Here is a 115,343-nt window from a genome sequence, read left to right as displayed (position 1 = left end):
AGGGCGGCGCCGATGATGCCCGCCAGGACGACCCCCATCACGACCGGGCCGCTCGCCCAGGCGCTGGGGAGGTCGGCGTCGTCGGGGGCTCCGTCGACCGAGTACAGATCGAGGAACGACGCGATGAACAGCAACACCGCTGCACCGATCACCACGCCGTCGCCTCGAGTGAGGGAGCGGATATTCACTTCAAGTCCTTCGTAGGTCGTCTCGTCGTCGGTAGACCCTATCGTCCGGCGGGGCGGAGCGTACGACGGGATCCACGCGCTGACCGTCACCCGCGCAGGAAACTCACGATTCCCTCAGAGATTCCTCGCGCGGCCTTCTGTCGCCAGGCCGGGCTCGTCAGGAGCGCCGCGTCCTTGCTGTCGCGCATGTTGCCGCATTCGATGAACACCTTGGGAACCTTTGACAGGTTGAGGCCGCCGAGGTCGGTGCGGGTGTCCAGGCCGGTGCCGTCGCCGATGTAGTTGGAGGGGGCGGTGCCCGTCGCGCGGCCGAAGTCGTGCGCGACGAGCTCGCCGAGTTCGGCGGAGGGGGCGACGATCCGGCGGGTGTCGGCGATGCCCTTGTGGACCCGGCCCGGGAGGATCACGTGGTAGCCGCGCTGCCCGGGGCCCGCGCCGTCCGCGTGGATCGACACGACCGCGTCGGCCTTCGCGCTGTTGCCGATCCTGGCGCGCTCGTCGACACAGGGGCCGTAGGGCCGGTCGCCGTCCTGCGTCAGTTTCACCGTCGCGCCCTTGCGTTCCAGCAGGGTGCGCAGCCGGTGGGCGACGTCGAGGGTGAACTTTGCCTCCGCGTAACCGGCGTTGGTGGACGTCCCCGTCGTGTCGCACTCCTTGCGGTTCGTGCCGATGTCGACCTTGCGGTTGATCTCGGCCGGGTGCCGGAAGTTGGTGAGGTTGTGCCCGGGGTCGATGACGACGACCTTGCCCCGGAGCGAGGCGAGCGGCTTCTTGTCCTCGGCGGTGGTGGAGGAGGCGGTGGGCGGAGCACTCGCCCGCGGACTCGCCGCGCCCGCCGTCCCGTTGCCGTCGGCCGCCCCGCTCACCCCCTCGTACACCAGCCACCCGAGCAGCGCGCCCGGCACGAGCACGGCGAGTACGACGGTCAGTGGACGGCGCCGGGGGCGGCGGGGCCGGGGGGCTTCGAATTCAGGGCCTGCGTACGACACGTCTGCGACTCTAACCCTGCTCCCCGGTCGCCGCCCGCGTCCGCCGCAGCACCCGCAGCGAGTCGGTCGCGGAGACCTCGGTGAAGTCACCGGAGGCGAGGGCCCGGAGGTAGATCCGGTACGGCGCCTGCCCGGTGAACTCGTCCTCCGGCTCCGGGAACACGTCGTGGATGACGAGGAGCCCGCCCTCGGCCACGTGCGGGGCCCAGCCCTCGTAGTCGGCGTTCGCGTGCTCGTCGGTGTGGCCGCCGTCGACGAAGACCAGGCCGAGCGGGGAGCCCCAGACCTTCGCGAGCTGCGGCGACCGCCCGACGAGGGCGACCACGTGCTCCTCCAGCCCGGCCCGGTACAGGGTCCTGCGGAAGGTGGGCAGCGTGTCCATCACCCCGAGCTCGGGATCCACGGTCTCCGGGTCGTGGTACTCCCACCCAGGCTGCTGCTCCTCGCTGCCCCGGTGGTGGTCGACGGTGAGCGCGACCACGCCGGCTTCGCGGGCCGCGTCCCCGAGCAGGATCGCGGACCGGCCGCAGTAGGTACCGACCTCCAGCAGCGGCAGCCCGAGCCGCCCGGCCTCCAGGGCGGCCGCGTAGAGGGCCAGCCCCTCGCCCAGGGGCATGAACCCCTTCGCGGCCTCGAAGGCGGCGAGAATCTCGGGCTTGGGAGCCGCGGCCATGGGGGTTCCTCTCGGTCGTACGGATCGGTCGTGCGGGCGGGCAGACGCCGGACGCCCCATGCTGCCGCACGCTCGCTCGCAGCGGGACGGGGGGTGCGGGGGCGGGGAAGCGGGTGTGGGGTGTGGGTGTCCGAAGCCCTACGGGGCAGGTGGCGATGGCCGTTCGCCGGGCGGCCGCGTGTCCTGGCCGGCCTGGTCTGTCTCACGGTCGCGCCCAGCGCGGGTCCGAGCGGTGAGTGCCTCCCGTGCCGGGCCTACGGTCTTGGTGCGCCACGGGACGACACACCCCCGCCCTCGGTGTCGGGCGGGGGTGTGGTTCCGCTGGCGGTCGTCGGTCAGGCGGTGACCGTCTCGCCCGGCAGGGCCAGGTCGAGGGCGATCGCGCGCTCGTCGCCCGCGTGGGTGGCGGAAGAGGCCAGGGGGCCGTGGCCGGCGGCCCGTGCGGCGAGCACGTACGCGCCCCCGCTCGGCACCCCGAGTACGTACGTGCCGTCGTCGTCGGAGAGCGTCGCTCCCGCCTGCCGGCCCCGCCGGTCGATCAGCGTCACCTTGGCCCGGGCGACCGGAGCCCCGGTCGCGTCGAGAACACGGCCCCGGAAGGCCCGGAGAACCTGCTCGGCGCGTTCCAGGTTCGCCTCCTCCTCGCTGCTCGCCCGAAGCTGCGGCGCACGGTTCGGCTTCGGCAGGAACAGCGCCATCAGCAGCCCGACGGCCACCGCGCCGGTCGCGATGAGGAAGGAGACCCGGAAGCCGTGCATGGTCGGTACGGCGACGCCCCCGACGTCGTTCGCCGTGTTCGCGAGCACCATCCCGATCACGGCGCTCGACACGGACGTACCGATGGAGCGCATCAGCGTGTTGAGCCCGTTCGCCGCGCCCGTCTCCGATGCCGGGACCGCCCCGACGATCAGCGCGGGAAGGGAGGAGTACGCGAGACCGATGCCCGCGCCCAGGACGACCGCGATCACGAGGCTCTGCCAGGCCGCGCTCATCAGGCCGAGGCCGGCGCCGTAGCCGATCGCGATGATCAGCATGCCGAGGATCAGGGTGACCTTGGGGCCGTACTTGGCGGAGAGGCGGGCGTACACCGGCGCCGTGAACATCATCGTCAGGCCCAGCGGGGCGACCAGGAGGCCGGCGACGACCATCGACTGGCCGAGGCCGTAGCCGGTGGCCTTCGGGAGCTGGAGGAGCTGGGGCAGGACGAGCGAGACGACGTAGAAGGAGACACCCACCATGATCGACGCCAGGTTGGTGAAGAGGACCGCCGGGCGGGCCGTGGTGCGCAGGTCGACCAGGGGGGCCTTCACCCGCAGCTCCATGACGCCCCACAGGACGAGGACGACCGCGGAGGCGGCGAACAGGCCGAGCGTGGTGCCGGAGGTCCAGCCCCAGTCGCTGCCCTTGGTGATGGGGAGGAGGAAGAGGACGAGACCGGTGGAGAGGCCGATCGCGCCCAGCACGTCGAAGGTGCCCTCGGCGCGCGCCGGGGACTCCGGTACGACGAGGAGGGTGAGGGCGATGGCGAGGGCGCCGAGGCCCGCGGCGCCGTAGAAGAGGGCGTGCCAGTCGGCGTGCTGGGCGATCAGGGCGGCGAGGGGGAGGGCGAGTCCGCCGCCGACGCCGATCGAGGAGCTCATCAGGGCCATGGCCGAGCCGAGCTTCTCGCGGGGCAGCATGTCGCGCATCAGGCCGATGCCGAGGGGGATCGCGCCCATGGCGAAGCCCTGGAGGGTGCGGCCGGCGATCATCGTGAGCAGGTCGCTGGTGAGGGCGCTGATGAGGGCGCCGACGACCATCACCGCGAGGCTGAGAATGAGCATGCGGCGCTTGCCGTACAGGTCGCCGAGGCGGCCCATGATCGGGGTGGCGACGGCGCCCGAGAGCAGGGTGGACGTCAGGACCCAGGTGGCGTTGCTGGGGGCGGTGTCCAGCAGTTGCGGCAGGTCCTTGATGACCGGGACGAGCAGGGTCTGCATCACCGCGACCACGATGCCCGCGAAGGCGAGCACCGGGACGACAGCGCCGGACGCTCTCCGGGTGGGCTGGTCGGTCGGCGTGTGCGTCATGTGAGGGAGGCCTCCGGGCCCGGAGATCGGGCTGTGTGGGACGTGGACTCTGGTTACGTGTGGCTTGAACTACGTATGCATGGGCAACTATTCCGATGCTTCGGCGTACTAACGATTTCTTTATATTCTCTTGGGGAAGCGGAGCCCGATTGAGACCATGACAGCCATGCTGGAAGCCGCTGAAGTCGCCCGCAGACGCCGTCCCCGCTCGGTACCCCCGCCTGGCTGGTGGTGACGCTGGCGTGCGCGGGCCAGTTCCTGGTCGTCCTCGACGTGTCCGTCGTCAACGTGGCGCTGCCCTCCATGCGCGCCGACCTGGGCATGAGCGCATCCGGACTTCAGTGGGTCGTGAACGCCTACTCCATCGCCTTCGCCGGGTTCATGCTCCTCGGCGGCCGGGCCGGTGACCTCTACGGCCGCAAGCGGATGTTCCTGGTCGGCCTCGGACTGTTCACGGTGGCCTCGCTGGCCGGCGGCCTGGCCCAGCAGGGCGGCGAACTGCTGGCCGCCCGTGCCGTGCAGGGCCTCGGCGCGGCGGTGCTGGCCCCCGCGACCCTGACGATCGTCACGTCGGCCGTCCCCGAGGGGCCCGCGCGGGCCCGGGCCATCGCCACCTGGACGGCCGTCGGAGCGGGCGGCGGCGCGGCGGGCGGCTTCTTCGGCGGACTCCTCGTGGACACCCTGTCCTGGCGCTGGGTGCTCCTGATCAACGTGCCGGTCGGCGCGGTGGTCCTGCTGGGCTCGCTGCTGTGGCTGACCGAGAGCCGCAGAGGGGACGGGCGGCGCCTCGACCTGCCGGGAGCGGTCCTGGTCACGGCGGGACTGGCGGTGCTGGCGTACGGCATCTCGCAGACCGAGGCCGAGGGGTGGACGGCCGCCGCCACGCTGGTCCCGCTGGCGGCCTCACTGGTGCTGATCTGCGCGTTCCTGCTCGTCGAATCCCGTACGGCCGCCCCGCTGATGCCGCTCGGACTGCTCAGGGTGCGGGCGGCGGCGTCGGCGAACGCGGCGATGTTCCTGAGCGGCTTCGCCCTGTTCTGCACGTGGTACTTCATCACGCTCTACGCCCAGAACGTCCTCACCTACTCCCCGCTCGAAGCCGGACTCGCCATCCTGCCGAGCTCCCTGGCGATCGTGCTCGGCTCCAAGCTCGCGCCCCGCCTCATGCACCGGCTCGGGGCGCGCCGGGTGGCGGCCCTGGGGACGCTCGTCGCGCTGGCCGGCTACGGCTGGCAGTCGACGATGACCGCGGACGGCGGCTACGTCACCTCGATCATGGGTCCCGGGATCCTGATGATGCTCGGTGCGGGCCTGGCCTCGACCCCGCTCGCCTCGCTGGCCACCTCGGGGGCGGCGCCGGGAGAGGCCGGACTGGTGTCGGGGCTGGTCAACACCTCGCGCACGATGGGCGGCTCGCTGGGACTCGCGGTCCTGTCGACGCTGGCGGCGGCCCGGACGGGGGGCGCGGATTCGCCGGAGGCGCTGACGGAGGGGTACGCGCTGGCGTTCCGGGTGGGGACGGGGGTGCTGCTGTGCGCAGTGGCGCTGATGCTGGTGTGGCTCCCGCGGAAGGTCTCCGTGACCTGAGCGTCTCGCGCGGCGCCGGTGAAGTCCTCCGTCCGGTGAGGCAACGGTTTGACCCGCTCATGGACTCCTTCAGACATCTAGGAGGTGCCCATGGGGGATCGGAAACAGGCTCGGGACGAGGAGTTCCAGAGCTTTGTCATCGGCCGTTGGCCGCGGCTGATGCGGACGGCATTTCTCCTCACGGGGGAGCAGCACGCCGCGGAGGACCTGGTCCAGACGACCCTCGAACAGGCCTTTGTGGCCTGGCGCAGGGTCGGCTCGGCGGACGACCCGGAGGCGTACGTACGGCGCGTGATGATCAACGCGCACGCGCGCAGGCACCGCAGGAGGCTCAGGGAGTTCCTGGCGCGGGGGGACGACTCGGGACTGGTGCGCGAGATCGCCGACACCGGTGACCGCATCGCCCAGGCCGACGACCGCAGCGCCCTGCTGACGGCGCTGGCCCAACTTCCGCCGCGGCAGCGGGAGGCGGTGGTCCTGCGGTACTGGGAGGACCTCACCGAGACCCAGACGGCCGAGGCGATGGGCTGCTCGGTCGGCTCGGTGAAGAGCAACGCGGCCAAGGGGATCGCGAAACTTCGCGCCATACCCGCGCTGGCCGACATGGTGACCCAGGGAGGGCGGAAGTGATGAGCGCGGACCGGGAGAAGAGCCACGACATGAGTGACAGCGACATCGCCCTCCTGCTGGCCGACGCCGCCGACGAGGTCGAGATCGGCATAGCCCCCTACGAGGCGGTGCTCCGCGGTGGCCGCAGGCGCCGGGCCCGCCGTTGGGCGGTGGCCGCGGCCACGGCACTGGTCCTCGCCGGGTCCTCGGCGACGCTCGCGGTGGCCGGGCTGCCGGGTGGGGGCGGCGGGGGAGCGGTGGCCACCCGGCCACCGGCCACCGGGACGCCCCACGTGTTCGAGCCCGTCAACCGGACCACACTGGCCACGGGCGCGGAGAACGGCGAGGAGTGGCGGGTCACCCTCGACACGTGGCAGGCGCCGGTCGACACCGCGGAGGCCCGGGCCACGATGAACGCGATGCGGGCGTACGGCGAGTACCCGCCCGACGTCCGCGGGGCCTCGGACCTGGTGGGCAAGATCGCGTACTTCGTGCACCTCGACCACGGAGGCGAGTCGAGGAAGGTCATGGAGAACACGGTCCCCGAGTCGGACACCATGTCCGGCACGGACCTCATGTCCGGCTCCCTCCCCCTCGAACCCGGCGACACCAAGGACGTCCGTCTCGTGATCGGCTACGTCGCCAAGACCGCCCAGCGCGTCAACTGCGCATGGACCGACGGGACGGCGACCGTGCTGGAGCGGGCCGGTTCCGGCACCGGCAGTGACGTCGAGGCGATCCGCCGGGCCGAGGGCTCCCCCTACGACTGGTTCGTGTGCCTGGCGCCGAAGGGCACGCGGTACAAGACGGCGGAGGTGGTCGGGTAGGGAGCGGCCGGGCTCACAGCCACCCCTGCTGCCGGGCCGCCCTTACCGCCTCCATCCGGTTGCGGGTGCGGGTCTTGCCGATGGCGGAGGACAGGTAGTTGCGGACGGTGGACTCGGAGAGGTGGAGCCTGCCGGCGATGTCGGCCACCGTCGCGCCGTCCGTGGACGCCCTGAGGACGTCGCACTCACGGGCGGTGAGAGGGTTCGGGCCGGCGCCGAGGGCGGCCGCGGCGAGGGCGGGGTCGATCACGGTCTCCCCGGTCAGCACCCGGCGGATCGAGGCGGCCAACTCCTCGACGGGACCGTCCTTGACGAGGAAGCCGGCGGCACCCGCCTCCATGGCCCGGCGCAGGTAACCGGGTCTCGCGAAGGTGGTCAGGATCAACACCCGGCAGTCCGGCGCCTGGTCGCGCAGTTCGGCGGCGGCGTCCAGCCCGCTCATCCCCGGCAGCTCGATGTCGAGCAGCGCCACGTCGGGGCGGTGCGTGAGCGCCGCCTCCACGATCGCGTCCCCCGCCGCGACCTGGGCCACCACCTCGATGTCCGGTTCCATCCCGAGCAACAGCGCGAGCGCCCCCCGCATCATCCCCTGGTCCTCGGCGAGCAGCACACGGATGGAGCGGGCGGGCCGGTGATCCCGGGGCATCTCGTTCACGTCCCAAGCGTAGGGCGGGGGGCCGTGGGCGGTGGAGGTGTGAGTCCGCTGCGCAGACGCGCTCGAACCTTGAGAACTGGACAGTGTGCAGGGCGATCGAGGAGTGCCGGTGGGGGGAGGCCTGGACGGTGGAGCGGACGGCCCGGTCCGGCGGCCGTCACCGGGCCGTCTCACCGATCAGGGGCCCGTCCTCGACCCCCGCCGTCCCGTCGGACCGCACCGCTTCCACCGACTCGACCGGCAACTCGGCCCGCACCACGAATCCGCCCCGTGGCCCCGGGCCGGCTTCCAACCATCCCCCGCCCGCGGCCAGCCGCTCCGCGAGCCCCTTGAGACCGGTACCGCCGATGCCCGGCACGTTCCCGACCCACGCCGGGCCGGTGACGGTCAGTGTCGCCGGTTCCGCGCGGTGGGTTGTGGGAGGGGGCGTGTCTGCGGCCGGTCTGTGGGTGTCGGTGGGGGGAGGGGGCGTGTCCGTGGCTGTTCTGCGGGTGTTGGTGGCGGGAGGGTGCGCGTCCGTCGCTGTTCCGTCGTCGTCGGTTCCGTGCGGGTGCGTCTCCTTGGCCGTTCCCCGACCGTCGGTTCCGTGAGGGTGCGACTTCACGGCCGTTGCCCGGTCGTCGGCCCTGAGGGGCTGCGTCTCCGTGGCTGTTCCCCGGCCGTCGGTCCCAGGGGGGTGGATCTCCCGGGCCGTTCCCCGGCCGTCGGTTCCGTGAGGGTGCGACTTCACGGCCGTTGCCGGGTCGTCGGCTCTGAGGGGCTGCGTCTCCGTGGCTGTTCCCCGGCCGTCGGTCCCAGGGGGGTGGATCTCCCGGGCCGTTCCCCGACCGTCGGTTCCGTGAGGGTGCGACTTCACGGCCGTTGCCCGGTCGTCGGCTCTGAGGGGCTGCGTCTCCGTGGCCGTTTCCCGGCCGTCGGTCCCAGGTGGGTGCGTTTCCAGGGGTGTTACCCGACTATCGGTCCCAGGTGGGTGCGTTCCCACGACCGCCCCCGGGCCGCCAGTCCCAGCAGGGCGCGTCTCCACGGTCGCCCCCCGACCCCCAGTCCAGGGAAGGCGCGCCTGCGCCGATCTGCCCCGGCCGTCGTCCCAGACGCGCAGCATCACCCGTTCCGCCGAGGCCCGCACGGAGATCTCGCAGTGGTTCGCCCCGCTGTGCCGGACCACGTTGGTCACCGCCTCGCGGACCACCCAGCCCAGCAGGGCCTCGGTCTGGGCGGCGAGCGGGTGACCGGAGCGGTGGACGACGGGTTCGATGCCCGCGGCGCGCAGCGCGGAGGTGGCCCGGTCGAGGTCCGTGCTGAGGCTGCCCTCGCGGTAGCCGGTCACCGCCTCGCGGATCTCGGTGAGCGCCTGGCGGCCGACCGACTCGATGTCGAGGACCTGCGCGAGCGCCGCGTCCAGGTGGCGTGGGGCGAGGCGTCGGGCCGCCTCCGACTTCACCACGATCACCGACAGCGTGTGCCCGAGCAGGTCGTGCAGATCGCGGGAGAACCGCAGCCGCTCCTCCTCGACCGCGCGCCGGGCCAGTTCCTCGCGAGCCTGCCGCAACTGCCGTACCGCTTCCGAGAGGGACATGATCGCGGCCGTCACCATCGTGGAGATCCACGTGGCGTACGCGGTGTCGAGTCCGCCCCAGCCGTCGCGGAGGACGGAGGCCGCGCCGGCGACCACGGTCACGACCGTACCCACCCACCGCAGATGCGGCAGCCGCACGACCGCGCCCGTCGCGAGCCCCAACAGGGGGAAGAACAACAGCCAGTTGCCCCCGTACCCCATCGCCAGACCGCAGGTCACCAGCCCCATCAGCGCCAGCGCCACGCGCGTGGAGGTCGCCTCCCGGGTCTCCTTGCGGAAGGCGCGGAAGGTGACATAGATGTAGAGCGAGTTGAAGGTGAGCAGCCCGAGGCCGCCGACCCAGGGGTCGGTGGTCTCGCCCTGGAAGAGGTTGGAGAAGGCGCCCATCCCCATCAGCAGCCATGGCAGCAGCCCGAACCCGCTGCCCAGTCCCGCCTGTGTGTGGACTTCCCCGGCCCGCTGCGCGGCCCTGTATTCGGCCTTGAGGCGCTGCTTGTTCGCCTGGTAGTACCGCTGGTGCTCACGCGCCGCGTGGACCCCCCTGCGGATCTCGTCCACACGGCACCAGAGCTCGCGCGACCAGGACATGACCGTTCCTCCGCTCAGAGGTTCCCGGCGTTCCGCCGGTACGACGGGCCGGCGTAGGGACCGACTCGCACTGACGACGCTACGAGTCCGCCCCGCCCGCCCGGCAGATGCGCTTGTACGGAATCCGGCAGGACAAATGTCACGGGTGCCGGGACCACGGGGAACCGGCCCACCTGACACACCGTCAGGAGCCTTCACAAGTACGTTGGGCTCGGCTATACAGAGGGCGCCGGACTGGAACGCGTTCTAGATCGGCCCGCGACGACCTCGGTGCGGCCGACGGTGCGGACGGCCGTACCGAGGTCTTGACCGAGCCCCTGTCAGGAGCCGTATGCCCATCGACGCAGCCCAGGCCCTCGCCGCCGAACCCCGGATCGGCGAGATCTCCTGGAACTCCAAGGACGTCCAGCTCTACCACCTCGGCATCGGGGCGGGCTCACGTCCCGACAAACAGAGCCCCGCCACCGACCCCGACGAACTGCGCTACACCCTGGAGTCCCGGCTGCACGTCCTGCCGAGCTTCGCCACGGTCGCGGGCTCGGGATCGCCGGGAGTGATCAGCGGGCTGTCCATGCCCGGCATCGACGTCGATCTCGCCAAGGTCCTGCACGGCGGCCAGTCACTGGTCATCCACCGCCCGCTCCCCGCCCAGGGCACCGCGACCGCCACCCACCGCATCGCCGCCGTGTACGACAAGGGCAAGGCGGCCGTCCTGGTCATGCGGACCGAAGTCGCGGACGACGAAGGCCCGTTGTGGACCAACGACGCCCAGATCTTCGTACGCGGAGAGGGCGGCTGGGGCGGCGACCGGGGACCCTCCGCCCGCCTGGAACCACCCGCCGGCGAGCCCGACCGGACCGTGGAGCGCCCCATCCGTGAGGACCAGGCCCTGCTGTACCGCCTCTCCGGCGACTGGAACCCGCTGCACGCCGACCCCGAGTTCGCCAAGGTCGCCGGGTTCGAACGGCCCATCCTGCACGGCCTGTGCACCTACGGCATCACGCTCAAGGCGGTCGTCGACACCCTGCTCGGCGGGGACGTGACCCGGGTGCGGTCGTACGTCACCCGGTTCGCCGGGGTCGTGTACCCGGGGGAGACCCTGCGGATCCGGATGTGGCACACACCGGAGTCCACCCGGGTCGCCGTCGGTGCCGTGGAGCGCGACGACGCGCCCGTCCTCGCCGACACCATCGTCGAACACGCCTGAGAACACTCCTGAACCCAGCACGCCGTACGAGGGGAGCCCGCACATGCGCGCAGCCGTACTGCACGAGATCGGCCAGGAAAAGCTCGAAGTCCTCGACGACGTCGAGGCGGTGGGGTTCGGCCCCGGCAGGGTCAGGATCAGGGTGCGGGCCACGGGGCTGTGCCACTCGGACCTGTCCGCGATGGGCGGGGTCCTCCCGCAGCCGGCGCCCTTCGTGCCCGGACACGAGGGCGCGGGCGAGATCCTCGAAGTAGGCGAAGGCGTCACCCACTTGAAGGCCGGCGACCGGGTGGTCGTCTGCTGGCTGCCCGCCTGCGGAGTCTGCCCCGCCTGCAAGCGCGGCCAGACCGAGCTGTGCCTGGCAGGCTTCATGAACGCGGGCACCCCCAACTTCCGACGCCCCGGAGGAGATGTCTTCGGCTTCGCGGGCACCGGCACCTTCACCGAGGAGGTCGTCGTCGACGCGGGCTGCGCGGTGCCGATACCCGACGACGTGCCCTTCGACATCGCTGCCCTGATCGGCTGCGGGGTCACCACCGGACTCGGGGCCGCGCTCAACACTGCGGACGTGGAAGCCGGTTCGTCGGTCGCCGTCATCGGCTGCGGAGGTGTCGGCATCTCCGCGATCCAGGGAGCCCGCCTCAAGGGCGCCGCCGAGATCGTCGCCGTCGACCCGGTCGCCTCCCGCCGCGAGGCCGCCCTGAGGTTCGGCGCCACCCGGGCCGTCTCCCCGGACGAACTCGCCGACGCCAAGCAGCAGGTGACCGCGGGTGAGGGCTTCGACTACGTCTTCGAGGTCGTCGGCAGATCCACGACCGCCCGCACCGCGTACGAGACCACCCGGCGCGGCGGCACCCTCGTCGTCGTCGGGGCGGGCGCCATGGACGACTTCCTCCAGCTCAACATGTTCGAGCTGTTCTTCGACGAGAAACGCATCCTGCCGTCCATGTACGGCGGCGGGGACGTGCTGCGCTCCTACGAGCGGACCATCGCCCTGTGGCGGGCCGGCCGCGTCGACCTGGACGGCCTGATCACCCACCGGGTGTCGCTGAGCGAGATCAACGAGGCGCTCGACCAGATGCGCACGGGAACCTCGCTCCGTACCTGCATCGAGATCTGAGGGCCGCGATGACCGTGCCACAGCCACTGGAGGGGCTCGCGGCGATCGTCACCGGCGCCGGCCGGGGACTTGGCCGGGCCGAGGCACTGGAGCTGGCCCGGCTCGGCGCCGCCGTCGTCGTCAACGACTTCGGGCAGCCCGGCCGGGACGGTTCCGGCGAGGCCTCCGCCGGCCCCGCCGAGCAGGTCGCCGACGAGATCCGGACCGCGGGCGGACAGGCCGTCGCCCACACCGGGGACGTGGCCGACCACCAACAGGCCGCAGAACTGGTCGAGTTGGCGATCACCGAGTTCGGCAAGCTCGACATCCTCGTCAACAACGCGGGCATCCTGCGCGACCGCATGGTCTTCTCCATGACCGAGGGCGAGTGGGACGCGGTGATCCGCGTCCACCTCAAGGGCCACTTCAACACCACCCGGTTCGCGTCCGCGCACTGGCGCGAGCGGTCCAAGGCGGCGGGCGGGCCGGTGTACGGCCGGATCGTGAACACCTCCTCGGAGGCGTTCCTCGCCGGGTCCGCCGGGCAGCCCAACTACGCGGCCGCCAAGGGCGGGATCGTCGGACTGACCACCTCGACGGCCCTCGCGCTCGCCAGGTACGGCGTCACCGCCAACGCGATCTGCCCGCGTGCCCGTACCCGGATGACCGAGGACGTGTTCTCGCAAGCGGGCTTCGAGCAGCCCGAGTCGGGGCTCGACCCCCTCGCCCCCGAACACGTCGCCCCGCTCGTCGGCTACTTGGCCTCCCCGGCCGCCGAGCGAGTCAACGGCCAGCTTCTCGTCGTACACGGAGGGATGGTTGTCATCGTCGAACGGCCGCGGGTGCAGGCCAAGTTCGACAGCAAGCAGGACACGTTCACCTACGACGAACTGGACGCGCTGCTCACCCCGCACTACGCGCGGCGGCCGACGGGGGAGACCTTTGCGGCGGCCGAAGTGCTGGGGCTCAGACGGGAGTAGAAGAGCCGGCACGGATGCGGAACAGGGAGCAGACACGCAACGGCCCGCTCCCCGGAACTGCAAGGAGCGGGCCGTGTGTCGCCGTCTGCCCTCAGGCCGCGGCCTCGGTCTGCTCGACCGACTTGCGGTGACGGCCGCGCGGGGCCGTGTCGCTGTCCTGGACCGAGACCGGACCCCGGTGCTTACCGTGGCCCGTGGACTCCTGGACGTCGGCAGTCGACTGGTTCGTGCTGGCGTCGCTCATGGAAGTAATTCACCCCGTCAACATGATCTTTCTTACAGCGGGGGGAGTTTAACCGGCACACCACGGGGCGAATCCAGGCGGCCGGACCAACCGGCACTACTTCGTTACAAGATTGCCCAACGGGGCTTGCTGCAAGGGCACAGGACGTGCCACGACAGGCTCCGGAGGACCCGGTTCGGGCGACCGCGCGACCGTGGCGCCGACGCCCTCCGAATCCTCCGGGCCCGCGTCCCCCGCCCCCGTTCCCCCTGTTCCCCCCGCTTCCCCCGTTCCCCCCGCTTCCCCCGTTCCCCCCGCTCCCCCCGGGCCCTCCGCTTCCCCGGCGGGGGCCCCGTTCGCCGCGGCCGAGGCCGCCCACCGCGCCACCCCGCACGGTGTGTCCGCCGTGGCGTACGGCAGGAGCAGCTCCCCGTCCTCGGTCCACAGCCCGGCACCCGCCAGCCACCCCTCGGGCGCCGGAAGATGCTGGACCTGCCGGGCGGCGGGCCGCCACACGCCCACCCAACTGCCCGCCGGACCGTCGACGCGCAGTGCCACCCCGCAGCTCTCCGGCATCAGCACCTGCCCCGGCTGGATCGCGAACGGCGTCACGGCGAGGGGGGCGCCCCCGGTCGAGCGGAGCCCGGACTGGGGGACCGGCACCCGCAGACACTCCGGGAAACGCACCGGCAGCGTGCTGCCCAGCACCCCCCAGCCCAGCCGCGCACACCCCGGCGACGGCGCGTCCGAGGAGATCAGCAGCAGCCCGCTGTCCGGGTCGGCCAGCAGCAGCCGGTCGTCGCTGCCGTCGGCGATCTGGAGCAGCGGCGACACCTCCCCACCCCGCTCCAGATCGACCACGACCGCCTTGGTCCGCCCGCCCGTCTCCCGGTCCAGGGCCAGCATCCGCCCGGCCCGGTCCAGCCACACCCCGCCCGAGCAGCGCCCCGGGACCTCCGCGAGGTGCTCGGGCCCGAAGGCGCCCCCCGCCACCAGCCACACGGCGCTGGAGCGCGGGCCCACGGCGAGGGCGTACGCCTTCTCCCCGCCCGGCGCCGGCGGCAGCAGCCTCAGGACCGTCCCCTCCTCCGGGCACTCCACCGCGCCCAGCGGCAGCTCGCCGGTCCGCGGGCCGGTCGGGTAGAGCAGCGAGAAGGCGTGCCGACCGTCCGTGAACCGCCTGATCAGCACCCGCCCGTCGCCCATCGGCTGAACCTCGGTGCCGGGCTCCTCGGGCTGGTTGCCGGGCAGTGGCACGGCGTAGGGCTCGGGGCCGTCCAGGGTCCAGCGCTCCGGGAACCAGGAGTCGCCGGCCCGGGCGAGACGGGCCGCGTACGAGCCGTCGACGGTGATCACGCACTCCGTCCGAGGCGTCTGCCCGGCTGCGGCGATCGCGCGCTCCGTCCGAGGCGTCTCCCCATCCTCGGCGACAGCGCCCGCCGTCCGCGATGTGTCCCCGTCCCCGTTCACCCCGTTCCCCTCGTTCGCCGCCGCGGGTTCGATGGCACAGGCCGTCATCGTCCGGTCACCTCCGGCGACGAAACTAGTTTTCGCACGCACAGGCGTGGGACGGGCGGGCTTCCGCTTCACACAAAGGGGTGGCCCAGGAACGATTCGCCTGAGGAAACCGGGGCGACTGTGCTGAGCGGGACGGCCGTGGGCAGCGCGGGTTCAGCGGGACAGACCAGGCAGGTAGCCTTTCCCCGTGCCCCGTCTGTCTGAAGTCATCGCCGCACTGGAGAACCTGTGGCCCGCCGAGCGGGCCGAGTCCTGGGACGCGGTCGGCACCGTCGTGGGCGAACCCGACCAGGAGGTCACGCGGGTCCTCTTCGCCGTCGACCCGGTCCAGGAGATCGTCGACGAGGCGGTGGGGCTGGGCGCGGACCTGCTGGTCACCCACCACCCCCTCTACCTGCGCGGTACGACGACCGTGGCGGCCTCGCACTTCAAGGGCCGGGTCGTCCACACCCTCATCAAGAACGACATCGCGCTGCACGTGGCCCACACCAACGCGGACACCGCCGACCCGGGCGTCTCGGACGCGCTCGCGGGCGCGCTCGACCTCCGTGTCGTACGGCCGCTGGTGCCGGACCCGACGGACCCGGAAGGGCGCCGCGGCCTGGGCCGGGTGTGCGAGCTGGACCCCCCGACGACCGTCCGCGAGCTCGCCGCGCGAGCCGCCGAACGCCTGCCGGCCACCGCCCAGGGCATCCGTGTCGCCGGCGACCCCGAGGCCACCGTCCGCACGGTCGCCGTCAGCGGCGGCTCCGGCGACAGCCTCTTCGACCAGGTCCGCGCGGCCGGCGTCGACGCCTTCCTCACCGCGGACCTGCGCCACCACCCGGTCTCAGAGGCCCGCGCCCACAGTCCCCTCGCGCTGCTCGACGCGGCGCACTGGGCCACCGAGTGGCCCTGGTGCGAGCTGGCCGCCGCCCAGCTCGACGAGATCTCCGACCGCCACGGCTGGAACCTGCGCGTGCACGTCTCCAAGACGGTCACCGACCCCTGGACCAGCCACTCCCCTTCACCTGGAGCCCCCAACTGAACGCCGCGCCCGCCGACCAGATCCGACTCCTCGAAGTCCAGGACCTCGACGTCCGCCTCCAGCAGCTCGCCCACAAGCGCCGGTCGCTGCCCGAGCACGCCGAGATCGAGTCGCTCACCAAGGACGCCACCCAGCTGCGCGACCTGCTCGTGGCCGCCCAGACCGAGGAGAGCGACACCGCCCGCGAGCAGACCAAGGCCGAGCAGGACGTGGACCAGGTGCGCCAGCGCGCCGCCCGCGACCAGCAGCGCCTGGACTCCGGCGCCGTGTCCTCGCCCAAGGACCTGGAGAACCTCCAGCGCGAGATCACCTCCCTCGCCAAGCGCCAGGGCGACCTGGAGGACGTCGTCCTGGAGGTCATGGAGCGCCTGGAGTCCGCGCAGGAGCGGGTCGCCGAGCTGACCGAACGCGTCGCCTCCGTCCAGTCGAAGATCGAGGACGCCACCGCGCGCCGTGACGCGGCCTTCGAGACCCTCGACAGCGAGATCGCCTCGGTGACCAAGGAGCGCGAGGTCATCTCCGCCGCCGTCCCCGCCGACCTGCTCAAGCTCTACGACAAGCTCCGCGAGCAGCAGGGCGGCATCGGCGCGGCCAAGCTGTACCAGCGCACGTGCCAGGGCTGCCGCCAGGAACTCGCCATCACCGACATCAACGAGATCCGCGCGGCCGCGCCCGACACCGTGGTGCGCTGCGAGAACTGCCGGCGCATCCTGGTGCGCACGTCCGAGTCCGGCCTGTAAGGAGCTTGCGGCGTGCGGGAGTTCATCGTCGAGGCCGACGGCGGCTCGCGGGGCAACCCCGGGCCGGCCGGCTACGGCTCGGTCGTGCTGGACGCGGCGACGGGACAGACGCTGGTCGAGACCTACGAGTACCTCGGCGTCGTCACCAACAACGTCGCCGAGTACCGGGGGCTGCTGGCGGGCCTGCGCGCCGCGCATGACCTGGACCCCTCGGCCCGCGTCCACGTCCGCATGGACTCCAAGCTCGTCGTGGAACAGATGTCGGGCCGCTGGAAGATCAAGCACCCCGACATGAAGCCGCTCGCCCTGGAGGCGGGGCGGGTGTTCGCGCCGGGTCAGGTCACGTACGAGTGGATCCCGCGCGAACAGAACAAGCGCGCGGACCGGCTGGCGAACGAGGCGATGGACTCGGGGGGTTCCGCGAGTTCGGTCCGGAAGCTGTCCTCCGCCGAGAGTGCCTCTGGCGTGACTTCCACCAAGGTCGAGGCCGACGTACGTGCCGCCAAGGCCGTGGCCAGTCCCGGCTGGGCCCCGGCGGACATGGGCGTTCCGGCCACCTTCGTGCTCCTGCGGCACGGCGAGACGCCGCTGACCCCCCAGAAGCGGTTCTCGGGAAGCGGCGGTACCGATCCTTCCCTGTCCGACATCGGCAGGGAACAGGCCAGGAGGGCCGCCGAAGCCCTGGCCGAGCGGGGCACGATCCAGCACATCCTCGCCTCGCCCCTGACCCGGACCAGGCAGACCGCCGCCGCCGTAGCGGAGCGCCTCGGCATCGAGGTCACCGTCGAGGACGGTCTGATCGAGACCGACTTCGGCGCCTGGGAGGGCCTCACCTTCGGCGAGGTGCGCGAGCGCTACCCGGACGACCTGAACACCTGGCTGTCCGACCCGGAGGCCGAACCCACCGGCGGCGGCGAGAGCTTCGCGGCCACGGCGACCCGGATCGCCGCGACCAGGGACAAGCTCGTGGCGGCGTACGCGGGCCGCACGGTCCTGCTCGTCACCCACGTCACCCCGATCAAGACGTTCGTACGCCTCGCCCTCGGCGCCCCGCCGGAGTCCCTGTTCCGCATGGAACTCTCGGCGGCCTCCCTGTCGGCGGTCGCGTACTACGCCGACGGCAACGCGAGCGTGCGGCTCCTCAACGACACGTCACACTTGCGGCCGTAGCCGTCCCAGGCGGGACGCCTCGCGGGCCAGCGACTCGACCCGCCCCCAGTCCCGCGACGCCACCGCGTCCGCGGGCAGCATCCAAGTCCCGCCCACGCAGCCGACGTTGGGGAGGGACAGGTACTCGGGGGCGTTCCCGGCCCCGATCCCTCCCGTCGGACAGAACCGCGCCTGCGGCAACGGCCCGGAGAGCGACTTCAGATAGGCCGTCCCCCCGGCTGCCTCCGCCGGGAAGAACTTCATCTCCCGCACCCCCCGCTCCAGCAGCGCCACGACCTCCGAGGCCGTCGAAACCCCCGGCAGGAACGGCACCCCGGACCCCCGCATCGCCTCCAGGAGTACGTCCGTCCAGCCCGGGCTGACGAGGAAGCGCGCGCCGGCGGCCACCGAGTCGTGCACCTGCTCCGGCGTGATGACGGTCCCCGCACCCACCACCGCGTCCGGCACCTCCTCCGTGATCGCCTGGATCGCGTCCAGCGCGACGGGCGTCCGCAGCGTCACCTCGATCGCGGCCAGCCCCCCGGCGACCAGGGCACGCGCGAGCGGTACGGCGTCCGAGACGTCCTGGAGCACGACGACGGGGACGACGGGCGCGAGGTCGAGCAGCGAGGCAGGGGAGGCAGGGGAGGAGGAGGCCATGGCGCCATCCTGCCGAAGCGCTGCACTGTACGCAAAGGCCGTTGCGCCCTCTGCAATGCCATCAGGTATCGGTTAGTGGATCTCGTCCACCAGCACGTCCAGGGCCCACGCCTGCCCCGCCTTCGCGGGCGCCGACGCCTCCACCACGTACCCGAGCTCCCGCAGCGCCTCCACCAGCTCGGCCGGCCCCTTCGGGGAGACGCCCGCCGCCAACAGGCTGCGCACCATCCGCCCCTTCGTCGCCTTGTTGAAGTGGCTGACGACCTTCCGGGTCGGCGCGTGCAGCACCCGTACCGTCGCCGTCCGCCCCGCGACCTCGCCCTTCGGCTTCCACGCGGCCGCGTAGGCGGAGGACCGCAGATCGAGCACGAGCCCGTCCCCGGCGGCCTCGGTGAGGACGGAGGCCATCGGCGCACGCCAGTGCCCGCCCAGCGCCCCGAGCCCGGGCAGCTTCACCCCCATCGAGCACCGGTACGACGGAATCCGGTCGGTCACCCGGACAGCGCCCCACAGGCCGGAGAACACGAGCAGTGAGCGGGCGGCCCGCCTCTTCGCGGCCGCGTCGAGGGACGCCAGGTCGAGGGCGTCGTAGAGCACACCCGTGTAGATCTCCCCGGCCGGCCGCGCCCCGGCCGTCCTCAGCTCGACGTTCTTGGCGACCTCGCCCCGCAGCCCCTCGCTGAGCCCCAGTACCTCGCGCGCCTTCTCCTCGTCGGCGGCGCACAGCTCGACGAGCGCGTCGAGGACGGCCTCCCGGCTCTCGTTGAGCCCCGGCAGCGACAGCGACTCCAGCTTCAGCGGGGCACCACGACCGGAGGACGCCTTGCCTTCGGAGGGCGGCAGCAGGACCAGCACGGAACATCTCCTTCTGTTGAGCTCCGGACAGCGTACGGGCCCCGATCTGCATACCCTCGCTGTATGCCCCGCCGCCGCATACGTGTGACCGACGTCCCCCTACGGGCCGCCTTCGCCGCCCTGCGCACCGAACTCGGCGTGCCCGCGGACTTCCCGCCCGAGGTGACGGCGGAGGCGGATCGGATGCCTCCGCTGGAGGCCTGTCAGGACGCCACGGACATCCCCCTCTTCACCATCGACCCACCCGGCTCCCTCGACCTCGACCAGGCGATGCACCTCTCCCGGCGGGGCACCGGCTACCGCCTCCGCTACGCCATCGCCGACGTCGCCGCCTTCGTCGTACCCGGATCGGCGCTGGACGCGGAGACGCACCGGCGCGTGCTGACCCTGTACTTCCCGGACACCAGGGTCCCCCTGCACCCGTCGCTGCTGAGCGAGGGCGCCGCGAGCCTCCTCCCGGACCAGGTCCGCCCGGCCGCGCTGTGGACGATCGACCTGGACGCGGAAGGCCGTACGACCGCCGCCGAGGTCCGCCGCGCGCTGGTCCGCAGCCGGGCCAGGCTCGACTACGAGGGCGTCCAGCGGACGATCGACTCGGGTACGGCGGAGGAGCCGCTGGCCCTGCTCCGCGTCGTCGGCGAGCTGCGGGAACGGCTCGAGGTCGAGCGGGGCGGTATCTCGTTGCGGGTCCCGGAGCAGGAGATCGTCGAACGGGACGGCTCCTACCAACTGACGTACCGCGCCCCGCTGCCCGCCGACGGCTGGAACGCCCAGATCTCCCTGCTCACGGGTATGGCGGCCGCCGACCTGATGCTCGCGTACGGCACGGGGGTGCTCCGCACGCTCCCCGCCGCCCCGGACGGCGCGGTGGGTCGCCTCCGCCGGACCGCCACCGCCCTGCACATCGACTGGCCGCACCATGTCTCGTACGCGGCGCTGATCCGTTCCCTGGACACGGGGGTCCCGTCCCACGCGGCGTTCCTCCAGGAGTGCACGACGCTGTTGCGGGGCGCGGGTTACACGGTCTTCCGGGACGGCGCCCTGCCGCCCCTCACCACCCACGCGGCGGTGGCCGCCCCCTACGCCCACTGCACTGCCCCACTGCGGCGCCTGGTCGACCGGTACGCGTCGGAGATCTGCCTGGCGGCGGTGGCGGGGGAGCCGGTGCCGGAGTGGGTGCTCGCCGCTTTCGAGGCGCTGCCCCGCGAGATGTCCGAGGGCGGCCGGCTCGCCGCGAAGGCCGAACGGGCGTGCGTCGACCTCGTCGAAGCGGCGCTGTTGAAGGACCGGGTGGGGGAGGTGTTCGACGGCTGCGTGGTGGAGCTGGAGGAGCACCGACCGGACGTGGGCACCGTGCAGTTGGAGTCCCCGGCGGTCCTCGGCCGGATCGACGGGGAGGGGCTGTCGCTGGGGGAGCGGATGCGGGTGAGGGTCGTCGCGTCCGATCCGGAGACGTCGAAGGTGCGCTTCGTGCCTGCTTGAGTTCTTGCCTCATCGCGGCAGTGGGCTCGTCGACTGACGTCGCTCATGGTCGTGTGCCACGATCGAAGGAACGGTTCCCGATCTCTCGGACAGGTGATCTTCCGATGTCCCAGTCTGGCGAGCGACAGAAGGAGGGGCGTGACATGACTGCCATGGCCCACGAGTCGCTCACGCAGGAAGAGGTCCTGCTGGAGGGCTTCCTCGCCCTGGACACGCCGGAGGGTTTCCGGGCGGAGCTGATCGAGGGGGAGATCGTTGTGACGCCGCCGCCGGACGGGGATCACGAGGACTGCATCGGGCTGATCGTGGGCCAGGTGTACAGGCGCTCGGGGACCGACATGCAGTTCTCCGGGAACAAGGGGCTGAAGCTGAAAAGCGGAGGCGGCTGTCCGAGGGACCACGTGATCCCGGACGGAACGTTCGCCCCCGAGGGACTGCGCCTCTATCGCGGCGCCGACTGCTGGATGCCCTGCGACGGAGTCGTCATGGTCCTGGAGGTGACGTCCACCAAGCCCAAGGCGGACCGCGAGGCCAAAAGGCGTTGCTACGCCCGCGGCGGCATCCCTCTCTACCTGCTCGTCGACCGAGAGACGTCGTCGGTCACGCTGTTCAGCGACCCGGAGAAGGACGACTACCGGGAACACTGCACCCGCCCCTTCGGCAAGCCGCTCACTCTGCCCGACCCCTTCTCCTTCGACCTGGAGACCGCGGACTTTCTCTGACCGCCACGGCGTTGCACCCTCTGAGCAAGACGGACAGGGGGACGGACCGTGGCGGAACAGGCACTGTGGACGAGAACACGGCTGGGCCGCTGCGGCCCCCCGCTGGACCTCCTGACCGCCCGCTTCGACCGCCACGTCTACGCCTCGCACACCCACGAGCAGTTCAGCATCGGCATCTGCGTCGCCGGCTCCGAGGTCATCGACTACCGGGGCGACCACCTCCGCCCGGGCCCGGGTTCCATCGTCGTCCTGGCCCCAGGCGAAATGCACACAGGCCGCCCCGCAGCCGCCGACGGCGGTTACGCCTACCGCGCCCTGTACCCCGACCCTTCTCTCCTCGCCGAAGGCACGCTTGGCGGCGGCCTCCCGTACTTCCGCGAACCCCTCCTCGACGACCCCGAACTCGCCACCGCCCTCGCCCGCGCCCACACCGAACTGAGCGCCTGCCCGGACCCGTTGGAGACGGAGTCCCGCCTCCCGTGGCTGCTGACGGCCCTCACCCGCCGACACTCCACGGCCCGCGCGACGAACGACACCGTGCCGGGCGCCGCCCACACCGCCCACGCGGTACGGGACCGCCTGGCCGACGACCTCCTGGAGCCCCCCTCCCTCGCCGAACTGGCCACCGCTCTGGGCCTGTCCCGCTACCAACTCCTCCGAGCCTTCCGTACGACGGTGGGGATACCCCCGTACGCCTGGCTGGCGCAGTACCGGGTACACCGGGCCCGCGGACTACTGGAATCCGGACTCAGGCCGGCCGAGGTCGCGGGCCTGGTGGGCTTCGCCGACCAGGCGCACCTGACCCGCTGGTTCCGGCGGGTCCTCGGGGTCACCCCGGCGGCGTACCGCAACAGCGTTCAAGACGGCCGCCGCTGACGTGGCGAGCATGGCCGCATGACTGCACGCGGCTGGTTTCTGTTCTCCCTGATGGGAGTGGTCTGGGGCATCCCCTACCTGCTGATCAAGGTGGCGGTGGACGCCCCGCTGTCCCCGTCGATGGTGGTGTTCACGCGCTGCGCGCTGGGCGCGGCCCTGCTCCTGCCCTTCGCGATCCGCCAGGGCGGCCTGCCCGCCACCGTTCGCACCCACTGGCACCCGATGCTGGCCTTCGCGTGCATCGAGATCATCGGCCCCTGGTGGACCCTGACCGACGCGGAACGCCACCTGTCCAGCTCGACAGCGGGCCTGCTGATCGCGGGCGTCCCGATCGTGGGAGTGGCCCTGGCCCGCTTCTTCGGCGAAACGGAGAGCCTGGGAGTGCGGCGCGTCATCGGGCTCGGCCTGGGCCTGGCCGGCGTAGGAGTCCTCACGGTCCCGCACCTGACCGGCGGCGACGCCCGCTCCCTGGCCGAGGTGCTGATAACGGTGATCGGCTACGCAACGGCCCCGTTGATCGCCGCGCGCTACCTCAAAGCTGTCCCGACCCTCCAGCTCATCGCCCCCTGCCTGGCCCTCGCGGCCCTGGTCTACGCCCCGGCGGCGGCCATGACCTGGCCGTCGGCGATGCCCTCCCCCTCGGTCCTGGCCGCGCTGGCCACCCTGGGCGTGGTCTGCACCGCGGTCGCCTTCGTGGCCTTCCTGGAGCTGATCAAGGAGGCCGGTCCGACGAGGGCGACGGTGTTCACGTACGTCAATCCGGCGGTAGCGGTGGCAGCGGGCGCGATCTTCCTGTCCGAGCCGCTGACGGCGACCATCGTCGTGGCCTTCACCCTGATTCTGGCGGGCTCGGTACTGGCCACGGCGGGCCCGGTTCGCATGACCGCCGAACCATCCTGCACCGAGTCCCCGGTAACATGGTCCCCACGGCAGACGAGCCGGGCGGACGGCCGCGTGAAGTCCCTCAGGGGCCTTCCCGAGGAACGTCCGGGCTCCACAGGGCAGGGTGATGGCTAACGGCCACCCGGGGTGACCCGCGGGAAAGTGCCACAGAAAACAGACCGCCCGGCGCTTCGGCACCGGGTAAGGGTGAAACGGTGGTGTAAGAGACCACCAGTGCCCAGGGCGACCTGAGCAGCTAGGTAAACCCCACCCGGAGCAAGGTCAAAAGGGAGCGCCTCGGTGCTCCTGCGGGGACGTTCGAGGGCTGCCCGCCCGAGTCCCCGGGTAGACCGCACGAGGTCGATGGCAACATCGGCCCTAGATGGATGGCCGTCTCCCCGGCCGCCGCGAGGCGACCGGGCGACAGAACCCGGCGTACAGCCCGACTCGTCTGCTGGCTGTGCCTTCGACGTGGTTGGTGCCCTTTCCCTGCGGCAGGATTTCCGGCTTTCTGCCTGGGGTATTCGATCGCGCGCAAGTAGCGGCTGCCTGCGGCTACGTTTGGCTCGTCCATGCTGACGACCTTCACGCGTGTACATGCTTTCCATCATCTGGTCGTGAACCTGACGGTCTCGCGGAGCAAAGCGGTGGCACCGTCCAGGTCGGCAAGCCGGGCTGCCAGTGTCGCCTCGGCGAGGCGCGGCGGAAGAGCCACGCTGAACTTCAGTCCTGCCAGCGCACGGGGATCCACTGCCGGGAGGCACAAGTGGTCGGCGGCGTGCGCTGTGGCCTTTCTCCATTCTTGGGGGGTGATGTCCTCGCGCAGTCGGACGTAGGTGTCCGTAGGACGCTGCAGAGGGTCGGCGATGCTGGAGAGGGTTGCGGCCAGGGTGGCGTTGGTGCGATAGCCCGCCCACGTCCACCACCGCACATTCGTGTCGTGGCCTCCGCGCATGATGACGGTGCCGTCGGGGTACACCAGCTCGGCGCTCTCATCACGCACGCGAGCGAGGGCGCTTTGGGCACGGCGGGTGAGCCTGACAGGCGGGGTAGCACCGAGCAGGATGTCGCGCGCCGCCCGTGTCAGCTCGTAGGACGCGGTGCGGATCAGGCCGATACCACCCCAGCGTGCCCGCCCACCACTCTCCACCGGCTCGACGAAGCAGCGGCGGCGCGACCAGTCGATGTACGTCACCTGCCAACTGCGGCCGGCGAGCAGAAGTCGGCGAGGGCCGACGACCTCGTCCGTGAGCAGCACGGGATCTGTGGTGCCGATCTCGGTGCGGCCGGACAGCACGGTGAACTCCGGGGCGGCGGTGAAAACCGCTGTGAGGTCCATGAAGTGCCGGTAGCCGAACCGCTTTTCGGCCTCAGGGCCGATGAACAGCAGTTCGCTGTCCCGGTCCAGGTAGCCCTCCTCGACCAGGTGGCGAACGATCGGCTCGGCGGAAGGGCCGAACGGACCCAGGCCTCCCCACCATTCCTGCCACAGCCGGTCACCAACCTGGTGCTCCTGGAGGCAGAGCGCCAGCACCTGTTGCGCGGCGATGTGCCGGGGCTCCGGAGGAGCGATGACCGGCTCTACCCAGCCGCGGGACCAGAGCAGTAGCAGTGCCGCCGCGGACAGGAGGCCCGAATCGTCGGTGGCGAGGAACAGGCAGTTGCGGCTGGATCCGGGGCGTCGACCGGTGCGGCCCAGTCGCTGTAGAAACGAGGCCACGGTGCTTGGTGCATCGATCTGGACGACCCGGTCGAGGTCGCCGACATCGATGCCCAGTTCCAGGGTGCTGGTGGAGACGATCACGCAGTCGCGAGCCTCCGCGAAGGCTTCCTCCGCCCGCCGCCGCTCGTCTGCGGACAGCGACGCGTGCGAAAGGAAAGTGGTCAAGCCCTTTGCGCGCAACGACGCGCCGAGTTCCTCAACCTGCTTGCGTGATTCGCAGAAGACCAGACGCTTCTCGCCCCGGTGCAACGCCGCGATCACCGTCGCGGCATTGGCCAAGGACCCCACATAGTCGAGCTGGACCTCCCCGGGTGGGGGCAGTTTCTGGACCTTCTCCTTCAGATGCGGGGCGACAACCCGCGCCGTGCGCCGCCCGGCTCTGGCTCCCTGCAACCAGGTGAGTAGCTCGTCAGGGTTACCCACAGTCGCGGAAAGGCCGACCCGCTGCAGCGGACGCCCGGCCACCCGCTCCAGCCGTTCCAGCACGGCCAGTAGATGCCACCCACGGTCGTCGCCCGCGAAAGCATGCACCTCGTCGACGACGATCGCCCGCAGCCCGGAGAAGAACGCCCGGTGGTCGACGTTGGCGCTGACCAGCATGGCCTCTAGAGACTCGGGAGTGGTCAGCAGCACATCCGGCCGCTCACGCAGGATGCGCTTGCGGCGAGACTGCGTGACATCGCCGTGCCAGAGCGCGGCTGTGCGCCCGAGCCACGAGGTGTACGTCTCCAGCCGCGGCAGCAGGTTGTTGAGCAGCGCCTTCAGCGGACATACGTAAAGGACTGAGGTGCCGTCCCATTTCTCCTGCGCCATCCGCGAGAGCAAAGGGAAGCACGCGGCCTCGGTCTTCCCACCTGCGGTGGGGGCGATCAGTACGGCGTCCGCCCCGTCTGTCAGAGGGGTGATCGCCTCCTCTTGGAGGGTTCGCAGGCGAGGCCAGCCCAGGGTGTTCACGACGTGGTGGACCAACCCCGGGTGAAGCAGGTCCATCGGGTCGGGCGCCACGTCGTTCACGGTAGGTCCAGTTCGACATCATCAGCGCCGCCCACTGCCGCGGCGTTGCGCTCGACCTCGGTCAGTTCCGAGGCGTTCACCGTAAGCGCGTAATGCTTGCGGGGGTCGAAGTCCTCGAACTGGTCCACACGGTCGAGGACTTCGCCGACGAGCTTCTTGAGGAACAGACGAGGCGCCACCCCCACCTTGCCCCCCAGTGCCCCGCCGACGGCTCTGGCCAGGTCGGCGACGTATACGTCGTCTGTGAGTTCCTTGACCCGCTCAGCCGCCGAAGACCCGGACGCATACAGATCCCGGATGGTCAGCCCCAGGCCGATCAGCGAGTCCAGGGTGAAGCCCGGCAGCCTGAGCTGCACGGCACGTGGGTTGTCGAAGCGCGGGTCGGTTGTGAAGTCAGTGGCCAGCCGCTGGGCCAGCGGAGCCAGACGCTGCACGCCCTGGTGGCCGTCGTAGAACGCCGGCGTGCCGGTGATCAGCAGATAGAGGCCGGGGAAGCGTCCGGAGTGCACCTCGTCGATGAGCTGACGCAGTGCGTTCAATGCCTTGTCACGGGCGTCGGACCGAACCCGTTGCAGGGTTTCCACCTCGTCCAGCACGACGAACAGTCCTGTGTGCCCGGAGTCCCGCAGCACGGTGAGCAGCCCCTGCAGAAACCCAAGGGCGCCGAAGTGGTCGAGGTCACCGCGTACCCCGGCTGACCTGCGGGCCGCCGCGGCCACATGCGGTTGTCCGCCCAGCCACGCCATGACGGCGGAGGCCGTGGCCTCGTCTCCCGACTCGAGGGCCGCACGGTAACCGCGCAGGGCCGTCGCGAACGACGGAGCGTGCCGGGACACCTCGGTGAGTCGTGCGGTCATCAACCGCTCCACCTGTGCGGGGAGGTCATCCTCGGACGCGCCCTCGGCGAGGGCGTCCTCCTCAAGGGCGTAGAACCAGGCGTCCACGACCGGCCGGAGCGCGCTCGGGGGAAATCCGGGCGTCGCCAGCCGCTCGGTAAGGCGGCGGTAGACGGTCTCCAGCTTGTGCAGCGGAGTCTCGGTCTCCGAGACCTGGATCTCGGCGACGGCAAAGTTGCGCCGCTTGGCCCGCTCCCCAAGCCACCGGGCGAAGAAGGTCTTGCCCGACCCGTACTCGCCGCGTACGGCCTTGAACACCGACGCGCCCGACGCCACGGCGTCGAGCTCGGCGTCCAGTGCACTCTGGAAGCGATCCAGGCCAGTGGCCAGCAGATCGAGCCCGCTCTCAGGAACTGCTCCCCGGCGCAGCGCATCGATCACGTCTCGGCGGCGGGCAGCACTGACGGGTCCGTTTCGACCAGGGCTGTCTGTACTCACCCAGACAGTCTCCCATCGGCCTGAGGCCACAGAGGCGCAGGACGAAAACGGACGACACTCCACCGCGTCGGACTGCGGCACGGACGGGTCGAGAGCTGGACCGGGATCGCTTGAGCCGGCCTGTGGCAGCGGTCTCGGTGAATGCCTTGACTGTCGCCAACCCCGTTGATGCAATGGCATGTTCACCGTCGTAATGAGGCGGTGACGCAGCGTTCGGTCCCAGACGGAAAGACACAGCGTGGCACTCGACAGTCTGAAACTCAGTGACGCCTTGGCGGACGTCGCTTCCGGCGCCTTACAGCTCCCCGACTTCCAACGTGAGTGGAAGTGGGACGACGAGCGCATCAGGGCACTCATCGCTACGGTGACACTCGACTATCCGCTTGGGGTGGTGATGGCGCTGCAGACCAACGGCACCTCACTGTTCCGCACCCGGACACTCAAGGGTGCCGAGGACGCGGAAGGCCGGGTGCCCGATCTGTTGCTGCTCGACGGCCAGCAGCGGCTGACCTCCCTCTTCCAGGCCCTGCACCGGGATCGCCCGGTGGAGACGGTGGACGCTCGGGGCAAGGAGCTGAGGCGCTGGTACTACGTCGACATCGCCAAGGCCATCGGGCCACCGGCCGAACGTGACGACGCCATCGTGTCCGTGCCCGAGGACAAGATCCTCAAGACCGGCTTCAACCGCAGGGACCTCATCGACCTGAGCACCGTCGAAGGTGAGTGCGCGGCCGGCTACTTTCCCCTCCACTTCGTCTTCGACACAGAGCGAGTGAACGCCTGGCACCAGGAGTATGTGAAGGTCGACGTCACGAACTGGGCGCACTGGGGACAGTTCCAGATGCACGTGCTCAACCGCATGCAGTCGTTCCAGGTCCCGATGATCAAGCTTGCTGCCTCCACGACCATGGATGCGGTCTGTGCCGTGTTCGAGCGGGTGAACACCGGTGGAGTGCCGCTCAACGTCTTTGAGCTGTTGACGGCTACCTACGCGGGCAATCAGCAGTACGTGGCCGAGCACGGCGACTACTACAAACTCCCCGACGTTTGGTTGGAGATCAAGAAGGGCCTCACGTCGTCATACCCGGTGTTCGGACGCATGGAGGCCGGCGTCGAGGACGGGCTCAGCAGCAGTGACTTCCTGCAGGCCGTGGCGCTCGTCCGAACCTGGGAGCGCAAGCGTCAGGAGCCACGTGCCGCCGTTTCGTGCAAGCGCCGTGACCTGCTGGAACTGCCGCTCACCGACTTCAGCCGACTGGCTCCGCGCGTGGCGGAAGCCTTCGAGTGGGTCGGGGCCTTCCTGGAGCAGCAATGCATCGTGCGTGCCCCCGATCTGCCGTATCGCACCCAGCTCGTACCATTGGCCGCCGTACGGACGATCCTGGGCGAGCAGACCGAGACCGTGGAGGCCGACGAACTGCTCACTCAGTGGTACTGGTGCGGTGTGCTCGGGGAAATGTACGGCGGTTCGACGGAGAGCCGCTTCACCCGCGACGTGGAGCAGCTCATCGAACGGCTTCAGGGCAATACGGAGGTTGTCCCCGACACCATTGCCGAGGCAGCCTTCCTGGACGACCGGCTCGACACCCTCAGCACCCGCAACAGCGCTGCGTACAAGGGGGTTTACGCTCTCCTGGTCAAGCAGGGAGCGGTGGACTGGTACTTCACCGAGGCGCCACTGAACGCGGCTCGCCTGGCCGAGTACAGCGTCGAAGTGCGCCAGATCTTCCCCAAGGCCTGGATCGACAAGCACAGCCGATCTTACAGCAACAGGGCGAATTCGATCATCAACAAGACGCCTCTGTCGCTCCGGGCCAGCAAGAGTATGACGGGATCACCCGCCGGCTACCTCAAGACGCTCGCGCTCGAGTCGGGGATGCGCCCCGAGTGGTTCGACGACGTCATCGGCACCCATCTCATCGACCCGGCCGCCCTGCACTCGGGCGATTTCGAGCAGTTCTACGAGAGCAGGTCCAAGCAACTGCTCGAGTTGGTCATGTCGGCCATGGGCAAGCGCACCGTCTTCCGCGACACGAAGGTCGGGTGACCTGGTCGTGCTCCGGACACCTTCGGACGACGAACTGCTGGCACTCAAAGGCCAGCGCATCCCACTCGTCGACCTGCTGGCCCTTTTCAACACCCGCTTTCGGAACGATCAGGCAATTCTGCACATCGAGCGAATCCTCAAGGATGTCAGCCTGTCGACCGTCCCGTATTTCGCTACATGCGGCAGTCGGTCCGAGGTCCTCATCGTGGCCAGGGAGTCAGCCGCCGACGAGCCCGCAGGCGAGGACGATGAGGACGAGGCGGGCCTCCTGCCAGGAGCTATGCCGCAGCATCCGCTGCGGATCGGCGACCTGCCCTGTGCGCATGCCGGGGTTGCCTCGGTCACGGCTGCTGAGGCACTCACCCAGGCGACGTACATCATGCACACGCACAACTACTCCCAGGTCCCGGTCCTGGAGGGTCAGTACAAGGTGATTGGCGTGGTCACCTGGCGTTCGGTCACCAAGGTGTACGCCATGGGGGAAGAGGCCGCCCTCGCCAACGCGATCGTGGAGGACCCGCCGGTCGTCCATGCGTATGACGACTTCTTCTCTGTGCTCCCGGCCATCTGCCAGCACGGTTACGTATTGGTCAGGGCGAGCAGCGGACAGATCAGCGGCATCGTCACAGCGGCGGACATCACCCAGCGTTTCGACGTCACAGCCTGGCCGTTCTTCGTGGTCGGGGAGATCGAGTTCCGGTTGCGCAAGTGCCTCGGCGCCAAGCTGGGTGAAGAGGCCATTCGAGGAGTTCAACGCAACGACCAGAAGACCGGCAAGATCGCGGACCTCATGTTCGGACAGTACGTGATGCTGCTGGATGGCGACCAACGCAACAAACAGGGCCAGCGCAAGGAAGCGCTGTGCGCTGCGGCCGATCAGAACTGGCAGACCCTTGGCTGGACCGGCGTGGACCGCGTCCAGTTCGTACGCCAGCTCGACCGGGTGCGCGACATCCGCAATCACATCGCACATTTCGATCCGGAGCCGTTGACTCCGCAACGGAGCGAAGAACTGCGCCAGTTCGTCGGACTGCTGCGCCAGATCACCTGACGCACGGTGAAGTCGGCCCCGGCACACCGGGGCCGACTTCGCCCTTCTCGGTCAGCTCAGCTCGAACTGGTCCCGCAGCAGTCCCGTGTGCAACCGCAGGGTCCGTCCGTCCGGCAGGGTCTCCAGCACTTGGATGCCGTCGTGGTTGAGCAACTGCCGTAGTACAGCCGCGAAGCCGTCGGCCGGCCGGTTCGCGGGCAGCCCGATGCGCTGGGCCAGAGCGGTCACCGGCAGGGTGCCGCCCGCGTCGAGCAGAGCGCGTACGGCCTTTTCCACTCGAGCGAGGTCCGGTTTACGGGCGAGCAGCTGAACTTGTGCCGCGAAGACCTCGGACTCCAGGAGTGCCTCGACCATCGCGTCGTTCAGGGACACGGGGGCCGCGGAGAGCAGGGCACCGCTCTCGGGTTCCGCGGGGACCAGCGCCATGTCGAACAGCGCCTCGTGGCTTCGGGCGAGTTCTGCCTCGTTCTTGGTCCTCTTGATTGGCCTCTTCGGTTCGGGTGCCGGGACCGCGGCGGTGTGAGCCTGTGGCGCCTGGTCTTGCGCTCCCGCGATCAGCGACCACCAGCTCGGCTGCTGGTTCCCCAGCTCCCGCCAGCCACTCGGCGGCTTCGCCCCGAAAGGCAGGAAGGCCAGCACCGGGATGGCGAACTCGGCCAGGGACGCGCCGCCGTGATAGCCGGCCTTGCGGGACGTGTAGCGGGTGTCGGCGTCCCAGAGAGCCACGATCTCGCTCCCTGGTTCCGGATCGAGAACCCGAGGGCCTGTCAGCACGACTTCCTGCTCGACGAGTGGACCTCCGGGGGCTCGGTGCCTCGCGGACCGCACGTCATCGGCGTCCACCCGCGCCGCGCGCCGGTCGATGACGTGGCCGTGGTCGCTAGTGATGATCATTGCTCGGCCCTGGTCCGCGGCAGATCGAAGAAGCGCCCGCAGCCCCCCTATGTCGGACAGCCGCCACGCACCGTCGCCGAGTTTCTGTTCGGAGGCCAACCGGTCGTCCACGGTGTTGAGGACCACTGCCACATGCGTACGGTCGCCGACGAGCGCGTCGTGCAGTTCGGGCCCGAACGGCTCTCCACTGCTTTCGGCGCGCAGATCGTCCTTGTGGAAGACCGCCACGTTTTCCCCGCCCCAGAAGCGGTGAGCGGGAACCAGTCTCTTCTCGTCGGCCTGGGTGCCCTTCATCAGCCGCGCGGCGAAGAGAGAGGTCCGCGACGCGGCCGTGACGGTGGGGAGCGCGGCTGCCATCGCGCGGCGCTGCGGGGCGTCCTTCGTTCCGGGCAGCGGGTCGTACTCGACCCAGTGTTCGCGCAGTTGCTCGGCGAGCTCGGCGGCGATGGCGGCGCTCATTCCGTCGAGCACGAGGAGCAGCACTCTCCGCTCTCCAGCCGTCACCACAGGGGCGACGACTTCGGGGAGGAACGTCTCCACGGCCAGCATCCTGCCGGGACCACGGTCGCTCGCCGTCCTGACGGCGAGCACCTGGGCGAAGTGCCGGTCGATTTCGCGCCGACGGTCGCGGGCCGAACCGCACAGAGCGTCGTACGCGGACCGGAGCGTCGGATCGGGATCGCCCCCGGACTCGATGTACTCCAGTGCCCGGTCCACCCAGCCCGTCTCGGTGACGTGACGGGCGATGGCATTCGCCACCGTGTCGGTCTCGACCGGCGGGTCGGTCGAGAGCCAACGTGCCAGTCGCTGCGCCATGCGCACCCGCTCGATACGGACGTTGTAGTCGGGATCCCGGGCGAGCCGGTGCCGACTGAGAGCCGTCACCGCGGGCGGGATCCGTTCGGGGGAGCCGCTCAACAGCGCCTCGCCGGCAGCGGTGAGGCGTGCTTCGAGCCCCGCTGCCAGCACGGGACTCGTCCCTGCGGCCCGTTCCGCCCCGAACTGGCGCGCAAGGGCAGCCGCCCGGTCGAGCACGGAGCCGGTCAGCCGCCGGGCCTCCGCCGCCTCCTCGTCGCTGTCCGACCGTCCCGTCAGCAGCAGGGCGGAGACGAACTCCTCGCAGGACCGGCCGAAGGCTGCCGCGAGGGCGTCCAAGTGCTCACCCTGTGCGGGCGGCTGCTCTCCGAACCAGCGCTCGGCCCGCCCCCGAGCCCGGTAGTCCGCCGCGTCGGCCACGGCGTCGGCGTGGCCCCACAGCGCGGCGCAGACCAGCCCGAACGCGACGGCGTCCGGCCCGTGTTCCGCCGTCACGAGGGCGAGGAGAGCCTGCCCCGCGCGCCCGGCCTGCTCCTCTTCGCCGAGGAACTGCACGAGTCCGGCTCGCTCCGGCGCCCGCAGGGCCAGGAGCCGTTCGGGGCCGCCAGGCACGAGGGACCATCGCAGCAGGGTGTGGATGTCCAGTTCGTCACGGACTCCCGCCGTGGAACGGGAGGTTTCGGCGTCCGGATCGTAGCGGCCGATCCCCAGCCTGCGCATGGCGAGCGCGGTCAGCGCCTTGCTCCGCGACAGCGGACCGCCCGCCAGCTTCGGCCATCCACCATGCGGCGGAGCGGCGTCGAGCAGTGCCTCGGCAGCCCAGTTCTCCTCGAACAGCCGGTGGTCGGAGGCGCTCGCGCCGAACGCCTCCCGTACGACGTCCCAGGTGTCGACGGCGTTGACCCGCTGCCGGTGCACCTTGGCCAACAGGTCGGGCCCGAGCTCCGCCTCCTCGCGGTCGGTGAGTACCACCAGCACGTCGGGCCCGGTGGCCGACGGCTTCTGGTGCGCGAGGAGCAGCTCGTACACGCCGAGGGGAGAGGGCGCCGCCGCGACCGTCGCCCGCCGCTGCTCACCCCACAGCAGCTCGTCCGGGCCGTCCCAGATGGGCGCGGCCCGTAGCAGCACGACCCTGCGCTTGTCCGGCTTGAGGCCGGGCTGCGATGCCAGGTACTGGGTGATGGTCGCGGGCTTGAGCGGCACCGCGCTGGTGGTGGTCACGGTCGCCGTACTCACTGGTCCCACACCTTCTTCGCCCGCTGCCTTTCGCTCATTCCACGACCCGCCAGCTGATCTCGATCTCCACGTCCGGCTCGGCGGCCGCCAGCTCGGCCAGTTCGGCCCTCAACTCGGTCAGCGCACGGGAGGCCGTGGTCCGGCCCCCGCCCGAGCGGCGTCCTGCACGTCGTCCGCCCTCGGTCTCAGGGTGGGTGGAGGGCACGGGCGGTTGGCCGGTGTCGGTGCTCAGACTGATCGAGTCGGGCTTTGTGAGCGGTTCGGTCGGCGTGGGCGTTGCGTAGGCCCTACGCGGGTCGGCGGTGTGTGCCTGGCTGCGCTCGATGACGGCGACGATGGACCGCCGTGCCTCGAGCAGCGCATCCTTGAGGTCCTTGGTGCGCTGGTCGACACGCGCCGCGCCGCGCAGCTCCTCCAGCACCGCCTCGCCCTGCGGCCCGTAGTTGGGTGAGAGCTTGAGCATGTCCCAAGCCGCGGTGGCCAAGGCAGCCGCGACGGCCTCGGCCTGCTTGATCGACGCACCGAAGCGGCTCGTCGGCACGTCACCGAGATCGAAGCCGGCGAATGCGGAGATGACCTGCTTGGCCGCGGCTGAACCGCCGGGCGCACCCTGATCCAGCCCGCGCAGTTCGTCCAGCAGGTCCCGGGCCCGGCGGGCGATCGCCAGTCGGCCGGACTCGTCGCTCCCGTCCAGGCCGAGCAGCGTCGCGTGCTTCTCCAACTGCGCCACCAGATCGGCCGCGTGCGGCTGGTACGTGCGAGCCCGCTCCGTGATCCGCCGGGCGAACTGCCCGACCATCCGGCCCCGGCGCAGTCTGGGCGGCTCCTCACCGAAGATCTCCCAGTAGCGGCGTCCCGCCTCCTCCCAGACGTGTTCCTCCGGTAGCGGCTGGGAACGCAGCGCGTCCTGAGGCCTGATCGCCGAGAGTTCGGGCGAGGGGTCGAGCAGCGCACCGCCCCTTACCCAGACCCGGTCGTCCATCTCCGCGTACGACGCGATGACGAGGTTGGCGAGGAACGGCTCCAGGCCCATCGTGTCGGGACGGTCGATCCACTCGGCAAGCTGGACGACGCTCAGATCACCGGGACCGGCCTCGCCGCGCGCCTGGAGGGCGAAGTGCTCCGGCCAGCGGGTCGAGAGCCGGAAGTACGCCTCCTTCTGCTGGCCGAGCCCCAGCGGCGCGGCGATGCGCCGCATGAGCGCACGCTCCTTGGCCGGGATCTCGGCCTGCCGGTCCCCGGCTTCCGCGGCGGCGCGGATGTGCCCGAAGACGGTTCGCGCGTCGGCGAGTTTGACGACGCTGCCCGTGCCGTCGGGGTCGAAGTCCGGGTGGGCCGGGAACTGGTGGGCCAGCAGTTTGCCCGCCACGTGCCGGGCCGCGTCGTGCAGGGACTGGCCGATGGAGACGCGCAGATCCGGCACGTCGGGCAGCGGCTCCAGATGCTCGTTGAAGTCCGGGTTGACATCGCCGGGCTTCTTGGCCGCCAGACCGTAGGCCTGCTTGAACGCCGCCTTCACCGTCTTGGTGAGCGTCTCGCGCTGGTCTTCGAGCAGCGCCTTGGCGCGGGCCCGGTTGTCGGCGTTCAGGTGCTGGGCGTAGCTGGTGTCGAAGCGCCGCTGGTCGGCGAGCGCGTAGTGGATGACGACCAGCCGCTGGAAGTCCTGGAAGCGGCCGGTGGACAGATGCGTGGGAATCCACCCCACGGTCCGTGGCCGGTTGCCGGGAAGCCGACGGAGCTCGGCCATGCGGTTGGCGTCCTCGCGCGGCCCGTACTCGCCCTCGTCGTACGGCAGATCGATGATCATCCGCCACAGCCCGTCCTGGCTGGGCGCGAAGTCGTGGTCCTGCAGGTCGTCGTGGTCGGCGATGTTGCCGAAGATGACCTCCACCGTGCGGTTCGAACCCCGCCACACGAACTTCAACTCGTCTGCGGTGAGCCGTTCCTGGAGATCGATGCCCAGCTCTTCGGCGAGGAGTCGCTTGGCCAGAGAGCGGCGGTTGGAGCGGTTGTCGTTGACTTTGGCGTTGGCGAGGACGGAGTCCACGTCCACGCCGGCCAGTTCCAGCCGTACGCCCGGGTTGGCCTTGGTGCCGGTGGGCTTGATCTCCGCGAAGCGCGCCGCCCACTCGTCGACCTTCGACTGGATCGCGCCGACCTCCGCCCCCGGGATGGGGGAGATGACCGAGCCGTGGTTGAGGGACGCGAGCCGCCGGATCGTCAGGTCCCGCAGCGCGGGCACGCTGGGTGCCAGTGCGGACAGCAGAAGCGTGCACATCAGCCGGTCGTCGCCCACGAACGCCTTGCACCGCTGGACGAGCCCCTGGTCGGTGACGGTCTCACGGCGGTGGCGGTAGCGCTCGATGTCCTCCTCGGTGACGTCGTACATCGCCAGGAGATAGGGCCGCAGCTTGGTGCGGTACAGCTTGTCCGCGGCCTGGAACTCCACCTTCAGGCTGTCGACGAACGGTCGGTCGCCGCCGTCCGCGATGACCGGGTAGAGGTCACCCAGGGGGATGAGCTGCTCCAGCGTCGCGTCGTCACGATGGTCCGCCAGCAGCTGGCCCATCAGCTTCAGACCGGTACGGGAGCGCTGCAGCGCCGAGGAGATGTGGACCAGGGTGTCCATGAACGAAGGCGAGAAGGGATACGTCAGCCGGAACGACGCCTCGTCGGCGCCGGTCGTCCCCTCGTCGGAGCCCAACAGCACGTCCCACACCTGCGGTCCGACCCGCTTGATCTTGGCGAAGGCCGCGTCGAGCTTGGCGGCGGCCTCCGCGTCCTTGGGCCTCAGGAGACGCGCATGGGCGATCTGCGGGAGGTTGCGATCCTCCAGCGTGATCTTGTCGAAGCGCCCGGAAGCCAGGTTCAGGCTGTCCTGGATCGCGGTCTCGGCCGCTCCGGACACCTCCTGGCCGACCAGCTCCCGCAGATCCCGCTGCCGCGCGATGAACGACACGATCGGGATGGCACGGCGGGAGTCGGCGCCCTCCACGAAGTTGGTGATCTTGTCGGCTTCACGGGAGACGAACTTCTGGTCGTGAATGCGGTTGGCGAGCCAGAGGATCAGCTCGTCCATGAACAGGATCAGCCCGTCGTACTTCAGCGACTTCGCATGCTCGGCGATGACGGCGAGGCCGGCGTCGAGCGAGATGAATCCGTGCTCGTCCTCGGCAGCGTTCTTCGCGAAGCCCGGGAACCAACTGGTGCTCGCGTCATGCACCAGCTTGGCCCGCAGCTCGGCCGGGGTGGTCGGGTTGACCAGGTTGAGGTTGACCTCGGCGCCGTCCAGTTCCTCGGCGGCGAGGGCGGTGTCGAGGAGTGCCGGACTCCAGACGAAGGAGTCGCCCCACTCGTCACCGGCATCCGCGGTGTCCCCGTCGGCGGTGGCCCCGGCGAGGCCTTCGATGAACTTGTCGTCGCCCATACGATCCCTCAGCGCGCGGATGTCCGCGAAGAGGGAGTCGGTCCGGTACACCTGCGGAGTAGGCGCATCGGAATGCAGGGCCTTGACGTGGCTGACGTACCCGCCGAGCACCCGCTGCTCCAGGGACTTGGCCCCGAGCATGTGGTACGGCACGAGCAGGAACTTCTTCCCGTCGGTGCTCAGCCACTCGTGCTTGGACAGCACCGGATCGAAATCGGTCCGGGCACGGGCGGCCGCGTCGCCCCGCAGCAGGGCGTGCAGCACGGCCATGAAGTGCGACTTACCGGAACCGAACGAGCCGTGCAGATAGGCGGCCTTCGACGTCTGTCCGTCCAGCGCGGTCTTGATCAGACTCAGCGCCTCGTCGAAGTTTTCGAGGAGACGCTCGGTGACGACGTAGTCCCGCAGCGCCCGCTCGGCGCCCTCCTCGGTGACGGCCTCGGCCAGCTTCAGGACGAAGTCCGACGTGGAGATGGACGTCTTGATGTCGATGACATCGCGGAGGAGGGGGGCCGTTGCGGCGGTCGGGGCCATCTCTGTCTCGCGTCTCCTGTTTTCCGTGTACTACGTCAACGTCCACCGGGCAGCGCGGCGCGTCCCCCGTCACCGGGACGACGAGTGATGCTCAGCACCGCATGCTGCCCCGGAAGTACCGTCCACCACTGTTCACACAAGTGGGGACGGTCTTCGATCGTATCGGCCGCGTATGACATGGGGGAGGGAGGTCACGCAGCGGAGCCCCAGCCCTCCATCAACTGCTCGGGTCCGTACGTCGCCGCCGGCCCGTCCACCGTGAACCCGGAGCGGGACACCGCGACCAGCGGAGTGTCCTCGTCGGCGCCGGGTACGGCAAGGGCGTCCCGGGCCAGCGCGGCCAGGGCCCGACGGTCGAAGGGTCCGCGCTCGTGCCACTTGATCGAGCCCACGAACCCGATCTCGCGCGCCGGATACCGGTCTGCCCCGACGAGGTCGACCTCGGGGTTGTTGGTACGGGGCCACCAGCCGCCCACTTCTCTCACCCGCGGCCAGGTATCGTCGGGCAGCAGCCGGGCCAGGGACTCCCGTACGACGGGTTCGATCGCCCGCCCGCGCCACGAGGTCCAACCGCGCTCGACCGCCTCTGCCACGATCCGGCCGCGTCCGCGCTCGATCTCCGGGATCCCCTGCTCCAGGAAGGCGAGCCAGAAACGCAGGTAGGGATCAGCGACGCGGTAGCGGCGGTCGCGGTCTCCGGGGTGTGTGGAGAGCGGGGTGTCGACGGCGATGAGTCGCTTGTCCGCGAGGGTGCGCAGGGCCGGGTTGAGCGAGCCGGGAGGGAGCGGCCGATCAGCGGCCCCTGCTCTCGCGGCGATCGTCCCGAAGGTCCGCTCACCACTGCCGATCACGGAGAGCACGTGCCTGGCCTGGAGAGCGGTCGGGAACTCGGCGGCCAGTGCCCGCTCGGCGGACACGAGGAGGGGGGAGGTGGGATCGTCGAGGGCGCGGGAGAGGAAGCCGGTGCGGCTCTCGCCCTCCCGCCACTCCTGGCAGATGAGGGGCAGGCCGCCGGTGATCAGATGGGCGTCGAAGGCGTCGGCGGCGGGGAGCCCGGTCATTGCCATGACTTCGGACGGGGAGAGGGGGGCGAGGACCATCTCGACCCCCCGCTGATGGAAGGGGCGACCGTAGGCGGAGAGCTGCTCCATCATCGCCAGATCGCTGCCGATGAGGATGAGCAGCACGGGCTTCCGGCTCAGCACCCGGTCCCACACGGTCTGCAGGGTGCCTTCCAGAACCGCGTCGCCTTCGAGCATCCAGGGCAGCTCGTCGAGTACGACGATGCTGGGGGAGTCGTCCGGGAGGACCGCTGCGAGCTGGCGCAGGGCGGTGTCCCATTCGGCGACGGTGGTGACGCCGGTGAGGAGGGCGGTGTCGGGCAGTGCGGAGTGCCGGACCTCGTCGAGGAAGCGGGCCCGTTCCCGGTGGGCGTCCTCGCCTCGGGTGGCCTGGTGGACGACGTAGGGCACCTGGGCGCGCTCACAGAAGAGGTCGACGAGCCGCGACTTCCCGACCCGACGCCGACCGCGGAGCAGCAGGGCCCGACCGCGTTGGTCGCCGCGGCCGTCGCGGACCCAGGAGAGGTGGTGGTTCAGGGTGGCCAGCTCGGATGTGCGGCCTACGAAGCCTGGCATGGGTCACCCTTCGAGTTTGCTCAAGCTGAACATACTCAAGTTAACCATAGTATGAAGAATGTGAGTAGCAGAGATGTTGCCGTGAGTGATGGTGTGCGGGTTGACCGGCAGGCAGTGCAGTGCGGGCCGGCCTTGAGGGTGGTCGGCTCAGGCGAGGTGGTTGATGAAGGTGCGCCAGGCGTCGGGGGTGACAGTGATCACGGGGCCGACGGGGTGCTTGCTGTCGCGGACCGGTATGAGGGTGGGGAAGTTGTCGGCGATCTCGACGCAGTTGCCTTGCCCGCCGCTGTAGCTGCTGGCGCGCCATGCCGCTTCCGCGAGCACCGGCTCTATGTGATGGCCCTGGCTCATGGTCCGTACTCCTTGGCGATGCGGCGGATCAGCGTGAGTGATTCCGCCGGGGGCAGCGCTGTGGTGCGGGCGTCATCGAAGAGGGTGCGGTAGTACGCGACCTCTGGTTCGCGCTCCATCCAGATGTTGCCGGTCGGGGTCTCCGTCAATACGAGGTCGAGCGATGTCACCTGCGGAAAGCTCAGCAGCAGGTACGGGCCGAACATACCCGAGTGCGCACCGCGCGAGAACGGGAGTACCTGGACGGTGATGTTGGGGTGCTCCGCCATCGTGGCAAGGTGCTCCAGTTGCGCCCGCATCACTGCGGGGCCACCCACGTGCTGACGAAGGACTCCTTCCGCCAGCACCGCCCAGAGTGACATCGGGTCCTCGTCGATGAGTCGTTGCTGCCGGGCGAGCCGTACCTGGACGAACTGATCGATCTCCTCAGGCGTCTTCCAGGCACGAGAGGCGACTGTCACTGCGCGGCCGTACTCGGCGGTCTGGAGAAGTCCTGGGACCAGTTGCACCTCGTATGTTCGGACGCTGTCGCAGATGGCCTCCAGTTCGATCTGGTCGCGGTACGAATCACCCAGAACGGAATCGTACTTATGCCACCATCCGTCGCGGCGGCGTCGGTTGGCCCGCTGTGCCATGGCGCCAAGGCGGCTGCGCGTCTCTGGGTCCTCGACTCGATAGGCATGCATCAGCGCGTTCAAATCCGGGGCGCGAACGGGGACGTGCCCGTTCTCCATGCGGCTGATCTTCCCTTTGGTGCAGTCGAGCACCTCGGCTGCTTCGGCCATGGACACGCCTGCCGACTCGCGGAACTTGCGGAGTTCATCGCCGAGTTGGCGTCCGAGCACGGTGGACGGTTTGACAGTAGGCATGTGTGACTCCTACCAGAGGCCAGAGCTGCAGGGCGTGGCGCTTACTCGAAAGAGTGAAACAGGGTCATCAGGCTCCGTGCAATATTGCGCCGATCTATATGCTCCAGAACGCTGTGAATGGATCGTCCGTAAGCGGCGCCGCAGCGCGGCAACTTGATCAACAGCTATCGACCCTCAGGGGGCGTCATGGCAGGGAGCCTGGGCACGAACGAAGTCACCTTCCGGCTGTCCCGTTGCCGTCGAAGTGTGCCGAGATCTCGGGCGGCGTTACATGCTGTGCTCGGCAGTTGGGGCGTGGGCCAAGATGTCCTGGAGTCGGCGGAGTTGGTGCTCTCGGAGCTGGTGACTAACGCGCTGCGCGTACGGGTGCCGAGTGATCGGCAGGTGGGCGTACGGATCGCACGATCCCTAGAGGACGGCCTGCTGCGGCTGGAAGTCAGCGACGCGGGCTCGGGCAGGCCCGAAGTGCGGACGCCCGGTGACGAGGAGACCGGCGGACGCGGGCTGTTGCTCGTGGAGACGCTGGCTCACCGCTGGGGAGTTGAGGAGCGCGCGGGCGGGATCGGGAAGACCGTGTGGGCGGAGCTGAAAGCGCCGGACATCGTGGCTGAACCCGACGGGCGGGAGGTCGCGGCTGTCATGGTGCGGCCTGGCCAGCTAGTGCGCGTGTGGGGTGAGTGGCGCACTGTCCGTACGGTTCGCACTGAGTCGTACGCGGCTGGTGGACGCGCCGTTGTGCTTGGACTGGACGAGGGCCCGGCGCTACGGGTACACGCGGCAGAACCGTCGACCATGCGGGACGTTGGCGTGCCCTCCACGCGGGAGAGAGGGCAGGGCACGCCGGGGTGATCAGCCCTTGGTCGGCTTCCCGGGACGCCACGCGCGCAGGTCGTCGTCGGTCAGACCGTGTTCACCCTGCTTGGTCGCCCGGTAACCCGCGAAGAAGGCCGCGGGGGAGCCGCCGTACAGGGGGTCGAACTCGTCGTGCCACTGGGTCAGCCAGGGTTGCAGTTCGAGGAGGCCGGCGAGGAGCGGGGTCATCTGCTCGTCGGACAGCTCGTCGTGGTTCGTGAAGTACGTACTGAGGGCCTGGGCCTGCTCCCGGTGGTCCCAGCCCGCCCAGCCGAACAGGTCCGGAGTGCCGGAGATCGTGCCGGTGGCGTAGGAGATGAACCGCTCCTTCGGCACGTCCAGCTTCCCGCGGGCACGCCAGTAGGACGGCTTGAGGAAGTCGGCCGATGTGTACTTCGGCGGCACGGGGATGGAGTCGCGGATTTTCCGCTTGGCGGGTTCGTCCTGAGCGGCGTCTTCCTGACGCTGGAGATCCCAGACGTGCTCCCAGTCGGCGCGCTTCCTCAGCCCGGTGGGCTTGTAGCGCAGGGCGGCGAGGAAGGGGACATGCTCGTTGGCGAGGAGATCCGCGACGACGGTCGCCAGCTCCTTGCGGGGTGCATACAACTCAACGACGGAGACGAAGTCCGCGTCGAGGGAGAGAGCGGAGGTGAGCTGGGCAAGGGGGAGGATCGTCGGCTGGCCGTCCTGGAACCAGAGTTCTCGGTTCTCGATGCGGTCGAGAAGCCAGGAGCGCAGGGCCTTCTCCTGGAGCGCGTCCCACCCTTCGGTTGCCCACCGGCGCTTGTATTCGGGGCGCTCGACCATGCCGATGGCGCGGGAAGACTCGATGACGTCGATGCGCTTCTGGACGGTGGCCTTGTACTCGTCTGACCAGTGATCGGGGAGCGTGGTGATGGGGGTGGACCCATGCCGCTTGAACCACTCGTCGGATGCCTCACCCTTCTGCACCCGCCGAGCGAGCACGATCTCGAACGCACGCTCACCGAGGGCTAGTTCGGGAACCCCGGCCTCGGGAGCGCGGAGGTCTTCGGAGTGCAGGTTGTAGAGGGAGTAGACCTGCCAGTCCAGTTCTTCTTGCAGGGCGATCATGCGTCCCAGGAGATGCTCCCACCGGTCGCGAGCCTCCCGGAGGGAACGCTGTGTGGGAACTTTGGTTTCGAAGAGAGCAAAGGGGCTCGCGCTCGCGAGATCTTGGGCGGTCTCATCGAGGCGTGCAGAAAGGTGAGTGGGATATGCTGACGGAAGTGGGAAATCCTCAAGGCTGGATCCGGTGAACTCGAATCGATGTTCCCAGAGTTCGTCAGAGATGCCGCCGCCGACTCCACCATTGCCCTTGGACTGGCTAACCTGCTTAAGCCAGAATGCGGCGCTAGAGCTGTTTAGTAGCCCTAGTAGCTCTAGATGATCCTCCTCGCTCGCATTCTCTGAAAGCTTGATCACTGGAGCGTGGCGATTAAACACCTTGCCGCCCCGGTCTAGGGCGAAGTGATTCTGTGAAGAGACGAAGGCGAAAGTGAGGGATAGTGGCGTACTGTAGGCCGAGGCCGTATATTGCATGTACTCCCACCACTGCAGCCCGGCTGCCGCCATGTCGCCTTGGAAGGTGCTGCGCGCCGCCAGCAGTCGGCGCATGGGCCATAGTTCGCTCTGTAGGTCTGCCTTATTCAGATCGCTGCCGTAAGGGAACCAGATCGCTTCGTGAGGATCGGCGCGCCAGTCGCGAACGGCGTCTCCCGTCATGAAGGGACGCAGGCCCTGTCTGTCTGCTGTAGTTCTGTAGGTCGCTCGGAGTGGGCGTAGGTACGCTTCATCCGCTCCGACTCGTACGGCTCGCCCGATTGGCGGATTAATCGCATCTCTCAGGCGTCGAACCCCGCTCCCTTTGAGGTGCTCAATCATTTCGAGGCCGCCGTTGGCTAGCATCCACGGGTGTTTCCCGAAAAATCGGACACGGTCCAAATCGTCCACCGAGATCCACTTGTTTGTGGTCCCTGGATTGTCGATGAGCTCGGTGATTGATTTCCAAACGTGGCCCTCTTCGGGGACGTCGGGTACTTTGGGCTCCCCCTGGACGGTACGGACCGTACGGATTGTTTCCGAGCGGCCGCTTCCAGATCGTCGTCTTCCGGTGAGGATGACGGTCGGTGTTCCGTGATGGGGAATGAACGCTCCGGAAGTGTCAATTACCTCCGTCAGTTCCACTTTGTGTCCGAAATATTCTTCGATTAGCTTTTTACCGAACTCGCGCTTCATGAAGGAGTTCGCCGTAATCTGGCCGACCATCCCGTACCCGCGGCCACCGGGTTCCCCTACCTTCGCCAGCTGGAAGAATCGCTCAGCGAACGGAACGGACAATGCATACGTCCCCGCACAGGACGCGTACAATTCACGATACAGCGCATTTAGCTTCTTGTCCTTGACCGTGATGTAGGGAGGATTTCCCACCACCACGTCATACCGGCCCTGCTCCAGGATCCTTGGATAGTCCTGAACGTCCTCCGTGGCGTACGTGAACTCCGCGAGCGGATCTCCCGACTCCTCGCCAATCAAGGTCAGTTCAAGCTGTCGCGCCTTAATGAGAGAATCACCCACAGCGAGATGAATCGGCCAGTCGTACCGCCCGGCCTCCTCCAGCGTCGGCACCCCTGCCGCAGCCATCGCTGCAATTAGCAACCGGAAGCGCGCAATAGCCACCGCGAACGGATTGATATCCACTCCGTGCACGGAATTCAACGCATTCCGCACCCGCTCATGCACATCCCGCCCACGCTCCCGCTCCGCCCAAAGCCGCACCATCCTCCGGAACGCACCGAGCACAAAGTGCCCCGACCCGCACGTGGGGTCGATCATCTTCAGCTCGCCGAACCGCCCGCCCAGCTCGCGCACGACCGGATCCATGGTCCGGCTGAGGATGAACTCCTCCACGAACTCTGGGGTCTGCAGCAGTGCGTACGTCTTCCGAGCGGCTTCTGACAACCACTGGTACAGATCGCCAAGGAACCGCGTGTCCCACCCCTTCGCGCCGTCCTTGCTCAGGGGGTCGGTGAAGTCATGAACCAGCTCCCCGTCCGCCCGCCGCTCCCGCCAGAACTCCACCAGCGCCCGCGCCCCGTCGTGCGAGACCGGGATCTGATACAGCGGATTGCGCCGCCTGTCGAACAGCAACTTGCCGGCCTGCCCGGAGCCCAGCTCCGCGAAAGCCCGCTCCAGCCACCCCCGGTACGTCGGGTCCTGCTCCTCCTCGACGTACTGCCGGTACCGCGCCTCCGCCAGATCCCGCCGCTCGGCATCCGGGCCCGTGAGGTACGGCTCCGGGATCAGCAGGTTGTCCTCGCAGAACCGTACGAACACCGTGCCCAGCACCCACGCCACCGCGACCTGCGTGATCCGCTCGTCCAGCCACGCGCTCCAAGTCGCCCCCGTACGACCGAGCTTGAACGCCAGGTCATACTCGGCCTTCAGCCGCCCCGCGACCGCCTCTGCCGCCCGTACTCGCTCAGCCCGCTCCTCCGGCAGCTCGCCCAGCCGCTCCTCCAGCCAGACCTCCCACTTGGGGCTCCCCTTGGGATCGGCCTTCTGTAGCTTGCCGTACTCCGTGCGCAGCGGCTTCAGGACGGTCTCGCCGTCCCGTACCTGCTGGCCGAGGTCGACCTCGACCGCCTTCACCTGCTTGATCAGGTCCGTCAGCAGTGCCTTGGACTTGCGGTCGATCACTTGGTCACGTCTCCTGTCGTCATCCCCACCCACACGCGAGCGGCTCGGCATGCGGCACTCGCGCTCAACGCATCATCCCCGCGGGCCGGCGGCCACGGCACCCTCCGGCTTCGCCCGATGAGCGTTCTGCACCCAGAACTCGTTCAGTACGATCCACTCACCGAGCCCCGACTGGTACGGCACCGCCACCGTCCCCAGCCGCGGCGGCCGGGCCGGGTCGCTCTGTGGGCACAGCAGCCACAGTGCGCGTCCGCCACCCCGTGACCGCTCGGCCAGCCGCTCCAGGACGCCCATCGCGTCGTACCGGGCGAAGACCCCGCCGTCCGTCAGCAGCAACGGAGCCGCCACCCCGATCTCGGCCCCGCTCCCAGAACCCACGCCCCCCGGTCCCAGCAGCTCCCCGATCCGAGGCTCCACCAGGCCCCACGCCGTTCCCGCGTACTCGGCGAACTTCATCGCCCCCGGCGTCCCGGCCCTCGCCACATCCGCACGCAGGATCGTCTCCCAGGTGGGCTTCGGCCGAGGGTCGACCAACTCGTGCAGGGCCTGGACGAACAGCTCGGCCACCGACACCACGACGGCCCCGCCGGCGAAGTCCTGCCGCCCGAGCTCGTCGATCGCGTCCCGTGCCCACTCCGTCGGCACCGTCAGCACACGGAATCCGTCCCGCCGCGCCGACGCCTTCAACCGGTCCTCGGCCGTACCCGCCGCCGCGAGCTCCGGGTCGTCGGAGTAACGGTGCGCGGAGACGGTGCCAGTCGGCTGCCGTCGGGCATCCGACGACAGATAGGCGGAGGCTCCGTCCGCGCTGCTCGGCAGGTAGCGCAGCGTTCCTGTGCTCTTACGCGTCGACAGCACCAGGTCGAAACCGGCGTCCTTCAGGGCCTTCGTCAGCCGACCGCCCGTAGGCAATGCACGGCCGCCGCGTTCGTTCAGCAGCTCCGGGAAGCGGGCCCGTACCCGCTCGTGGACGTCGTCGGCCGTCAGGCCCGGCTGGTCCGCCTCCGCCATCCCAGGGATGAGCGGTACCAGGCCGGCCTGGGTGAGGCGCAGGGCGCGCACCAGCGGCAGCTTGCGCGGATAGATCTCCAGGCGGGGTGTCGCGGCGGCATGACGAGAGGCGGCCACCGCTATCTCCACCATCCGCCGGTCGTCCCACTGAACCGCCGCACTCGGCGGTGGTACGGTGCCCAGCTCGGCCACCACGGTCGCCGCCGTCGGCAGGGTGTCGAGTTTCGACATGTCGTCGGCGACACGGCCAAGCCGCTGGGCGTAGTGGAGCAGGCCCGGCGCGGACGGAGTGTCTGGGGCGTCGTCCGCGCCCACCTCCAGCGCCAGCAGGCCTGCGCCCATGCTCTCGTCGGCCGCGTCGCGGTTTGGAGCGTGCTGGAACTCCGCCTCATCCGGCACGAGTTGTTCGACCTCCACCACAGCCCGCACGGCGGCCAGGGCCAGTGCCCGCCGCTGCTCGCGCTCTTGGAGCTGGGTACCGCGCCGTACGGTCAGCGCGTCCGCGATCTCCGCGGCGGAGGCGACCCGGCCCAGGTCGTGCAGCAGGTCCAGGACTTCGGCGCGCAGCGCCCGGACCGCCGGGTGCTTCTTCCAGCGGGTGCGCTGGTTCTTCAGCATCTGCGGGATACGGCCCCGCGACAGCCCGAGTGCGTGCGCGACGTCCGTCTGCGTCGGCCAGACCCCGACCTCCGACGGGAGTACGCCCTGCTCGTTGGGCAGGCGCAGCAGCAGCCGTACCATCTCGCACTCGTTGTGGTTCGAGCTGTCCTTGCGCAGCGGCGGTACGAAGACCGTGGCGAGCGTGTCGAGGCTGACGCTGCGCAGCGCGCGCTCAGGGAGCGAATGCGCGCCGGCGCCGCCGTTCGCCGCCACCGCGTCCGCCGCCGCGGCCTCGGCGGCCGACAGCTCCTCCTTCGCGGCCTTGCGGCCCTCGGGAGTGAGCGGCGCGGCGGGCTTTTCCGCGAGCTTGAGCCGCCACTGCTTGATGCGGTTCAAGACCTCCTTGCGGGTCTTGGCACCGAGACCGGGGGCGTTGACCAGCTGGCGCTGGCTGTAGTCGAGCAACTCGCCGACGGTGTTGACGCCGAGGCCGTACACGAACGACTCCGCGGCCGGGCTCAGGCCGGACGACGAGATCAGGGTGCCCCGGTCGACGCGCTCCGCCAGCCGCTCGCGCTGCTGCTCGGCGCTCTCCTCCTCGGCCTCCGGGATGGCAGCATCCGGGGTGTGCTGTGCCGCCTCGCCCTGCGCGGGTGGCGCCGCGTGGCGTGACGGGCGGCGGGACGAGGGCTTCGTCTCGTCCATCGCGAGGAAGATCTTCTTCCAGGCGTCCCGCATCGGCTTGAGGTCGGGGAAGCGCTGGGAGGCGTCCCGGTGCAGGGCCTTCTGGAAGAACGCGACCAGGCCGTCCCGTACCGCCGGGTCGAAGGCGTCGGCGGCGATCCTTGGGTGCGGTTCCTTCTCCGGGTCGGTCTGGCGCGGCGAGACCTTGCCGTCGCCCCACACCGGGAGCTCCCGGGACGCCATTTCGTGCAGGGTGACGGCCAGGGCGTATAGCTCGGCGTGTGCGTCGTAGACCGAGCGGTCGGTGAGTGTGCCGATGAACGGGTCCAGGTAGCCGTCGGTGCCCGCCGCGGTCTCGTTCACGGGGTAGCCCGCGAGCGAGAAGTCGATCAGCACGAGTTCGCGGGTGCGGTTCGGGCGGATACGGATGGCGATGTTGTCCGGCTTGATGTCGCGGTGCCACACGCCCTCGCCCTCGAGGAAGTCCACCGCGCCGAACAGGTAGTCGCCGTACGCCTCGAGTTGGTCCACGGACAGGCGGCCGAACTCACGAAGCTGCCGCGCGACCGTCTCCTCGCGGCGCCGACGCTTCGTACCCGGTGCGGACAGCTCGCCGCTCTCGTCGCGCTCGTCGCCGACGTACTCCATGACCAGGACCGTGCGGGGGCCGATGCGCTGCGGCTCCGGCTCGACCAGCCGGATCACGCGGGAGTCGGGGCGGAGCCGGCCCAGCACCTCGGCCTCGCGGCGGAGTACTTCGCCGCGGCTGTCCGACGTAGCGACCTTCAGCACCGCGAGGGACTTCGAGAAGCGCACGTCCGGGCCCGCGGTCAGGTCCCGCACCAGGAACGCGCGGCTCGTGGAGCCCGTACCGAGGCGACGCCTGACTTCCCAGCGGCCCGCCAGCACATCGCCCGCGACCGCGTCCAGGGGGTCCTTCTCGGGCTCGGCCGGGCGCGGGGTCTCGGCCGACGGAGGTTCCGTCAGGTCCGCCTCGACGACCTCCAGCATCTCCAGGAAGTCGTCCACCGACGACAGCCGGGCGGAGACGTCGTAGGCGGTGGCCGCCTGGACCAGCTCGTCGATGTAGGGGGAGAGGCCGTCCACCAGGGAGCTGGGGCGCAGGCCCTCGCCCGCCTCGTAGCGGGCCACCAGTTCGGCCTGGCTGGCGGCCGGGGGCCTGCCGGTGGCGAGTAGATAGGTCAGCACGCCGAGTCCGTACACGTCCAAGGCGACCGGGTCGGGCCTGAGCGCGGTCAACTCCGGGGCCAGGTACGGGTCCGCGCCCTCGGCGAGATGCGCGCCCGCTCGCGAGAAGGTCGTGGGGGCGAAGCGCTCGCCGTTGCCGGTCACGCCGTGCTCGGAGCTGCGCTGGACGGCGACCTGCCAGTCCGAGATCTGCAGGTGCGGGCTGGACCAGGCGCCGGTTTCGCTCTCGGTGTCGCCACGGCGGGTACGGCCGCGTGGGATGACGTGGACCGCGCGGGCGGCCAGGGTGCGGTGGAAGATCCGTCGGCCGTGCGCCGAACGCACCGTCTCGGCGAGCTGCCGCACCAGCGCCATCCGGCTGAGGATGTCCAGCTTCGCGCCGTACTGGATCAGGTACTCGTCCAGGCGCAGGGTCCGCGGATCGAAGTCGAAGATCAGCGCGGGGCCCGCCGAGTGCCCGGACGGGTCGTACTGCTTGAGCTGGACGACACCGGGGTGCCGGAAGTGGCGCAGCACAGCGGCCTCGCGGCGTGCGGCACGCTCGACGGAGGCCCGCAGTTCGGCGTCGGAGCCGCGCTCGCGCAGATAGACACGGACGCGGGCGGCCTCGGGCAGCTCACTGTGCTGGGCCAGGTAGTCGGCCCAGGTCGGGCCCGAGTCGAACGCCTTCCGGCTGAGCAGATACGGGCCGACCTTGTACTCGGCGTCGCTTCGGGCGATGCCGATGCGCTCCAGCGCCGCCTTGATCCGGCGCGACCGCGCGGCGTCGATCCGGCGGTACTCGTCCTTCGGTGACTCCTTCAGCATCTCGGCGAGCTGGTGGACAGTGAAAACGCCGTTGCGGTCGTGGGCGGGCAGGCGATTGCGCAGCGAGGAGTCGGTGAAGCAGACGGCTTCCGAGACCCACACCTTCTCGCCGTTCTGCTGCAGCAGCGCGGCCAGCTCCTTGGCCTTCTTGTTGGCCAGGTGCAGCGGATTGCCGTGGGGGATCTGCCGGCCGCTGGGCTGTGTCTGCAGCCAGGTGCCGTTGCGGGACTCGACGGAGCCGTGCCAGTCCTTCAGCTCGATCAGGTGGACGCCGCCCGGGGCGATGACAAGGAGGTCCACTTCCCGGACATGGCCGGTGTGGGCGGTGAAGGTGAAGTTCGACCAGGCCCGCCACGGGTCGTTGTCCGGGAGCTTCTCGCGGATGGCCTCCAGGCCCCGGTGTTCATGCTGGAACTCGGAGTCGGTGACCGCGGTCCACCGGCCGTCCCGCATGTGCCATCCCCGCTTCGTGTCGCTCTGTGTCGATTGCTGCTGCTCAGGCAGCAAAATACCCCGCTCAGATCGTAGCGGTTGAGGTACGGACGGTGCTGGCTCACTTCGGTGATCAACCTCAGGTACGGGAGTGCTCGGCCGCCTCTTCAGCGGAGCCGCTTGTGACTGCTGGGCCAAGTCGCTGACAGATAGCCATCGTTAGTATGAAAATCTGATCACCATGGGGAATGAGCATGGTGATCGCCCGATCTTCGAGGCTGGCGCGGTAACGGACAATCGGGATGGTACGGACCTCGCCGGGGAAGCCGATGCCTCGGTGCAGTGGCTGCTGCAGCCCAGGGGCGGGCCCGATGTGCGGGGGCCCAGGAACTTCGACCGCTCGATACGTAACGGCATCCGGCTCGCGGACTACGAGCACGTCCTGGGGGAGGATGCGGAAGAACTCAAGCGACACTTCCCGGACGGGCTGGCCCGGCTGTGGGGGGCAACGCCTCTCAAGACGGAACGCCATCCCAAAGGAACCGCACTGCGGGAACGGAAGGTCGGCGACGAGGTGTTGTTCTACGCCGAGAAGGAGTTCATCGCCAAAGCCCGCGTTCTGGGGCTGATCCGCAACCCCGACTTGGCCAGAGCGGTATGGGGGGAGCAGAAGGACGGGCGGACCTGGGAACACATCATGGCTCTGGGCGATGTCGTGGAGTTCAAGATCCCCGCGGCCCCCATCCTGACCGCGCTGGCCGTGGGGAAGGAGGTGCGCTACCTCAGACTGGTGCGGGCTGCGGAGCGGCGGCGTCATCTGGGGCTGCTGGACACGCTGGTGGGCGGGAACGCAACCCCCGTAGGCCAACCCACGAGCGGAGAAGCTGCTGTGGCGGCGGCGGTGAAGCTGGGCCGCGAGGAGCTCCTTCGCGCTCTCGGGACCTTGGAAGCCAGTGTGCCGGAGGAGTCACGTACGCACCACGGAGCACTGACGCTGTTGTGGTCCATCAGCCGCCTCGTATCGGGGCAGAGCCGCCTTGTGCCATGGCACGACTTCAAGACCGAGATCGGTCCACTTCTCCTGGAGTTCGGCGGTTCCAGCATCGGGGCTGCACCTGAGAACCCGTTTCGGCACCTGCGCAGCAGCGGACTGTGGGAGGTGGAAGGCACAGGCGGCGAAGGGCTCGACGCGGCATTGGCGACGGCCTCGGCTGAGTCCGACATCGCGGCAGGGCTTCGGCCAGAGGTGGCGAAGCTGCTGAAGCAGCCGCTCACCCGTGCCGAAGCGATCGGCCTGCTCTGCACCACCTACTTCCAGGACGTCGACCAGGGGGCTCTGCTGACGCGCCTCGGCCTGGCTGGGTACGCCCATGCCAGTGGGAACGCAGGCGAGGAGGCCGAGGACCGAGAGGGAACGGATGAGGCCGCGGGGCGCGGAACGCGTCGACCGGTGAACTCGTCGCGCCCCGATCGAGACCTGCGCCTCGTCGAGGAGATCAAGCTGCTCTACCAGCACGGCTGCCAGGTATGCGGAGTGCGGCTGGAGACACGCTTCGGTCACTACAGCGAGGCCGCGCACATCCAAGGGATCGGAGCCCCGCACGATGGACCGGACAAACTGTCCAACCTCTTGTGCCTCTGCCCCAACCATCATGTCCAGTTCGACAGGCTCTTCCTCTTCATCGCCGAGGACTGGAACGTGCGGCGAAGCAGAGACGGGGAACTGATCAGCCCACTGAAGCGCCACCCCGAGCACGTCATCGACGAAGAGTGCGTCGAGTACCACAGAGCGCTGTGCGGGCGTAGTCGCTACAGCCTCGGATCGGACTGATTTTCGAGGCCGGAGCGACCGATAGGGGGCTTGGCTATGGAGTCCCAGCTGCCCGCCTCGCTCCGGTCTGCACCGTACGAATGGCTGCTCCCGTTTGTCTGGCATCGGCCAAGTTGCAGAACAGGAATGGTTATTCCTGCATGTCCGTCTGAGACAAGGAGCCGCTGCCCAGTTCATCGGCGACGGCAGCAAACTGGTTCAGAGCGGCCTCCAGGTTCTCGACGATCTCCCTGGCGATCACCTCAGGGGAGGGGCGCTTGGCTGGCATCAAGGTTCGGGTCTGCCGCCCAGGTGATGTCCAGATTGAGATGGTCACGGGCGATCAGTTCGTCGTAGGAGAAACACCTGAAGCGCTCCGTCTCGACCCTGTCCGCCTGCGGGTTTCCCGGTAGATACGCTTCGAGGAACTCGACCAAATCAGCTTGTTGCAGTGGTTTCTGCTTGAGGGAAAACTCTAGACCAGTTCGCAAGTCGTAGACCCAGAGTTTTGAGGTGTTGGGCTTTCCTCCGATGCGGGTTCTCTTGTCGAAGAAGAGGACATTAGTCTTTATATCGGCCGCGTAGAAGATTCCAGTAGGCAGTCGCAGAATCGTGTGCAGGTCGAAATAATCGAGCAGGCGACGGCGCAGCGTCGAATAAGTGCCGATCTCGAACAATACGTTGTCGGGGACGATGACTGCTGCCCGCCCATTAATTTTCATCAACGACATGATGTGTTGAAGAAAGTTGACCTGTTTGTTGGTGGTGGTGATCAGGAAGTCGTTGCGCAGGTAGTGTACTTCCCCTTGCTCCGCCAATCCGTTTCTGCCTGTAGCGGTTATCGCGGCCTTCTTGCCGAATCGCGGATGGGCGAGGACGAGGGAGGCGTGTCGACTTGGCTGTGTGAGGGGAGCGTCCTCCGTTTCCACCAGTGACTCATACGAAGCTTCCTCGGCTTGTGCCGAGTCGGCCGCAACCACACGATCAGGCGTACCAGGTCTACCAGAAGCCCTGCCACGACTGGGACCGTGTTCGTATACGCTCCGACCGCGTCGCTGGGCTTCAAACCTCAGCGAGATCAACGGAGTTCGGCTACTGTTGCTTCGCGCCGTGTCTCTTCTTCGGAAGGTGCGGTCGGAACTGCACAGGCTCGGCAGTGGAGCGCATCCCTTGTGGACGCCACTTCGGTGGTGTGGACCGCCCGGTAGGGCAGGACCCGTTCTACCGCCTTGGCGGGGGGCTACCTCGCGGCTTTGTAGAAGGGCTGTTGCATGAGCATCGCCTCCGACAAGAACGCACAGACGCAGCGCGCGTGGCACCGCGAGCTCGCGCTCCGTATCGCCGCCGGCCTCGTGGCCAAGGCGCTGTGGAGCGCGGTGCAGACGGCGGCACGGGTCTGCGGCCTGTAGCCGCAGGGTGGTGGGGTCCTCGGACCCCACCACTGAACCTGACTCTCAGATCAGAGATTCGAAGCTCAGCTGCAGACCCTGAGAACCGGCCTTCGAACGCTTCTTTATCGTGTGTTTGCCCTTCGGCACCGACGGAAGCCGGACGCCGCGTGCTTCCGGCGGCAGCCTGTCCCACGTGGGGCGGAGACCGTCGTCCTCGACAGGACCGACCATTTTCTTCAGATAGGCCTGAGTTTCGGTATCCGTCGAATACAGCACCGTCGCGCGACTGGCTCGGGTCATCAGCACGTGATAGGCGTTGCGCACGCATTCGTCGAACCGCTCGTTGTTCCTGGACCGGATTTTCTCGTCCGCCGAACCCGGCGTCCGCACCCGCCATACCCCGCGTTCCTTGTCGCGGGTCAATGCCGCGCGCCGGTACTCCCAGTGGTCCCCGCGCCAGACCATGTCGTCGCCAATGATCACGCCGCACCAGTCCCACTCCAGCCCCTGCGCGCTGTAAACGCAGCCGATCTGGCCGACGCCCCCGCGTCGTACCCCCCAGAGCTTGGCCGGCGGTGCGTCGTTCGCACCGGATTTGTCTCCCTTGACGTTCCACGGGCGATGCCAGTCCCCGATACGCACGTCTGACTCAAGCGTCTTGTCCTTACGCAGAGGCGTCCACGGCCAGCAGAAACCCGCGACCATACGCGCGCTCGCTCCCGCCTCACTCTCCTCCAGGATGATCCGCTCCAGCTCCTCGGGGCTGTCCGCCACCTCAACGTGCATCAGGCCGTCGGGTATCCAAGTGTCCGGCTCTCGATTGGAGATGCCGAGCAGATCGTGGACCCAGTCGCGATAGCGGTCGCTGCCTCCGCAGCGGAACTGCTTGTGGAGCTCGTACATCCTGGGCGTGGTGTGACGGCTCTCCGCGGCTACCCGGATCAGGTCCGCCGTCCCCACCTCGTCGGGACGTACAACTTGGCTTCCATCCAGCAGGAAGACGGTCACGCGGGCGGCATCAAGGAGATCATCCACCTGCGGTTGCTTCCCCCACTGTTCCTTTGGCAGGTAGCGGGACGTCGAGCGCGCGCGTAGGCGGTGCGCTTCGTCGCAGATGAGCAGATCCAACGGCGGCTGAGGCGGCGTGATGAAGCTGCTGAAGAAGGCGAATCTGTCCTGGAACTCTCCGTCGCCGTAGCCGACGTGCCTCTTCATCGCAGCGTCGAACGCACGGGAGCCGCTGGCGTACTTGACGCTTTGTCCTGCGGCTGAGAAGTGTTGCAGCAGTTCCAGGCCGATCGCGCTCTTGCCGCTCCCGGCTCCGCCCTCCACGATGAAGACGGCGCGTTCTTCGTCCGTTGGAAGACGCTCAACGGCCAGGCGGATGTCTCGGAAGACGCGACGCTGCTCACCTCGCAGGGTGAACACGGTGTCTTCGCCCCGTGACGACATCATCGCGTTGAGAAGCGGTGTGGTCCGGATGGCCAGCCGCTGCAGCACCCGCTCCGCCGCAGAGGCACTTCCGTTCTCGGCGAAGCGTTCTCGCAGTTCGTCGAGGAGACTGGCGCGTGTGTCGGCCGTGATGGTCAACGCGTGTGGTCCCGTGGAGGTGCGGGCGGAGAACAAGGGGGCCACATCGGAGTCGTGGGCGTTGTGTAGGTAGGAGAGGCCTGCATACTCGATCTGCATGCCCTTGAGCGGGCCCTCGTCGCCGGTGAAGAAGTCATAGGTGGCTTGGAGTTGGTCGCTGGGGTGTGGCTTTGGGCTCGCGTAGCCGGGCACGTCGACTCGTTCGGGTCTCTTGGCGCTGCGCGAGACCGAACTCCACCGTTTGAGTTCCACGAGGAGGACTGATTCCCGGTCCGTTTCCGGGTGCCGGCCCACCAACACGACATCCACCGGTGCGTCAGCGCCCTCGGGTTCGCATTCCACGAGCATCCGTACATCGCCACGGCCCGCACTCACCAGGTCGGTGGCGAGTTGTATAAGGCTTTCCTTCCAGGCAGCCTTCTCCCCGTCGCTGACTTCTCTCTTCTTGAACGACAGCCAGCGCGCGGCCAGATGGGAGAGCAGCAGCCGCCGCTGATCAAGTCTGAGAAGGTCCACCGCAGGTAACTGCAGCAGGAGCATGAGGACATCCCCCAAAGCACGAGAAACTCGTGCGGGTGGGGGCATGTCCTAGGGGAAGCCCGTCGGGCCGCATCCGACTACTGATCACTCTACGGTCACATCGCTGAGCGGCGCCCGTACACGAGTTCCGGCACCTCGGCCCGAGACACCGGATGAATAAGCGACCGCAGTTTCTCGCGGGTCTCCGCGTCCGTCGAGTAGAGGATTGTCCCGACCATTCCCCGGGTCAGGAGCACCTTGTACGTGTTGCGGATCAGGCGGTCGACGTCGTCGTCCGGCGTGGCCTTCGTGAAGGACGGGTCCTTCGACGCCGAGCGGTCCACGACCCAACGGTCCGTTCGCCAGACCAGGTCGGGGCCGATGATCACGCCGGACCAGTCGTACTCGAAACCCTGCGCCGTGTAGACGCAGCCGACCTGGCCGAAGCCCGCCGGGTCGGTGGCCCAGAGAGGGGCGGGTGGTGCGCCGAGGGCTGATCGGTCGCCGTAGAGGTTCCAGGGGCGGGACCATTGGCCGATCACGACGTCTTCGGGAAGGGTCGTCATGTCCGAGGTGATCTTCGTGGTCCACTTCCAGCAGTAGCCGGCCGACATGCGGGCGCCATAGCCCTCCTCGCGGCGTGCGACGAGGAAATCCTCCAGCTCCTGCGGGGTCTCGGCGGTCAGTAGTTGCAGCTTGCCGTCGGGCTCCCACTGGCTGGGCGTGCCGCCGTCGAGGCCGAGCAGGTCGATGACCCACTTCTCGTACGCGTCGCTCCCGCCGCACCTGAACTGGCCGTCCAGTTCCACCACCGTGCAGTCGAGGCCCTCTGCGGCGGCGGCTCGTTCGATCTCCTGCCTGGTCCCCATCTCACCGGGTCGCACCACTTGGTGCTGGTCGAGCAGGAACACGGGGACCCGGGCCGCGTCGATCAGTTCCGCCACCTGGGGGCGGCCGGTGCGCAGTGCCGCCTTGGTGTAGCGGTTGGCGGAGGTCTTCCGCAGACGGTGGGCCTCGTCGCAGATCAGCACGTCGAGGTCGTTGGGCTCGGCGTCCATGAAGCTGTTGAAGTACATGAACAGCTGCTGCACTTCACGTTTCTTGTGACCCGCGACCCTGCGCATCGTCTTGGTGAACGACGCGGATCCGGTCGCGTGCAGCGCGGGTACTCCGCGGCGGTACAGCTCACCCAGGACCGACAGCGCGATGACGCTCTTTCCGGATCCGGGACCGCCGGTCACCACGATCACCTGCTTGTGGTTGCCGCGCTTGGCCTTGCGGACGGCGGACATCACCTTCTCGTACGCGACCCGCTGCTCGGCGATGAGCACGAACTGCTCGCGGTCGCGGATCTCGGCTGCCGCTACCGACATCAGCTGCTTCGACGGCCGTACCTTGGCGTCGAGCAGTACGTCGGCCACGTGTGCGCCGGGCTTCGCGGCGAGCCGCGAACGCAGGAAGTCGAGGAAGGCACCGCGCTGTTCCCCGGTGTACATACGGCCGTACTGGTTCTCCTCGACGTTTCTCAGCCCCGCGATCTGGAACTCGGTCGCGTTGTGCAGGAACGCCACGCCGGCCAGCGAGTTGGGCATCCGCTCCAACGCACCGTTGAAGGACCGCAGATACTCGCAGTAGCCCCGTACCTGCTCGATCGGGTGGAGGACGGGCTGCGCGTACGCGTCGATCCGGCACAGCAGCGGCTCGTCCTCCTCCGGATAGGCCGCGCTCCACTGCTTGAGTTCCACGACGACGTACGACGGCTCGCCCGTCGTCGGGTGCACACCGGCGAGTACGGCGTCCGCGCGCTTGCTGGTCAGGGGCAGGCTGTACTCGACGAGGACCTCCACCTCGTCGAGTCCGGCCTCGATGAGCGCGTTGACGAGGGCGGGGAGGCTGCGTTCCCAGGACCGTATCTCCGCCTGTGCGGGCCTCCGGCCGTGCTGGTGACGGAAGTTCTCGGTCAGATGCAGCGCCAGCGACCCTTCGAGGATGCGGGCGGCCACGGACGCCGCGGACTCACGGAACAGCAAGAAAATGCCCCCAGGCAGCACGAAGAAGACTCGTGCGGGTGGGGGCATGTCCTCCGATGTCCGCCACGCAGGCGGATCAGGAAGCCCGTCGGGCCGCTGAGATGGTGGTCATCATCCTAAGTGAGCGTATCGATCATGTGGAGGGGACGGAGGAGGATGCGGTCCTTTCAGGCCTCAACACCCGGGTCCTGTCTCGGCAGTGACGACCGGCGAGCGCCGACGCTGTCACGAGCCGCAGTAGAGCAAGGCACCTTCGAAGGCATCGTCAAACGGGGTCTGACCGTGTCCTCGCCGGACCTGGATCAGCGCACCCGCTCCCATGCGTGGAGCACCGCCTGGGCGTAAGCGACGCGGGCGTCCAGGTGCTGGGGGTCGTAGTGGTAGACCTTGTTGATTCCTCGGTAGTCCAAAGGTGTGCCGGATCCGGTCGTGCGCCAGCGTGTGCGGGTCGGGCCGTCGAGGCTGGTGTCGCTCGTGTCGCCCTCGAACAGTGAGTAGACCAGCATGAAGAGGAAGAAGAGCAGCCAGACCGGAGAGCTCAGGGCGTACAGCATCCAGGTGTATCCGCTCCCGACCTTCCCTGTGAAGGTCCGTGGCGTGCCAGTAAGTTGTACGGCCCACCGGACACGGCGAGGCCAGGGGAGGAAGCGGCCCGCGCGGCGCGTTATGCGGGCCAACGGGGTGCCGTCGGCGGCGTGCACGTCGTACACGTCGTGGGTGTCCGGGGCGGTCGGCTGGAACGAGCACATCAGCCCACCGCCGCCTCCGCCGTGGATCCTCCACTGCTTCGTCGTCCGTCGCTCGAAGACCTCCGCCACCGGGGTGGCCTCACCCTGAGCACCCGTCAACTGGATCGTCGAGCTCATCTCGACATCATGCTGAGGGCCCGCGGGTACGGGGTTGTTCGCCTTGACCACGAACGTGTATCGGGCCTGCGGCGGCGGTTGTTCCTGAGGAGTGGGGTGCATTCTGTGTCCGGCTCCAGATACGGGTGCGCTCGTTGGATCAGGTCGCTCGCAGAGGATACGGCCGCTGTTGACGCGGCCGGGAGCTGCTGATGGCTCGGTCGAGGGGGGCACACGTGGTGCCGTCGTCGCGTAGTTCGGAGTACCGGTTCTCGGTCACTCCACGATCGTCAGCCCGTGTGCGGCCGAGTTCAGGCGTCGTCCTCCGTCGCGCGTGCACGCCACGACATCGCCCACCGCCACCCCGAACCGTCCCGGCAGATACACGCCCAGGTCGATCGAGAAGCACATGCCGGGGACGATGAATGTCTCCTCGGGCTCGGTGATGTGTGGCGGCTCGTGTGGGGTGATTCCGATGCCGTGGCCGGTGTGGTCGGGGGTGTGCTCGCCGTAGCCCGCGTCCTCGATCACCCGGCGTGCTCTGCGGTGGATCTCCTGGCAGGTCAAGCCGGGGGCTGTCGATGCGACGGCCGTCTGTTGGGCCGTGCGGACGGTGTTGTGGAGTGTTTGTTCCTCCGGTGTCGGTTCGCCGATGTGGATCGTGCGGGTCATGTGCGAGCTGTAGTCGTTCTTCAGGCCGCCGAAGGTCAGGATCACCGAGTCGCCCTTTTTGAGGGTGCGTTCGCCCGTTCTGTGGTGGGGGTTCGCGGTGTTGCGGCCGGACGCCACCGTCGTGAAGACCTCGCTGTGGCCGTGTTCGCGCAGCAGGTGGGCCAGGTCGGCGGCCACTTCTGATTCGGTGCGGCCGGTGAAACGTGCGGTCAGGATCTCCTCGTACGCCGCGTCCGCCGCCGCTGCCGCCGCTGCGAGGCGGGCCACCTCATGGTCGTCCTTCACCGCGTGCAGGAGGGGGAGCGCCAGGGACAGGGGGCGGTAGGTCGTGAGCGGCAGGGCCTCCTGGAGGCCGAGGAGGTGGAGGGCCCACGTGGTGTCGGAGACGCCGTAGCGGCCGTTGGGGAGGAGGAGGCCGGTGGCTGCCGCGTACGGGTCCTGGCCGTCGCGCCAGTCGGAGACGCGGACGGCGTCCGCGCCGGGGGCCGCCTCCGCGTCGGGGCGTTCCAGGGACGGGACCAGCAGGCGGGGTTCGGAGCCGGGGGTGAGGACGAGGAGGGTCAGGCGTTCCGTCGTCGCGGTGGGGCGGTAGCCGCACAGCCGGACCAGGTCGGGGCCGGGGGTGATGAGCAGTCCCGCCAGGCCGGTCTCGGAAGCGTCCCTGGCCGCCCTCGTCATACGGGCCGCGTAGTCCTGTTCCGTGAAGGGGGCGGGGGTGTCGTTCATGGGGCTCCTCCGACCGGTGCCGTCGTCCGGTTCATCGTCGGAGGAGTGGGGTGCGGGGGCCTGGGGGCGTAGGCCGAGCGGGTGACCCCGTTCGGCCCAGATCACAGGGGCGCGTCAGAGGGCCCCGCGTCCCAGCGAACGCTCCGTCACCCGAGCCAGATGGCGGTGGAACACCTCACGCGTGTCCGGCGTCAGCGTGCGCAGCGCCACCAGCGCCGTGATCACCACGTCGCACAGCTCGCCCTGCACGTCCTCCCAGGTGTGGCTGACGCCCTTGCGCGGATTCTGGCCGATCGCCCCGATCACCGCCTCGGAGACCTCGCCGACCTCCTCGGAGAGTTTCAGCATGCGCAGGAGGAGGCCCTCGCGGCCGCTCACCGGCTGATCCGTCTCCAGCCAGGCCCACAGGGCGTCGACGGACTTCCAGAGGTCGTCCCGAACATCGCGGTCGTCCCGAACATCGCGGTCGTCGCGGTCACAGAGGTCCGGGGAGGGGGGTGTGCGCTGGTCACTCATGCGGAGCAGCTTGGCATGGGTGCCTGCGGGTCGGCCGAGGGAGCTTGTGACGTCGGGGGTCGGTGCCCAACCCGAGGGGTGTGTTCCGCTGGAGGGTGGCGCACGCACTCCGGGGGCCGGCCCCGGGCTCGTCGGGGCGGGAGTCGGGTGCCGTACTGCGTGAGGGTTCGTGCCGCCCGCAGTGGGGCCGTCGCGCCGCGCGAGGTTGGTGCCGTCGGGAGTGGGGTGCCGCACCATGCGACGACTCGTGCCGCTGGGTGCCGGGCGCCGCACCTACGAGGGCCGGATCCCACGAGGGCTCATCCCGCCAGGTGCCCGATCCCACGAGGGCTCATCCCGCCAGGAGCCCGGCGCCGCCCCGGCCCCCTTCCGCCCCCCTACTCCCCGAACAACGCCTCTTCCTCCTCGAACAGCGACACCTGTCCGTCGTCGTCCCCGCCCTCCTTCTCCCGCAGCCGCCGATTCCGCGCCCCCACGATCAGCGTCGTCGCCAGCGCTGTCACTCCGAGGGCCGTCGGCACCATCCAGCCGCGGTTCACCGTGTGGCCGAGGGCGTGGTCCAGGGAGAGGCGGCCCGGGCCCGTCACCGCGAGGCCCGCCGCGGTGAGGCCCAGTGTGGCCGCGTACTCGTAGCCGCCGCCCGTGTTGAAGAAGCCGTTGGGCGTGTGCACCGCGGACGCTCCGGCCATCGCGCCGGCCGCCGCCGCACCCGCCGCCGGGGTCGCCAGACCCAGTGCCAGGAGGGTGCCGCCGCCCGCCTCCGCCAGGCCGGCCGCCGTGGCGCTCGCCTTGCCCGGCGCGTAGCCGACGGACTCCATGAACTGGCCGGTGCCCTCGAGGCCACCGCCGCCGAACCAGCCGAGCAGTTTCTGCGCGCCGTGGGCGGCCAGTACACCCCCGGTTCCCAGCCGGAGCAGCAGCAGGCCCAGATCGCGTCGGTCGTAAGCGGTCACGATGACTCCCAGCACAAGAAGTGGAACGGGACCCCCCTCGCGTTTCCACCGTCGCACCGCTCACACCTGGCCGGAACACTCGGGCGGCCGTTCGGGTGGCGGGGCCGGGTGGCGGGCCCGGGTGAGCGGTGTGAGTCTGACCGGCATGACGATTCAGACCGCCAGACTCAGCGACCCGGCCGTCCGTGCCTTCGTCTCCGCCGTCAACGCCCATGACCGCGAAGCACTCCTGGCCCTGCTCACGCCCGGGGCGACCATGGCCGACGACGGCAGCGATCGTGACCTCGACGAGTGGATCGACCGCGAGATCTTCTCCTCCAACGGCCATCTCGACGTCGACAACGAGTCCAACGGCGGCCGTTCCCTCCTCGCCCACTACCGCAACGACACCTGGGGCGAGATGCGCACCCGCTGGCACTTCACCGTCGAGGAGGACGGCAGGATCTCCCGCTTCGAGACCGGGCAGGCGTAGAAATCCCCTACGGCCCCTTGCCTTCGTGTGCACTCCAACTCCTAACGTTCCGGGGCATGGAGATCACACGCACTCTCGGCCGCTCCGGCATCGAGGTCAGCGCGCTCGGCTTCGGCTGCTGGGCGATCGGCGGCGAATGGCAGGACACCGACGGGCAGCCGCTCGGCTGGGGCAAGGTCGACGACGAGGAGTCCGTACGGGCCGTCCGGCGCGCCCTCGACCTGGGCATCACCTTCTTCGACACGGCGGACACCTACGGCGCCGGGCACAGCGAGCGGGTACTGGGCCGGGCGCTGGGCAAGCGGCGCGACGACATCGTCCTCGCCACCAAGTGGGGCAACGTCTTCGACGAGGAGACCCGCACCCTCACCGGGTCCGACCACACGCCCGAATACGCCCGCCGCGCCCTCACCGCCTCCCTGGAACGCCTCGGCACCGACCACGTCGACCTCTACCAGCTCCACCTGTCCGACCTGGACCCGACGCCTGCGGCCGAACTCCGGGACCTCTGCGAGGAGTTCGTGAACGAGGGGCTCATACGGGCCTACGCCTGGAGCACCGACGACCCGGCCCGCGCCGCGGTCTTCGCCGAGGGGGAGCACTGCGCGGCCGTACAGCACGCGCTGAACGTGATGCAGGACGCTCCCGAAATGCTGTCCCTGTGCGCGGAGTTGGGACTCGCCAGCATCAACCGCAGTCCCCTGGCCATGGGGTTGCTCGCGGGCAAGCGGCAAGGGCCCCAGGACGCCGGGGACATCCGCAGCAAGCCCCCGGCCTGGCTCCAGGGCTTCGGCGACGGAGCGGAGGCCGACCCGGAATGGCTGGCGAGGATCGACGCGCTCAAGGAGATCCTGACGAGCGACGGCCGTACGCTCGCCCAGGGCGCGTTGGCCTGGATCTGGGCCCGCAGCCCGCGGACGGTCCCGATCCCGGGCTTCCGTTCCGTGGCCCAGGCGGAGCAGAACGCGAGCGCGATGGAGAAGGGGCTGCTCACCGCGGACCAGGTCACCGAGATCAACCGCATCCTGGAACGGTGAGCGCCCCCGTCGGGGACGACGCCTAACCCTGAGCCAACGACTGCTCGGTCAGCGTGATCTGTCCCGCCTTGATGGTGGCGAGGCGGGGTGCCCGGCGGGCGATCGACGAGTCATGCGTGACCATGATGAACGTCAGCCCGTACTCGTGCCACAGCCCTTCCAGCAACGCCATGATGTCGTCGCGCATCGACTCGTCCAGGTTGCCGGTGGGTTCGTCGGCGAGCAGTACCTTCGGCTTCTTGACCAGCGCCCGCGCGATGGCCACCCGCTGCTGCTGCCCACCGGACAGTTCGGCAGGGGCGTGGGTGAGCCGTTCGCCGAGGCCGACGGACCTGAGTGCCTCCGCCGCCCGCTCGCGCCGCTCGGCCGGCTTCACGCCGAGCGGCACGAGGGCCGTCTCCACGTTCTCCTGCGCCGTCAGCGTCGGGATGAGGTTGAACGACTGGAAGATGATGCCGATCTTCTCCGCCCGCAGCCGGGTCAGCTTGGCCTCGCTGATCCTCGCGAGGTCGACGCCGTCCAGTTCGACGCTGCCCTCGGTGGGGCGGTCCAGTCCGCCGATCATCTGGAGCAGCGTGGACTTGCCGCCGCCCGTGGGGCCCTGGATGACGAGCTGGTCGCCGTCCTCGATGGTCAGGTCGACGCCACGCAGCGCCTCGACCGTCTCCTTGCCGCGTGTGTAGCGCTTGGTGACACCCGTGAGTCTGTACATGTGAGCTCCGTAGGGGAGAGGAAGTGCGGGGTGGGGCCCGCTCCGACCCTGACTGGGCGGGGAGTGGGAGCGGCCCCGGCTCGGGGGATTGGAAGCGGGCCCAGCTCAGGGCAGTGGGAGCTGGCTCCGCTCGGGGGAGTGGAAGCTGGGCCCGCTCGGGGGAGTGGAAGCTGGGTCCGCTCGGGGCATGGGAAGCGGGCCCGGCTCGGGGGGAGTGGGAGCGGCCCAAGCTCGGGGGAGTGAAGCGGGCCCGGCTCGGGGGATTGAAAGCTGGCTCCGCTCAGCGGAGTGGAAGCGGGCCCCGGCTCTCGGGCAGGGTCAGGACACGCTGCGCAAGGCGTCGGCAGGGCGCATCCGGGAGGCCCGCCACCCTCCCATCGCCCCGGCGATCAACCCGCCGGTGACCGCGAGGCCCACCGCGAGCGCGATGGTGGTCATCGAGACCGGCGCGGACAGCGCGATCTCCATGGTGTTCCGCGCCGACTGCTGACCCGGACCGCCACCGCCGCCCGGGCCGCCGCCCATACCGCTGCCACCGCCACCGCCCCCGGTGCTGCCGAGCTGCGCGGTCAGCTTGGGGCTGATCGCGGTCACCGTGTACGCGGCCGCGAGGCCCAGGCCGATGCCGAGGGCGCCGCCGAGCAGGCCGTTCACGATGGATTCGCCGACGACCTGCCGGGTGACCCGGCGGCTCGGCCAGCCGAGCGCCTTCAGGGTGCCGAACTCGCGGACCCGGCGCGAGACCGCCGAGGAGGTCAGCAGCGCGGCCACCAGGAAGGCGGCGACGAGTACGGCGACGGAGAGCCACTTGCCGACGCTGGTCGCGAGGTCGGAGGCGGTGGACAGCGAGCCGGAGACGGTCTCCGCGAGGTCGGCGGAGGTCGTGACGGTCGTACCGGAGATGTTCTTCTGGATGGCCGCCTTGACGGAGCCGATCTGCTGGGAGTCGGTCGCCTTGACGTAGATCGTGGTGACCTGGTTCTTGGCGTCGGCCAGTGTCTGGGCCTGCTTGAGCGGCAGGTAGACGTCGGTGGTGGACTCGCTGCTGTCGGGCGTCGCGATGCCGATGACCGTGTACGTGGTGCCGGAGATCTTCAGGGTTCCCCCGACCTTGAGGGAGTTCTCCTTGGCGTACGACTTGCTGACGACCGCGACCTTCGCGTTCGTCTGCGCGGCGGTGAAGGTCTTGCCGGTGGTGATCTTCGAGCCGGCCAGCGGGCCGAGCGTCTGGTCGGTGACGTCGACGCCGGCGACGGAGTAGGAGTTCACGTCGAAGTCGGCGCCGCCGCCCTGGACCTGGGGAGCGGCGGTGCTGTCGCCGTTGCCGCCGGGGCGGCCCTCGCCCTGGGAGGAGGAACCCTGGGAGGAGGAACCGCCGCTCTGCGACTGGGCCTTGCCCTGGGTGAAGGAGCCGTCGACCTTGGTGACGTTCAGGGTCAGCGCGCCCACCGCGCTCGCCACGCCGCTCTGCCGGGAGACCTTCGTGACCACGCTTGCCGCCAGGGCCTGACCGCCCTGGGTCATCACGCGGTCGGAACTCTGCGTGTCGTCGCTGTCGTCGGATTTCGCGTCGAACTGGAAGTTCGGTCTGCCCGAACTTCCGGACGTGGGCGCCGACCTGGCCTTGGTGACGGTCATGTCGGTGCCGAGGCCGTACAGCGACTTCAGGACCTTGTCCTGAGCCTGGGTCATACCGGCCGACACCGAGTTGACGGTGATGACCAGCGCGATACCGAGCGCCAGACCCAGAGCGATGACCAGGGCCGTCTTCTTGCGCCGGCCCAGCTCGCGCTTGAGATAGATGCCAAACATCCCGTTCCTCGAAGGTTCTTGGCGCCCGCTGTGGGCGCGCCCTCAAGGTAGGGACGAAGGATTGCGGGGCCGTGAGGAAGTGATGTGCGCCGGCTGGGAAGCGATGTGCGCGAGCTGAGAATGTGCGCGGCGGCCGTCCACGGACCGGTGCGTACCTCGCGGTCCCACGCGAGATCCACCCCCACCCGGCCCATCGACGGCCGCCGCGCTCCCCCCTCGGATGAGGTCTACGGAACGCCGCTCCCCAAGTGTGAAGCTCTTGTGGAGACGTGTGATGAGCATAAGCCGTCGATCAGTCGTGGAGGGGGTGGAATAACAAATTCCGCTTGTGGAAATCGACTGCTCAGCCACGCCCCACATACGGCATCGCGGTCGCCAGTACGGTCGCGAACTGCACGTTCGCCTCCAACGGCAGCTCCGCCATGTGCCGCACCGTGCGCGCCACGTCGGCCACGTCCATCACGGGTTCCGGCACGACCTCGCCGTTGGCCTGCAGAACTCCGGCCCGCATGCCCGCGGTCATGTCGGTCGCCGCGTTCCCGATGTCGATCTGCCCGACCGCGATGCCGTACGGCCGCCCGTCCAGCGACAGCGACTTGGTGAGTCCGGTGAGGGCGTGCTTGGTCGCGGTGTAGGCGACGGAGTGCGGCCGGGGTGTGTGCGCCGAGATCGAGCCGTTGTTGATGATCCGGCCGCCCTGCGGATCCTGCTCCTTCATCTGCCGGTACGCCGCCTGCGCGCACAGGAACGCCCCGTTGAGGTTGGTGTCCACCACGTGCCGCCACGCGTCGTACGGCAGCTCCTCCACCGGCACCCCGCCGGGCCCGAAGGTCCCGGCGTTGTTGAACAGCAGGTCCACCCGCCCGAACCGCTCCACGGCGGCGGCGAACAGCGCGGTCACGTCGTCGGGGAGCGAGACGTCCGTCCGTACGGCGAGAGCGGCGCCCGGCACGAGGGCCGCCGTCTCCTCCAGCGCCCCGGTCCGCCGCCCGGCCAGCGTCACCGACCAGCCCGTCCGCAGCAGTTCCACGGCGACCGCGCGACCGATCCCGGAGCCCGCGCCCGTCACCACGGCGCACTTCACGTTCTTGGTGTCCATGCAGCCGCAGCGTAGGTGAGCCTCCGCGATACGGAAGCGCGGGTCCGCCGTACGGCCTTGTCGGTCGCTGAGCCTGTCCGCCGCCGGGCGCTGCCGCAGGTTGCTCACCGGCTCCCGTCTCAGGCCGCCGCCGGTCCGTGCCCAGGGCGCTCGCCGGTCCGCCGGGTCGCTGCCGCGGGCGCCTACTGGTCGCTCCCGCGGGCGGCGCCTCCGGTCTTTGCCGTAGGTGCACGCCGGCCGCTGTCCGGCGCCGCCTCCGGTCCCTGCCACGACCGCAGCAGGCTCCAGGCAGCGGTGCTGTGGGTGTGAGGGGCGTAGCGGCGAGGGCGCCGACCAAAGGCGCGCGACCGGACCAGTGCGGGCACCAGGTCGCAGGTGCCGCGCCTGCCCTGTCCCGGGCCGCCGCCGGTCTCTGCTGCGGGTCGTCCGCCGACTCTCGTCGTAGGGCCGCCCCCCTCCCGGCCTCGCGTCGCAGGCTCGCCCCCCGTCCCCGGCTCAAGCCGCCGCCGACCCCCGGGTCTCTCAGACCGACGCCACCGCGCCCGCCCTCTCGGCCTGCTCACCCGGGTAGCGCACCCCGATCCGGTCCCGTACCGCGTCCAGGGTGCGCATCACGGCGAGGGTGCCCTCCAGGGGGACCAGGGGGGACTCGGTCTCGCCGGCCCGGAGCGCGCGCATCACCTCGCGGGCCTCGTGCTTGAGGCTGTTGCGGGGGCCGTCGGCCGGGTCGGCGACGAACTCCTCCGGGTCCCGGCCGTCCCGGTGCAGGACGAAACGGTCCGGGTGGAAGAAGCCGTTCGGGATGTCGATCCGGCCCAGCGAGCCGGTGACCGAGGCGATCGTGGCCGTGCCGCCGGTCAGCGAGCAGTGCAGGGAGGCGAGCGCCCCGCTGTCCCAGGAGAGCAGCGCGCCCGTCTGGAGGTCGACGCCCTCCTCGGAGAGCACCGCCTTCGCCGTGACGTCGGAGGGCTCCCCGAGCAGCAGATGCGCGAACGACACCGGGTACACCCCGAGGTCGAGCAGCGCGCCCCCGCCCTGCGCCGGGTCCCGCAGCCGGTGCGAGGGCGGGAAGGGACCGGCGAGCCCGAAGTCGGCCTGCACCGTGCGCACCTCGCCGATCGCGCCGTCGTCGACGAGGGCCTTGAGCCGCCGGACCAGCGGGTTGCAGTACATCCACATGGCCTCCATGAGGAAGCGGTCATGGTCCCTCGCGAGCGTGACCAGCTCCTCGGCCTCCCGCGTGTTCAGCGTGAACGCCTTCTCGCACAGGACGTTGCGGCCGGCGGTCAGGCACAGCCCGGCGGCCGCGCGATGCGCCGCGTGCGGGGTGGCGACGTACACGACATCGATGTCCGCGTCCTCGGCGAGGGCGCCCCAGTCGCCGTACGCCCGCTCGATCCCGAACCGTTCCGCGAACGCCTTCGCCGAGGCCTCGGAACGGGAGGCCACCGCCACCACCTCCGCGTCCGGCAGATCCACCAGGTCCGCGGTGAACGCCGCCGCGATCCCGCCCGTCGCCAGAATCCCCCAGCGCACGCTCTGCTCCGTCATTCCGGGCTCCACCCTCGCTCACCTGACCCTCGCCACCCTGTACGAGCTGAGAGCATAGGTGTCGGATCACGTGGAGAGGGAGGGGCACATGCCCGAGCAGGGGCACCTTGAGCAGCGGGGGCATGTCGAGAGGGTGGACGTACCGGACACGGAACGACCGGCCGCGGCCGTGCGCCGCACCGGCCTGCTCGTCACCCTGCTCCTCGGTGGGCTCACCGCCACGCCCCCGCTCGCGATGGACATGTACCTGCCGTCGCTGCCGGAGGTGACCGACTCCCTGAGCGCGCCCGCCGCCACCGTCCAGCTCACCCTCACCGCCTGTCTGCTCGGCATGGCGCTCGGGCAACTGGTGGTCGGCCCGATGAGCGACCGCTGGGGCCGCAGGCGCCCGCTGCTCGCCGGCCTCCTCGTCTACGTCGTCGCCACCGCGCTGTGCGCCCTCGCGCCGACCGTGGAGTTCCTGGTCGGCTTCCGGCTGGTGCAGGGTCTCGCGGGCGCGGCGGGCATAGTGATCGCCCGGGCGGTGGTCCGGGACCTGTACGACGGGGTCGCGATGGCCCGGTTCTTCTCCACCCTCATGCTGATCGGCGGGGTCGCGCCCATCGTGGCGCCGCTGATCGGCGGGCAGATCCTGCGGGTGACGGACTGGCGGGGCGTGTTCGTGGTCCTGACGGTCATCGGGGCGCTGCTCGCCGCCCTGGTGTGGGCGAGGCTGCCCGAGACCCTCCCGGTGGCCGAGCGGCACACCGGCGGTGTCGTCGACGCCCTGCACTCCATGCGCCGCCTCCTCGCCGACCTGCCGTTCACCGGCTACATGCTCACCGGCGGCTTCGCCTTCGCCGCGCTGTTCGCCTATATCTCGGCGTCCCCGTTCGTGGTCCAGGAGATCTACGGCGCCTCCCCGCAGACGTTCAGCCTGCTGTTCGGCGTGAACTCGGTCGGCCTGGTCGTGGTCGGCCAGATCAACGGCAAGGTGCTGGTGGGCCGGGTCGGCCTGGACCGGGTCCTGGGCGTGGGCCTGCTCGTCGTGACGGCGGCGGCCGCGGCCCTGCTGCTGATGACGGCCGGCGTCTTCGGCGAGGTGGGCCTGTTCCCCGTCGCCGCCGGCCTCTTCGTCCTGATGTCCGCGATGGGCGTCACCCTGCCCAACGCCCAGTCCCTCGCCCTGCTGCGCACCAAGCACTCCGCCGGGTCCGCGTCCGCGCTGCTCGGCACGTCCTCCTTCCTCATCGGCGCGGTCGCCTCCCCGCTGGTCGGGATGGCCGGAGAGCACACGGCGGTCCCGATGGCGGTCGTCCAGCTGGCGGCCGCACTGGTAGCGCTCGTGTGTTTCATGGCAATGTGCCGTCCTTGGAACAAGCGTGCGACCGCGGAGGGAGCAGGGAGCTGAGCGCACCGAGACTGCGCACCGACACACCGGAACGGGCCGGACTCGACCCCGAGGAGCTCCGGCACCTCGTCCGGGAGTTCCACGCCCTCACCACCGGCGAGCGCCCCTGGGCCCCCGGCGCCGTCCTGGTCGCCGGGCGCGGCCCGGTGATCGCCGTGGAGGAGGCGTCGGGCTGGGCCGTCCGCTACGCGTCCTACGACCCCGAGGCCGACGCGGGCGTGGAGCTGCCCGTGGCGGCGCGCGTCCCCGTCCGCGTGGACACCCCCTTCGACCTGGCGTCCCTCACCAAGCTGTTCACGGCCGTGGCGGCGGTGCAGCAGATCGAGCGCGGCACGCTGGGCATCGACGCCCGGGTGGGCGCGTACCTGCCCGACTTCACGGCGGCCGTGACCCACGGCATCACCGTCCGCGAACTGCTCACCCACACCTCGGGACTGCGCCCGGAACTGCCTCTCCACGACTGCGACGACGACGAGGACCGCCTGAACCTGCTGCGCGCCGAGCCGCCCATCGGGGTCCCCGGCACCTACACGTACTCCGACCTCAACCCGCTTCTCCTCCAGCAGGTCCTCGAACGCATCACCGGCCGCCCCCTCGACGTCCTCGTCCACGACGGCATCACCCGCCCCCTCGGGATGACGTCCACCCGTTTCGGTCCCTGCCCGGGGGCGGCGGCCACGGAGGACCAGCGTCGGCCGTGGGCCAAGGCGGACCGCGGGATGCTGCGGGGGGTGGTCCACGACGAGAACGCGTGGGCGCTGGGCGGGGTGGCGGGCCACGCGGGCCTCTTCTCGACCGCGCGCGACCTCGCGGTCTTCTGCCGGGCCCTGCTGGCGGGCGGCGCGTACGGCCCCGCCCGCATCCTCGGCCCGGACTTCGTGGAGCTGCTGCTGACCCCGCCCGGGCTGGGGTTCGCCATCGACCAGAAGTGGTTCATGGGGGAGCTGGCGGGGCGGGGAGCGGCCGGCCACACAGGGTTCACGGGCACGTCCCTGGTCATGGACCCGGCGACCGACACGTTCGTGGTGCTGCTGGCCAACACGGTGCACCCGAGGAGACGCCCACCGGACAACCGCCCGAGGGCGGCGGTGGCCACGCGGGTGGCGCGGGCGGTGCGGGGAGCGTGAGTTCTTTCAGAACGGGCGGGGAGGCAGCGGCAAGGACACAGGCGAGACCCGCCCCAACACCTTCCGCCCCTGGAGGCACCGGGCCCGGCCCCGCGCCGCCCGCCCCCGGAATTACCGGGTGGCCGGCCCCGCGCGGCCCGTGCCTGGAGTCGCCGGGTGGTTGCCCCCGCGCCGCCCGTGCCTGGAATCGCGGGGTGACCGCCCCCATACCCCCCCGCCCCTGGAGTCACCGGGTGACCGCCCCCGCACCCCCGCGCCTGGAGTCACCGGGTGGCTGCCCCCACACCGCGCCTGCCTGGAGTCGCCGGGTGGCTGCCCCCGCGCGGCCCGTGCCTGGAGTCGCCGGGTGGCTGCCCCCGCGCGGCCCGTGCCTGGAGTCGCCGGGTGGCTGCCCCCGCGCCGCGCGTGCCTGGAGCCACCGTGTGACGGGCCCCGCGCCCCCCGCCCCTGGAATCACCGGGTGACCGCCCCCACACCCCCCGCCCCTAGAATCACCGGGTGACCGCCCCCGCACCCCCGTCCGAGACCCTCCGTACCGCTCTCGCGACCCTCCTCGACGGCCTCCCCCCGAAGCAGGCCGGCCGGGCGGTGGACCGCCTGATCGCCAACTACCGCGGAACCACCCCCACCGACGCCCCCATCCTGCGCGACCGCGCGGACGTGGCCGCCTACGCCGCCTACCGCATGCCCGCCACGTTCGAGGCGGTCCGCGCGGCGCTGGAGGCCTTCGCCGAGGCCGTCCCGGACTGGACCCCCGCCGACCACACCGACGTCGGCGGCGGCACCGGCGCCGCGACCTGGGCCGTCACCGCCACCTGGCCGGGCGACCGGGCGGTCACCGTCCTCGACTGGTCCGACCCCGCGCTCGCCCTGGGCCGCGAGATCGCCGCCGCCAACCCGGCCCTCAAGGGCGCCCGCTGGCAGCGCGCCAGGATCGGCGAGGACCTCGCTCTGCCGGCGACGGACCTGCTCACCGTCTCGTACGTCCTCAACGAACTCACCCCCGCCGACCGCACCGCCCTCGTGGACACCGCTGCGGCGTCCGCGCGGGCGGTCGTGATCGTCGAGGCCGGGACACCCGCCGGGTACGCCCGCGTCATCGAGGCCCGCGACCGTCTCGTCACCGCCGGTTTCCGCGTCGCCGCGCCCTGCCCGCACAGCGCCGCCTGCCCGATCGCCCCCGGCGAGGACTGGTGCCACTTCTCGGCAAGGGTCAGCCGCTCCTCGCTCCACCGACGGGTCAAGGGCGGCTCACTGCCGTACGAGGACGAGAAGTTCAGCTACGTCGCCGCGACCCGCCTCCCCGCCACCCCGGCGGCCTCCCGGGTGATCCGCCGCCCCCAGATCCGCAAGGGCCAGGTCCTCCTCGACCTCTGCGAGCCCGACGAACGGCTGAGCCGCCGCACGGTCACCAAGCGGCACGGCGACCTGTACAAGGCGGCCAGGGACGCGTCGTGGGGCGACGGCTGGCCCCCGGAGGATCGCTAGAGAGGATCACTGGATCCGACCGGCGGCGGCTCCGGTCACGTCCCGGCTCCGCCTGCCGCGTCCGCCTCCCGCTTCTCACTTCCCCCCTCTCGCTTCTCCTGGAGCTTGCGCAGCAGCTCGCGCTTGTGGGCCTGCGGGTCCCGCGTGCCGCCGATCCGGTTGTCGCGGTCGCCGCCGCGCAGCGCCTTGCGGCCGATGTTGCTGCGGGTCCCGCCGACTCCGAGCATGCCGCCCGATCCACCTCGTGCCATGACCGTCTCCTTCGCTCACTTCTTAACTTGACGAGACGTATCGTCTCGCTCGACCCCTCCACTCTCCGGCGAGACGCACCGTCTTGTCAACCTGGTAGGTTCGCCCCATGGCCACCCAGAACTCCAAGCAGCCCGCCCCCGACACCACCCGTCGCAGCGAGAGGTCCCGCCGCGCCATCTACGACGCCGCCCTCGACCTCGTCGCCGAGGTCGGCTACCCCAGGACCACGATCGAGGGGATCGCCGCCCGCGCAGGTGTCGGCAAGCAGACGATCTACCGCTGGTGGTCGTCGAAGGCGGAGGTGCTGATGGAGGCGTTCCTCGACCTGAGCGAGCAGGCCGCACGGGAAGCCGACCCCGAGGCGGCGTACGCCATCCCGGACACCGGTGACCTCGCCGCCGACCTCAAGGCCGTCCTGCGGCTCACCGTGGATCAGCTCAAGGACCCCCGCTTCGAGGCCCCCTCCCGCGCCCTGGCCGCCGAGGGCGTCGTCAACGAGGAGGTCGGCCGGGCCTTCATGACCAAACTCCTCGAACCCTCGCTCCAGCTCTACGTCGACCGGGTGCGCGCCGCCCAGGAGGCCGGCCAGGTGCGCCCCGAGATCGACCCGCGCATCGCCCTCGAACTGTGGGTCTCGCCCCTCGCCCAGCGCTGGCTCCAGTACACCGGCCCGATCAGCTACGACTACACCGACACCCTCGTCGACTACGCCCTCCACGGCATCGCACCCCGCTGAGCCGTACGCGGCCGACGGGCACGGTCGACACGCAGGCCGACGGGCATTGTTCCCCAACCCCTCATATCCACTCAGGGCCCCCCGGAGCATCGGAAGGTGGGACCATGAGGCATGCTGTTCCGCACGACAGCGAGGCGAGGGTGGTAGATGAGCGCGGAGTCGGAGGGCCGGACCGGTCTGCAGGGCAAACTCTCCCAGTGGCTGCGCGGACGCAGGCCCAAGGAGGCCGCCGCCGCGGACGAAGGCGGTCGTGAGGCCCTGCTGCTGGCCGCCGCCGAGGCAGGGCTGCCGCTGGCGCCCGCCGCGCACCCCGCCCCCGGATACCGGTGTTCCTGCGACCGGGTCGGCTGTCCCACGCCCGCCCGGCACCCCGTGTCCTTCGCCTGGCAGACCCAGTCGACCACCGACCGCGCCCAGATCGAGCGCTGGGCCCGGAACCAGCCGCAGGCCAACTTCATCACCGCGACCGGCATGGTCCACGACGTCCTCGACGTCCCCCTGGAGGCCGGCCGGGAGGCCCTGGAGCGGCTCCTGGCCTCCGGCATCGAGGTCGGCCCGGTCGCCGAGAGCGACGACGGGCGGCTCCTCTTCTTCACCCTCACCCGCGGCACCCCCGAGGACGAGGACGAGTGGTGGCCGTGCGAACTGGACTGCCACCCCGAGACGGCGGACGAACACCCCGGCCTGCGCTGGCACTGCCGCGGCTCCTACGTCCTCGTACCGCCCGCCCGACTGCCCGGCGACCAGGCCGTGCACTGGGTCCGCGGCCTCGAACACCCGCTGCCCGACCCGTTGAGCCTCCTCGAGGTCCTCACCGACGTCTGTGCCCGCCACGTGGGCGAGGAGCCGGACCACACGAACGCGGCCTGGCCCCTGCGCCGGTAGCGGACCGTCCGCGGCCGGGCGCCTACGAGCCCTGCGCGGACGTCAGTCCCTGGATCCGCCCGATCACGTCGACCCGCTGGTCGCCCGCGCTCTTCGCCGGATCGATCGCCACCTCGTTGGACACGAACTCCATCATCAGCGACTGCTTGATCTCACCGGTCGTCAGCGCGAGCACGGCGTCACCGGGATTGGGGACCGACGTACCGGAGTGGGCGGTCTCCTTCACGTAGTGGTGCGTGGCGAAGAACACCAGCGCCCCGCCGTCCTGGGTGCGCAACGCCAGCGGCGCGTAGGCGTCGTTCGAGAGCGGCGCGTCGATGTACTGGGTGGCCAGCCCCGGCCTGATGGCGCTCTTCGCCCGCTCCGCCCGCCACCCGCTGGTGTGCGTGCCGTCCGCGAAGACGTCCCCGCCGTTCTTCAGATAGTTCGTGTACGTCTTGCTCAGGTCCCCGGGCTGGGCGGCCAGGCCGGTCGAGTCCGCCGGGACGGCCTCGGCCCAGCCGTCCGCGTCCTTCTTGAACTCCGGCACCTTGCCCTCGGCCACCAGCGTCAGATAGGCCACCTGGAACGGCTCGTCCATGCCGTCGCGGGTGAACACCAGCAGCCAGCGCGCGGTGCCGCCCTTGTTGCCGGCCGCGTCGGCGACGAACCAGCGCGGCCAGCCCGCCTTCTTCGGGATGGTGTACGTCACGTCCGACAGCTTCAGCGGAGTGTGCGAGGCGTTGCCGCTCGGGCTGTTGACCTTGCCGGCCTTCAGCCGCGCCGCGTCGATGGCCCCGAGCGCGCCGGTGACATGGGCGGAGTCCAGCGAGCTGTCGTAGGCCTTGTCCGCCGCGTTGTACGCGTCCGTGAACTGCTGGAGCGCCTTGGCGGCCTCCGCCTTCGTGGTCGCGGGAAGCACCTCCCGCTCGCCGTGCACCACCACGCATCCGCTCGCCGTCAACGACAAAGCGGTCACGGAGGCTGCTATCAGTGCGCTCCGGTCAAGCCTGCGGAGCCTTCGAGGGCCGCGATCCCTGCTCATCAGGTGCCTTCACCTTCCCCTTCCCGGAGGCGAACCCTACCGGGGCGAGGAAGAGCGCGAGCGTCGGGATCAAGTACAGCAGCCACACCGTGACCTGAAGGACGGTCGGGTCCGGCTGGAAGTTGAACACGCCCTTCAGGAGCGTGCCGTACCAGCTGTCCGGCGGGATGGTGTCGCTGATGTCGAAGGCCCGGTCGGTCAGGCCCGGCAGCCAGTTCGCCTCCTGGAGGTCGTGGAAGCCGTACGCCAGCACGCCCGCGGCCACCACGACCAGCATGCCGCCGGTCCAGGTGAAGAACCTGGCCAGGTTGATGCGCAGGGCGCCGCGGTAGAACAGCCAGCCCAGGACGACTGCCGTGAGGATGCCCAGGGCCGCCCCGATCAGCGGGCGGGGGGTGCCGTCACCGGCCGCGTGCACGGAGGTCCACACGAACAGGGAGGTCTCCAGGCCCTCCCGGCCGACGGCCAGGAACGCGGTGGCGACCAGGGCGCCCGTGCCCATCCGGAGAGCGGCGTCCAGCTTGCCGTGCAGCTCGGACTTCAGGTGCCGGGCGGTGCGCCGCATCCAGAAGACCATCCACGTCACCAGGCCGACCGCGATGACCGACAGTGAACCGCCGAGCGCCTCCTGCGCCTCGAACGTCAGCTCCTGCGAGCCGAACTCGAGCGCGCACCCGAACCCCAGGGCGAGCGCCACCGCGACGCCGATGCCGATCCAGATGGGCTTCAGGGCGTCCCGGCGGTCCGTCTTCACCAGGTAGGCGATGAGGATGCAGACGACCAGGCTGGCTTCCAGGCCCTCGCGCAGACCGATCAGGTAGTTGGAGAACACGGGCTACGCCTCCTCGGAGAACAGCGTGCTGCCCCACCAGTCGTCCTTGTCACGGACGCCCGGCGGGACGGCGAAGACCGCTGAACCCACGTGCTGGATGTACTCGTTGAGCGCGTCGGTCGACAGATGGCGCTGGATCCGGATGAAGCCCTCGCGGACGTCCTTCTGGTACGCGAGGAAGAACAGCCCCGCGTCCAGCCGGCCGAGACCGTCCGTGCCGTCGGTGAAGGAGTAGCCGCGGCGCAGGATCGTCGCCCCGCCGTTGGAGTCGGGGTGCGCGAGCCGGACGTGCGCGTCGGGCTTCATCGCCGGCAGGAACGGCTTGTCGCGCTCCTTCGCCTTGCCGACCGGGGCGCCCTCGCCCTTGTCCCGGCCGAAGATGTCCTCCTGCTCCTGGAGCGAGGTGCGGTCCCAGGTCTCGATGTGCATGCGGATGCGGCGGGCGACGAGGTAGGAGCCGCCGGCCATCCAGTCCGCGTCCTTGCCGTCCGCCCACACGAACTTCTCCAGGCGGTCCGTCTCCGTGCCCGCGATGTTGCGGGTGCCGTCCTTGAAGCCCATGAGGTTGCGCGGGGTCTGCGCGTCGGGCGTGGTCGAGGACGTCTTGCCGAAGCCGAGCTGGGACCACTTGATGACGACCTTGCCGAAGCCGATCCGAGCCAGGTTGCGGATCGCGTGCACGGCGACCTGCGGGTCGTCCGCGCAGGCCTGGACGCACAGGTCGCCGCCGCTGCGGTTCTTGTCGAGGTTGTCCCCGGCGAACTGGGGGAGGTCGACGAGCGCCTCGGGACGCCGGTCGGCCAGGTCGAACTTCTCGAACAGGGACGGGCCGAAGCCGATCGTGAGCGTCAGCCGTGACGGCTTCAGCCCCAGCGCCTCCCCGGTGTCGTCCGGCGGCGCCTCGGCGAGACCGCCGTACGCCCCCTCCCCGACCGCCTTGCCCGCGGTCATCCGCCGGGCCGCCGCCGTCCAGTCCTTGAGCATCCGCACGAACTCGGCCCGGTCGTCGGTCGTCACGTCGAACGCGGCGAAGTGCAGCCGGTCCTGCACGGGCGTGGCGATGCCGGCCTGGTGGGCGCCGTGGAACTCCACGGCGGCACCCGCGTCGGCGGCGGTCGGCGTGATGTCGTCCCCGGTGCGGGTCATCGCGACCGCGCCACCGGCCGCGGCGGCACCGAGCGCGAGCCCGGCCCCGCCCCAGCCGATGAGCGCGCGCCGCGAGGGAGTCGAGGCTTGTGCTGCGTCCGTCATGGCCCCGGCCTCAGGAGGACTTGGTGACGACGGCGGCGGCGAGCTTGGACAGCGGCTCCGCGAGCGCGTTCACACCGTCCGACAGCTTCTTGCGATCGGCGTCGCCGACCTTGTCGTAGGAGGTGAAGTCGTACGACGTCTTGTCCGCGCGGTACTTGTCGAGCAGCGTGTTCAGCGCCGCGAACTGCTTGTCGAGCTCGGTGACCAGGGCCGCGTCGTTCTCCTTGGCGACCGGCTTCAGCAGCTCGTACGACTTCTCGGCGCCCTCGACGTTGGCCTTGAAGTCGACGAGGTCGGTGTGCGAGTAGCGCTCCTCCTCGCCGGTGACCTTGCCGGTGGCGACCTCGTCGAGGAGCTCCTTGCCGCCGTTGGCCATGGAGGTCGGGGTGATGTCCGCCTTGCCGACGCGGTTCTGCCAGTCGGTGAGGTCGGTGATGAGCTGGTCGGCGAGGGTCTTGTCCTCGGCGGTGATCTTCTTGTCCTGCCAGAGGGACTTCTCCAGGCGGTGCCAGCCGGTCCACTTCTGGCCGTCCTCCAGGCCGTCGGCCCGGACGTCGACCTTCGGGTCGATGTCGCCGAAGGACTCCGCGACCGGCTCGGTGCGCTCCCAGCCGATGCGGGAGGGGGCGTAGGCCTTCTTGGCGGCCTCCAGGTCACCGGCCTTGACCGCGGCGGCGAAGGTCTTCGCCAGCGGCAGGGTCGCGTCGGCCTGCTCCTGCGCGTACTTGCGGTACGCGGCGACGGCCGCGTCCAGCCGCGGGTCGCGCTTGGCCGCGGTCCCGCCGGTGGCCTTGACCTCCTGGCGGATGCCGTCGCCCTTCATGCCGGGCTTGCAGGCGATCGTGTAGGTGCCGGCCTTCACCTCGGCGGTGACCTTCTGCTTGGTGCCGGGGCCGATGTTCTCCCGTTCGGTGACGATCCGGTCGTCCGGGAACAGGACGTAGACCTCGGTGACCTTGGAGCCCTTGTTCTCGATCGCGAGCTCCACGTGGCCGGCCGGGAACTCCTTCTTGGAGACCTCGCACTTGCTGTCCGTGGCGGTCACGTCGATCACGCGCTCGCTGTCGCCGGAGCTTCCCTTCTCCGTGCAGCCCGTGACGGCGGTCAGGGCCGCCACGGCGGTGGCGGTGACGACGGACAGTCTGGCGGCTCGCATGCGGGCTCCTGGTGCTGGCTTGAACATCACGTGACGGGTGTCACATATATTGGTGAGGCTGGCCTAACTTATCTGAGGCTTACCTGAGTGATACCGCGTGATGGCTCAAAACAGACACCAAGGGAGGGTCAAGGGAAGTTCAAAGGTTCCGTTCGGGGGCGCGAGCGGGGCGCCGGTGCGGGGGTGTGGCGGCGCTTCGATCGGCTGGTCATGGACCTGTGAGGGCGGCCCGCCGCCGAGGATCCCGCCCGCGGACCTTCGGCATGGACACCACCGGCGCACAGGATCGCGACCCGGCGCGCGCGGGCGGCTGCCAGCCCGACACCGTGCGACACCACGACCACCGCGTCACCGGCGTGCGCCCTTCCCGGCAGACCCGTAGCGCGGCGGCAGGGGCGCACGCTCGCCGGCGGCGAAGGGGGTCGCCTCGGCGGCGGCCATGGCGTCGGCTACGGCACGGTCGCCGCCGTCGGCGCGCACGGCAACCGGCCCAGGCGCCCGCCCCGTCCGGCCGGAGGCAACCCGGCCCGGTCATCGCGTACACGGACAACGCCGCGCCGGTCCACCCCGGGCCCGGCGACGCCGATGGCTACCGTCGGCAGCGTCCACGTCCCGAGCCGTCCCGCCCGAGAGATCGACTGGACCGCCCCGATGCATCGCCCCCGTACACCCCGTCGACGCCCGATGCGCACCGCGGCCACGATCCGCGGGGGCCGTACGTTCCACGGCCCCGACCCGGCGGGCCCCGGCCAACTCGCCGCCCTGAACCCACACCGGCCCGGTGATCGTCGGCAGCCGCCCCGCGGATTCCGTGGCGCTTCCTCGCGGATGCTTCAATTCCCCCGTGACTGACTACGACGTGCTGCGCGTCTTCTGTGCGCCGAACGGCGGCTACGGCAATGAGCTGGGAGTCGTCCGTGAGGGGTCCGTGCTGCCGGACCGGGACGAACGACAGGCGTTCGCCGCGAAACTCGGGTTCAGCGAGACCGTGTTCGTCGACGATCCCGAGCGGGGCGTCATCGACATCTACACCCCCTCCACGCGGCTGGCCTTCGCCGGATACCCGTGCGTCGGGGCCGCCTGGCTGCTCGACGTGCCCGAGCTCGTCACGCCCGCCGGAGTCGTCGGTACCCGGCTCGACGGGGAGTTCAGTTGGATCGAGGCGCGGGCCGAGTGGGCGGCACCGCGGACGTTCCGCCAGTACGGCACCGCCGCCGAGGTGGACGATCTGGCCGTCCCGGCGCCGGGGGAGTGGATCTACGCCTGGGCGTGGGAGGACGAGGCCGCCGGGCGGATCAGGGCCCGTGGCTTTCCCGGCCGGGGTGACGGAGTCGAGGAGGACGAGGCGACCGGCGCCGCGGCGATCCAGCTCACCGCCGCACTCGGACGTGCCCTGAACATCGTCCAGGGCGCCGGCTCCCAGATCCTCACCGCCCCTCAGCCGGGGGACTGGGTGGAGATCGGCGGTCGGGTCTTCCTGGAGCGCTGAGGCTCACGCCGACAGCGGGAACTCCTCACCCAGGGCCCGGAACACCGCGGTGTTCAGCGCGAACGCCCGCCTGCACTCCGCGACGATCCGCTGCCGCTCCAGGTCGTCCGCGCGCACCGCGTCCAGCAGCTCCCGGTAACTCCGCTTGAACGCGGCGGGGTTGGGGATCTCCTCGAAGACGGAGAAGCGCACGCCGTCGCCCTTCTTCTCGAAGCCCCAGGTCCTCTCCGCCCTGTCGCGGATGATCTGGCCGCCGGAGAGGTCGCCCAGGTAGCGCGTGTAGTGGTGCGCGATGTATCCGGCCGGCCAGGACTCCGCGCAGGCGCGCACCCGGTCCGCGTACGCCCGCGTGGCCGGGAGCGCGGACAGGTGCGCCCGCCACTCGGGTCCCCTCAGGTGCGCCAGGTCCCGCTCCAGTGCCCGCAGCCGGAACAGCTCGGGCCGGACGAAGGGGCCCGCCACCGGGTCGGACGCCGGCTTCTCGACCCCGGTCTCCAACGCCCCAGGGGACGGGTCCCGGGTTCGCTACGGCAGCGTGAGGATCTCCGCTCCCGTCTCCGTCACCACCAGCGTGTGCTCGAACTGGGCCGTCCGCTTGCGGTCCTTGGTGACGACCGTCCAGCCGTCGTCCCACATGTCGTACTCGTGCGTCCCGAGCGTCAGCATCGGCTCGATCGTGAACGTCATGCCGGGCTGGATCACCGTCGTGGCGTGCGGGCTGTCGTAGTGCGGGATGATCAGGCCGCTGTGGAAGGAGGAGTTGATGCCGTGGCCCGTGAAGTCCCGGACGACTCCGTAGCCGAAGCGCTTGGCGTACGACTCGATCACGCGGCCGATGATGTTGATCTGACGGCCCGGCTTGACCGCCTTGATCGCGCGGTCCAGGGACTCCCGGGTCCGCTCGACCAGCAGCCGGCTCTCCTCGTCGACGTCGCCCACCAGGTACGTCGCGTTGTTGTCGCCGTGCACCCCGCCGATGTACGCCGTCACGTCGAGGTTGACGATGTCGCCGTCCCGCAGCACGGTGGAGTCCGGGATGCCGTGGCAGATCACCTCGTTGACGCTCGTGCACAGCGACTTCGGGAAACCCCGGTAGCCGAGCGTCGACGGGTAGGCGCCGTGGTCGCACATGTACTCGTGCGCCACCTTGTCCAGTTCGTCCGTGGTCACCCCGGGAGCGATCAGCTTCGCCGCCTCCGCCATCGCCCGGGCCGCGATACGGCCGGCGATCCGCATCGCCTCCACGGTCTCCGGGGTCTGCACCTCCGGGCCGGTGTACGGCGTCGGCGCGGGCTTGCCGACGTACTCGGGACGCCGGATGTTTCCGGGCACGGAACGGGTGGGGGACAGTTCCCCGGGCACGAGCAGCGACTGGCCAGACATGCCGACGAGTCTATCCAGCGGCGATGGGGGAACATGACGGTGGCGAGAGGAGCAGGTCATGCCCTTGTTCAAGAAGCGCACGGTCGGCAAACCGGGCGAGTGGTACTACTGCCTGGAGCACAAGAAGGTCGAGGAAGGGCCCGAGTGCCCGGCCAAGGACCGCTTCGGGCCGTACGCGAGCCGGAAGGAAGCGGAGCAGGCGATGGAGACGGCCCGCGAGCGCAACCTCGAGTGGGAGAACGACCCCAAGTGGCACGACGCCCCCGCGAGCAGCGAAGACAGCTGATCACGTCTGTGTCGATCACGTCTCCACGGGGGCCGGCGCGGCTGCCGCGCGTTGCTCGCGCAGCCGCGTCGCGTGCTCGTTCGTCCGGACGTCGTACGACATCAGCCTCGGCAGGCACAGGGCCAGCAGGCCCACGGCGCCCGCACACAGCAGGCCGCCCGACCAGACCGACGTCCGCACGCCCCACCACGCCGCGAAACCACCGGCCCTGACCTGGCCCACGGTCGGGCCGACCGAGTACGACAGCAGTTCGATCCCGGCGAGCCGCCCGCGCAGCTCGTCCGGGATCGTCTGGTTCCACATGGTGCCGCGGAAGATCCCGCTGACCATGTCGCACCCCCCGGCCACGGTCAGGAACAGCAGCACCAGCCATACGTCGTCCATGACCCCGGCGGCCGCGATCGCCAGACCCCACAGGGCCGCCGACAGCACCACCATCCGGCCGTGCCGGTGGATCCGGGACGTCCAGCCGCTGGTGAGGCTCACCAGCAGCGCGCCGAGCGGGACGCTCGCGTACATCAGGCCCAGCGACCACCGCGCGTCCAGCTCGTCCGCGAGGAACGGCAGCAGGGCCAGCGGCATCGCCAGGAACATCGCGGCGAGGTCGACGGCGTAGGTGCCGAGCAGCTCCTTGCGGCTCCAGGCGTACCGCGCGCCCTCCACGATGGCCTTCAGCGACGGCTTGGCCGCCTCGTGGGAGGCGGGGGAGGCCGCGATCCGCAGGACGAGGACGACGGAGACGGCGAAGGTCAGCAGGTCCGCGCCGTACGCCCAGCCGAGGCCCGCGTAGGCCACCACCACGCCGGCCAGCGCCGGGCCCGCGACCCCGCCGACCGTCCAGCGGAAGGAGTTCAGCGAGGCCGCCGCCGGGAGGTGGTCGTGGGCCACGATCCGGGGCCAGAGCGAGTCGAGCGCGGGGCGCTGCACCGAGACCAGGGCGGAGGACAGGGCGGCGACGACGTACAGCGGCCAGACGGCGGGGTGTGGCAGCAGCGCGTTGAGCAGCAGGGCCGCGCTCAGCAGGCCCTGTCCCACCTCCGTCCACAGGATCAGCTTCCGCTTGTCCCAGGCGTCCGCGAGCGCGCCGCCGTACAGGCCGAAGACGAGGAGCGGGATCAGCTCGACGGCCCCGATCGCGCCCACCGCCGCGGCCGAGTCCGTCAGGTCCTTGAGCTGCACCGGCAGGGCCACGAAGGTGAGGAAACTGCCGAAGTTCGAGATCAGCCCCGAGTACCACAGCCGCCGGAAATCTCGGGAGGCCCGCCAGGGGGCGAGGTCCGGGAGCATCGCGCGCAGGCCGGAAGGGGGTTCAGGGGCGTCGTCGGTCACGACCGGTCATGGTCGGGTGAGGCAGACCGGTCCGGCAACTGCTTTTCGCCGTCACCAGCGGGCCGGAGGCGGCGCCGTCAGCTCGTCGGCCAGCCTCGACAGCCGGTCCCGGAACCGCCGCCGGCCCCTGGGCACGGGGACGGCGTTCTCCCCGGCCGCCGCGCTCACCAGGTGCTGCACGGTGTCCAGATCGAGGTCCGTGCCCTCCGGCACGGCCAGCGACTCGTGGGCCATCGCGGCGAGTTCGCCCTCACCGGGGCCGAGGGAGAGGACCGTCGCACCGGCCCGCCGGGCGTCATGGACCTGCTCCAGAAACGGGGCGCCCGGTCGGTCCGGGGACACCACCAGCAGGGTCTCGCCGCGCCGGGCCGCCGCGAGCCGGCCCGGTCCGACCGACAGGTGCGCGGGGTCGGAGGGGCGCGCGTCGTGGCGTACCAGAGTGGGGGCCAGCTCCGGCGTACCCGACCAGGCGGCCTCGTCGACCAGATGGGCCGCCAGGTGCCACGGTTCGTACTCCGGCGTGCCGACCAGCAGCAGCCCGCCGCCGTGCGAGACCACCGACCCGCGCAGCACGCCCGCGAAGCGTCGTGTGGCCCCCAACCACTCGGTCCCGGCGAGCACTTCGCGCAGCAGCGCGACCCGTACGGCGTCCATGGGGCCGCATCCTGCCGCAAGCGGCCGTGCGTGACCCGGGGTTCGCCCCGGATTCGCCCGAACCGGGCAGGGACACGGCTCTACGAGGGGGCCGCCAGGAGGTACCCGTGACGCGGCTCACCCGACCGGCCGAGGCGGACGGGGCGCACGTAAAGTCGGCCCCATGACCTCTACCGACAGTGCTGCACAGAAGGCTCCCGCCAAGGACCCCTGGGACCTTCCCGACGTCTCCGGGCTCGTCGTCGGCGTGCTCGGCGGGACCGGGCCGCAGGGCAAGGGCCTCGCCTACCGGCTCGCCCTCGCCGGGCAGAAGGTGATCATCGGCTCGCGGGCCGCCGACCGCGCACAGGCCGCCGCCGACGAACTCGGGCACGGGGTCGAGGGCGCCGACAACGCCGAGACCGCGCGCCGCAGCGACATCGTGATCGTCGCGGTGCCGTGGGACGGGCACGGCAAGACCCTGGACTCGCTGCGCGAGGAGCTCACCGGCAAGCTCGTCGTCGACTGCGTCAACCCGCTCGGCTTCGACAAGAAGGGCGCCTACGCGCTGAAGCCGGAGGAGGGCAGCGCCGCCGAGCAGGCCGCCCTGCTGCTGCCGGACTCGCGGGTCACCGCCGCCTTCCACCACCTGTCGGCCGTGCTGCTCCAGGACCCGCAGGTCAAGGAGATCGACACCGACGTCATGGTGCTCGGCGAGGAGCGGGCCGACGTGGAGATCGTGCAGGCGCTGGCCGGCCGCATCCCCGGCATGCGCGGCGTCTTCGCGGGCCGGCTGCGCAACGCCCACCAGGTGGAGGCGCTGGTCGCCAACCTGATCTCGGTCAACCGGCGGTACAAGGCGCACGCGGGGCTGCGGGTCACGGACGTGTGAGCTGACGGGAGCCGATGGGGGACACTGGTCGTCGCCGCACAGCGGTACCCAGCAGTGTCCCCCCGACAGGAGCCATGGAAATGCCCCGCCTCGCCCTCTACGCCCTCGCCGTCTGCCTCCTCGCCGTCGCGGCGGCGGTCGTCTCCTTCACGCAGGGCAGCTGGCTCGGGATCGTGTGGGTGCTGCTGGCGGGGCTTTCGTCCAACATGTGCTGGTACTACCTCAAGCGTGGCCGGGCCGCTCAGCTCCAGAAGCGGTAGAGGCTCCAGCCGAACGAGGCCTCCCCCGGGTCGACCTGGAGTCCGCGCAGGACCGCGTCGACCAGGTCGAAGAACACGCTGTTGACCTGCGGCACCCACAGCAGGGCGAACACGAACAGCAGGCCGAAGGGCGCGAAGGGCTCGATCTGGCGCTTGACGCCGTACGAGAGCCAGGGCTCGATGACGCCGTAGCCGTCCAGGCCCGGGACCGGCAGGAAGTTCAGGAGCGCGGCCGAGACCTGGAGCAGGGCGAGGAAGGCCAGCGCGAAGCGGAACTCCGAGGGGACGCCGTCGAGGGCGTCCAGCCAGAACGGAGCCGCGCAGGCGATCGCGAACAGGACGTTCGTGAGGGGGCCCGCCGCCGAGATCAGGCTGTGCCGCCAGCGGCCCCGGATCCGGTCGCGCTCGATGAAGACGGCGCCGCCGGGGAGCCCGATACCGCCCATGATCACGAAGATCACGGGGAGCACGATGCTGAGCAGGGCGTGGGTGTACTTCAGCGGATTCAGCGTGAGGTAGCCCTTCGCGCCGATCGTGATGTCGCCGCTGTGCAGGGCGGTGCGGGCGTGCGCGTACTCGTGCAGGCACAGGGAGACGATCCAGGCGCCGGTGACGAACAGGAACACGGCGACGCCGGGCAGCTCGGAGAAGCCGGTCCAGGTGGCCCAGCCCGTCACCGCGGTCACGGCGCAGATGCCGACGAAGACCGGGCTGATCCGCCGGTCGCTGTGGCGGGTGGTGGCGGTGGTCATGGGGCTCCCTGGACTGGACATGCGCGCGGCGAGACTGCCCGACGGTACCGGGCACAGGTGAAAACGTCTTGGGGTGGGGCGGGGGTTCCATGGAAGGGTGGGGACATGGGGCTCTGGCACGTGTTCTACGCGGACTGGCAGATGGAGTGCTGCGGTACGCCGTTCTCGGTGGGGGACGAGGTGGGGTGGCCGCTGCTGTTCCAGGACGCGGGAGATGTTCTCGGGGGCGGTTGGCGCGACCAGCTCACCGAACTCGTCGGACCGGTGGAACAGGGTGCTGGTCGGGTGCTGCGGGACGGGAGCGGCCTGGTGGTCGGGGTGGGGGAGACCGTTGCGGCATCGGGGGGCTCCGCTCCACTCGTCGGGCTGCTCACGGTCGAGACACACGGGGGCCGGCTGCCGGAAATCCGAGGCCGGGTGCGGTGCGTGCAGGTCGTGACACAGGAGTACGCCGAGACGGGGCCGGGTTCGCGGACCTGGGAGCCGGTGCCGGGGCGCCGCTCGCTGCGGTCCGTGGACGCCTGCCCGAAGTGGTTCGACGGCGGCGGGGGCGCGCGGTCCGAGGCGGGGGTCGTGGTCACGCTGGAGGTTCCCGACACGGACTCCGGGCTGTCGCACACCGTCCGCAGGATCAGGGGCGTACCGCCCGGTGCGGAGACGGCGGGCCTGCCGTCCGACGCGCTCGCGAAGCTGCTGACAGAGCTGAGCACAACCTGACCACGCGGTGACGCGGCTGGGGTTGCAGGGCCGGCGCTCACCGCGACTCCCCAGGGGCGCGGCAACCGCGCGACCGGCCACGCCCCGCCCGCGGCCGCCCGACCGGCCGGCCCCGCACATCCGACGCCGACGCCGACCGCCAACACCCCGCGGGCGGAACCCCGTGACCCGCCCCGACCCCAGCAGAGACAATGGACCCCGTGCGCTATCGCATCCTCGGCACCACCCAGGCAATCCGTCCCGACGGTACGACCGTCCCCGTCGGCGGAGCGCGGCTGCGTGCGTTGCTGACCGTCCTCGCGCTGCGCCCCGGCCGTACGGTCCCGGTGAGCCTCCTGGTGGACGAGGTGTGGGACGGCGACCCGCCCGCCGACGCGACGGGCGCGGTGCAGGCACTGGTGGGGCGGCTCCGACGGGCGCTCGGCGCGGACGCCGTGGCGTCCGTGGACGGCGGCTACCGGCTCGCCGCCGCGCCGGACGACGTCGACCTGCACCGTTTCGAGCGGCTCACCGGTGACGGGGCGCGGGCGCTGGCCGACGGCGACCCCGCGAAGGCGGCCGTGGCCCTGGACGACGCGCTCGCCCTGTGGCGGGGCCCGGCGCTGGCCGACCTGCCCGACCGTACGCCCGAGGCGACCCGCGCCGAGACCCGCCGACTGGACGCCCTGCGCGCCCGTCACACCGCCGCGCTCGCCCTCGGCCAGGCCGATCAGTGTCTTCCCGAACTGACCGCCCTGTGCGACACCCACCCCCTCGACGAACCCCTCCAGGCGCTGCGGCTGCGGGCGCTGCGCGACACGGGCCGCACGGCGGAGGCGCTGGCCGCGTACGAGTCCGTACGGCAGCTGCTCGCGGACCGGCTGGGCGCGGACCCGGGGCCGGAACTGCGGGCGCTGCACGGGGAGTTGCTGCGGCCGGAGCCGTCCCGCGAGGCGCGGGGGACTCGTGGGCCCGCGGCGGGGGAGGCCGTTCGCGGGGCCGACGGCGGCGCGCGCGAGGACGGCCCGGCCGTGCGAGCCCCCTCACCGGAGGGGGCCTCGGCTCACACGACCGCGCCTTCACCCCCCGGCAACCTCCGCGCCCGTCTCACCTCCTTCGTCGGCCGGGAAACTGACATCGAGGCGATCCGGGGGGACCTCGCAGCGGCGCGGCTGGTCACGCTGCTCGGCCCGGGCGGGGCCGGGAAGACCCGGCTCTCCCAGGAGGCCGCCGAGGCGGCGGGGGGCGAGGTGCGGGACGGGGTGTGGCTGGCCGAGCTCGCGCCGGTCGACGATCCGGACGCCGTGCCCGAGGCCGTGCTCACCGCCGTGGGGGCCCGCGAGACCGTGCTGTACGGCGCCGGTGCCGAGGCGATGCGGGCCGCTGGAGGCGAGCGGCCCGACGACCCCGTCGAGCGGCTCGCCGAGCACTGCGGCCGGCGCAGGATGCTGCTGATCCTGGACAACTGCGAGCATGTCGTCGACGCGGCCGCCCGGCTCGCGGAGACGCTCCTGGAGCGCTGTCCGGGGCTGACGGTCCTGGCCACCAGCCGTGAACCGCTCGGTGTGCCGGGGGAGTTGCTGCGCCCCGTGGAGCCCCTGCCGGAACCGGTCGCGCTGCGGCTGCTCGCCGAGCGGGGGGCCGCGGCCCGGCCCGGCTTCCGGGTCGACGCCGACGAGGAGACCGCGGCGGCCTGCGCCGAGATCTGCCGGCGCCTCGACGGACTGCCCCTCGGCATCGAGCTCGCCGCCGCCCGGCTCAGGATGTTGACGCCACGTCAGATCGCCGACCGGCTCGACGACCGTTTCCGCTTGCTCACCTCCGGCAGCCGTACCGTCCTGCCCCGCCAGCAGACCCTGCGGGCCGTCGTCGACTGGTCCTGGGACCTGCTCGACGAGGAGGAACGGGACGTCCTGCGGCGCCTTTCGGTGTTCGCCGGCGGCTGCGACCTGGCCGCCGCCGAGGCCGTGTGCGGTCCCGCAGCGCTGGACGCGCTCGGTTCGCTCGTCGACAAGTCCCTCGTGGTGGCGGCCCCTTCGGGGGACGGCGAGATGCGCTACCGGCTCCTGGAGACCGTCGGCGAGTACGCCGGTGAACGCCTCGACGAGACGGCCGGCGCACGCGCCGACGCCGAGCGCGCGCATCTGACGCACTACCGCGAACTCGCCCGCGCCACCGACCCGTTGCTGCGCGGCCCGGACCAACTCGCCGCCATCGGGCGCCTGGAGCGCGAGTACGAGAACCTCCGTACCGCCCTGCGCCGGGCCGTCGCCGCCCGGGACGAGCAGGAAGGGCTGTGCCTGGTCCTGTCGTTGGCCTGGTACTGGCAGATGCGCGATCTGCGCATCGAGGCCCGCAACTGGTCCCGCGAGGTACAGGCGCTCGGCCCCGACCCGTTCACCGAGCCGGTCCGCCCCGCCGCACCGGTGTGGGAGCGCTGCACGGACACCCCGCCGCCGTGGACCGGCGAAGTGCTCGAGGAAGCCAGGCGAGGGGCCCACCTCGTCCATCTGGCCTGCATGGACACCGAGTTGGACGCCTGGCAGAACCAGCACGCGCAGGCCAAACTGCGGTCCATCGCCGCCACCTACGAGCCCGGCATGGCGCAGACCTGCCGGATGCCGGGTTCGCTCTGGTTCTTCGCCATCATGCTCACCGGGGACATGGACCGGCTGCGGGACGTCATCAAGGCGACCGTCGACACCTGCCGGGCCACCCCGGGCTACGAGTGGGAGCTCGCCGCGGCCCTCCAGTGGCGGGCCAACCTGCTGGCCAACCGGAGCGACTGGGCGGGTGACGCCATCCAGGACGCCGAGGAGGCCATGGAGATCTACGAGCGGCTCGGCGATCTGTGGGGCAGCGCGGAGGCGCTCTCCGCCCGCGCCGAGGCCCATGAGCGCAAGGGCAAGTGGCAGGCGGCCGCGGCCGATTACGAGCGGGCGATCGAGCGGGCCGAACAGCTCGGCGCCCGCGCCCAGCGGTCCGTGCTCAACGCCCGGCTGGGCAGCGCGCTGCTGGAGACCGGGGAGGCCGAGCGGGGCGAGCTGCTCCTGCGCGAGGTGATCGCCGACCAGGAGGGCGCCCGCAACGAGGCCATGCCCGCGGCCCGGATGTTCCTGGCCGGCCGACTCGGACTGACCGGCCGCATCCCGGAGGCTCGGGAACAACTACGGCTGCTGCGCCAGCAGTTCGGCATCGCCCACTTCGTCATCTTCGACGCCTTCATCCTCGGCTCGGAAGCCTGGCTGGAGGCCATGGACGGCTGTCACGACGAGTGCCTGCGGCTGACCCGCCGGGCGCTGGAGAAGTCCGAGGACCCGCTGGCCCTGACCATCGCCCCCCATATGCGCACGATGTACCTGCACACCGCCGGGCTCGCCCTCGCCGCGGTCGACGGCGGCGCCCGCGCCCGGGACGGCGCCCGCTGCCTGAGGGCCGGCGACGCGCTGCTGCCCGCCGACCACGCCCCGACCACCGTCGAGCGCACGGTCCGGAGCACGGCCGAGCGGAATCTGCGCGCGGTGCTCGGCGACGCGGCCTACGAGTCGGCGTACGCGGAGGGCGACGGCCTCTCCCCGAAGGAGGCCGCCGCCCTGGTGTGACGCGCACCGACGCCTGACTTCAGTTCTTCGTACGGAACTTGTGGATGGCGTACGGTGCCGCCACCGCCGTGATCGCCGCCGACCAGCCGAGCGTGACCCACAGGTCATGCGCGACCGGGCCGCCGACCATCAGACCGCGGGCCGCGTCGGCGAGCGTGGACAGCGGGTTGTAGTCGGTGAAGTGCTGGAGCCAGCCCGGCATCGAGGCCGTCGGCGCGAAGATCGACGAGCCGAACTGGAGCGGGAACAGCACCAGGAAGCCCATCGCCTGCACGGACTGCGCGTTCTTCAGGATCACGCCCAGGGTGAGGAACACCCACATGATCGAGGAGGCGAACACGGCGGACAGACCGACCGCCGCGAACAGCCCGCCCCAGTGGTTGATGTCGAACCCGACCAGGACGGCGACGATCATCAGCACGGTGGTCGCGAACAGCATCCGCAGCAGTTCCACGGAGATCTTCGCGAACAGCACCGAGCCGCGCCCGATGGGCAGGGACCGGAAGCGGTCCATGACACCGGAGTTGAAGTCCTGGCTGAAGCCGGTGCCCACGCCCTGGGACAGCGTCATGCTCATCATCGCGATCATGCCCGGGATGACGTACTGGACGTATCCGTCCTGCCCGCCGCCCAGGGCCTGACCGATCGAGCCGCCGAAGACGTAGACGAACAGCAGGGTGAAGACGACCGGCATCAGCAGGGCGTCGAACATCGACTCCGGGTCCTGCCGGATCCACAGCAGGTTGCGGCGGACGAGGGCGCCGGTGTGGCGCAGGTGGCCGCGCAGCGGAATCCTTGCGTCGGCGTCCGTGATGGTGGCGGTTGCGGCGCTCATACGGCGACCTCCTCGCGGGTGTCGGTGGGGACGGTGTCCTGCGGGGCACTGGCACGGTGGCCGGTGAGAGACAGGAACACCTCGTCCAGGCTGGGCAGTTCGGTGGTGATGGAGGAGAGGGTGACGCCCCGTGCGGTGACCGCGCCGACCACGGCGGTGAGCTGCTCGTCGCTGAGGATCGGGACGATCACCGTGCCGCTCTCGGTGTCCACGGTGGAGGTGGCGAGCCCGGTGATGCCGAGTTCGTCGATCCACCCGGCGAGCGGCTGGAGCTGGAGCCGGTCCACGGGCCGTACCCGCAGCGAGCGTCCGCCGACCTTCGCCTTGAGCTCCTCGATGGCGCCGTCGGCGATGACCTTGCCGTGGTCCACCACGGTCAGCTCGGAGGCGAGCTGTTCGGCCTCCTCCATGTACTGGGTGGTCAGCAGGACGGTCACCCCGTCTCCGACCATCCGCTTGACCTCGTCCCACACCTCGTTGCGGGTGCGCGGGTCGAGACCGGTGGTGGGCTCGTCGAGGAAGAGCACCTGGGGGCGCCCGATCATCGAGGCGGCGAGGTCGAGCCGCCGCCGCATACCGCCCGAGTACGTGCTCGCCGGCCGCTTGGCCGCGTCCGTCAGGGAGAACCGCTCCAGCAGCTCGTCGGCCCGGGTGCGGGCCTCCTTGCGGGGCAGGTCGAGCAGCCGCCCGATCATGTACAGGTTCTCCCAGCCGGGCAGCTTCTCGTCCACCGAGGCGTACTGCCCGGTGAGTCCGATCACCCGCCGCAGCTGCCGGGGCTGCCGCACGGCGTCGTAGCCGGCGACGGTGGCCTGTCCGGCGTCGGGGGACAGGAGAGTGGAGAGAATGCGTACGAGAGTGGTCTTGCCGGCGCCGTTCGGCCCGAGCACACCCATCACGGTGCCCTCGCGCACGTCCAGGTCGACGCCGTCCAGCGCCTTGGTCTCGCCGTAGTGCTTGACCAGCCCCCGCACGGAAACGGCGGAGTCCCCGCTCTGGGGGTTCTTGTCGATTCGCGTCATACCGAGGACGGTGTCAGCCCCCGCCGACAAACCACCGACAGGTCGCCGACAGGGGCCTACAGGTCGCCGACAGTTTCCTCCCTGGCCGGACGGCTACAGGTCCGTCGCGGCGCGCCGCGGAGCGAACGGCCCGTCGTGGCGGAGGTGACCGCAACGCGCCAGGGGCGCGGGGAACTGCGCGCCCGGCCACAACGCACCCGCACCCGACCGACGACTGGACCCGGCACCCCCCCGGCGCCCATGAGGAGGGGGGCGCCCGGTGACCCCCGGGCGCCCCCCTCCTCGTACGACCGCTCAGTGGCGTACTGCCTCCGCGTGGTCCGGCAGGTGCGAGGCGACCACGCGCTCCCGGCCGGCCGGTGCGCCCACGCGCCGCCGGTCCACGACCGCCGCCACCGCCGCGACCCCGAGGCCGAGCACGGCCAGGGCGGCCCCCGTGACCGCGGGGGAGGTCACGCCGAGGCCCGCGGCGAGGGCCAGGCCGCCGATCCAGGCGCCGCCGGCGTTGGCCAGGTTGAAGGCGGCCTGGTTGGCGGAGGAGGCCAGGGAGGGGGCGGCCGACGCCTTCTCCATGACCATCAGCTGGAGCGGGGAGCCGGTGACGAAGGCCGCCGTGCCCAGGAGGACCACCGCGACCGCCGCGCTCCACTGCGTGGACATCAGCGCCGGGAACAGTGCCAGGACCACGACCAGCGAGGTCAGACCGCCGAACAGGGTGCCGCGCAGCGAATGGTCGGCGAGCCGTCCGCCGAGCAGGTTGCCCGCCGTCGCGCCCACGCCGAACAGGGCGAGCAGCAGCGTGACGCTGGAGTCGGCGTAACCGGCCGCGTCCGTGAGCATCGGCGTGATGTAGCTGTACGCGGCGAACAGCGCGCCGAAGCCGGCGACCGTGGTGCCGAGCGCCAGCCAGACGGGCAGCGACTTCAGCGCGACCAGCTCGCGGCGCAGGCCCACGGCCGGGGCGTGCGCGTGGTCGTGCGGGATGAGGAGCGCCAGGGAGGCTATCGCCGCCAGCCCGATCGCGCTGACGCCGAGGAAGGTCGCCCGCCAGCCCAGGTGCTGGCCCATGAGGGTGGCGACGGGCACGCCCGCGATGTTGGCGAGGGTCAGGCCGAGGAACATCAGGGACACCGAGCGGGCCTTGCGTTCCGGCGCCACCATGCTCGTGGCGACGACCGCGCCCACCCCGAAGAAGGCGCCGTGCGGCAGTCCGCTCAGGAAGCGGGCCGCGAGCAGCCAGTGCTCGTCGGGAGCGAGGGCGGAAAGCGCGTTGCCGGCCACGAACAGTCCCATCAGGCCCATGAGGACCTTGCGCCGGGACATCCGGGCGGTGACCGCGGCGAGCAGCGGGGCGCCGATCACGACGCCCAGCGCGTACGCCGAGACCAGATGCCCGGCGGTCGGGATCGAGATGCCGAGGTCGTCCGCGACGTCGGGCAGCAGGCCCATCATCACGAATTCGGTGGTGCCGAGACCAAAAGCGCCGACGGCCAGTGCGAGCAGGGCCAAGGGCATGAAGAGCCGAGCCTTTCAGGGGAGAGCGAGTTCCGTACCAGTTATGTTCAAGTACGGAACAAACACGCCCGGGCCCGCTATTCCAAGGACCGCCCAGGGTTACGAGGACGTGGCGAGGCTCACCCTGGCCGCCACCGGCAGATGGTCGCTGCCGGTCTCGGGCAGCGTCCACGAACTCACCGGTTCCACGCCCTGCACCATGATCTGGTCGATCCGTGCCATCGGGAACGACGCCGGCCAGCTGAAGCCGAAGCCGCTGCCCGCCGCGCCCTGCGTGGAGCGCATCTGGGAGGTCACGGCGTTGAGCGCGCGGTCGTTCATCGTGCCGTTGAGGTCACCCAGCAGGATCTTGCGGGGGAGCTTGTCGTCGGCGATGGCCTCACCCAGCGCGTCGGCGCTCTTGTCGCGCTGCCGGGCGGTGAAGCCGGCCTCCATCTTCACCCGCACGGACGGCAGATGGGCCACGTAGACCGCGACCTGGCCGTCCGGCGCGGTCACCGTGGCGCGCATGGCTCGCGTCCAGCCCAGCTTGATGTCCACGGCCTTCACACCGGTCAGCGGGTACTTGCTCCACAGCCCGACGGTGCCCTCGACCGCGTGGTACTTGTACGTCGACGCCAGCGCCTCCTCGTACACCGGCACCGCCGACGCCGTCAGCTCCTCCAGGGCCACCACGTCAGCGCCGGAGGCGGCCACGTCCCGGGCGGTGCCGGAGGGGTCGGCGTTGTCGGCGTTGACGTTGTGGGTGGCCACCGTGAGGTCGCCGCCGGTGGCGGACTTGTCGGAGAGCAGCCCGCCGAAGAGGTTCAGCCATACGGCCGCCGGCAGCACCACCGCGATCAGGGCGGTCGCGGACCTGCGCAGGAATCCGAGCAGGAGCAGCACCGGGACGAACAGGCCGAGCCACGGCAGGAAGGTCTCGGTGAGACTGCCGAGGTTGCCGACGGCGTTCGGGATCTGCGCGTGCAGCAGCATCACGAGGGCGACGATCACCGCGAGGGCGGCCAGGACGATCCCGCGGCGCCAGATCCGGCGGTCACCGCGCCAGCCGGAGAGCGGGCGGCCGAGCAGACGCCGGAACCGGTCTCTGCGGCGCTCGGATCCCGAGCCGCCGTCCGCCGTCTCCGTCACGTATGCCTGCTGCGCCATACCGTCGCCTCACTACCTGCCGTGCACACCGTTCGCCCCGCTGCCGCGGGGCCTCAAACACCCCGTACGACCCTAGGGGATGATCGGCTTCCATCTCGTCGTCCCATGACGACCGTACGGGGGCGATGACGTACAAGTCGCCATCCGGAGTTCCCCGTCCGGGTGGGGAAAGCGCCCTCTGTGACGAAACGCGCACACTAGGAACTGACGGGGCGTAGGCCTTCGAGGACGGTGTCGACGATCTGTTCGGACAGGCCCTCCGGCAGGGCGGCGTTGGGCTGCATGATGGTGCGGAACAGCATGGGTCCGATGAACAGGTCGTTGACCAGCTCGACGTCGATGTCCGTGCGGAGCTCGCCGTTGGCCTGTCCCCGGCGCAGGATGGCGACCTGTTTGCGGCGCCGGGGCGCGACGACGAGCGTGTGGTAGGCGTCCCACACCTTCGGACTGCTCTTCATCTGGGCGAAGACACTGTGCAACAGCGCCGACGAACGGGTCATCAGCCCGCGCTGCCTCAACTGCTCCAGCAGCGCCACGAGATCGTCGCGCATCGAGGTGCCCGGCAGTTCGGCGTCCGGGGGCTCGGCGGTGCGCACGACGTCGACGAAGAGCTCCTCCTTGCCGTTCCAGCGGCGGTAGATGGTGGCCTTGCCGACGCCCGCGGTCCGGGCGATGCGCTCGATGGACAGCTCGGCGAGCGGGACGCCGTCCTCCAGCAGCTTGATGACGGCCTCGATGATGGACCGCTCCACGGCCTCACTGCGGGGCCGTCCCCGTACGGCCCCCGTCTGCCTGGACTGACTCTCCGCGAGGCCGCTCACGTCGCTTGGTCCTCTCTGTGCGATGAACTGATTCTCCCTGCTCCACCGCGGTACAGGAGGGCGGGGTCGGCCGTTGTCCGCTCCCGTGACCTCCTCGACTCCGGGTCCCTGTGCGGTCGGGGGCCGGCCGGTCGATCTGACCGACGACCTTGCCGGCCACCTGAGCGGTCGGCCGCCGGGCGGGGACCGGAAGCCACCGTCACCCTGCGCGGGACGACGGTGACCTGACGACCCGAAGCCGGAGCCGCCCCTGCCGTCCGGCGGCGCTGCCTTCGGTCTTCCCCGGCCGGGGTGTTCGGCCTTGGGCTGCCGACTTCGGTCTTCCCTGGCTCGGGTGTTCCGCTTTGGGCTGCTGCCTTCGGTCTTCTCCGGTTCGGTTGTCTTGTCCGGCGGCGCTGCCTTCGGTCTTCCCCGGCCCGGGGGTTCCGCCCGGCGCCGCAGCCTTCGGCCTTTCCCGGTCCGGGGTTCGCCCTGCGTCACGGCCACCGCCACTGCCACCGCCTCCGCCTTACCGGCCCGGTCGTCCTGTCCGGTCGCCTTCGGCCTGTGGTCGTGACCGCCGGTCCACTCGCTGGCGGGGTCGGGACCGCCGTTCACTCGCTCGCGGGGATCAACTCCTTTTCCTCTTCGCCCCGCTGGCGTTCCGTCGGGCGGCCCGGGAGGTACAGGGCCACCACGACGGCGCCGATCACGGCCACGCCCGCTCCCCACAGCGCGGTGACGTGCATGGCGTGCAGGAAGGCGTCGTTGGCCGGGCCGACCAGGGCGTCGCCGCGGGGACCGAGCTTCGCGGCGACGCCGAGCGTGGCCTCGATGGACTCGCCCGCGGTGTGCCGTACGCCTGCCGGAACCGGGCCGAGGTGGGACTCGATGCCGCTGCGGTAGGCCGTGGAGAGCACCGAGCCGAGGACGGCGATGCCGAGCGCGCCGCCGACCTGCCGGAAGGTGTTGCTGAGCGCGGACGCGGAGCCGGCCTTCTCGCGCGGCAGGGCCTGCATGATCACGACACTGGTCGGCGTCATGATGTGGGCCATGCCGGTGCCCATGAGGAAGAAGATCACTTCGAGGAGCCAGATCGGGGTGTCCGCCTCCAGGAAGGCGAACGCACACAGCATCGCGGCGATCAGCAGCATGCCGCCGGTGGTCGTCGCCCTGTTGCCGAAGCGGTCGACGACCAGCCGGGCGCGCGGGGCGAAGATGAGCTGCGCGGCGGCCAGGGGCAGCATCAGCAGACCGGTCTGGAGCGGCGAGTAGCCGCGCACGCTCTGGGTGTAGAAGACCGAGAAGAAGGTCACGCCCATCAGCGCGAAGAAGACCAGCCCTATGGCGGCGATCGCGGCCGAGAACACCTTGTTCTTGAAGTAGGTGACGTCGATCGACGGGTGGTCGCTGCGCTTCTCGAACACCACGAACGCGACGAGCACGGCGAGACCGGCACCGATGGTGGTCAGTACGGTCGCGTCCGTGAAGTCGGCGAGCTGACCGCCCTTGATGATGCCGTAGACGAGCAGGACCAGTCCGATGACCGACAGCACCACGCCGACGGGGTCGAGTCGGCCCGGGTTCGGGTCGCGGGAGTCCGGCACCAGCCACAGCATCAGTCCGAGTGCGAGGACCACGATCGGCACGTTGATGAGGAAGACCGACCCCCACCAGAAGTGGTCGAGGAGCACCCCGCCGGTGATCGGTCCGATGGCGATGGCGAGTCCGACGCCGCCCGCCCAGATGCCGATCGCCTTGGGCTGCTCCTCGCGCTCGAAGACGTTCATCAGGACGGCGAGCGTGGCCGGCATGACGAACGCCGCGCCGAGTCCCATCAGCGCGCGGAAGGCGATCAACTGGTTCGGCGAGTCGGAGAACGCTGCCAGGGCGGAACCGGCGCCGAACACGAACAGCCCGCCGAGCAGCACCTTCTTGCGGCCGAGCCGGTCGCCGAGCAGGCCCGCGGTGAACAGCAGGCCGGCGAAGACCAGGGTGTAGGCGTTGATCGCCCACTCCAGCTCGCTCTGGGTGGCGCCCAGGCCGGTCGGCGCCGGAGTCGAGATCGTCTTGATCGCGACGTTCAGGATCGAGTTGTCGAGCACCACGATCAGCAGGCTCAGCATCAGTACGCCGAGGATCGCCCAGCGGCGCCGGTGCACCGCCTCCGGTACCCGGGAGTCAGGGGCTGCGGTAGTCATGCGTCCGAGAGTAGCCCGATTACGATACGGCACCGTCTCGTATCGTAAGTCTTTACCGAGACCTTACGTGCCGGAACGGTCACACCGACCACCCCTGGCCCTGACTGGCACGAGGTGCCACCATGGAGGGGATCCGGGGACGCCGTGAGGGCGCCTCGAGATGACGTAAGGAGCCGTTGCAATGACGCAGCTTTCGGCTGCCCACACCAAGCCCTCCGACGGCAGCAAGGCGCTGTACGGGGGGAAGGGCACGCGACGCATCACCGTCCGGGACATCGCCCTCGCCAAGGAACGCGGCGAGAAGTGGCCCATGCTCACCGCCTACGACGCGACGACCGCCGCCGTCTTCGACGAGGCCGGCATCCCCGTGATGCTCGTCGGCGACTCGGCGGGCAACTGCCATCTCGGCTACGAGACCACCGTGCCCGTCACCATGGACGAGATGACCATGCTGTCGGCGGCCGTCGTACGGGGCACCTCGCGCGCCCTGATCGTCGGCGACCTGCCCTTCGGTTCGTACCAGGAGGGCCCGGTGCAGGCGCTGCGCTCGGCGACCCGGCTGGTCAAGGAGGCGGGCGTCGGCGCGGTCAAGCTGGAGGGCGGCGAGCGCTCCCACGAGCAGATCCGGCTGCTGGTCGAGTCCGGCATCCCGGTCATGGCCCACATCGGTCTGACCCCCCAGTCCGTCAACTCCATGGGCTACCGCGTCCAGGGCCGCGGCGAGGAGGCGGCCCAGCAGCTGCTGCGCGACGCGAAGGCCGTCCAGGACGCGGGCGCGTTCGCGGTCGTCCTGGAGCTGGTCCCGGCGGAGCTCGCGGCGGAGGTCACCCGGGTCCTGCACATCCCGACGGTCGGCATCGGCGCGGGTCCGGAGACCGACGCCCAGGTCCTCGTCTGGACCGACATGCTCGGCCTCACCGGCGGGCGGGTCCCGAAGTTCGTCAAGCAGTACGCCAACCTGCGCGAGGTCATGACCGGCGCGGTGAAGGCGTTCGCGGAGGACGTCCTCGGCGGCACCTTCCCGCTGGAGGAGCACTCCGTCCACTAGGGCCCACGGCCCGTCAGAGCCACAGTGGCACCAAGCGCCCCGCCGATCTTCCCCCGTCGGCGGGGCGCCCTCCGTTCCGCGCCGTCATCTAGGACAGCATCCGGCCTAATGGGCTCCTAGTGTCCACTTCGACAGCCGACGTACGCGAAGGGGACCGACATGTCCGAGCAGACCAGCGCCGCACCGGCGGGCTACACCTCCGTGGCGCCCTGGGTCGTCACCGACGACACCGGCGCCTTCCTCGACTTCGTCACCGAGGCGTTCGGCGGCGAGGAACTCAGCAGGGTGGTCACCGAGGACGGCTCGATCGGCCACGGCGAGATCCGCGTCGGCGACACGGTGGTCCTGGCCTTCGACCGGCGCGCGGACTGGCCGGTGATGCCGAGCCTGCTGAGGGTGTTCGTCGAGGACGCGGACGAGACGTTCTCGCGGGCCCTCGCGGCCGGCGCCCGGACCGTCACGGCTCTGTCGGACAGCGCGTTCGGGCAGCGCGGCGGCCGTGTCAGGGACCCCTTCGGCAACATCTGGTGGGTGGTCGCCCACGTCGAGGACGTCCCCGAGGAGGAGATGTGGAGGCGGCTCCAGGAGCCCGTGTACGCGGAGGCGATGCGGGTGGCGCAGGAGACGTTCGACGCGGAGATGACGGGGCGGGGCGAGGGGCGGGGAAGCGCGCCGGTGCCTCCCGGCCGGGCCGGTGAACACTGAGCACGCGGGAGTGCTGCTGGTCCAGGAGGCCGGCGGCGTCGTGACCGACCTCGAGGGCACACCGTGGGAACTGACGAGTGAGAGCTACCTCGCCGCCGCGCCGGGTGTGCACTCCGCCGCGCTGGACGTACTCACCGCCTGAGAGAGGGCCCCTTCCGTCCCCTCCGCCGTGTCCGTCGTACTGCATACGACAGGGGCGGCCAGGCCTCCCGCGCGGCCGCCCCGGCGTCCGGGTCCGAACCCGGTCAGCCGGACGAGTCTTGGGACGAGTCCTGGTCGAACCGCTCCAGGTCCCGCAGCCACGCCCGCGCCGAACTGTCCGACGGCGCCCGCCAGTCACCGCGGGGCGAGAGCGAGCCGCCGGCCGAGACCTTCGGCCCGTTCGGCATGGCCGAGCGCTTGAACTGGGCGAACGCGAAGAAGCGCTTGCAGAAGACCTCCAGCCACCGCCGGATCTCCGGCAGGTCGTACGTCACGCGCTTGGCGTCCGGGAAGTTCGGCGGCCAGTCACCGAGCTTGTCGTCGTGCCAGGCGTGCCAGGCCAGGAAGGCGATCTTCGAGGGCCGGAAGCCGTACCGCAGGACGTGGAAGAGCGTGAAGTCGTGCAGCGCGTACGGGCCGATCTTCGACTCGGTGGACTGCATCTCCTCGCCCGGTACGAGCTCCGGGCTGATCTCGGTGTCGAGGATCGCGGAGAGGATGTCGCCGGTCTCCTCGTCGAACTGCCCGCTGCTGATCACCCAGCGGATCAGATGCTGCATCAGCGTCTTCGGCACGCCCGAGTTGACGTTGTAGTGGCTCATCTGGTCGCCCACGCCGTACGTGGACCAGCCGAGCGCCAGCTCGGAGAGGTCACCGGTGCCGAGCACGATGCCGCCGCGCTGGTTGGCCAGCCGGAACAGGTAGTCGGTGCGCAGTCCGGCCTGGACGTTCTCGAAGGTGACGTCGTACACCGGCTCGCCGGAGGCGAAGGGGTGGCCCATCTCCTGGAGCATCAGCCGGGCGGTCGGCGTGATGTCCAGCTCGGCCGCGGTGACGCCGAGGGCCCGCATCAGCCGGTGGGCGTTGTCCTTGGTGTGGTCGCTGGTGGCGAAGCCGGGCAGGGTCCAGGCCAGGATGTCGCTGCGCGGCCTCCCGGCACGGTCCATGGCACGGGCGGCGACGATCAGCGCGTGCGTGGAGTCCAGGCCGCCGGAGACACCGATGACCACCTTCGGGCCGCCGATCGCCGCGAGCCGCTGCTGCAACCCGGCGACCTGGATGTTGTAGGCCTCGTAGCAGTCCTGGGCGAGTCGGCCGGCGTCGGCCGGCACGAACGGGAAGCGCTCCAGACGGCGCTTGAGGCCCAGGTCGCCCGCGGGCGGGTCGAGTTCGAACGACACCGTCCGGAAGTCACCGGTGCGGGCCTGATGGGTGCGCCGGTTCTCGTCGAACGTGCCCATCCGCATCCGCTCCTGCCGCAGCAGGTCCAGGTCCACGTCGGCCACCGCGTACTCGTCGCCCTGCGGGAAACGTTCCGTCTCGGCCAGCAGCACGCCGTTCTCGTAGACCATGGCCTGCCCGTCCCAGGACAGGTCGGTCGTCGACTCGCCGAGTCCGGCCGCCGCGTAGACGTACGCGGCGAGACAGCGCGAGGACGCCGAGCGGCACAGCAGCTTGCGGTCCTCGGCGCGGCCGACCGTGATCGGGCTGCCGGAGAGGTTGACCAGGACGGTGGCGCCGGCGAGGGCGGCCTCCGCACTGGGCGGCACCGGCACCCACATGTCCTCGCAGATCTCCGCGTGCAGCACGAGACCGGGGACGTCGGCGGCCTCGAACAGCAGGTCCACGCCGAAGGGCACCTGGGAGTCGCCCACGCGGATCGTCCCGCCGCGCTCGTCCGCGCCGTCGCCGATCTGCCGACGCTCGTAGAACTCACGGTAGTTGGGCGGGTACGACTTCGGTACGACACCGAGGACCCGGCCGCGGTGCACGATCACCGCGCAGTTGTAGACCCGGTTGCGGTGGCGCAGCGGGGCGCCGACGACCAGCACCGGGAGCAGGTCGGCCGATCCGGCGACCACGTCCGCGAGCGCGGTCTCGACCTCGTCGAGCAGCGCGTCCTGGAGGAGGAGGTCCTCGATGGAGTAGCCGCACAGGCCCAGCTCCGGGAAGACGGCGACGGCGACCCCTTCCTCACCGCACCGGCGCGCGTGACGCAGCACCGCCTCGGCGTTGGCGGGCGGGTCCGCGATGACGGTGTGACCCGTACACGCGGCGATGCGTGCGAACCCGTGCTGATAGATGGACCAGAAGTTCAGAGCAGCCACACGAGCAGTGTAATCGTCAGAGCGACGCTATGGCGGCTGGGGTGTCGGGGTCCTTATCCTGCCGTCCATGAGCGCCGTGAGCGGCAAGACACCCGACGGCCCCGCCCGTTGGACGGAATGGGGCTGGTTCCTGACCTGGCTGCTGGTGGGAGCGTGCGCCGGCATCGGCCTCGCGGCGATCCTGACGGTGGGCGCGGCCCTTCTCGTAGCCGCCGCGGTGGCCGCGGTGTTGCTCCTCCGCGCGGGGCCCGCACGCGCTGTCGTGGGCGCCGTCTCGGGGCCGGCGCTGCCGCTGTTCTACCTCGCCTACCTGAACCGGGGCGGCCCGGGGGAGGTGTGCCACGCGGTGACCGGCGGGCAGAGCTGCACCGAGGAGTACACGCCGGTGCCGTTCCTGGTCGCCGGGGCTCTTCTGCTGGCCGTGGGGATCGTGCTCCACGCGGCGACCGGCCGCCGCGGGCGCGCGGACCGCATGCCGCGAGGGTAGGCGGGACATGCGCGGGGCCCGGCCCCGAAGGCTGTCGCCCTCGGGGCCGGGCCCCTGTGGATGCGCGTCCGGTCAGTGCCGGCCGAAGGACTGCACGTATCCGTTCGCGGGCGTGCCCACGCCGGTGACGTCGTCGTAGCCCTTCACCGCGGACAGCGAGCTGTCCTTGCCGAGGCTGCGGACCGAGACGCTCAGACCGCCGCTGGCGTCATAGCTGTTGGTGAAGTCGACACGCGCCACCGCGAGACCGGAGCCCGTGGGGTTGTCCGTGACGTCGTGGTACACGCGGGACCCGTACTTGGAGTAGATCGACGGGTTGGCGAAGCCGAGCGCCTTGCCGCCGGCCGCCTGCTGCGCCAGCGCCTGCACGGCCGCGATCACCGGCGAGGCCAGCGACGTGCCGCCGATGCGGTACTCGCTGTACTGCTGCGAGCCGTCGGGGAACGTCTGCGTCTGCCCCACCAGGAAACCGGTGTTCGGGTCGGCGATCGCGGAGATGTCCGGGACCACGCGGTTGCCGGCGGCGTTGTTGGCCGTGGCGAGCGCGTTCGGGACGACACCCTTCTGGTAGAAGGGCTCGGCGACCGTCTTGCTGGTGCCGCCGCCCGCGCCCGAGGTGAACGCGCCGGGGAAGTTCGTCCAGCTCTTGCCGTCCGTGGACAGCGTGGCCTTCTCGGTGCCCCAGCCGGTCTCCCACAGGTACTTGTCGCCCTTGCCGACGGCCAGCGAGGTACCGCCGACCGCCGTCACCCACGCCGAGTTGGCCGGGGTGTCGACCTGCTTCGTACCGGTGTTGGCGACCTCGTCGCCGTTGTCGCCGGAGGAGAAGTAGAAGCCGATGCCCTCGACCGCGCCGAACTGGAAGACCTGGTCGTAGGCGGCCGCGAGGTCCGGGGTCTGGTTGGCCTCGATGTCGCCCCAGGAGTTGGAGACGATGTCGGCCAGGTGGTTGTCGACGACCTTGCTGAGCGAGTCGAGCAGATCGTCGTCGTAGCAGGACGCGGCGCCCACGTACGTGATGTTCGCGTCCGGCGCGACCGCGTGCACGGCCTCGACGTCGAGGGTCTCCTCGCCGTACCAGCCGGCCGCCCCGCACTCCTCGGTCTTCGTGTAGTTCTTCGGCAGGACCTGCTTCAGCTGGCTGCTGGTGTAGGCCGCGTCGCCGTTCTTCTTCGCGTAGGTGGCCGCGTCGAAGGCGATCGTCGGGGAGGCGTAGGCGTCGGTGATGGCGACACGCACCCCCTTGCCCGTGTACGTGCCCGCGCCGTAGGCGGCGCGCAGCTGCTTGCCGGTGTAGCCCTTGATCGCGTACGGGATCTTCGTGCCGTAGGCCTCGGGCAGCGTGCTCGCGGTGTTCGAGCCGTAGTACGAGGAGAACGGCCCGGCGTTCTTGAACACGGCGTCCGGCGGCGGCAGTTGGTCCTTGCTGCTGGCCTTGTGCGGCGCGTTGTCCAGGCCGGTGACGGTCAGCACGGCACCGTCCAGAGCGGCCGGCGCGGAGGCGGCCTTGGCCGGGGCGCGGTAGGTCTTGGAGCCCTTGGTGTAGTTGTGCAGCTGGGTCCCGAAGGCCTTCTCGGCGGCGGCCACGTCACCGGTGACGGAGACGTAGTGCTGCGTGGTCCCGGTGACCTTCAGGCCCGCCGACTCCAGCCAGGACTTCACCGCGGCCACCTGCGCCTTGGTGGCGCCGAAGCGGGCCTGCGCCTGCTTCGCGCTCAGGTACTTGCCGTACGACGCCGAAGACGGGTCGGAGACCGACTTCGCGTAGGCGGCGAGGCCGGCGGCGTCCTTGCCGGCGAGGTAGACCCGGGCGGAGACCTGGGCGCTGTCGGAGGCGGCGCCCTTGTCGGCCTTGGCCGTGGCCCACGCGGGCTTGGTCCCGGCCAGCGTGTCACGGTTCGGATTGTCCGCGGCGTGGGCCGCGGGTATACCGAGCGCCAGCGCGCCCGCGAGCATCGGCAGTGTCGCCGCCATGCTCACTCCGGCGCGGAGTTTGGCGCGGTTGGATCTCATGGAACCCCCAAGATGCGGTTCGTCGCGAGTGATCACCCGACGGTGTGGCCACTCTTGCGACGAACCGTTCATGCCAGGGGAATGGGCATGCCAAGAGGAGCCCAATTAACCTAATGAAAAAGGCTCGTTCGAGGGTTAACCCTCTATGATCGCGGCTTCGCGCCCCGCTCCTTCAGCATCCCCGCCATCAGGTCGATCTCCGACTGCTGCGCGTCGACCATCCCCTGCGCGAGCCGCTTCTCCACACCGACCGTGCACTTCTCCACACAGCCCTTCGCCATGTGGATGCCGCCCTGGTGATGGTCCGTCATCAACTGGAGGTAGAAGATCTCGGCCTGCTTGCCGTTCAGCGTGCCCAGCTTCTTCATCTCGCTGTTGGTCGCCATGCCCGGCATCAGCGAACCCTCGCCGGCCGACGGCATGTCACCCATGTCCATCCACGTCATGGGCGGATCGGCCGACACCTTGGGCAAGCTCCACAGGTCCAGCCAACCCAGCAGCATGCCGCGCTGGTTGGCCTGCGTCTGCGCGATGTCGTAGGCGAGCCGCCGTACTTCGGCGTCCTTGGTGCGGTCGCGCACGATGTACGACATCTCGACGGCCTGCTGGTGGTGCACGGCCATGTCCCGTGCGAAGCCGGCGTCCGCCGACTCGGCGGAGGGCGTGTCCGAGCCGCCGTCCTCGGCCACGGCATAGCTGATCGCGCCGGCCGCGACGAGCACGCCCGCCACGGCCACGGCCACTCCCGCGAACCTCACTGCCCCAGACCGCCCGTGCACGCCGCGCCCGGCTCGGGCGTCTGCTCGCCCTGCACGAACTTCTCGAAGAACTTGTCGACGTTCGGGTCCTTCGCCCCCGTCACGGTCCGCTGGTGGCCCCACGCCGACAGCATGATCGGGTCCTTCTGCTTGTCGTCCGGGCTCATCAGCGTGTACGGCGTCTTCTTCACCTTCGCCGCGAGCGCGTCCACGTCGGCCTTCTTGGCCGCGCTGGTGTACGTCACCCAGACCGCGCCGTGCTCCAGCGAGTGCACGGCGTTCATGTTGTTGAGCGCCTTGGTGTAGACGTCGCCGTTGCAGTTCATCCAGACCTGGTTGTGGTCGCCGCCGACCGGGGGCTCCATCGGGTAGCTCACGGTCTTGACGACGTGGTTGCGGCCCAGCGTGCCCTTCCAGGTCTTCACGCCGTCGGAGCCCGTGACGAAGTGCCCCTTGCCCTTGCCGTCGGCCGCCGTGCTGTCGTCGGACTGCGACTGCACCAGCACGATGGAGCCGACGACCAGACCGGCGACGACGACCACGGCGGCGCCGATGGTGAGGATCCGGTTGCGGCGCTCCCGGGACTGCTCGGCGCGCCGCATCTCCTCTATGCGCGCCTTGCGTGCCGCGGCGGTGCTCTTCTTGGCGGAACCCATGAGGTGTGTCCTTCTGGGGAAAGGGGCGGGTCGGACGGTGACGATCGGTCCGCTGATCGTAGTGGGGCGGGGGCGGCTTCTCGCAGGGAGCCCACAGGAAACCCGGGGCGCGGGGTGAGACGGGGAGGGCCGGGCATTACGTATGTCAGTCCGAGCAGGCAAGATGGGCGGCAGAGCAGTACATCCGCCGGACGTGAGGCGTTCACTCCCGGGTCGCCGGGACGATCAAGGTCGGCAACGCGCACGAAATGCTGTTGTGGTGTGATGCTCAGGTGCCCGACCGCCTCCTGCGGGACACGGAGACAGGCGGCCTGACCAGCAAGGATGGGGAAGCGGAAGATGGACAAGCAGCAGGAGTTCGTGCTCCGGACCTTGGAGGAGCGCGACATCCGGTTCGTACGCCTGTGGTTCACGGACGTGCTGGGCTTCCTCAAGTCGGTCGCCGTGGCCCCGGCGGAGCTGGAACAGGCCTTCGACGAGGGCATCGGCTTCGACGGGTCCGCGATCGAGGGATTCGCTCGCGTGTACGAGTCCGACATGATCGCCAAGCCCGACCCGTCGACCTTCCAGGTCCTGCCCTGGCGCGCGGAGGCCCCCGGCACGGCCCGGATGTTCTGCGACATCCTCATGCCGGACGGCAGCCCGTCCTTCGCGGACCCCCGGTACGTCCTCAAGCGCGCCCTGGCCCGCACCTCCGACCTGGGCTTCACGTTCTACACCCACCCGGAGATCGAGTTCTTCCTCCTGAAGGACCGCCCGCTGGACGGCTCACGGCCGACCCCGGCCGACAACTCCGGCTACTTCGACCACACCCCCCAGAACATCGGCATGGACTTCCGCCGCCAGGCGATCACCATGCTGGAGTCGATGGGCATCTCGGTCGAGTTCTCCCATCACGAGGGTGCCCCCGGCCAGCAGGAGATCGACCTGCGCTACGCCGACGCGCTCTCCACGGCCGACAACATCATGACGTTCCGCCTGGTCATGAAGCAGGTGGCGCTGGAGCAGGGCGTCCAGGCGACGTTCATGCCGAAGCCGTTCTCGGAGCACCCCGGCTCGGGCATGCACACCCACCTCTCCCTCTTCGAGGGCGACCGGAACGCGTTCTACGAGTCGGGCTCGGAGTACCAGCTCTCCAAGGTCGGCCGCTCCTTCATCGCGGGCCTGCTCAAGCACGCGGCGGAGATCTCCGCGGTCACCAACCAGTGGGTGAACTCCTACAAGCGCATCTGGGGCGGCACCGAGCGCACCGCCGGCGCCGGCGGCGAGGCCCCCTCCTACATCTGCTGGGGCCACAACAACCGCTCGGCCCTGGTCCGCGTCCCGATGTACAAGCCCGGCAAGACCGGCTCGGCCCGCATCGAGGTCCGCTCCCTCGACTCCGGCGCCAACCCCTACCTCGCCTACGCCCTGCTCCTGGCCGCCGGCCTCAAGGGCGTCGAGGAGGGCTACGAGCTCCCGCCGGGCGCCGAGGACGACGTCTGGGCCCTGTCCAACGCCGAGCGCCGCGCCATGGGCATCGAACCCCTGCCCCAGAACCTGGGCGAGGCCCTCACCCTGATGGAACGCAGCGACCTGGTCGCCGAGACGCTCGGCGAGCACGTCTTCGACTTCTTCCTGCGCAACAAGAAGAGCGAGTGGGAGGAGTACCGCAGCGAGGTCACGGCCTTCGAGCTGCGGAAGAACCTGCCGGTGCTGTAGGGATTCGGCGCAGGGGCGCGGGGCCGTCGCACGGTCCCCGCGCCCCTGTGACGACGGGGGCTACCGGGCCGCCTGCTGGGCCAGCACCTGGTGCAGTGGTTCGGTCTCCCGGCGCTTGTACTCCTGGATCGCCCAGCCGTTGCCGTCCGGGTCCTTGAAGTACATGAAGGTGGCGCCGTCCTGCGGGGCGAACTGGACCGGTTCGCTCACGTCCAGGCCGCGGGCGGTGAGTTCCTCGTACGCCGCCTTCGCGTCCGTCACACACAGTTGCATGCCGTGGTACGTCCCGGGCTGCGGGGCGCCCGTCGGGACCTGGAGGCCGTCCACCAGGGCGATGGAACAGCCCGAGCCGGGCGGGGTGAGCTGGCAGATGCGGACGCCCTCCATCACCTCGCCGTCCAGGTCCACGTGGAAACCGACCTTGTCGCGGTAGAACTCCTTGGCGCGGTCCACGTCCGTGACCGGCAGCAGGATCACTTCGAGGCTCATGTCCATGGCGTGACTCCCTTGTCGACGTCAGTACAGAGGGCCGTTCTCAGAAACGCCACCGCGTCTGGCTGAACGGCTGCCCCTTACCGAAGCCGAAAACGGTGCGCGGCGCCACCGCATACACGACGGCGTGTCCCGGACCGTGGTGGAAGTAGCCGTCCCGCACCTCGAAGCGCCAGAAGTCGCCGTACTTGGCCTCCCACGCGGCGGCCAGCTCGCGCAGCCTCGTGTCGTCCGAGACCCGCACCGCCTCGCCCTCCACCACCAGGTCGTAGCCCTTGTCCCAGATGTTGGTGCCGGTCGTCAGCGTCACGTGCGCGTTGTGCGCGAGGTTCTTCGCCTTGCGCTCCTCGGGGCCGGTGCAGAAGTGCAGCGCCCCATGGGCCCACACGGCGGGCAACGGCGTGACGTGCGGGCGCCCGTCCGGCCGTACCGTCGAGATCCAGAACAGCTCGGCGGAGGCCAGCAGCGACTCCGCGTCGGCCCAGGCGTGCGCCGTCGCGCCGGGGTCGCTGTAGCGCTCATCGAGGTGGGTCTCGGGTTCCTTCTCGGTCATCACGAAGCCTCCGGCTCGGGAAACACCCGGGCCACCGCGGCGGTCCGGCTCGACACTCCCAGTCTGCCCAAGGGGTACCCCGGATGCGGGGAGGACGACGATCCGTCCCGCGACGACGGCGACGGCGACGGCGACGGCCACGGCGACGGCGTCCCGGCCCGAGCCCGGGATCCCGGCTGCCGTCGCCGGGTCCGTCAGGGCACAGGTGCGTCGACGTCACCGCCGGTCCGGCCGACGCCCACGCTCCCCCCGCCCCCGTTGCCACTCCGCGCCCCGTCGAGGCGGCAGGCACGGCAACGTCATCCACAGCCCGGCGCTTCTCCCCACCTCTCCGGTTAGGCTCAGTCGATACGACCTTGATCGGACGGGAGGCCGGGATGACGTCTGCGCCGGGGCGCAGGAGCAGTACCTTCACGCGGCTGCTGCGGCACGGTTTCACCGATCCGTCGGCCGCCGAGCGGCTGTTGGAGAGCGCGGAGCTGAGCGCCGTACGCAACGACCCGGTGCTGCTCGAGGCGCTCGGCGCGACCGCCGACCCCGATCTGGCGCTGCTCGGTCTCGTACGGCTCCTGGAGGCGCAGCCCGACCGGGAACTGCTCGACACGGTGATAGCGGCGAAGCCGTTCCGCGACCGGCTGCTCGGGGTGCTCGGCGCGTCCGAGGCGCTCGCCGAGCACCTGGCCCGGCATCCGGGCGACTGGCACGCCCTCGTCACCTACGAGCCGCGCGACCTGCACCCCGGGGTCGAGGAGTTCGAGCGCGGGCTGGCCGAGGCCACCGACCCCGTCGCCCTGCGCGTCGCCTACCGGCGCTGTCTGCTGTCGATCGCCGCCCGTGACGTGTGCGGCACCACCGACCTCGCCGAGACCGCCGCCGAGCTCGCCGACCTCGCCACCGCGACCCTGCGCGCCGCGCTCGCCATAGCGCGGGCGGCCGCCCCCGAGGACGCGGCCCTGTGCCGGCTCGCGGTGATCGCGATGGGCAAGTGCGGGGGACATGAACTCAATTACGTCTCCGACGTCGATGTCATCTTCGTCGGGGAGGCCGTCGACGGGGCCGACGAGGGCAAGGCCCTGCGCGCCGCCACCAAGCTGGCCTCGCACATGATGCGGATCTGCTCCGAGACCACCGTCGAGGGGTCCATCTGGCCCGTCGACGCCAATCTGCGGCCCGAGGGCAGGAACGGCCCGCTGGTGCGCACCCTCTCCAGCCACCTCGCCTACTACCAGCGCTGGGCCAAGACCTGGGAGTTCCAGGCCCTCCTCAAGGCCCGCCCGGTCGCCGGCGACCTGGAGCTGGGCGAGGAGTACGTCGCCGCCCTCGAACCCCTGGTCTGGAAGGCCGCCGAGCGCGAGAACTTCGTCGCCGACGTGCAGAAGATGCGGCGCCGGGTCGTCGAGAACATCCCCGTCGCCGAGCTCGACCGGCAGCTCAAGCTCGGCCCCGGCGGTCTCAGGGACGTCGAATTCGCCGTACAGCTCCTTCAGTTGGTGCACGGCCGCGAGGACGGCTCGCTGCGCAGCGGCACCACCCTCAACGCCCTCCAGGCCCTCGCCGCCGGCGGCTACGTGGGCCGGGCCGACGCCGCCCAGCTCGACGACGCCTACCGCTTCCTGCGCTCCATGGAACACCGCATCCAGCTCTACCGGCTGCGCCGCACCCACCTCGTCCCCGAGGACGAGGCCGACCTGCGCCGCCTCGGCCGCTCCCTCGGCCTGCGCGCCGACCCGGTGACCGAGCTGAACCGGGAGTGGAAGCGGCACGCCTCCGTCGTACGACGACTGCACGAGAAGCTGTTCTACCGGCCGCTGCTGGACGCCGTGGCCCAACTCGGGCCCGGCGAGATCCGGTTGAGCGCCGGGGCGGCACGGGAGCGGCTGGTCGCGCTCGGGTACGCCGACCCGGCCTCCGCCCTGCGCCACCTGGAGGCCCTAGCCTCCGGCGTCACCCGCAAGGCCGCCATCCAGCGAACTCTCCTTCCGGTGCTGCTGGGTTGGTTCGCCGAGTCGGCCGACCCGGACGCCGGACTGCTCAACTTCCGCAAGGTGTCGGACGCGTTGGGCAAGACGCCCTGGTACCTGCGGCTGCTCAGGGACGAGGGCGCCGCCGCCGAGAACCTCGCGCGTGTCCTGTCCGCCGGCCGTCTCGCCCCCGACCTGCTGATGCGCGCCCCCGAAGCGGTGGCGCTGCTCGGGGACGGCGACGGCGGCGGGCTCGACCCGCGCGGGCGCGCCGGTCTCGAACAGGAGATACTCGCCGCGGTCCGGCGCGCCGACGGGGCCGCCCAGGCGGTCACCGCGGCCCGCGGGGTCCGGCGCCGCGAACTGTTCCGTACGGCCGCCGCGGACATCGTCGGCTCCTACGGCACCGAGACCCAGCCCGCCGAACCGGACCAGGGCGCCCTGGTGGACCGCGTCGGCGCCGCCGTGTCCGACCTGACCGCCGCGACGCTGGCCGGCACCCTGCGCGCGGTGGTCCGGGACGGCTGGGGCGACACCCTGCCGACCCGGTTCGCCGTGATCGGCATGGGCCGCTTCGGCGGTCACGAACTCGGCTACGGCTCCGACGCGGATGTTCTCTTCGTCCACGAACCGTGCGAGGGCGTCGACGAGCGGGAGGCCTCCGAGGCGGCCAACAAGGTCGTCTCCGAGATGCGCCGACTGCTCCAGCTCCCGAGCGCCGACCCCCCGCTGCTCATCGACGCCGACCTGCGCCCGGAGGGCAAGTCCGGGCCGCTGGTGCGCACGCTGACCTCGTACGCGGCCTACTACCGCCGCTGGTCGCTCGTCTGGGAGGCGCAGGCGCTGCTGCGGGCCGAACCGGTCGCCGGGGACGAGGACCTGGGCCGCCGTTTCGTCGAGCTCATCGACCCCCTGCGCTACCCGGCGAGCGGTCTCGGCGACGACGCCGTACGCGAGATCCGGCGGCTGAAGGCGCGCATGGAGTCCGAGCGGATGCCGCGCGGCGCCGACCCGAAACTGCACACCAAGCTCGGGCCCGGCGGTCTGTCCGACGTCGAGTGGGTGGTCCAGTTGCTCCAGATGCGGCACGGCGCCCGGGTGCCGGGGCTGCGCACGACTCGTACCCGCGCGGCCCTGGTCGCCGCACGGGACGCCGGGTTCGTCTCCGCGGACGACGCCCAGGTCCTCGACGAGGCGTGGGTGCTCGCGACCCGGGTGCGCAACGCGGTGATGCTGGTGCGGGGGAGGGCCGGGGACACGTTCCCGACCGAGGCGCGGGAACTGGCCGCCGTGGGGCGGTACCTGGGGTACGGGCCGGGTCACGCGGGGGACATGCTGGAGGACTACCGGCGTACGGCCCGCCGGGCCCGGGGCGTGGTGGAGGAGCTGTTCTACGGGGCGTAGGCCTTCAGGCGCCGGGCCCCGGTGTCCGGGGCCGCCTTCGGCAACGCGTACGGCTGTGCCCCGTACCAGAGCCGTGCCACCGTGAAGCCGAACAGCAGGCACAGGACGCCGCCGACCGCGTCGAGCCAGAAGTGGTTGGCCGTGGCGACGATGACCACGAGTGTCGCCGCCGGGTAGAGGACGCCCAGGACGCGCACCCACGGCACCGACGCCAGCGCGAAGATTGTCAGACCGCACCACAGGGACCAGCCGATGTGCATGGACGGCATCGCGGCGTACTGGTTGGACATGTGCTTCAGGTCGCCGGAGGCCATCGAGCCCCAGGTCTGGTGGACCATGACGGTGTCGACGAAGCCGCCGCCGTTCATCAGCCGCGGAGGTGCGAGCGGATACAGGTAGTAACCGACCAGTGCCACACCCGTCGTGGCGAACAGCACCAGGCGGGTCGCCGCGTAGCGGCCGGGATGGCTGCGGTAGAGCCAGACCAGGACGCCCAGCGTCACGACGAAGTGCAGGGTCGCGTAGTAGTAGTTCATCCCGACGACGAGCCAAGTCACCGAGTTGACCGCGTGGTTGACGGACTCCTCGACCGCGATGCCGAGGTGGTGCTCCATCCGCCAGATCCAGTCGGCGTTGCGCAGCGCCTGCGCCTTCTGCTCCGGTACCGCGTTGCGGATCAGTGAGTACGTCCAGTAACTCACCGCGATCAGCAGGATCTCGAACCACAGGCGCGGTCGGCGCGGGGTGCGCAGCCGACGCAGCAGAACCGGCCGGTCCGCGGCCGTGAGAGAATCCGGAGCGGCCGCATTCCCGCGGTCTTCCAGACTGGTCACGGTCGAGTCACCCATAGACACAAAGTCTGCCAGAGACGCCTTACCCCACCGATCATCCCCCGGTCGGGTTCGGGCCGCATGTCCTACGACGGGGAGACTGTCCCGTTCTCCTACCGCCGCAGGGGGGACCGTCCGTTTTCTCCGCCCTACGGACGACTCCGGTCGCCAGGGGCCGAAGCGGTCGAACCCCGCACCACCAGCTCCGGCATGAACACGAACTCGCTGTGCGGCGCGGGCGTTCCGCCGATCTCCTCCAGCAGGGTCCGTACCGCCGCCTGTCCCATGGCCGGCACCGGCTTGCGGACCGTCGTGAGCGGCGGGTCGGTGAAGGCGATCAGCGGGGAGTCGTCGAAGCCCACGACCGACACGTCCCGCGGCACCTCCAGGCCCCGCTGCCGGGCCGCCCGTATCGCGCCCAGCGCCATCATGTCGCTCGCGCACACGACCGCCGTGCAGTCACGGTCGATGAGGGCCGTCGCGGCCGCCTGGCCGCCCTCCAGGGTGTACAGCGAGTGCTGGACGAGGTCCGCCTCGACGGTCGCCGCGGACAGCCCCAGCAGGTCCTGCATGGTGCGCACGAAGCCCTCGATCTTGCGCTGGACCGGCACGAAGCGCTTCGGTCCGAGCGCGAGGCCGATCCGGGTGTGGCCCAGCGACACCAGATGGGTCACCGCCAGCGCCATCGCCGCCCGGTCGTCGGGTGAGATGAACGGCGCCTGCACCTTCGGCGAGAAACCGTCCACGAGCACGAACGGCACGCCCTGCGCCCGCAACTGCTCGTAGCGCTGCATGTCGGCGGAGGTGTCCGCGTGCAGCCCGGAGACGAAGATGATGCCGGCCACGCCCCGGTCGACGAGCATCTCCGTCAGCTCGTCCTCCGTGGAGCCGCCCGGGGTCTGGGTGGCGAGGACGGGGGTGTAGCCCTGCCGGGTCAGCGCCTGGCCGATCACCTGGGCCAGGGCCGGGAAGATGGGGTTCTCCAGCTCCGGGGTGATCAGGCCCACCAGACCCTCGCTGCGCTGCCGCAGCCGCACCGGGCGTTCGTAGCCGAGCACGTCGAGCGCGGCCAGCACGGACTGGCGGGTGGTGGCGGCGACACCCGGCTTCCCGTTGAGGACGCGGCTGACGGTCGCTTCGCTCACCCCCGCCTGAACAGCGATGTCGGCTAGCCGTGTGGTCACGGCACCGGACTGTACCGGCCGTATCGTCATCGCGGTCCCTCTGTTCTGGTCGGCGCCCCTGGTCCCACAAGGGGATGATTCCCGTACGGGAGGGGGATGGCAAGAGCTTGCAGAGTCTTGCACAACCCGTAGTCGTCCCGCTCAGGCCCGTAAAACAAGGGTCTCGTGACGGTCGACAAGGGGTCACGACGGGGTAACTTCCGCAGTCTCTTGCACTTTTTTTCTGCAAGGTCTTTCGCAAGACTTGCATCGCTGTTACGTTCCCACTCGCCCGGCCGCCGCAACGGCGCAGTCGGCAGGCAGGACGGCAGACGGGGCCGGCACCTGCACCACACGGGCTTTCACCCTCAAGGAGAACTCATGCGGCGTGGCATAGCGGCCACCGCGCTGGTGGCGTCTTTCGCCCTCGCGGCGACGGCCTGCGGCGGAAGCGACAGCGGCGACAAGGCCGACGGTCCGGTCACCATCACCTGGTGGGACACCTCCAACGCCACCAACGAGGCGCCGACGTACCAGGCCCTGATCAAGGACTTCGAGGCCGCCAACAAGGACATCAAGGTCAAGTACGTCAACGTCCCGTTCGACCAGGCGCAGAACAAGTTCGACACCGCGGCCGGCGCGAGCGGCGCCCCGGACGTGCTGCGTTCCGACGTCGGCTGGACCCCCGCCTTCGCCAAGAAGGGCTACTTCCTGCCGCTCGACGGCACCGAGGCCCTGGCCGAGCAGGCCAAGTTCAAGCCGAACCTGATCGAGCAGGCCCAGTACGACGGCAAGACCTACGGTGTCCCCTTCGTCACCGACACCCTCGCCCTGGTCTACAACAAGGAACTCTTCGCCAAGGCCGGCGTCGAGGCCCCCAAGACCTGGGACGACCTCAAGGCCGCCGCCGCCACGATCAAGTCGAAGACCGGCGTCGACGGCTACTGGGGCTCCACCGCGGCCTACTACGCGCAGCCGTTCCTCTTCGGCGAGGGCACCGACACCGTCGACGCCTCCGCCAAGAAGATCACGATCAACTCGGCCGCCGCCAAGAAGGGCTACGGCACCTGGCTGAGCCTCTTCTCCGGCAAGGGCCTGCACAAGGCCGACACCACCGCCGACGCCTACGCCCACATCCAGGACGCGTTCGTCAACGGCAAGGTCGCCGCGATCATCCAGGGCCCGTGGGAGATCACCAACTTCTACAAGGGCTCCGCCTTCAAGGACAAGGCCAACCTCGGCATCGCCACCGTCCCGGCCGGCTCCACCGGCAAGGCGGGCGCCCCGACCGGCGGCCACAACCTCTCGATCTACGCCGGCTCGGACTCCGCCCACCAGAAGGCGGCCGAGAAGTTCGTCGGCTTCATGACCTCAGCGAAGTCCCAGACGCAGATCGCGCTGAAGAACTCCACGCTGCCCACGCGTGACGACGCCTACACCGCCGAGGTCAAGGCCGACCCGGGCATCGCCGGCTACCAGACGGTCCTCGCCTCCGCCCGGCCGAGGGTGGCCCTGCCGGAGTACAGCTCCCTGCTGACCCCGCTGGACACCGAGCTGATCAAGATCGCCGGAGGCAAGGAGTCCCTGGACAAGGGCCTGAGCAACGCGGAGACCGCCATCGCCAAGCTGGTGCCGGACTTCAGCAAGTGAGCCGAGCGGCCGCCGGATCTCCCGGTCACGGGGGGAGATCCGGCGGCCACCGGACTGTGCCCGGTCCCACCGGGGGGCCGTCTCGCCCAGCCACTTCTCAGAGCCGCAGAACTTCCAGAAGGTGTCGAACATGACAGTCGCCATCGACCGCGCCACCGGCAAGCGCCGCGGTGACCGCGCGCCGCGGCCCGGGCTGGGCCAACGCCTGAAGCACAGCTACCAGAAGCACTGGTACGCCTACGCGATGATCGCCCCGGTGGCGATCGTCCTCGGTGTCCTCGTGCTCTACCCCCTGGTCTACGGCGTCTACCTCACGCTCACCGACGCCAACAGCCTCAACACGGCCCGCACGATCGGCGTCAACCACATCGACGCCACCTACAAGTTCATCGGCCTGGACAACTACGCCGACATCCTGTGGGGCGACACGGCCTACGACCGCTTCTGGTCGCACTTCATCTGGACGATCGTCTGGACGGCCGTGTGCGTGGCCCTGCACTACTGCATCGGGCTCGGCCTCGCGCTGCTGCTCAACCAGAAGCTGCGCGGCCGCACGCTGTACCGGCTGATCCTGGTGCTGCCCTGGGCCGTGCCGACCTTCGTCACCGTCTTCGGCTGGCGCTTCATGCTCGCCGACGGCGGCATCATCAACACCGTGCTGGACGCCCTGCACCTGCCGAGTCCGGCCTGGCTGGAGGACACCTTCTGGCAGCGGTTCGCCGCGATCATGGTCAACACCTGGTGCGGAGTGCCGTTCATGATGGTCTCGCTGCTCGGCGGCCTCCAGTCCATCGACGCCTCGCTGTACGAGGCCGCCGAGATGGACGGCGCGAGCCCCTGGCAGCGGTTCCGCTACGTCACCCTCCCGGGCCTGCGATCCGTCAGCTCCACCGTCGTCCTGCTCGGCATCATCTGGACGTTCAACCAGTTCGCCGTGATCTTCCTGCTGTTCGGCAACACCGCGCCGGACGCGCAGATCCTCGTCACCTGGGCCTACTACCTGGGCTTCGGACAGCAGCCGCGTGACTTCGCGCAGTCGGCGGCGTACGGCATCCTGCTGCTGGCCATCCTGATCGTCTTCACCTCCTTCTACCGCCGCTGGCTGAACCGCAATGACCAGCAGCTCGCGATCTGAGGCAGGAGCTCCCATGAGTACGACCACAGTCGAGACCTCCGCCGCGGTGTCCCAGGCCGGCCCCGCACCGGCACCCGGCCGGATCCGCCGCCGCGGGGAGAAGAGCCTCGCCGGCTCCCTCGCCTCGCACGGCATCCTGATCGTCGCGAGCCTGATCGCGCTGTTCCCGATCGTCTGGCTGATCTTCCTGTCCCTCGGCCCGGACAAGGACGACTACCTCCACCCGGGCGGCATCTGGAAGAAGATGACGCTCGACAACTACTCGTTCGTCCTCCAGCACACCGAGTTCTTCAGCTGGCTCAAGAGCTCGCTGATCGTCTCGCTCGGTACCA

General features: G+C 70.3%; 90 protein-coding genes, 1 other RNA gene and 5 pseudogenes (2 of these 96 only partly in view). 41 read left to right on the top strand and 55 right to left on the bottom strand.

The window, feature by feature from the left end:
- The 4 genes from ABZ098_RS03105 to ABZ098_RS03090 form a co-directional block, all read right to left on the bottom strand.
- On the bottom strand, positions 1-188 hold the beginning of the coding sequence (locus ABZ098_RS03105; protein WP_356586630.1) for a DUF5336 domain-containing protein. The gene continues 649 nt to the left of window position 1, outside the view; the window shows 188 of its 837 coding nt (coding positions 1-188); the start codon lies at positions 186-188; its stop codon lies beyond the left edge, outside the window.
- An 86-nt stretch (positions 189-274) separates the two neighbouring features.
- Complete coding sequence (locus ABZ098_RS03100; RefSeq protein WP_356586628.1) at positions 275-1,177, bottom strand: N-acetylmuramoyl-L-alanine amidase; 903 nt, start codon at positions 1,175-1,177, stop codon at positions 275-277.
- Positions 1,178-1,187: 10 nt separating this feature from the next.
- The gene (locus ABZ098_RS03095; protein WP_356586626.1) at positions 1,188-1,850 is read right to left on the bottom strand and encodes a class I SAM-dependent methyltransferase; all 663 of its coding nucleotides are present in this window, start codon (positions 1,848-1,850) and stop codon (positions 1,188-1,190) included.
- A gap of 335 nt (positions 1,851-2,185) precedes the next feature.
- Complete coding sequence (locus ABZ098_RS03090; protein ID WP_356586624.1) at positions 2,186-3,919, bottom strand: MFS transporter; 1,734 nt, start codon at positions 3,917-3,919, stop codon at positions 2,186-2,188.
- Between the two features lie 228 nt (positions 3,920-4,147).
- Between ABZ098_RS03090 and ABZ098_RS03085 the strand changes: the two genes are divergently transcribed.
- The 3 genes from ABZ098_RS03085 (at position 4,148) to ABZ098_RS03075 (ending at position 6,942) form a co-directional block, all read left to right on the top strand.
- Entirely contained in the window at positions 4,148-5,506 is a 1,359-nt protein-coding gene (locus tag ABZ098_RS03085; RefSeq protein WP_356586622.1) for an MFS transporter, read from the top strand.
- A 90-nt stretch (positions 5,507-5,596) separates the two neighbouring features.
- On the top strand, positions 5,597-6,136 hold the full coding sequence (locus tag ABZ098_RS03080) for a SigE family RNA polymerase sigma factor (protein ID WP_356586620.1): 540 nt from the start codon (positions 5,597-5,599) through the stop codon (positions 6,134-6,136).
- A gap of 29 nt (positions 6,137-6,165) precedes the next feature.
- Positions 6,166-6,942 (top strand): hypothetical protein, encoded by a 777-nt coding sequence (locus tag ABZ098_RS03075; RefSeq protein ID WP_356586618.1) that lies wholly within the window; start codon positions 6,166-6,168, stop codon positions 6,940-6,942.
- A gap of 13 nt (positions 6,943-6,955) precedes the next feature.
- Here ABZ098_RS03075 and ABZ098_RS03070 read toward each other — a convergent pair whose 3' ends face one another.
- The 3 genes and pseudogenes from ABZ098_RS03070 to ABZ098_RS03060 form a co-directional block, all read right to left on the bottom strand.
- On the bottom strand, positions 6,956-7,588 hold the full coding sequence (locus ABZ098_RS03070; protein WP_356587611.1) for a response regulator transcription factor: 633 nt from the start codon (positions 7,586-7,588) through the stop codon (positions 6,956-6,958).
- 166 nt (positions 7,589-7,754) lie between these two features.
- A pseudogene (locus ABZ098_RS03065) lies at positions 7,755-7,952 on the bottom strand (sensor histidine kinase); the annotation flags it as partial.
- A gap of 714 nt (positions 7,953-8,666) precedes the next feature.
- A pseudogene (locus tag ABZ098_RS03060) lies at positions 8,667-9,761 on the bottom strand (histidine kinase); the annotation flags it as partial.
- A gap of 331 nt (positions 9,762-10,092) precedes the next feature.
- Here ABZ098_RS03060 and ABZ098_RS03055 point away from each other — a divergent pair.
- Genes ABZ098_RS03055 through ABZ098_RS03045 form a run of 3 tightly spaced genes read left to right on the top strand, consistent with a single transcriptional unit; the run spans position 10,093 to position 13,047 of the window.
- Entirely contained in the window at positions 10,093-10,968 is an 876-nt protein-coding gene (locus tag ABZ098_RS03055; RefSeq protein ID WP_356586616.1) for a MaoC/PaaZ C-terminal domain-containing protein, read from the top strand.
- A gap of 43 nt (positions 10,969-11,011) precedes the next feature.
- The gene (locus ABZ098_RS03050) at positions 11,012-12,088 is read left to right on the top strand and encodes a Zn-dependent alcohol dehydrogenase (protein WP_356586614.1); all 1,077 of its coding nucleotides are present in this window, start codon (positions 11,012-11,014) and stop codon (positions 12,086-12,088) included.
- Between the two features lie 8 nt (positions 12,089-12,096).
- Positions 12,097-13,047, top strand: coding sequence for a 3-oxoacyl-ACP reductase (locus tag ABZ098_RS03045; RefSeq protein ID WP_356586612.1), 951 nt, complete (start codon positions 12,097-12,099; stop codon positions 13,045-13,047).
- 91 nt (positions 13,048-13,138) lie between these two features.
- Here the strand turns inward: ABZ098_RS03045 and ABZ098_RS03040 are convergent, their stop codons facing one another.
- Positions 13,139-13,291 carry a hypothetical protein gene (locus ABZ098_RS03040; protein ID WP_020116022.1) on the bottom strand — a complete coding sequence of 51 codons (153 nt, stop codon included), beginning with the start codon at positions 13,289-13,291 and terminating at the stop codon, positions 13,139-13,141.
- 96 nt (positions 13,292-13,387) lie between these two features.
- A complete protein-coding gene (locus ABZ098_RS03035; protein ID WP_356586610.1) occupies positions 13,388-14,788 on the bottom strand; it encodes a hypothetical protein in 1,401 nt (466 codons plus the stop codon).
- A gap of 187 nt (positions 14,789-14,975) precedes the next feature.
- Here ABZ098_RS03035 and ABZ098_RS03030 point away from each other — a divergent pair, with 187 nt between their 5' ends.
- The 3 genes from ABZ098_RS03030 to ABZ098_RS03020 are packed head-to-tail and all read left to right on the top strand — an operon-like array spanning position 14,976 to position 17,725.
- On the top strand, positions 14,976-15,815 hold the full coding sequence (locus tag ABZ098_RS03030) for a Nif3-like dinuclear metal center hexameric protein (RefSeq protein WP_356586608.1): 840 nt from the start codon (positions 14,976-14,978) through the stop codon (positions 15,813-15,815).
- Positions 15,812-16,555, top strand: coding sequence for a C4-type zinc ribbon domain-containing protein (locus ABZ098_RS03025; RefSeq protein ID WP_356587609.1), 744 nt, complete (start codon positions 15,812-15,814; stop codon positions 16,553-16,555). Before ABZ098_RS03030 ends, ABZ098_RS03025 begins: the two co-directional genes overlap by 4 nt.
- A 12-nt stretch (positions 16,556-16,567) precedes the next feature.
- A complete protein-coding gene (locus ABZ098_RS03020; RefSeq protein WP_356586606.1) occupies positions 16,568-17,725 on the top strand; it encodes a bifunctional RNase H/acid phosphatase in 1,158 nt (385 codons plus the stop codon).
- On the opposite strand, the gene eda is transcribed toward ABZ098_RS03020, so the two are convergent.
- Together eda and yaaA are read right to left on the bottom strand one after the other, a co-directional pair.
- A complete protein-coding gene (gene eda, locus ABZ098_RS03015; protein ID WP_356586604.1) occupies positions 17,708-18,364 on the bottom strand; it encodes a bifunctional 4-hydroxy-2-oxoglutarate aldolase/2-dehydro-3-deoxy-phosphogluconate aldolase in 657 nt (218 codons plus the stop codon). The two genes, ABZ098_RS03020 and eda, sit on opposite strands and share 18 nt — an antisense overlap.
- Before the next feature lie 72 nt (positions 18,365-18,436).
- Complete coding sequence (gene yaaA, locus ABZ098_RS03010; protein ID WP_356586603.1) at positions 18,437-19,219, bottom strand: peroxide stress protein YaaA; 783 nt, start codon at positions 19,217-19,219, stop codon at positions 18,437-18,439.
- Positions 19,220-19,282: 63 nt separating this feature from the next.
- On the opposite strand from yaaA, the gene ABZ098_RS03005 reads away from it, so the two are divergent.
- The 5 genes and pseudogenes from ABZ098_RS03005 (at position 19,283) to rnpB (ending at position 23,635) form a co-directional block, all read left to right on the top strand.
- Entirely contained in the window at positions 19,283-20,701 is a 1,419-nt protein-coding gene (locus ABZ098_RS03005) for an RNB domain-containing ribonuclease (protein WP_356586602.1), read from the top strand.
- 143 nt (positions 20,702-20,844) lie between these two features.
- On the top strand, positions 20,845-21,423 hold the full coding sequence (locus ABZ098_RS03000) for a Uma2 family endonuclease (protein ID WP_356586600.1): 579 nt from the start codon (positions 20,845-20,847) through the stop codon (positions 21,421-21,423).
- A 48-nt stretch (positions 21,424-21,471) separates the two neighbouring features.
- Positions 21,472-22,299: an AraC family transcriptional regulator gene (locus tag ABZ098_RS02995; protein WP_356586598.1), complete on the top strand. Its 828-nt coding sequence runs from the start codon at positions 21,472-21,474 to the stop codon at positions 22,297-22,299.
- An 18-nt stretch (positions 22,300-22,317) separates the two neighbouring features.
- Positions 22,318-23,100, top strand: a pseudogene (locus ABZ098_RS02990) (DMT family transporter); the annotation flags it as partial.
- A gap of 133 nt (positions 23,101-23,233) precedes the next feature.
- Positions 23,234-23,635: RNase P RNA component class A (rnpB, locus tag ABZ098_RS02985), an RNA gene on the top strand.
- Positions 23,636-23,788: 153 nt separating this feature from the next.
- On the opposite strand, the gene ABZ098_RS02980 is transcribed toward rnpB, so the two are convergent.
- Both ABZ098_RS02980 and brxD read right to left on the bottom strand, forming a co-directional pair.
- Entirely contained in the window at positions 23,789-25,894 is a 2,106-nt protein-coding gene (locus tag ABZ098_RS02980) for a DEAD/DEAH box helicase (protein ID WP_356587607.1), read from the bottom strand.
- A 20-nt stretch (positions 25,895-25,914) separates the two neighbouring features.
- On the bottom strand, positions 25,915-27,252 hold the full coding sequence (brxD, locus tag ABZ098_RS02975; protein WP_356586596.1) for a BREX system ATP-binding protein BrxD: 1,338 nt from the start codon (positions 27,250-27,252) through the stop codon (positions 25,915-25,917).
- 238 nt (positions 27,253-27,490) lie between these two features.
- On the opposite strand from brxD, the gene ABZ098_RS02970 reads away from it, so the two are divergent.
- On the top strand, positions 27,491-29,299 hold the full coding sequence (locus ABZ098_RS02970; protein WP_356586594.1) for a DUF262 domain-containing protein: 1,809 nt from the start codon (positions 27,491-27,493) through the stop codon (positions 29,297-29,299).
- A 7-nt stretch (positions 29,300-29,306) separates the two neighbouring features.
- On the top strand, positions 29,307-30,350 hold the full coding sequence (locus ABZ098_RS02965) for a CBS domain-containing protein (RefSeq protein ID WP_356586592.1): 1,044 nt from the start codon (positions 29,307-29,309) through the stop codon (positions 30,348-30,350).
- Between the two features lie 51 nt (positions 30,351-30,401).
- Here the strand turns inward: ABZ098_RS02965 and pglZ are convergent, their stop codons facing one another.
- The 5 genes from pglZ to ABZ098_RS02940 all read right to left on the bottom strand — a co-directional run bounded on the left by pglZ (position 30,402) and on the right by ABZ098_RS02940 (position 40,114).
- On the bottom strand, positions 30,402-33,296 hold the full coding sequence (pglZ, locus tag ABZ098_RS02960) for a BREX-2 system phosphatase PglZ (protein WP_356586591.1): 2,895 nt from the start codon (positions 33,294-33,296) through the stop codon (positions 30,402-30,404).
- A 34-nt stretch (positions 33,297-33,330) separates the two neighbouring features.
- Positions 33,331-37,257 carry a phage resistance protein gene (locus tag ABZ098_RS02955; protein WP_356586589.1) on the bottom strand — a complete coding sequence of 1,309 codons (3,927 nt, stop codon included), beginning with the start codon at positions 37,255-37,257 and terminating at the stop codon, positions 33,331-33,333.
- A 191-nt stretch (positions 37,258-37,448) separates the two neighbouring features.
- A complete protein-coding gene (locus ABZ098_RS02950; protein ID WP_356586587.1) occupies positions 37,449-38,894 on the bottom strand; it encodes a DUF234 domain-containing protein in 1,446 nt (481 codons plus the stop codon).
- Positions 38,895-39,041: 147 nt separating this feature from the next.
- Positions 39,042-39,245, bottom strand: coding sequence for a DUF397 domain-containing protein (locus ABZ098_RS02945; RefSeq protein ID WP_356586585.1), 204 nt, complete (start codon positions 39,243-39,245; stop codon positions 39,042-39,044).
- Positions 39,242-40,114, bottom strand: coding sequence for a helix-turn-helix transcriptional regulator (locus ABZ098_RS02940; RefSeq protein ID WP_356586583.1), 873 nt, complete (start codon positions 40,112-40,114; stop codon positions 39,242-39,244). Before ABZ098_RS02940 ends, ABZ098_RS02945 begins: the two co-directional genes overlap by 4 nt.
- A gap of 186 nt (positions 40,115-40,300) precedes the next feature.
- Here ABZ098_RS02940 and ABZ098_RS02935 point away from each other — a divergent pair, with 186 nt between their 5' ends.
- On the top strand, positions 40,301-40,963 hold the full coding sequence (locus ABZ098_RS02935) for an ATP-binding protein (RefSeq protein ID WP_356586581.1): 663 nt from the start codon (positions 40,301-40,303) through the stop codon (positions 40,961-40,963).
- Here ABZ098_RS02935 and pglX read toward each other — a convergent pair whose 3' ends face one another.
- Positions 40,964-44,494 carry a BREX-2 system adenine-specific DNA-methyltransferase PglX gene (pglX, locus tag ABZ098_RS02930; RefSeq protein ID WP_356587605.1) on the bottom strand — a complete coding sequence of 1,177 codons (3,531 nt, stop codon included), beginning with the start codon at positions 44,492-44,494 and terminating at the stop codon, positions 40,964-40,966.
- A 261-nt stretch (positions 44,495-44,755) separates the two neighbouring features.
- Positions 44,756-49,447: a BREX system serine/threonine kinase PglW gene (gene pglW / locus ABZ098_RS02925; RefSeq protein WP_356586579.1), complete on the bottom strand. Its 4,692-nt coding sequence runs from the start codon at positions 49,445-49,447 to the stop codon at positions 44,756-44,758.
- A gap of 220 nt (positions 49,448-49,667) precedes the next feature.
- Between pglW and ABZ098_RS02920 the strand changes: the two genes are divergently transcribed.
- On the top strand, positions 49,668-51,257 hold the full coding sequence (locus ABZ098_RS02920; RefSeq protein WP_356586577.1) for an HNH endonuclease: 1,590 nt from the start codon (positions 49,668-49,670) through the stop codon (positions 51,255-51,257).
- A 242-nt stretch (positions 51,258-51,499) separates the two neighbouring features.
- Here ABZ098_RS02920 and ABZ098_RS02915 read toward each other — a convergent pair whose 3' ends face one another.
- Positions 51,500-52,216 (bottom strand): N-6 DNA methylase, encoded by a 717-nt coding sequence (locus ABZ098_RS02915; protein ID WP_356586575.1) that lies wholly within the window; start codon positions 52,214-52,216, stop codon positions 51,500-51,502.
- Between the two features lie 291 nt (positions 52,217-52,507).
- On the opposite strand from ABZ098_RS02915, the gene ABZ098_RS02910 reads away from it, so the two are divergent.
- The gene (locus ABZ098_RS02910) at positions 52,508-52,645 is read left to right on the top strand and encodes a hypothetical protein (protein ID WP_356586573.1); all 138 of its coding nucleotides are present in this window, start codon (positions 52,508-52,510) and stop codon (positions 52,643-52,645) included.
- Positions 52,646-52,690: 45 nt separating this feature from the next.
- Here ABZ098_RS02910 and ABZ098_RS02905 read toward each other — a convergent pair whose 3' ends face one another.
- The 6 genes from ABZ098_RS02905 to ABZ098_RS02880 form a co-directional block, all read right to left on the bottom strand.
- The gene (locus ABZ098_RS02905; protein WP_356586571.1) at positions 52,691-54,757 is read right to left on the bottom strand and encodes a DUF2075 domain-containing protein; all 2,067 of its coding nucleotides are present in this window, start codon (positions 54,755-54,757) and stop codon (positions 52,691-52,693) included.
- A gap of 95 nt (positions 54,758-54,852) precedes the next feature.
- Positions 54,853-56,766, bottom strand: coding sequence for a DUF2075 domain-containing protein (locus ABZ098_RS02900; protein ID WP_356586569.1), 1,914 nt, complete (start codon positions 56,764-56,766; stop codon positions 54,853-54,855).
- A 302-nt stretch (positions 56,767-57,068) separates the two neighbouring features.
- A complete protein-coding gene (locus ABZ098_RS02895; protein ID WP_356586567.1) occupies positions 57,069-57,632 on the bottom strand; it encodes a hypothetical protein in 564 nt (187 codons plus the stop codon).
- A 255-nt stretch (positions 57,633-57,887) separates the two neighbouring features.
- The gene (locus ABZ098_RS02890) at positions 57,888-59,009 is read right to left on the bottom strand and encodes a Xaa-Pro peptidase family protein (protein ID WP_356586565.1); all 1,122 of its coding nucleotides are present in this window, start codon (positions 59,007-59,009) and stop codon (positions 57,888-57,890) included.
- Between the two features lie 114 nt (positions 59,010-59,123).
- A complete protein-coding gene (locus ABZ098_RS02885; RefSeq protein WP_356586563.1) occupies positions 59,124-59,525 on the bottom strand; it encodes a MazG-like family protein in 402 nt (133 codons plus the stop codon).
- Between the two features lie 377 nt (positions 59,526-59,902).
- On the bottom strand, positions 59,903-60,478 hold the full coding sequence (locus tag ABZ098_RS02880; RefSeq protein ID WP_356586561.1) for a DoxX family membrane protein: 576 nt from the start codon (positions 60,476-60,478) through the stop codon (positions 59,903-59,905).
- A 145-nt stretch (positions 60,479-60,623) separates the two neighbouring features.
- On the opposite strand from ABZ098_RS02880, the gene ABZ098_RS02875 reads away from it, so the two are divergent.
- Both ABZ098_RS02875 and ABZ098_RS02870 read left to right on the top strand, forming a co-directional pair.
- Positions 60,624-60,950 (top strand): nuclear transport factor 2 family protein, encoded by a 327-nt coding sequence (locus tag ABZ098_RS02875; RefSeq protein WP_356586559.1) that lies wholly within the window; start codon positions 60,624-60,626, stop codon positions 60,948-60,950.
- Positions 60,951-61,006: 56 nt separating this feature from the next.
- Positions 61,007-61,987, top strand: coding sequence for an aldo/keto reductase (locus ABZ098_RS02870; protein WP_356586558.1), 981 nt, complete (start codon positions 61,007-61,009; stop codon positions 61,985-61,987).
- Positions 61,988-62,009: 22 nt separating this feature from the next.
- Here ABZ098_RS02870 and ABZ098_RS02865 read toward each other — a convergent pair whose 3' ends face one another.
- The 4 genes from ABZ098_RS02865 to ABZ098_RS02850 all read right to left on the bottom strand — a co-directional run bounded on the left by ABZ098_RS02865 (position 62,010) and on the right by ABZ098_RS02850 (position 67,161).
- The gene (locus ABZ098_RS02865; protein WP_356586556.1) at positions 62,010-62,699 is read right to left on the bottom strand and encodes an ABC transporter ATP-binding protein; all 690 of its coding nucleotides are present in this window, start codon (positions 62,697-62,699) and stop codon (positions 62,010-62,012) included.
- Positions 62,700-63,017: 318 nt separating this feature from the next.
- The gene (locus ABZ098_RS02860) at positions 63,018-64,511 is read right to left on the bottom strand and encodes an FtsX-like permease family protein (protein ID WP_356586554.1); all 1,494 of its coding nucleotides are present in this window, start codon (positions 64,509-64,511) and stop codon (positions 63,018-63,020) included.
- 343 nt (positions 64,512-64,854) lie between these two features.
- Positions 64,855-65,610, bottom strand: coding sequence for an SDR family oxidoreductase (locus ABZ098_RS02855; protein ID WP_356586552.1), 756 nt, complete (start codon positions 65,608-65,610; stop codon positions 64,855-64,857).
- A gap of 522 nt (positions 65,611-66,132) precedes the next feature.
- Positions 66,133-67,161, bottom strand: a complete 1,029-nt coding sequence (locus tag ABZ098_RS02850; protein WP_356586550.1) for a Gfo/Idh/MocA family oxidoreductase — start codon at positions 67,159-67,161, stop codon at positions 66,133-66,135.
- Positions 67,162-67,249: 88 nt separating this feature from the next.
- On the opposite strand from ABZ098_RS02850, the gene ABZ098_RS02845 reads away from it, so the two are divergent.
- From ABZ098_RS02845 to ABZ098_RS02835, 3 genes are all read left to right on the top strand, one after another.
- On the top strand, positions 67,250-68,551 hold the full coding sequence (locus ABZ098_RS02845; RefSeq protein ID WP_356586548.1) for a multidrug effflux MFS transporter: 1,302 nt from the start codon (positions 67,250-67,252) through the stop codon (positions 68,549-68,551).
- Positions 68,503-69,678: a serine hydrolase domain-containing protein gene (locus ABZ098_RS02840; protein ID WP_356586546.1), complete on the top strand. Its 1,176-nt coding sequence runs from the start codon at positions 68,503-68,505 to the stop codon at positions 69,676-69,678. Before ABZ098_RS02845 ends, ABZ098_RS02840 begins: the two co-directional genes overlap by 49 nt.
- Positions 69,679-70,176: 498 nt before the next feature.
- On the top strand, positions 70,177-71,166 hold the full coding sequence (locus ABZ098_RS02835; RefSeq protein WP_356586544.1) for a small ribosomal subunit Rsm22 family protein: 990 nt from the start codon (positions 70,177-70,179) through the stop codon (positions 71,164-71,166).
- A gap of 35 nt (positions 71,167-71,201) precedes the next feature.
- Here the strand turns inward: ABZ098_RS02835 and ABZ098_RS02830 are convergent, their stop codons facing one another.
- Entirely contained in the window at positions 71,202-71,417 is a 216-nt protein-coding gene (locus ABZ098_RS02830; protein ID WP_356586542.1) for a DUF6243 family protein, read from the bottom strand.
- Between the two features lie 107 nt (positions 71,418-71,524).
- Between ABZ098_RS02830 and ABZ098_RS02825 the strand changes: the two genes are divergently transcribed.
- On the top strand, positions 71,525-72,154 hold the full coding sequence (locus tag ABZ098_RS02825) for a TetR/AcrR family transcriptional regulator (RefSeq protein ID WP_356586541.1): 630 nt from the start codon (positions 71,525-71,527) through the stop codon (positions 72,152-72,154).
- Between the two features lie 147 nt (positions 72,155-72,301).
- Positions 72,302-73,039, top strand: coding sequence for a bifunctional DNA primase/polymerase (locus ABZ098_RS02820; RefSeq protein WP_356586539.1), 738 nt, complete (start codon positions 72,302-72,304; stop codon positions 73,037-73,039).
- Between the two features lie 22 nt (positions 73,040-73,061).
- Here the strand turns inward: ABZ098_RS02820 and ABZ098_RS02815 are convergent, their stop codons facing one another.
- From ABZ098_RS02815 to efeO, 4 genes are read right to left on the bottom strand one after another with little or no spacing between them, the layout of a single operon-like run.
- A complete protein-coding gene (locus ABZ098_RS02815; protein WP_356586538.1) occupies positions 73,062-74,063 on the bottom strand; it encodes a hypothetical protein in 1,002 nt (333 codons plus the stop codon).
- Positions 74,023-74,895 carry an iron uptake transporter permease EfeU gene (gene efeU / locus ABZ098_RS02810; RefSeq protein ID WP_356586536.1) on the bottom strand — a complete coding sequence of 291 codons (873 nt, stop codon included), beginning with the start codon at positions 74,893-74,895 and terminating at the stop codon, positions 74,023-74,025. Before efeU ends, ABZ098_RS02815 begins: the two co-directional genes overlap by 41 nt.
- A gap of 3 nt (positions 74,896-74,898) precedes the next feature.
- Positions 74,899-76,146 carry an iron uptake transporter deferrochelatase/peroxidase subunit gene (efeB, locus tag ABZ098_RS02805; RefSeq protein WP_356586534.1) on the bottom strand — a complete coding sequence of 416 codons (1,248 nt, stop codon included), beginning with the start codon at positions 76,144-76,146 and terminating at the stop codon, positions 74,899-74,901.
- A 10-nt stretch (positions 76,147-76,156) separates the two neighbouring features.
- Positions 76,157-77,302, bottom strand: a complete 1,146-nt coding sequence (gene efeO, locus ABZ098_RS02800) for an iron uptake system protein EfeO (protein WP_356586532.1) — start codon at positions 77,300-77,302, stop codon at positions 76,157-76,159.
- Between the two features lie 844 nt (positions 77,303-78,146).
- On the opposite strand from efeO, the gene ABZ098_RS02795 reads away from it, so the two are divergent.
- Entirely contained in the window at positions 78,147-78,791 is a 645-nt protein-coding gene (locus ABZ098_RS02795; protein ID WP_356586530.1) for a PhzF family phenazine biosynthesis protein, read from the top strand.
- A 3-nt stretch (positions 78,792-78,794) separates the two neighbouring features.
- Here the strand turns inward: ABZ098_RS02795 and ABZ098_RS02790 are convergent.
- Both ABZ098_RS02790 and map read right to left on the bottom strand, forming a co-directional pair.
- A pseudogene (locus ABZ098_RS02790) lies at positions 78,795-79,292 on the bottom strand (biliverdin-producing heme oxygenase); the annotation flags it as partial.
- A gap of 24 nt (positions 79,293-79,316) precedes the next feature.
- The gene (gene map, locus ABZ098_RS02785; RefSeq protein WP_356586528.1) at positions 79,317-80,174 is read right to left on the bottom strand and encodes a type I methionyl aminopeptidase; all 858 of its coding nucleotides are present in this window, start codon (positions 80,172-80,174) and stop codon (positions 79,317-79,319) included.
- Between the two features lie 58 nt (positions 80,175-80,232).
- Between map and ABZ098_RS02780 the strand changes: the two genes are divergently transcribed.
- The gene (locus ABZ098_RS02780; RefSeq protein WP_356586527.1) at positions 80,233-80,460 is read left to right on the top strand and encodes a hypothetical protein; all 228 of its coding nucleotides are present in this window, start codon (positions 80,233-80,235) and stop codon (positions 80,458-80,460) included.
- Between the two features lie 15 nt (positions 80,461-80,475).
- Here ABZ098_RS02780 and ABZ098_RS02775 read toward each other — a convergent pair whose 3' ends face one another.
- A complete protein-coding gene (locus ABZ098_RS02775; RefSeq protein ID WP_356587603.1) occupies positions 80,476-81,747 on the bottom strand; it encodes an MFS transporter in 1,272 nt (423 codons plus the stop codon).
- Between the two features lie 93 nt (positions 81,748-81,840).
- A complete protein-coding gene (locus ABZ098_RS02770; RefSeq protein ID WP_356586525.1) occupies positions 81,841-82,443 on the bottom strand; it encodes a hypothetical protein in 603 nt (200 codons plus the stop codon).
- A gap of 163 nt (positions 82,444-82,606) precedes the next feature.
- Between ABZ098_RS02770 and npdG the strand changes: the two genes are divergently transcribed.
- Positions 82,607-83,314 carry an NADPH-dependent F420 reductase gene (gene npdG / locus ABZ098_RS02765; RefSeq protein WP_356586523.1) on the top strand — a complete coding sequence of 236 codons (708 nt, stop codon included), beginning with the start codon at positions 82,607-82,609 and terminating at the stop codon, positions 83,312-83,314.
- A gap of 14 nt (positions 83,315-83,328) precedes the next feature.
- Entirely contained in the window at positions 83,329-83,574 is a 246-nt protein-coding gene (locus tag ABZ098_RS02760; protein WP_356586521.1) for a hypothetical protein, read from the top strand.
- Here ABZ098_RS02760 and ABZ098_RS02755 read toward each other — a convergent pair.
- Positions 83,556-84,326, bottom strand: coding sequence for a site-2 protease family protein (locus ABZ098_RS02755; RefSeq protein ID WP_356586519.1), 771 nt, complete (start codon positions 84,324-84,326; stop codon positions 83,556-83,558). The two genes, ABZ098_RS02760 and ABZ098_RS02755, sit on opposite strands and share 19 nt — an antisense overlap.
- Before the next feature lie 105 nt (positions 84,327-84,431).
- Between ABZ098_RS02755 and ABZ098_RS02750 the strand changes: the two genes are divergently transcribed.
- Together ABZ098_RS02750 and ABZ098_RS02745 are read left to right on the top strand one after the other, a co-directional pair.
- A complete protein-coding gene (locus tag ABZ098_RS02750; RefSeq protein WP_356586517.1) occupies positions 84,432-85,043 on the top strand; it encodes a DUF6578 domain-containing protein in 612 nt (203 codons plus the stop codon).
- Between the two features lie 191 nt (positions 85,044-85,234).
- On the top strand, positions 85,235-88,624 hold the full coding sequence (locus ABZ098_RS02745; RefSeq protein ID WP_356586515.1) for a BTAD domain-containing putative transcriptional regulator: 3,390 nt from the start codon (positions 85,235-85,237) through the stop codon (positions 88,622-88,624).
- Between the two features lie 19 nt (positions 88,625-88,643).
- Here ABZ098_RS02745 and ABZ098_RS02740 read toward each other — a convergent pair whose 3' ends face one another.
- The 6 genes from ABZ098_RS02740 to ABZ098_RS02715 all read right to left on the bottom strand — a co-directional run bounded on the left by ABZ098_RS02740 (position 88,644) and on the right by ABZ098_RS02715 (position 96,146).
- The gene (locus ABZ098_RS02740; RefSeq protein ID WP_356586514.1) at positions 88,644-89,459 is read right to left on the bottom strand and encodes an ABC transporter permease; all 816 of its coding nucleotides are present in this window, start codon (positions 89,457-89,459) and stop codon (positions 88,644-88,646) included.
- Entirely contained in the window at positions 89,456-90,481 is a 1,026-nt protein-coding gene (locus ABZ098_RS02735) for an ATP-binding cassette domain-containing protein (protein WP_356586512.1), read from the bottom strand. The genes ABZ098_RS02740 and ABZ098_RS02735 overlap by 4 nt, the downstream gene beginning before the upstream one ends.
- A 294-nt stretch (positions 90,482-90,775) precedes the next feature.
- Positions 90,776-91,996 (bottom strand): MFS transporter, encoded by a 1,221-nt coding sequence (locus tag ABZ098_RS02730; RefSeq protein WP_356586510.1) that lies wholly within the window; start codon positions 91,994-91,996, stop codon positions 90,776-90,778.
- Between the two features lie 99 nt (positions 91,997-92,095).
- On the bottom strand, positions 92,096-93,145 hold the full coding sequence (locus tag ABZ098_RS02725) for an endonuclease/exonuclease/phosphatase family protein (RefSeq protein WP_356586508.1): 1,050 nt from the start codon (positions 93,143-93,145) through the stop codon (positions 92,096-92,098).
- A gap of 197 nt (positions 93,146-93,342) precedes the next feature.
- Positions 93,343-93,966: a TetR/AcrR family transcriptional regulator gene (locus ABZ098_RS02720; protein ID WP_356586506.1), complete on the bottom strand. Its 624-nt coding sequence runs from the start codon at positions 93,964-93,966 to the stop codon at positions 93,343-93,345.
- 593 nt (positions 93,967-94,559) lie between these two features.
- Positions 94,560-96,146: an MFS transporter gene (locus ABZ098_RS02715; RefSeq protein WP_356586504.1), complete on the bottom strand. Its 1,587-nt coding sequence runs from the start codon at positions 96,144-96,146 to the stop codon at positions 94,560-94,562.
- 181 nt (positions 96,147-96,327) lie between these two features.
- Here ABZ098_RS02715 and panB point away from each other — a divergent pair, with 181 nt between their 5' ends.
- The 3 genes and pseudogenes from panB to ABZ098_RS02700 all read left to right on the top strand — a co-directional run.
- Positions 96,328-97,194, top strand: a complete 867-nt coding sequence (gene panB, locus ABZ098_RS02710) for a 3-methyl-2-oxobutanoate hydroxymethyltransferase (RefSeq protein WP_356586502.1) — start codon at positions 96,328-96,330, stop codon at positions 97,192-97,194.
- Between the two features lie 159 nt (positions 97,195-97,353).
- Positions 97,354-97,899, top strand: a complete 546-nt coding sequence (locus ABZ098_RS02705; protein WP_356586500.1) for a VOC family protein — start codon at positions 97,354-97,356, stop codon at positions 97,897-97,899.
- A gap of 4 nt (positions 97,900-97,903) precedes the next feature.
- Positions 97,904-98,041: pseudogene (locus ABZ098_RS02700) on the top strand (inositol monophosphatase family protein); the annotation flags it as partial.
- Positions 98,042-98,144: 103 nt separating this feature from the next.
- On the opposite strand, the gene ABZ098_RS02695 reads toward ABZ098_RS02700, so the two are convergent.
- On the bottom strand, positions 98,145-100,208 hold the full coding sequence (locus tag ABZ098_RS02695) for an NAD(+) synthase (protein ID WP_356586498.1): 2,064 nt from the start codon (positions 100,206-100,208) through the stop codon (positions 98,145-98,147).
- A 67-nt stretch (positions 100,209-100,275) separates the two neighbouring features.
- On the opposite strand from ABZ098_RS02695, the gene ABZ098_RS02690 reads away from it, so the two are divergent.
- Entirely contained in the window at positions 100,276-100,695 is a 420-nt protein-coding gene (locus tag ABZ098_RS02690; protein WP_356586496.1) for a hypothetical protein, read from the top strand.
- A 72-nt stretch (positions 100,696-100,767) separates the two neighbouring features.
- Here the strand turns inward: ABZ098_RS02690 and ABZ098_RS02685 are convergent, their stop codons facing one another.
- The 3 genes from ABZ098_RS02685 to ABZ098_RS02675 form a co-directional block, all read right to left on the bottom strand.
- Positions 100,768-102,708: a S53 family peptidase gene (locus ABZ098_RS02685; RefSeq protein WP_356586494.1), complete on the bottom strand. Its 1,941-nt coding sequence runs from the start codon at positions 102,706-102,708 to the stop codon at positions 100,768-100,770.
- A 143-nt stretch (positions 102,709-102,851) separates the two neighbouring features.
- Entirely contained in the window at positions 102,852-103,451 is a 600-nt protein-coding gene (locus ABZ098_RS02680) for a DUF305 domain-containing protein (RefSeq protein WP_356586492.1), read from the bottom strand.
- 11 nt (positions 103,452-103,462) lie between these two features.
- Positions 103,463-104,122 carry a DUF3105 domain-containing protein gene (locus ABZ098_RS02675; RefSeq protein ID WP_356586490.1) on the bottom strand — a complete coding sequence of 220 codons (660 nt, stop codon included), beginning with the start codon at positions 104,120-104,122 and terminating at the stop codon, positions 103,463-103,465.
- A 339-nt stretch (positions 104,123-104,461) separates the two neighbouring features.
- On the opposite strand from ABZ098_RS02675, the gene glnA reads away from it, so the two are divergent.
- Positions 104,462-105,823: a type I glutamate--ammonia ligase gene (glnA, locus tag ABZ098_RS02670; RefSeq protein ID WP_356586488.1), complete on the top strand. Its 1,362-nt coding sequence runs from the start codon at positions 104,462-104,464 to the stop codon at positions 105,821-105,823.
- A gap of 60 nt (positions 105,824-105,883) precedes the next feature.
- Here glnA and ABZ098_RS02665 read toward each other — a convergent pair whose 3' ends face one another.
- Positions 105,884-106,318 carry a VOC family protein gene (locus ABZ098_RS02665; RefSeq protein ID WP_356586486.1) on the bottom strand — a complete coding sequence of 145 codons (435 nt, stop codon included), beginning with the start codon at positions 106,316-106,318 and terminating at the stop codon, positions 105,884-105,886.
- A 40-nt stretch (positions 106,319-106,358) separates the two neighbouring features.
- Positions 106,359-106,868, bottom strand: a complete 510-nt coding sequence (locus tag ABZ098_RS02660) for a pyridoxamine 5'-phosphate oxidase family protein (RefSeq protein ID WP_356586484.1) — start codon at positions 106,866-106,868, stop codon at positions 106,359-106,361.
- 377 nt (positions 106,869-107,245) lie between these two features.
- On the opposite strand from ABZ098_RS02660, the gene ABZ098_RS02655 reads away from it, so the two are divergent.
- Positions 107,246-110,233 carry a bifunctional [glutamine synthetase] adenylyltransferase/[glutamine synthetase]-adenylyl-L-tyrosine phosphorylase gene (locus ABZ098_RS02655; protein WP_356586482.1) on the top strand — a complete coding sequence of 996 codons (2,988 nt, stop codon included), beginning with the start codon at positions 107,246-107,248 and terminating at the stop codon, positions 110,231-110,233.
- Here ABZ098_RS02655 and ABZ098_RS02650 read toward each other — a convergent pair.
- A complete protein-coding gene (locus ABZ098_RS02650; RefSeq protein WP_356586480.1) occupies positions 110,221-111,081 on the bottom strand; it encodes a phosphatase PAP2 family protein in 861 nt (286 codons plus the stop codon). The genes ABZ098_RS02655 and ABZ098_RS02650 overlap by 13 nt on opposite strands.
- Before the next feature lie 131 nt (positions 111,082-111,212).
- Positions 111,213-112,247, bottom strand: a complete 1,035-nt coding sequence (locus tag ABZ098_RS02645; protein ID WP_356586478.1) for a LacI family DNA-binding transcriptional regulator — start codon at positions 112,245-112,247, stop codon at positions 111,213-111,215.
- Positions 112,248-112,607: 360 nt separating this feature from the next.
- On the opposite strand from ABZ098_RS02645, the gene ABZ098_RS02640 reads away from it, so the two are divergent.
- The 3 genes from ABZ098_RS02640 to ABZ098_RS02630 all read left to right on the top strand — a co-directional run.
- Positions 112,608-113,876 (top strand): extracellular solute-binding protein, encoded by a 1,269-nt coding sequence (locus tag ABZ098_RS02640; RefSeq protein ID WP_356586476.1) that lies wholly within the window; start codon positions 112,608-112,610, stop codon positions 113,874-113,876.
- Between the two features lie 130 nt (positions 113,877-114,006).
- A complete protein-coding gene (locus ABZ098_RS02635; protein WP_356586474.1) occupies positions 114,007-115,011 on the top strand; it encodes a sugar ABC transporter permease in 1,005 nt (334 codons plus the stop codon).
- Between the two features lie 13 nt (positions 115,012-115,024).
- A protein-coding gene (locus tag ABZ098_RS02630; RefSeq protein WP_356586472.1) for an ABC transporter permease subunit crosses the window boundary here: on the top strand, positions 115,025-115,343 show its beginning. It continues 590 nt past the right edge of the window; only the first 319 of its 909 coding nucleotides appear in the window; it begins with the start codon at positions 115,025-115,027; the stop codon falls past the right edge of the window.

The organism is Streptomyces sp. NPDC006335, assembly GCF_040612795.1.
Classification (GTDB): domain Bacteria; phylum Actinomycetota; class Actinomycetes; order Streptomycetales; family Streptomycetaceae; genus Streptomyces.
Note: the sequence above shows the minus strand (reverse complement) of the source record. Positions and strands in the feature narration are given on the sequence as shown.

Coding starts and splice junctions, on each gene's coding strand:
- ABZ098_RS03095 (WP_356586626.1), bottom strand. CDS start 1,850: ATGGCCGCGGCTCCCAAGCCCGAGATTCTCGCCGCCTTCGAGGCCGCG.
- ABZ098_RS03090 (WP_356586624.1), bottom strand. CDS start 3,919: ATGACGCACACGCCGACCGACCAGCCCACCCGGAGAGCGTCCGGCGCT.
- ABZ098_RS03080 (WP_356586620.1), top strand. CDS start 5,597: ATGGGGGATCGGAAACAGGCTCGGGACGAGGAGTTCCAGAGCTTTGTC.
- ABZ098_RS03075 (WP_356586618.1), top strand. CDS start 6,166: ATGAGTGACAGCGACATCGCCCTCCTGCTGGCCGACGCCGCCGACGAG.
- ABZ098_RS03070 (WP_356587611.1), bottom strand. CDS start 7,588: ATGCCCCGGGATCACCGGCCCGCCCGCTCCATCCGTGTGCTGCTCGCC.
- ABZ098_RS03055 (WP_356586616.1), top strand. CDS start 10,093: ATGCCCATCGACGCAGCCCAGGCCCTCGCCGCCGAACCCCGGATCGGC.
- ABZ098_RS03050 (WP_356586614.1), top strand. CDS start 11,012: ATGCGCGCAGCCGTACTGCACGAGATCGGCCAGGAAAAGCTCGAAGTC.
- ABZ098_RS03045 (WP_356586612.1), top strand. CDS start 12,097: ATGACCGTGCCACAGCCACTGGAGGGGCTCGCGGCGATCGTCACCGGC.
- ABZ098_RS03040 (WP_020116022.1), bottom strand. CDS start 13,291: ATGAGCGACGCCAGCACGAACCAGTCGACTGCCGACGTCCAGGAGTCC.
- ABZ098_RS03035 (WP_356586610.1), bottom strand. CDS start 14,788: ATGACGGCCTGTGCCATCGAACCCGCGGCGGCGAACGAGGGGAACGGG.
- eda (WP_356586604.1), bottom strand. CDS start 18,364: ATGGCCTCCTCCTCCCCTGCCTCCCCTGCCTCGCTGCTCGACCTCGCG.
- ABZ098_RS03005 (WP_356586602.1), top strand. CDS start 19,283: ATGCCCCGCCGCCGCATACGTGTGACCGACGTCCCCCTACGGGCCGCC.
- ABZ098_RS03000 (WP_356586600.1), top strand. CDS start 20,845: ATGACTGCCATGGCCCACGAGTCGCTCACGCAGGAAGAGGTCCTGCTG.
- ABZ098_RS02980 (WP_356587607.1), bottom strand. CDS start 25,894: ATGGACCTGCTTCACCCGGGGTTGGTCCACCACGTCGTGAACACCCTG.
- ABZ098_RS02955 (WP_356586589.1), bottom strand. CDS start 37,257: ATGGCCCCGACCGCCGCAACGGCCCCCCTCCTCCGCGATGTCATCGAC.
- ABZ098_RS02950 (WP_356586587.1), bottom strand. CDS start 38,894: ATGCCAGGCTTCGTAGGCCGCACATCCGAGCTGGCCACCCTGAACCAC.
- ABZ098_RS02945 (WP_356586585.1), bottom strand. CDS start 39,245: ATGAGCCAGGGCCATCACATAGAGCCGGTGCTCGCGGAAGCGGCATGG.
- ABZ098_RS02940 (WP_356586583.1), bottom strand. CDS start 40,114: ATGCCTACTGTCAAACCGTCCACCGTGCTCGGACGCCAACTCGGCGAT.
- ABZ098_RS02935 (WP_356586581.1), top strand. CDS start 40,301: ATGGCAGGGAGCCTGGGCACGAACGAAGTCACCTTCCGGCTGTCCCGT.
- pglW (WP_356586579.1), bottom strand. CDS start 49,447: ATGCGGGACGGCCGGTGGACCGCGGTCACCGACTCCGAGTTCCAGCAT.
- ABZ098_RS02920 (WP_356586577.1), top strand. CDS start 49,668: ATGGGGAATGAGCATGGTGATCGCCCGATCTTCGAGGCTGGCGCGGTA.
- ABZ098_RS02910 (WP_356586573.1), top strand. CDS start 52,508: ATGAGCATCGCCTCCGACAAGAACGCACAGACGCAGCGCGCGTGGCAC.
- ABZ098_RS02905 (WP_356586571.1), bottom strand. CDS start 54,757: ATGCTCCTGCTGCAGTTACCTGCGGTGGACCTTCTCAGACTTGATCAG.
- ABZ098_RS02895 (WP_356586567.1), bottom strand. CDS start 57,632: ATGAGCTCGACGATCCAGTTGACGGGTGCTCAGGGTGAGGCCACCCCG.
- ABZ098_RS02890 (WP_356586565.1), bottom strand. CDS start 59,009: ATGAACGACACCCCCGCCCCCTTCACGGAACAGGACTACGCGGCCCGT.
- ABZ098_RS02885 (WP_356586563.1), bottom strand. CDS start 59,525: ATGAGTGACCAGCGCACACCCCCCTCCCCGGACCTCTGTGACCGCGAC.
- ABZ098_RS02875 (WP_356586559.1), top strand. CDS start 60,624: ATGACGATTCAGACCGCCAGACTCAGCGACCCGGCCGTCCGTGCCTTC.
- ABZ098_RS02870 (WP_356586558.1), top strand. CDS start 61,007: ATGGAGATCACACGCACTCTCGGCCGCTCCGGCATCGAGGTCAGCGCG.
- ABZ098_RS02865 (WP_356586556.1), bottom strand. CDS start 62,699: ATGTACAGACTCACGGGTGTCACCAAGCGCTACACACGCGGCAAGGAG.
- ABZ098_RS02860 (WP_356586554.1), bottom strand. CDS start 64,511: ATGTTTGGCATCTATCTCAAGCGCGAGCTGGGCCGGCGCAAGAAGACG.
- ABZ098_RS02855 (WP_356586552.1), bottom strand. CDS start 65,610: ATGGACACCAAGAACGTGAAGTGCGCCGTGGTGACGGGCGCGGGCTCC.
- ABZ098_RS02850 (WP_356586550.1), bottom strand. CDS start 67,161: ATGACGGAGCAGAGCGTGCGCTGGGGGATTCTGGCGACGGGCGGGATC.
- ABZ098_RS02845 (WP_356586548.1), top strand. CDS start 67,250: ATGCCCGAGCAGGGGCACCTTGAGCAGCGGGGGCATGTCGAGAGGGTG.
- ABZ098_RS02830 (WP_356586542.1), bottom strand. CDS start 71,417: ATGGCACGAGGTGGATCGGGCGGCATGCTCGGAGTCGGCGGGACCCGC.
- ABZ098_RS02825 (WP_356586541.1), top strand. CDS start 71,525: ATGGCCACCCAGAACTCCAAGCAGCCCGCCCCCGACACCACCCGTCGC.
- ABZ098_RS02820 (WP_356586539.1), top strand. CDS start 72,302: ATGAGCGCGGAGTCGGAGGGCCGGACCGGTCTGCAGGGCAAACTCTCC.
- ABZ098_RS02815 (WP_356586538.1), bottom strand. CDS start 74,063: ATGAGCAGGGATCGCGGCCCTCGAAGGCTCCGCAGGCTTGACCGGAGC.
- efeB (WP_356586534.1), bottom strand. CDS start 76,146: ATGACGGACGCAGCACAAGCCTCGACTCCCTCGCGGCGCGCGCTCATC.
- efeO (WP_356586532.1), bottom strand. CDS start 77,302: ATGCGAGCCGCCAGACTGTCCGTCGTCACCGCCACCGCCGTGGCGGCC.
- map (WP_356586528.1), bottom strand. CDS start 80,174: ATGTCTGGCCAGTCGCTGCTCGTGCCCGGGGAACTGTCCCCCACCCGT.
- ABZ098_RS02780 (WP_356586527.1), top strand. CDS start 80,233: ATGCCCTTGTTCAAGAAGCGCACGGTCGGCAAACCGGGCGAGTGGTAC.
- ABZ098_RS02775 (WP_356587603.1), bottom strand. CDS start 81,747: ATGCTCCCGGACCTCGCCCCCTGGCGGGCCTCCCGAGATTTCCGGCGG.
- ABZ098_RS02770 (WP_356586525.1), bottom strand. CDS start 82,443: ATGGACGCCGTACGGGTCGCGCTGCTGCGCGAAGTGCTCGCCGGGACC.
- npdG (WP_356586523.1), top strand. CDS start 82,607: ATGACCTCTACCGACAGTGCTGCACAGAAGGCTCCCGCCAAGGACCCC.
- ABZ098_RS02760 (WP_356586521.1), top strand. CDS start 83,329: ATGGGGGACACTGGTCGTCGCCGCACAGCGGTACCCAGCAGTGTCCCC.
- ABZ098_RS02755 (WP_356586519.1), bottom strand. CDS start 84,326: ATGACCACCGCCACCACCCGCCACAGCGACCGGCGGATCAGCCCGGTC.
- ABZ098_RS02750 (WP_356586517.1), top strand. CDS start 84,432: ATGGGGCTCTGGCACGTGTTCTACGCGGACTGGCAGATGGAGTGCTGC.
- ABZ098_RS02745 (WP_356586515.1), top strand. CDS start 85,235: ATGGACCCCGTGCGCTATCGCATCCTCGGCACCACCCAGGCAATCCGT.
- ABZ098_RS02740 (WP_356586514.1), bottom strand. CDS start 89,459: ATGAGCGCCGCAACCGCCACCATCACGGACGCCGACGCAAGGATTCCG.
- ABZ098_RS02735 (WP_356586512.1), bottom strand. CDS start 90,481: ATGACGCGAATCGACAAGAACCCCCAGAGCGGGGACTCCGCCGTTTCC.
- ABZ098_RS02730 (WP_356586510.1), bottom strand. CDS start 91,996: ATGCCCTTGGCCCTGCTCGCACTGGCCGTCGGCGCTTTTGGTCTCGGC.
- ABZ098_RS02725 (WP_356586508.1), bottom strand. CDS start 93,145: ATGGCGCAGCAGGCATACGTGACGGAGACGGCGGACGGCGGCTCGGGA.
- ABZ098_RS02715 (WP_356586504.1), bottom strand. CDS start 96,146: ATGACTACCGCAGCCCCTGACTCCCGGGTACCGGAGGCGGTGCACCGG.
- panB (WP_356586502.1), top strand. CDS start 96,328: ATGACGCAGCTTTCGGCTGCCCACACCAAGCCCTCCGACGGCAGCAAG.
- ABZ098_RS02705 (WP_356586500.1), top strand. CDS start 97,354: ATGTCCGAGCAGACCAGCGCCGCACCGGCGGGCTACACCTCCGTGGCG.
- ABZ098_RS02690 (WP_356586496.1), top strand. CDS start 100,276: ATGAGCGCCGTGAGCGGCAAGACACCCGACGGCCCCGCCCGTTGGACG.
- ABZ098_RS02685 (WP_356586494.1), bottom strand. CDS start 102,708: ATGAGATCCAACCGCGCCAAACTCCGCGCCGGAGTGAGCATGGCGGCG.
- ABZ098_RS02675 (WP_356586490.1), bottom strand. CDS start 104,122: ATGGGTTCCGCCAAGAAGAGCACCGCCGCGGCACGCAAGGCGCGCATA.
- glnA (WP_356586488.1), top strand. CDS start 104,462: ATGGACAAGCAGCAGGAGTTCGTGCTCCGGACCTTGGAGGAGCGCGAC.
- ABZ098_RS02665 (WP_356586486.1), bottom strand. CDS start 106,318: ATGGACATGAGCCTCGAAGTGATCCTGCTGCCGGTCACGGACGTGGAC.
- ABZ098_RS02660 (WP_356586484.1), bottom strand. CDS start 106,868: ATGACCGAGAAGGAACCCGAGACCCACCTCGATGAGCGCTACAGCGAC.
- ABZ098_RS02655 (WP_356586482.1), top strand. CDS start 107,246: ATGACGTCTGCGCCGGGGCGCAGGAGCAGTACCTTCACGCGGCTGCTG.
- ABZ098_RS02650 (WP_356586480.1), bottom strand. CDS start 111,081: ATGGGTGACTCGACCGTGACCAGTCTGGAAGACCGCGGGAATGCGGCC.
- ABZ098_RS02640 (WP_356586476.1), top strand. CDS start 112,608: ATGCGGCGTGGCATAGCGGCCACCGCGCTGGTGGCGTCTTTCGCCCTC.
- ABZ098_RS02635 (WP_356586474.1), top strand. CDS start 114,007: ATGACAGTCGCCATCGACCGCGCCACCGGCAAGCGCCGCGGTGACCGC.